The organism is Dissulfurimicrobium hydrothermale (genome assembly GCF_022026155.1).
GTDB lineage: Bacteria > Desulfobacterota > Dissulfuribacteria > Dissulfuribacterales > Sh68 > Dissulfurimicrobium > Dissulfurimicrobium hydrothermale.
In genome coordinates this window covers 634388-749730 of record NZ_CP085041.1, presented here as the reverse complement: position 1 = coordinate 749730, position 115343 = coordinate 634388, and the positions used below count along the sequence as shown (strand labels likewise).

The following is a 115343-nucleotide window of genomic DNA, read 5'->3' as shown; positions in this document are numbered from 1 at the left end:
ATAAAATATCTTTAAAGGCCATAAATTTTAATTATTGACAAGATAAACAAAGGGTTGCAATGAAACTCTCTGGGAAAACAGCCATCGTGACCGGCGCCATAAAGGGAATAGGCCTTGCCATAGCGGCAGGCCTTGCAAGGATGAGGGTTCAGTGCGTGGTAACATATTACGACTGGCTAGAAGAACTGCCCAACATGCACAAAACACTAAGGAACGCGGGCGCAGAATACCACGCGGTGGCGGTCGATCTTACGGCACCCGGGGGTGCCGAGAAGGTGATAGACGAGACAATGAGGCGTTTCGGGCGCCTCGACATACTCATAAACAACATAGAGCGCGGAGGTTGGCCGATAGTGCATGGCGAATATACCAAGAGACAGTGGGAGCTTGAATTCAACACGACCATCACCGCAAAGTGGATGCTCTTTAAACAGGCCCTACCTCTTTTAAAAAAAACCGGAAACGGGACCGTGGTAAACATATCGTCCATAGCAGGAATTATAGGCAGGTGCGGTCCAGCGGCAAAGGTGTTTCACGACTGCTATTCCCTGTCAAACAGGGCCATTCGGACGCTTACAGAGACATGGGCAAGGGAGGCGGCACCGGAGGTACGGGTGAATGAACTGATGCTAGGCTTCTTTGATACACGCCACGGCCCAGGGACAAGGGGATGGGGGTTGCTCTGCGAAGATGAAAAGAAGGCCATCATCGATCACACCCTGCTAAAGCGCACGGGTGCAGTCCATGAAGTCGCACAGGCGGTCAATTTTCTCGTCAGGGACGCTACCTTTATGACAGGGGCAATAATCCGACTTGACGGGGGATATATTCTAGGCGGAGAGGCGGCAGGCATCGTCCCTAAAGGGATTATTCCGCCTGATGAGCCGGGTCTGGGGGGAACCGCCGTCTCAATTCAGACATAAGGTGAGGGCACGAATATCCTGGTAAAAAGATCCTGGGCGTAGCGATCCGTCATCCCTGCTATAAAATCGCAGACACTCCTCTCATAGGAGACGTTGTTTTCAGTATCTACTACGTCCTCCTCGAGGAATCTCCTCCTTTCCTTGAAGAACCTGTCTCTATGGGTAAGAAAATAGTTATAGAGATCAAAGAGTATCTTCCTTGCCTTTTCAAATTCATTATGGACCTGTGGGGCGCGATAAACGTTTTCATACAAAAATGCCCTCAATTCGAGCATTGCATCATAAACATGCCCGCTTATACCCAAAACCATCTCGCCATCATCGGTGACCTTGGTATTCTGAATCACATCCCTTATCATGGAAGAGATCCTGGCACTGTGACTCTCTCCAAGGACCTCCTGGCACTCAACAGGGACATCGCTTTCACTTATTACACTGCTTCTTATAGCGTCATCAAGGTCATGGCTCAAATATGCTATTACATCTGCTATCCTGACCACCCTACCCTCAACGGTCTGGGCCCAGTCATCCAGGTTTTTCGGGATGATCTCACCGAACCCCTTGGAGTGCTTGAGGATACCGTCCCTTACTTCATAAGTCAGATTCAGACCCATGCCACCGTTTTCAAGCACGTCAACCACCCTGATACTCTGAGAACAATGCGAGAAACCGCCCGGCACGATCTCATTCAAAATGGTCTCACCGGCATGACCAAAAGGCGTATGGCCCAGATCATGGGCCAGCGCTACAGCCTCGGCGAGGTCTTCATTAAGGCGCAGCGCCCTCGCTATCGTGCGGGCGATTTCAGCCACCTCCAGGGTATGTGTAAGACGGGTCCGATAGTGATCTCCCATGGGTGAGAGAAAGACCTGGGTCTTGTGCTTAAGGCGTCTAAACGCCTTGGAATAAACGATGCGATCCCTATCCCTCTGAAACGCCGTCCTGATAGGACAAGGCGCAACATATACACGCCTGCCCCTCGTCTCCGAACTGAGACAGGCCTGTTTGCAAAGAATGATCCTTTCCCTGGCCTCTATCTCTTCCCTGACGGTTGAAAATGCCCGCCCTCCTCTCCCTTCATAAAGTTCATTTCCATTGTTCAGATACATCGTTGCCTCCAGATTAGACGCCGATGGATCAAGCCGTCAAGGATCAAATAGCCGCCCGACATTAAAGAAGTCGCCAACAGATATAACCTGATGCCATCGGAAGACCCAAAGATGTTGACGCCAACGGCCAATATAACCATGCCGGCCGGCAGACATACAAAAGGCTTGACCCATGCCATATCCACAAGGCCTTCTTTGAGGGCCCACATGTCGATACCTTGGGCGACAAATTCAAAAACAATAATGAAGACGACAACGCCAGTTACGCCAGTCTGGACGTTGGTCATAAGCCCCAATGGGATGAGAGGAAATGCAAGGGCAAGAATGAGCCGACCTTGGACCAAGAGACCTTTTTTTGCACAAGCGGGCAACCCAGCTGTTATGTAACGCCAAGCAGAGATAAAGGTTATGCCTAGCATCACGATGCCATATACAAGATTCGCCGTCGGCGCACTAAAAAATATGAGCACGAAAAGCCCCAAAACGAGAAACCCGAGGGCGGTCTTTATCCTTTCAGAAACATAACCGTTGCGCCAATAGAGCCCTATTGCCAGAAAAAGGCTTGCAAGCAAGGCCCCTGAAAGAAAGGCTGCAGATACCGTCTTGTCAGGAAATACATCGGTAAGCAAAATAAGGCCAGCACCGGTCATCTGGAGCGTCGTCTTGATCTTTGCAAGCTCTGTGACTGGGAGTTCGAGCCTCTCCACCAAGAGAAACCTCCTCATCTCCGTCACCAGGAACTCACGTAAAAAAATAGGCCATACAACCCACATGGGGAGGATGCGGAGGTCCACAATGGGAATCAAGGTAACCGCCGCAAAGATCTTATCAGCCAAAGGATCCAATAAGGCGCCTAGCTTGGTGCCGCCGTCCCTCCTGGCAAGCAGGCCGTCCAAATAATCGGTGATCCCAAGGACTGCAAAGGCGGCTACGGCTGCCACACGCTCCATCTTTCCACCATAGACGAGGAAATATGGAAGCGGGAGGAGTGCAACCCTTAAGACTGTAAGGTGATTGGCTGTAAGCCTCATGGCCGATCTCCAGCCTTTTCCGACCATATCCCATAAAACACCGCCATGAGCCCTCCCCGCGCCGCCGCCAGCCCTTCCACATCCCTTATAAAACGCCTGTAATGGGAAACAGGCCCTATCTCGATCTGCTTAAGAAGCGGGTCGCAGAAATACCAGGTGCATCTATACGGCCTTTCAATCCGCCTGAGCGAACAGCCAGCCTTGCCCATGAATTGGCATGCGCCACCCATATCGCGGCTGAGGTCATAGAGCGGTACATCTAGACCCATCGCAAGAAACCCGACGATATCAGCAAATTCCGGGACGCCGTGACGCATCGCACAACAAACGGTGCCGCAATAAGGACAGACCTCGGCTGTATAAGACTGGATAAAGGGATCGAGCCTATCGAATGCGGTCTTGAGCATAACCGCCTTTTCCTCAATTGCCGGATGTCCCTTGCAATAACGGTCAAAAAACGCCCTAAGTCGGTCGACAAGACCCCAGAACTCCTCCCTGGAACGAAAATTAAGCGTTGGAAACACCGAGGTGTCGAAACCTATCATGGAAGGGATACCCGATATATAAATTTAGGCCTATTATAAGCCCAATCTATCTGATATAAAGGGCTGCGGGACAAATTTTCGATAAACCTGATAAACCTGATGGTGCCGGAGGAGAGAATCGAACTCTCACAGGCGCAGGGCCTACTGGATTTTGAGTCCAGCGCGTCTACCAGTTCCACCACTCCGGCATCTGGATGGACAAATCAACATCACTCTGATAACAAAACTCCACAGCCGTGTCAATCACCGACGTCGGGATCGTGCAAGGCAAAATTCAAATCAGAGATTACTACCTCTTGATAGCCCTTCGCTGTGCAAGGATCTTCCGCCACTTTTCAAGACGCTCCTTAACAATATGCTCGTATCCCCTGTCAGTAGGCCTATAGTATATGCGGTTTTTGAGCTCAGCCGGCAGATATTCCTGCGGTACAAGGGCGTCCGGATAGTCATGGGCGTAGTGGTAACCCTCACCGTAGCCCAGCTCCTTCATGAGCCTCGTCGGGGCATTTCTTATGTGAAGCGGCACAGCAAGGGAACCGAGCCGCCTAGCGTCCGCCTGTGCATCGCCATAGGCCATATAGACTGCGTTGCTCTTGGGCGCGGTTGCAAGATATACCACGGCCTGGGCGAGGGCGAGTTCGCCTTCCGTCGGACCAAGAAAATCAAACGCCTGCAGGGCAGAAACAGCTATCGAGAGGGCGCTAGGATCTGCATTCCCCACGTCTTCTGACGCAAAGCGGATCATCCGCCTTGCGATATAATGCGCCTCCTCCCCTGCCGCCAACATCCGCGCCATCCAGTAAAGGGCGGCATCAGGGTCGCTGCCCCTCAGGCTCTTGTGAAAGGCGGAGATAAGATTGTAGTGTTCCTCACCGGCCTTGTCGTAGCGCAAGGCCTTCTGCTGTATCGCCTCTTCTACAAGACCTACGGTTATAAGCGCCCCCTTGCCCTCAGCCCTTGCAGAGGCGGCAAGCTCCCCGGAAAGTTCAAGGTTGTTCAGAAGCGTCCTTGCATCTCCATCCGCGCGTCCTATCAGCAATTCCGCAGCCTCAGGCTCTATAGAGAGCTCAAGCGCACCCAATCCCCTTTCCCTGTCCGCCAGCGCCCGGTCAAGGATCGTTTTCAAGGCCACTTCGTCAAGGGGATCAAGGGTCAGGACCTTGCACCTTGAAAGAAGCGGCGAGATGATCTCAAAAGACGGATTTTCCGTGGTCGCGCCTATGAGCGTTATGACCCCCTGTTCCACATGGGGGAGAAAGGCGTCCTGCTGGGCCTTGTTAAACCTGTGTATCTCATCCACAAAGAGGATCGTTGGCCGCAAGTACTTTTTCGTATCCGCCCTGGCCTCTTCTATCACCGCCCTCAATTCTTTAACCCCAGAGAGCACCGCGGAAAAACTCACAAAATTCGCATTCACGGCCCTGGCCAGAAGCCTTGCAATGGTCGTCTTTCCTGAGCCTGGCGGCCCCCAGAGTATTATGGATGGGAGCCTGCCGCCGGCTATTATGCCGCTCAAGACCTTGCCGGGCCCAAGGAGGTGCTGCTGGCCCACAACCTCACTCAGATCTGCCGGTCTCATACGCTCGGCAAGCGGGATATTTCCACCTTCTTTCATGGCTGGTCTTCTTTTCCCATTATAAAATGACTTGCATTGACAACAAAAACAGTTTGTCATGATTGCACATGAAGAACTCAAAACTTGCAAGGGCGGTGTTGTCCGGCAGCCCAAGCTTGTTCTTGATAATCTTCTGATCCGTTGTCATCTGACTCCTCCTTATTTCATTATTTCATTCCATCTATACAAGAAGTATCAGATTAAATCACGACTATTTCAATTAATCCACCTTAAAGAGGCCTGTAAAGAGGCCTGTTTTTTGTCTTGACAATGGGGGGTAGGGTTTGTTACCGGGGGAGGTATCTAATCAAAAGGAGCAGCTTTAACGACAGGGCTTGATTTTTCATCTGGAATGGCTGTCATTCCAATCGATGCAGATATTCAGGACCCGCCGGAGCTGATTCCACAACTTATAGCCAAATGGAAAAAAATAAATATTATAACTTTTCTTATGTGAAAATAAAATAGGGTAAAAAAGGGGCACACTTATATAATATTTGTTATCCCAAATAACAAAAACAAGCGGAGCTGACGCACTATCTGGGTCGTAATGAATATAAACGGTCCAAGGGCGAGGCAAATCATCTAACAGCGGATATCCCAGGGGGTTCTGTATCAAAGGTAGCGGATCGGTCATGCTTGGGATTATGGATGGACTTTCGGGTCTTGAGAAGGTATTCCTGTCTGACATTCTTCAACTTTCCGGAAGAGGAATGGATATCATTGCGGACAACGAACATCATTGAGCGGCTAAACAAGGAATTCAGGCGCAGGACAAGGCCCATGGAGATCGTAGCCGGGGAGGATGCCTGTTACAGGCTTCTCGCATTTATATCATTAAAAATGGAACTGACCTGGAGGTCAAATCCAATAGGCAAGGTGCGACCCAATTTGCCTATTTTAAAATTCACACAAAATAGTTGACAGTATCATTTTTTTATGCTCCCCTTATAATAGGGAATTTTTATCAAACTGCCAAGAAAGGAAAGACCATGAGGAAAGGTTGGTACCATTTCTCTATCATTTTAGCCACCTTAGCGGCCTTGATCCTCGCAGTAGGCCCAAAGACTGCGTCCGCCATGAAGGCACTTCTGGCGGCCAACTCTCCTGAGAGCAGGGCTTGCATCGCCTGCCACGAGAAGGAGGCGGACCCAGTGGTAGTGCAACAGTGGGCGCAGAGCCGGCACGCAAAGGCGGGCATCGCATGTTTCGAGTGCCACCAGGTAGACAAGGGCCGTCCCGACGGCTTCGAGCACTACGGCCACCGCATCTCCGTCGTCGTCACCCCCAAGCAGTGCAGCCAATGCCATCCCGACGAGACAGCCCAGTTCGAGGCTAGCCATCACGCTCAAGCAGGTAAGATTCTGGGTTCGCTTGACAACGTGCTCGGCGACGTGGTGGAGGGACCGCCAGCGACAGTGAGTGGCTGCGTTCAATGCCACGGCAGCACCGTAAAGGTGCTCAAAAACGGCAAGCTTGACCCCGCCACCTGGCCCAACGAGGGCATCGGTCGCATCAACCCCGACGGTTCCAAGGGCTCCTGCTCCGTCTGCCACAGCCGCCATACCTTCTCTGTCTCTATCGCCCGTCAGCCAGAGGGCTGCGGCTACTGCCACCTGGGCCCCGACCATCCCCAAGAGGAGATCTATGCCGAGAGCAAACACGGCGTCACCTATGCCACTCTGAAGGGGCGGATGAATCTCGATTCGCGTTCCTGGATCCTGGGGAAGGATTACAATGCCGCCCCCACCTGCGCCACCTGCCACATGGGCGCAGCCAAAGGAGTGGCCAAGACCCATGACGTTGGCACGCGCCTCTCCTGGACGCTCAGGCCAGAGGTATCGATCCACACGGCCAACTGGCAGCAGAAACGCAATGAGATGGAGAAGGTCTGCTTCAACTGTCACGCCTCGGACTGGGTCAACAACTTCTATGTCCAGTACGATTACGCCGTGGAGCTCTACAACCACAAGTTCGGAGAGCCCGCCAAGGTCATCATGGCCAAGCTCCAGGCAGCGGGCAAACTTGGTCCATCCCCCTTCTCTAAGAAGATCCAGTGGGACTACTTCGAGATCTGGCATCACGAAGGTCGTAGAGCCCGCATGGGGGCCTCCATGATGGGGCCCGACTATGTCCAGTGGCACGGTTTTTACGATGTGGCGAAGGACTTCTACAGCAGGTTCCTTCCCGAGGCGGAAGCACTTCTGCCGGGCGTCACGGCCGAGGTCCTCAACGAACCGGCCAACTGCTGGCTGAAGCAGGGGCTCTCCAAGGAGGATCGCGCGAAGATCCAGGAGTTCTACCAGAAACGCTACGGGAAGTGACCTCTGTTGTAAATAGCCGGCGTAGGATGTGCTGAGGAACAAGGCACATCCTACGCCGGCTTTACTTTAGATAAAGTCATCAGCATATCTTACAAATCGAGGACTCCCTTTCCTCAAGTTCCCTATCCAGGTCATCTTCAGGATATTTGCAAGAAGCGGTGAAAAAAGCCCTCACTGGGGCATGCCCTTGCGGATGGCCTACGGGCGTCCCTTGTTGACCACACCGGCACGGAGATACCGGCTGATGAGCCCAAGAACCCTCTTATCCTTAACCTTGCGGGATATGCGGCTCATCAGCACATCCTGGTTTACCATATCGAAAAATCCCGCAAGGGCCATGTCACTGCTATCCTGTAACCCTGCTTTATGATGTAGTTCCGTACCTGGTAGACTGGTTATACGCGGAACGGCCCGAACGGAAACTAAAGCTCGATTCCGGGAACTCCGGGTCGAACATCGGCATTAGAACCTGGGCCATGGCCTGCTGGATCACTCGGTCCATTAGGGTAGTATCCAAGGGCGTTCCTCTGTCACGTTTCGGTATCTTCAGCCTCAGGACCGGAGATAGGACATATGTTCATCCAGTATGGCAGCGCCTATACCGTGCCATCTCTCCTCGATGTATGCCGGAAACTGCGCTATGGTAACTCCATCAGCTCCTGGAGCCCTTTGTTAGCCTTTACCTGTTTCCAGGCACGGTTGAGGTTGTCAGGCTCAAGTATATGCTCAAGCAGATCAAAACCAGCAGTCCGCCTTTCCATGACGCGCACTGCCACCTCTCCCCCGTACAGATTCAACAACGTGTCAGAACTCATAGATGTATTCCCCCTTTCTTCGTGTTCGGCCCTTCGGCGAGGTGAGTCTATCCCTGTTTTCCAGGGCTCATTTCTAACTGCCACGGCGCCCATGGCAGATTCCTTCGCCTGCTATGGCCCCTGCTGACTCCTGCCCCTTCACCACAAAGGTTGCCCAGTATGGCGCTGGACAATTTCCTGTCCTATCCGCTTTCCTTGGGTTCGTATCCCTCCCAGGCAAAAACTCCCTCCTGGAGAAGCCGGGACATTTGGGTACCTATAGCCCCTGCCATATTCTCACTGAACAGGAATCTGCCCAGCATTAGAGACAGGTCTCCCCGGATAAGGACGTTACCATTCCGCAGGACCGCGGAATGGGACAGACGCAGGTGCCCGATAGGGGGTTGAGCCATGGACGGCGAGCATCAACTTCCACTGCACAACCGCGCCATTTACCGTATCCCCTGAGCATTTTGCAGGACAGTAAAATGGGACGTCCAACGGGTAAGCGTCTGAATGGCGCGCAATCAATCCAGGGCTCTGGCATGCTGTGCTGTCTTACCCGGAGACTCGCCTTATATCTTATATGACGTTTCTGTTCGTCGGCTCACAGCTTTGCACTCCGGCTTCCTTTAGGCCCCACCTCGCGGCGGCGCCCTTGCCTTAGGCTAATACTTTCGCTATCCTCGAAATCAGGCAGCGAGATTCACGTACAGAGGACGTAGTCATTATTGAGGGTGAATGGACAAATCACCAGCCAATTTTTAAGTAGTGGATTTTAAATGGATTTTCACGCAGAACCATCAAAAGTGACTGTGTTTCTTCTTTCAAACTGCTAAAAATAGTTTCTGAGCATCTTTCCGGGCGTGCTGTGTATAAACCAATTTCTAAATCACCAGTCTAACTTCATTATTGTATTCACCAACTAGGTCTACAACTCTTTCATAATGGATTCATGCATATCCGGAATGGATAGCAGATACATGTAAGGTAATGGATGTAAAAAGATACAGGTAACCCACGTTGCATTTCTTGCCTTTTTTACAAAAGACCTTACACTTGCTGAGAACAACCGTTAAATTTTCCTTAAACAAAGGAGCTTTCATGGCCTACCGCGATCTGCAGGAATTTGTAAAGAGGCTTGACGCCGCAGGCGAACTGGTCCGCATAAAGGAACCGGTGAGCCCACGTCTTGAGATAACCGAGATAACGGACAGGGTATCAAAACGCTATGGCCCCGCGCTGCTGTTCGAAAATGTCCGGGGTTTCAAGATGTCTGTACTTACAAACGCCTTCGGTTCCTATAAAAGGATGGCTATGGCCCTTGAAGTGCCTAACCTAAACGCCCTTGGCGAAGAGGTCATGGACTTTATCGAGGCGGAGGCGCCGGACACCATAATCAAGAAGCTGAGGCTCATCCCGAAACTCAGACGCATGGACTCGGCCATGCCAAAACTGGTCAAAAAGGCCAGGTGTCAAGAGGTGGTCTATAAGGGGGAAGATGTTGATCTAGGCCTTCTACCCGTGCTTCACTGCTGGCCCGAGGATGGGGGGCCGTTCATCACGCTTCCGGTTGTGTTTACCCGGCACCCTGAGACAGGCATAAGAAACGCTGGCATGTATAGGATGCAGATATTTGACAAAAACACCACCGGCATGCACTGGCACGCCCACAAAGGGGGCGCCCAGCACTACAGGGTCGCAGAGCGCCTAAGAAAACGCCTCCCAGTGGCGGTCGCCATAGGCCCTGATCCAGCCATGACCTACGCGGCCACAGCCCCGCTCCCTGAAGACATAGACGAGGTGATCTTCGCCGGATTTTTAAGAAACGAACCTGTCGAGCTCGTTAAATGCCTGACCATTGACCTCGAGGTCCCGGCCTATTCACAGATCGTGCTTGAAGGTTATGTGGAACCCGGTGAGAGACGTATGGAGGGCCCGTTCGGCGACCACACGGGTTATTATTCCCTTGCCGATCTCTACCCGGTCTTCCATGTAACCTGCATGACCCACCGAAAAGACGCCATATACCCGGCTACGATAGTAGGCAGACCCCCTCAGGAAGACTGTTACATGGCAAAGGCCACCGAACGACTTTTTTTACCTCTGATCAAAAAGACCATGCCCGAGGTCATCGATATGAACCTGCCTATCGAGGGCATCTTCCACAACCTAGTCTTCATTTCCATAGACAAGCGCTATCCGGGTCATGCCAAGAAGGTCATGCACGCCATTTGGGGTCTGGGTCAGATGATGTTCTCCAAGATCATTTGTGTCTTTGACAAAGAAGTAGACGTCCAAGACGTCTCTCACTGCCTCTGGAGACTTGGAAACAACGTGGATCCGCGGCGCGACACGGTATTTGTAGACGGCCCGGTAGACGCCCTTGACCACGCCTCGCCGCTTCCGCATTACGGGAGCAAGATGGGCATAGATTGTACCAAAAAATGGCCGGAGGAGGGTTTTATGAGAAAATGGCCGGATATAATAGAGATGGACAGGGATGTAAAGACCAGGATAGACAGGCTGTGGCCCAAACTCGGTCTTGATCGGAGGGGCTGAGAAGTGACAAACCAAATAAACTGGACAGAAAATGCCCCTGTCCTCCTCGCGATCACAGGCGCAAGCGGAGCCATCTACAGCCTGAAATTCATGGGGATAATGAAAGACCTTGGCCAAGAGGTCCACCTTGTCATATCCAAGGCTGGCATGGAGGTGACGAGACTTGAACTTGGAGACGAAGGATGCAGGATGCTGAAGAAAACAGCCGATGTCGTGTACGGGGTGGATGACCTTACGGCCCGGCCCGCGAGCGGCAGTGCAAGATGGCAGGCAATGGTGATCCTCCCATGCACCATGGGTACCCTTGCAGCAATCGCCCACGGCATAAGTGGAAATCTCATACACAGGGCGGCGGACTGCTTTTTGAAGGAAAGACGCCCGCTTGTACTCGTCCCAAGGGAAACCCCCTTCAACCGCATACATTTAAGGAATATGCTCTTGGCAGAGGAGGCGGGTGCGGTCATTTATCCGGCCATGCCTAGCTTCTATCACAAACCAAGGAACATTGACGAGATGGCCTTGTTTTTTGCAGGAAGGATAGCAGAATTCCTAGGTTTTAATATAGAAAACCTAAAACGATGGGAAGGGAGATGCGGCGTATGACCTATGTTATAAAAAAGACAAAGACGATCCTTGAGATGATCAAGTTTGAACACACCGTCTTCGCCCTGCCCTTTGCCTTCCTCGGGGCCTTTCTGGCCGCAGGCGGCCCACCTGATTTAAAGACCTCCCTCTGGATCCTTGTTGGTATGGTTGGGGCAAGGACCACCGCAATGACCTTCAACCGCATCGTTGACCTCCCTTTTGATGCAAAAAATCCCAGAACGGCGCAACGTGCCCTGCCTAGGGGGGACATAAGACTGAAAGAAGCCTGGGGCCTAACGATAGCCGCCGCCATGCTGTATTTTCTGTCGGCGTATGAACTTAACCACCTTGCATTCATCCTTTCTCCGTTTGTCCTTGCACTCCTGCTGCTGTATTCATACATGAAACGGTTCACATTCCTCTGTCATATCTTTCTCGGCCTTTCGATCGGGATAGCCCCGACCGCCGGCTGGATAGCGGTCAGGGGCGACATCGAGTCTGTGCCCATTGTATTGAGTCTTGGGTTTCTATTCTGGATGGCCGGCTTTGATATCCTCTACGCCTGCCTCGATACGGAATTCGACCGGAAGGAGGGGCTGAAATCCATTCCTGCCGCATTCGGCGCAAAAAAGGCATTCATCATATCGAGGCTATCACATATGGCTGCCTTCATCCTCTTTGCATCGGCGGGATTGCTCGCTCGTCTAAATTGGATATACTTTGCCGGCGTCCTTGCGGTCTTTGTACTGCTGTTTGCACAAGGAAGGCTTGTAAAGCCCGATGACCTTTCAAAGATGGACGCCGCATTTTTTAACTGCAACGCGGCCATAAGCATCATCTTGTTTACCGCCACGGCCATATCCCTCACATGGAGGATGTAACTTTGGCAAGATATGATCTGAGCGCAGAGATCAAAAAAAACGAAAAGTTGTCTGACGACGTCTTCCTTATGACCATCCTGGCGCCGGAGATAGCCAGGGCCGCAAGACCCGGACAGTTCTGCATGCTCAGCGTAAACGGCAATCTGCGGTCTGACCCGCTCCTTCGCCGGCCACTTTCCATCTTCGACAGTGGAGACAGTGGGGATATATCCTTTCTCTATAAGGTCACAGGGCGGGGCACGGATATCCTCTCTCAAAAAAAAGAGGGTGACTCCCTGGATATCATCGGGCCATTGGGCAGGGGATTCAGGCTTGACCACAGCGGACCTCGCATCCTTGCCGGAGGCGGAATGGGCGTGGCGCCGCTGCATTTCCTGGCAAAAAGGCTTGAAGGCGCGTTCAGCGTGATACTAGGCGCCAAGACGAAAGGAGAGATATTGCCGGTCGTCAAGACATTTGAGGCATCCGCGGAACGACTCCTAATCACTACCGAAGATGGAAGCCTCGGCGAAAAGGGTCTTGTGACGGCTATGCTTGAAAAGGAGCTATGCCTCTCTAAGAAAAATGTATTGATCCATACCTGCGGTCCATGGCCCATGATGAGGGCTGTACACGACCTTACAGTCAAGTTTGGAACGAGGTGTGAGGCCTCGCTTGAGGCTGGGATGGCCTGTGGCATAGGGGCATGCCTTGGCTGCGCGGTCAAAAAGACCAGCGGGGGTTATCTTCATGTCTGCAAAGACGGGCCTGTGACAGATTCAACGGAGATAGACTGGGAGATATGAAGAAAACGACCAGGGTAAAAATGCCGCAAGACCAGGATATATCTCCGGATATGTCTGTTGATGTAGGTGGATTGAAGTTGAAAAATCCAGTACTCCTTGCCTCAGGGACATGCGGCTATGGGGTGGAGATAGGCGACCTTATCGATCTCAGCGCACTTGGCGGAATCGTCGTAAAGGGTCTGTCCCTGAAGCCAAGGCAGGGCAACCCCCCGCCCCGCATAGCAGAGACGCCGTGCGGCCTCCTGAACTCCATAGGTCTTGAAAATATAGGGATAGAGGCGTTTATCAGGGATAAGCTGCCCTGGCTCAGAAAGATCAATACCAGGGTCATTGTCAACATCCTCGGAAACTCTCAAGAAGAATACGCAAGTCTGGCAAGACGCATTGACGGGACAGACGGGATAGATGCAATAGAGGTGAATATCTCATGCCCTAATGTGCTGGCAGGCGGACTGGCCATCGGCGCGGACCCGAACGCTGCGGCAGGGGTAACAAGGGCCGTAAAGGCCGCAACCGGCCTTCCTGTAATCGTCAAGCTCTCGCCCAACGTGACGGATATAGTCGAAATAGCCAGAGCGGTCACGGCGGCAGGGGCAGATGCCATCTCCCTCATAAACACCCCTCTTGGAATGGCTATAGACATCGACAAGAGACGCCCAGCCCTTGGAAATGTCGTCGGCGGCCTCTCTGGTCCCGCCATCAAACCCATAGCCCTTCGCATGGTATGGCAGGTGGCCGGGGCGATCGACGTGCCGATTATAGGGATAGGCGGGATATCAAGCGCCAGCGATGCACTTGAGTTCCTTATGGCAGGGGCGTCGGCCATCGAGGTCGGGACTGCCACGCTGGTAAAACCTTCTGTAGCCATCGATATCATAGCAGGGGTGAGGGATTATATGAAAAAAAACAACTTTCTACGGATAGATGACCTGCCTATCCCTCGAGATTGAAATTTTTACTTGACGAAATGACGGACATGCCCTATCATTTATTGAAAAGAAGGTGAGGTAACGATCGGGAGAGTAGTGCAAATTTCTAAGTTATTATCTTGCAAGAAAATCCCCCCAAGTCAAATCCAATAATTTAATTGAATCACCAATGAACAACAGGTTTACACTCGATGGACGTAGAAAATCAGCAGAAGGACGGACCTTTCCGTCTGGGCGTTTCGAACCATCGGTAGTGCAACGTATGGGTAAAATGCCCAGAAATATCTAAATCCTAAATCACAAGGAAAGGAGCAATGTCCATGGCAAAAGGTACCGTTAAATGGTTTAATGATCAAAAAGGATTCGGGTTCATCTCGCAGGAAAAAGGACCTGATGTGTTCGTTCATTTCAGTGCAATTCAGTCTGAAGGATTCAAGTCCCTAAGTGAAGGCCAAGAGGTGGAATTCGATGTGGTAAACGGCCCGAAAGGTCCGCAGGCCTCCAATGTGCGCCCAACGCATTAAATTTTAGATAACTTCGCCAAAAAGGGGCTACGAAGAGTTGCCCCTTTTTTTGTCTGTAAAGTTATCCAATAGGGGTCAAAGATGCCTTCTTGCATATTGACCTTATTAAAATTTTACTGCCATTTTGCCCTTTCGTTTCTGTCTGCCGAAGGGAACTCAATGGAACCTAATGAAATAAAAAAGGCCTTTGTCCGGAATGAGGATAACAGCCCTTCTGTAAAAGGCTTAATTGTATTGCAAGCATGAAAGGGAAACAGCGGTGACGACACTTGATGACCTCCATACCGGTGAAAAAGCCCGGGTTGTAAAGATACTCGCCAGAGGCCCATTTAAAAAAAGACTACTTGAGATGGGTTTTGTAGCTATGGCAGAGGTGGAGGTGGTAAAATACGCCCCACTTAAAGACCCAGTAGAATACCTGATAAAAGGCTACCACGTAAGCCTTCGTCATGAAGAGGCAAGGGAGATCATTGTGGAAAAGGTCTAAAGACCATTATGGTAGCCTTACTTATATGTCGGGCAGTACTTGCATTTATTTGCATAATCTGTGAAAGTATAAAAAATTGATGGTCTCGTAAAAAAGTCATTGACATGAGATGGTTAAGCAAAAATCGTCAATGCAAGGCGTGCAGATCCTAAGGAATAAGGCATACCTCCTGTACGCCCCGTACGCCGTGGTGACGAAGGAGGCAGAGCAACATGGCAGTCGGCGTTTTTTGCGACGCCATCAAGACTAACTTCAGAAAAAATCAGAAAAAAAGAGGTAACGTCATGATAATCATTATTAAGCCAGAGGTCGAGCCGAACGGCCCGGAGGTGAGTGGGATACTTGAATATCTACGCCAATTTCCCGACATAAAGACCAAGATATCAGAGGTGAGTGGCGTAAGCCGTACGGTTACTGAGATATATCTCATAGGGCCTACCCACCACATACCGACCGAGACCATCGAACACATGCCAGGTGTCGAAAAGGTAGTACGCGTCTCGAGTAAGTACCGTCTGATAGGACGCCACGGCGGGCAACTGGACCAGATCGGGTTTGAATACAATGGCCTTTACTTTGATCAGAACTCCCTGCATACATTCATAGGACCATGTGCGGTCGATACCCGAGAACATGTAGAAATCATACTCAAGAACCTCCAGAGGACTGGGGTCGTCACAGCCCGGATGGGCGCATACAAGCCCCGCACAAGCCCATATGACTTCCAGGGCCATGGCAAGGATTGCCTCCCGTGGGTGTTCGAACTGGCCGGAAAATACGGGATCAAGGTGATAGCAATGGAGGTCCTTAGAGAGGACCATATAGACGAAATTGCAGATGCGCTTGAAAAGGCCGGAAGGCCAACCGGCGTCATGCTCCAGATAGGCACCAGGAATGCGCAGAACTTCGAACTGTTGAAGGCCGCTGGTTCACAGCAGGAATTTCCGGTCCTCTATAAAAGAGGCATGGGGCTCAGCATCGAGGAGGCGCTGAACGCCTGTGAATATATAGCAAGCGAAGGCAACCGCAAGATCATATTCTGTCTGAGAGGTGTAAAGACAAGGCTTGGCGACCCGCACCGAAACCTCGTTGATTTTTCCCATGTGCCGGTGATCAAACGTCTTACCAGACTCCCGGTATGCATAGACCCGACCCATTCCGTCGGGACAAAGGACAGGGCTGCTGACGGCATCCTTGATATATTTCATGCAACGGCCCAGGGCGTCATTGCAGGGGCAAACATGATCCTGGTAGAGTTCCATCCAAGGCCCGAACTGGCGCTGTGCGATGGACCGCAGGCCCTTACCATGAAAGAACTTGACCACTTCCTAGAGGACGTTAGGATAACGAGAAAGGCCTATGAGGAACGCAAGGCCCTTGCTGAACGGGAATTATTTAAGAAATGGCATGCATAAATATGGCGAGGGAGCGGTATGCGCATATGCTACATACAGCACGAATCATTCGAGGGGATCGGGGCCATAGGCGGATGGGCCGCTGAAAAGGGCTATACCGTATCGGGTGTTCACGTATATAAGGGCGATCCACTGCCCGAGGTTGACGCCTTCGACTGGCTGATCGTAATGGGTGGGTCGATGGGCGTCTACGACGAGGACAGATACCCATGGCTCTCCAAAGAAAAAAAATTTATTGAAGCGTCTATCAAGGCTGACAAATTGATCCTTGGGGTCTGTCTTGGCGCACAGCTCCTTGCAAATGTGCTTGGAGCCCCCGTGCGCAGGAACATAGTGAAGGAGATCGGGTGGTTCGACGTCTCCCTCACGCCTCACGGATGGAATTCGCCGATATTTAAAGGTCTGCCCGCCACATTCAAGGCCTTCCACTGGCACGGCGATACCTTTGCAATACCCGAAAGCGCCCTCCACATCGCATCTTCCATGGCATGCGCCAATCAGGCCTTTGTCTATGGGGAAAGGGTCGTAGGGCTGCAATTTCACATGGAGTCCACAAGAGAAAGCATTGAGGCCATTGTAAGAGGTTGCCAGGAGGAACTCCTTGAGGAAGGAGAATTCATACAAAAAGCGGATAAGCTTCTTGGAACTGAGACCCTTTTTATTGAATTAAAGAAAAACCTCCATGCCCTGCTCGATGCAATGGAAAGGCAGGCATGAATCAAATTTCAATTCCTTCCATGCGGTTTTCATGAAGGGAAAGATGCCTTTTAAAACAATATGTTTTGCAGTCGGTATTGCGGCTGGAGCACTCTTTGCGCATCCTTACATGATGCTTGTCTTGAGCCTGTTCACCTCCCATGGAAAGCTGGATATTGAGCCGGGCGCCCATGGCCTTTCATCCTTTGCGCATCTTATCTTCTCCAGACAGATGCTGCCCATGTCCTTTACCTTTATATCCCTTTGCGGGGTGGCAGGCCTGCTTGCAGGCATGGTGATCGAAAGAAAAAGGAGACTTGCTGCGCTCAGATATGAAAACGAAAAACGGGCGAGCGTTCTCCGTGCGGTAAGACAGCTCGTGATGGTCCTTTCACATTATTTTTTGAACGCAGCGCTCGTAACAGAGATCGATGTGAGGCGACTAAGGGAAACTAGCGGTCTTGACGACCAGCAGGGCAAGGCGCTTGATGAGATAGAGGCGCGGGCGCAAAAAACGGCATCGGTCATAGGCCTTCTTCGGGATATAGACTTTGAAAAACTCCTGGATGGGAGTGACCCAGGATACAAAAAGATGCTTGAGATAAACTCCGAGATTGAAAAGAGACTGGGGATGGAAAAGGAGTCTTAACAAATAAAATAACGCCCATACTCTAATTCAGTAGTCATGTTGGTTCGATTCTAATCCAATTTTATTAAGAGGAAGCAGATGAAGAATGTCATTATTTGGGTAATTGTTTTACTGTTTGTGGAAGGGGCAGCGTATGCGGCAGATGGAGCAATGAAACAGAAGGTGGATGACTACACTGTAGCCATTGCCTTTGAAAAAATGCCGCCGCATGTCGGAGACAATACCTTAAAAATTACTGTTACCGATCCAACAGGGAAGCCTTTGACAAATCCTGTCGTAAGATTGCGGGCTTATATGCAAGAAGAGAAGATTACCCAAAAGGTGGAAAAGATGGCATATATGGTTGCACCAGTGGATCTGGAACATAAGGGTTCCTCATGCGTCGCCACGGTCGAATTTACGATGCAGGGGCGCTGGATTGTCGATGTGGCAGCAGCAAACGGCAATAAACATATCAACACGTCATTCGATATTGATGTAAAATAAGTCCGCAGAAAATATTGGTTTTTGCTGGGACAGCGGAAGGTTTGCACCTTCCGCTTTTTTGAGATTGTTACTTATAGCAATAACACGCCTGGCATTGCCGGTCATCTGCGATTTGTGATTTCCGAATGGAATGACTGAACGAGCGGCCCCATATACGGACTTCAGTAGCGTGGAATTCCAGGAGCGCCAGCGTTAATCGCCCTGCCTTCAAAAGGCACAACTCAAATAGCTTTGGCAACTTGCGATGATTGCTCATGTGATAGCTCCCGGAATTCCACGCTAAATATAAATTACTTTACTTCATACCAGAATTTGGCCTCTCTCACCTTGCCGTCCTTGAGCTTGAACTTACACATGACGCCATATCTGCCCTTCTTTGAGAGATCGAAATCGGCCCCGAAGTGATCTCCCATGCCCATCAGATCCTTCACCTGCTCAGCCTTGTCCGGCCCGACGATCTTCATCCTGACCTCGCCTTCGGTAATAGGCTTGCCGGTCTTAGCATCCTTAAAGGCCACCATGACGTGGTGGGTATCCTTAATGCCCTCAGGCATGACCATGCCCATACCCTTCATCCGCTCCCTCATATCGATGACCTTAAAGATCGCCTTTACGCCGTCGACGACTGTTTCATAGGCTTTCGTCCCCATGTCCATCATGTGCTGACCATGGTCCATCTGTCCGGTCATGGGCATAGAAGACGACGTCGGGCCCTGCCGCCCATGCTCCATGGCCGAGACCATAGATGTCGGTGGGATTGCAAACGCCAGGACCGCCAATGCAATGGTGACCGTATGTTTTTTCATGTTCATTCTCCTTTTGCTTGTATTTTCTCGGCGGGGGCAAGACATGCCACACCCCTGCCGATTAATGTTTCATGCCTGAATATTTCAGCTTACCCTTTTTGAGATCATGTGTCTTCATGAGGACAAAGATCACCGGCGTCATGATGAGGACGTGGATGGCCGACGAGATCATGCCGCCGATCATCGGCGCTGCAATAGGCTTCATCACGTCGGCGCCTGTACCGTCCGACCACATGATCGGCACGAGACCCAGCAAGGCAACCGCCACGGTCATGAGCTTTGGCCGAAGCCTGAGTACTGCCCCCTCAAAGGTGGCGTCGTAGATATCCTGCTCGGTGATCGGGCCTTTAATGAGCCGCTTGTCCAGGGCCTCGTGGAGGTAGATGACCATCACCACGCCGGTCTCCACTGCTATCCCGTAGAGGGCGATGAAACCGACCCAGACCGCGACCGACATGTTATAACCAAGGGCCTTTACAAGATAAACCCCGCCTACCAGGGCGAATGGCACCGAGAGCATGACCATGGACGCCTCAAGCGCCGAACGAAAGGTAAAGTAGAGGAGGATGAAGATGATCAGCATCCCTGCCGGAATAAGTATCTCAAGCCGCTTCTTCGCCCTGACCTGATTCTCCCACTGGCCAGACCATAAGACATAGTAGCCTGGCGGCAGCCTTAGTTTCCTTTCCAACACCCGCTTGGCATCCCTGACGAATCCCCCCATGTCCCTGCCGTGGACGTTTAAAAACACGATGGAACGCAACAACCCGCCTTCGCTTGCGATCTCGGGTGCGCCGGTGGTCACCCTTACCTTTGTCACAAGAGACAGGGGTATTTGCGCCCCGTCCATGCCTGAGACAAGGATGCGTCGGATCTTTTGGATGCTGTCCCGGTAGTCGCGAAGGTACCTGACCCGGATCGGAAACCGATCCCTGCCATTGACAAAGGTGGTAATCCGCTCACCACCAAGGGCCGTTTCGATTACGTCCTGAACATCCTGTACCTGCACGCCGTAACGGGCCGCCGCCTCCCTATCCACGTCTATGTCGATATAGTCACCTCCGGTTACACGCTCCGCCACCACGTCCGCAGCACCGGGAACGGTCTTCAATATCCCCTCGGCTTTAACAGCAAGATCTTGCAACACACTTAAATCGCTGCCGAATATCTTTACCCCGAGATCGGTCCGTACCCCTGTCGAAAGCATGTTGATCCGATTGATGATAGGCTGGGTCCAACCGTTACGCACCCCCGGGATCTGAAGCTTGGCGTCCAGCTCTGAGATGATGTCGTTTTTGGTAATGCCCGGCCGCCACATATCCTTGGGCTTCAAGGTGATAATCGTCTCGAACATAGAGATCGGCGCCGGATCGGTGGCGGTCTCAGCCCGCCCCACCTTGCCAAGGACGCTCTCCACCTCCGGCTGGCTCTTGATAATGGCGTCCTGAACCTGGATAAGCCGCTTCGCCTCGGTGATGGCAATATTCGGCAGGGTCACCGGCATGTAGAGAAGCGAGCCCTCATCGAGCGGCGGCATGAACTCGCTGCCGATGGACATGAACATGGGTATGGCAATCCCTAATGCCAGGATGTTCAGAAAGATAGTGGTCTTCTTGTGTTTGAGCACCCACTTTATCACCGGCGAATAGAGCCTGATAAAAAATGAGGAGACCGGGTTTGCGCTTTCCGGCGGCATCTTGCCGCGCATCAGGTAGTACATCAGTACCGGCACGAGTGTGATGGCGATCATCGCCGAACCGATCATGGAAAAGGTCTTTGTAAAGGCTAGGGGATGAAAGAGCTTCCCCTCCTGCCCTTCAAGCATGAAGACAGGGACAAAGGAGAGGACGATGATGGCCAGCGAAAAGAAGATGGCCCTGCCCACCTGCTTTGCCGAAGCTATGACGACCTCCAGCCGTTTTTCCCGCCGTTCTTCAGGGGGGAGTTCCGTGAGGTGCCGGTAGCAGTTTTCCACCATGATCACCCCGGCATCCACCAGGACGCCAATGGCGATGGCAATCCCACCCAGCGACATGATATTTGAGGTGACTCCAATGAGCTTCATGGCGATAAAGGAGATCAAGACGGCAATGGGAAGGGTGATGACGATCACCATGGCGCTCTGGAAGTGGAGAAGGAAGATCAACACCACGAGGGATACGACTATCGACTCTTCCGTCAGGGCCCGCTTCAAGGTATGGATGGAGCGCTCGATGAGGTCTGACCGGTCATAGCGGGTGACGATCTTCACTCCAGGGGGGAGGCCCTTTTTCAGGGACTTGATCTTCTCCTTGACCCGGTCGATTACGTCCTTGGCGTTTTCTCCGTAACGCATGACAACGATCCCGCCAACCGCCTCACCCTTGCCGTTTACGTCCAAAAGACCGCGGCGGATGGCGCCGCCAAGCTGGACAACACCCAGATTCTTCACATAGACCGGCGTACCGCGCGCATCAGCGCCCACAACAATATCTTCCAGGTCATGAAGGGATTGGACATAACCAGTACCGCGGATCAGGTACTCGGCATCGGACTGCTCCAGTATCCGGCCACCGACCTCGCTGTTGGAGCGTTTAACTGCATCTACGACATCCCTGATATTGATATTGTAGGCAAGGAGCTTATTGGGATCGAGGTCGATCTGGTACTCGCGCACATAGCCGCCGATGGAGGCCACCTCGGCCACCCCAGGGACGGTTTCCAATTGATAGCGGACAAACCAGTCTTGAATGGTCCTGAGCTTTTCCAGATCATAGCCTTTGCCTTCGATGGTGTACCAGAAGACCTGACCCACGCCGGTACCATCGGGGCCGAGGGTCGGCGTGACCCCTGGAGGCAGAAACGATGCCGCATAATTGAGTCGTTCCAACACCCTGGTCCTGGCCCAATAGATGTCGGCCTTGTCGTCAAATATCACGTAGATCATAGAAAAGCCGAAGGCACTCGACGCCCTCACCGCCTTGACCATAGGAAGCCCCTGGAGGTTCACTACCAAAGGATAGGTCACCTGGTCCTCTACCACCTGGGGCGAACGGCCCGGATATTCGGTATATACGATCACCTGGTTGTCGGAGAGGTCAGGGATGGCGTCGACAGGCGTATGATAGACCGCCCAGATCCCCCAGGCAATGACAAGGGCAAAGATCATCAGGATGATGACCCTGTTTCGGGCGGAATATTCTATTATGCGTTCGATCATGGGGTAATTATCCTTTTTGCTTTTTGCCCGATAAAATCACATCTTCATGCCATCCATCTTCAGATCGCCGTTTTTGGGATTCGGTTTTGGCTTCGGCGCTGGCGCAGATGCGCCCTTGTCATCCCCGGGCATCTTCATCCCCGACATGGAGCCCTGCCCACTGCCCGACCTCAATTGAGCCTCTGAATCGATCAGGTAACCGCCTGATGATGCGACCATATCACCCTCTTTGAGGCCGGAAAGGACCTGGACATAGCCTCTTGCCCTGACACCGGTCTCGATATAGTGCGGCACAAACCTATCCTGCCCCGTCTCAACCCAGACCACCTTACGTCTGCCTGTCTCAATCACGGCGGTCACCGGAACTGCAAGGACCTCGCCAAGAGGCGCCTTAACAGAGACGTCAACGAACATATTGGGCTTCAGCTCCAGACCTGGGTTGTGTATCTCCACCCTCGCCCTTACGGTGCGGGTCTTCGGGTCAAGAAAGGGATAGATGTAAGAGATGCGGCCGTGAAAGGTCTTGCCTGGGAAAGATTGGGAAACGATATCGGCCTCCTGTCCGATCTTCAAGAATGGAAACTCGTTTTCATAGACCTCCATCTCGACCCAGACGGTAGAGAGGTCGGCAATATCGAAAAGGGGTTCGCCCACGTTCACATACTGCCCTTCCTGGACGAGCTTATCGATCACAACGCCGGAAAGGGGCGTATAGATCGGGAGGTGGATATCGGGCCGCCCCGCCTTTTCCAATGCCTTGATCTGTTGGTCCTTCAATCCAAAGAGCTTAAGCCTCTCCCTGGCGGATGCGACAAGCCCTTCCCCTTCCTGGGAGATGGCCGCAATGGGTGAATCTTTCAACTGATCTCGGCTCCTGACGGCAAGTAAATATTCCTCCTGGCTCGACACAAGGTCAGGTGAGTAGATCTCGGCCACCGGCCTCTTGACCGAGACATAATCACCCACCTTGTTGACATACAACCTGTCGATCCGCCCCGACACCCACGAAGTCACCTTGGCCTGCCGCGCCTGGTCATATGTAACGATGCCCACGGCGTCGATCTCTCTGGAAAGCGGCATCCGCTTCACCTCTGTGACCGCAACGTTGGCCATGACCATCTGGGTTGGTGACAGAGAAACCCCTCTCAAATCCGCCATCTCTTTTGTAGCCACCTTGGCGCCGGCCTGAGCGGCCGCCTGGACGCCCGGCGCCTTCTTGACCTTGACCAAAGTCATGCCGCATATCGGGCAGTTTCCTGGCTTGTCCCTGATAATAAACGGGTGCATGGGGCATGTGTAATAATACTGCGCCGTCTGCCCACCTGCCTGTCCTGGCCAGAATGGAATATGCCATTTCTGTTGCCAAAGATAGCATCCTAGGAAGAGCATAGAGAGGATAAACATGGATATCACAATCTTTTTTCCATTGGTCATGATGAAGGACCTCACGGTTGATTTTGTCTGCCCAGCTCCTTGCCAACCAATGCCTCCAGTCCAGCAAGCTTTATCTGGTAATCGGCAATGGATTCATAATATTCACGCTCATAGTTGAAGAGGGTCATCAGGCTGTCCAGAAGGGTCAAAAAATCCACCTTGCCCACCCGATAATTTATGGTTGCGGACTCCAGATCCTGTTCGGCCTGTGGGATGATGCCTGTCTTGTAGAGCGTTATAAGCTTCTGTCGCTTTTTCATTTGGGCGAGGAGATCTACGATGCCGGAATCGATGTCGTTTCTAAGGCTGTTCAATTCAGCCCTGGCCTCGGCCTCCTCTGCAGCGGCCTCGGCCGCCATTGCATAGCGTCGTGCGCGCCGCACGGGCAGATTGAAGGTGAGCCCAAGGGAATACATATCAAGACCCTCACCGCCCATGGCCGGTTCCCGCTGCATATATTCTAACGATACGTTGAAGTCCGGATAAAATTCCCTTTCTGCGAGCCTGTAGCCCGCATTGGCCTTCTCGATCAGGGCCTGAAGGGCCTTGAGCTTCGGTCGGTCTTTATAGGCCTCTTTTCGCAGTTCTTCTGCTGAGAGATTGAGCGGCGTCAGGTCAAAGTCAGGGATCGCGCCGACCGGCGTATCGGCTGGCCGATAGAGGAGGTTGTTGAGGGTCGCCTCAAGGCTTTTCCGCTGCTGCTCAAGGGATATACGCATGTCGAGCATCTTGGATCGCTCCACCTGCGCCTTGTAGATATCCTGCTGTACCCCTTGGCCGACCGCATATCTCGTCTCGGCAATGGTAATGAAGCCGCCGATCACTTTTATATTGTTATCGACAACGGCCGTCGCCTTGTCAACATAATAAAGTCGGTACCAAGTCTCCTTGACCATCCTGGCCAACTCGAGCTTGCGTTCATCGACATCCCATTTTAAGGCCTCGGCCTCATGACTCGCCGCCTCTCCCTTGAGCTCCCGCTTGCCCCAAAACGGGATCTGCTGACTTACGCCTATCACCTTGGCGGTCATACTGTCTTTTTGGAAATCGAGAGGGGTCTTCAGTACTCCATTTTGTATCTTAAACGTCAGCATCGGATCGTCAAGTGAACGGGCCTGTGCGATACGGTTTTTATAGGCCTGCCAGCGGGCCTCTGAGGCCTTGATTTCAGGATTGTTGGCCAGGGCTGCATCGATAAGGTGGGCAAGGTCTTCAGCAGGCTGGGGCCCTGCGGCATAAACCGCCCCGCCTGACCAGGCCGACAAGGCAAACACCATCGCCAGAAAGAAGGCAAAAAAAGGATTCATGACGTCCCCTCTCAACTCAAAAACTGGCTAAAGTTTATTTAGCTAACTTTCAGTGTAACATGCAATAGCTCTGAGCATCTAAATTCAAGATCAACAGATAACAAACAACCTGCAGCCACCGCCATCTAGCGACAGCACAGGGCCGCTACCTCAAGTCGGAGATATCGACACTGCCTGTACTGCCGGCATTTGACAAAAAGCCGACCGTGAGAATATGTCTTGAATCCGAGCTACTTATTTTGGGCAGGCTGGTCAGGCTTGTTTTTTCCAGCTTATGACCGCCCAGCGGACAAGGCGTTCGTATGACATTGAAAGCCCTCCCCCTTCAGGCGCAAGGTGGTCTTTCAGGTAGTTTTCAAGCCTTTCTTCTTCTTCCGGCGTGATATTATCAAACATCCATTTATTCGACTCAAAGGCCTCGCCGAAGCTGTCGTATGTCTTTTTGTCCCGAAGGGTAATAAAGGTGACATCGGCCAGTATCCCGAGCTGATGAAGGAGATTGTAGACATATATGTAGTCGGGCCGTTCGGGGAAATCCCGGCCCACGGCCTCAAAGAGCCTCCTGTCCATAGGGCCGTCCCCAACCGGGGCGGAGATATAGACCTGTTTTCTGGCAATGCCATCAAGCTTTAAAAGCGCGGCCTCGAGGTCATCCACGACAATGGACCTCGAGGCTATGGCTACATCATGGGGCCAGATGCCGACAGCATTCCAGTCGTCTTCCCACGAGGCCTTGACAGCCGTTATGTTTTTTATCCCGCGGCAGGCGCATTCCTTCTTTAGGAGTTCAATCATGGCCCCGGAAAAATCTATCGCTGTAATCTCCCTGACCTTATCGGCCAGCGGGATCGCGAGTGTGCCCGGTCCGGAGCCCACATCCAGGACACTCCAGGACGGCTCCGGCGACAGGATCCTAATGAACTCCCTTACATAAGGGCTCTTTGAGGCATGTTTTGCAAAAGATGGGGCGCGCCTGTCCCACACATCCGGTCCCTTGCGCCTCTTTTCCCTGGCCCTTGCCTCTTTCCAAAGCCTGCTCCAATCAATCTTCGGAAGCTGCATATCATTAAGACCTAAAATATAAATTTCTCAGTTTTTTCATTTAAAAAGGCCTTAAATTCACCATAAAGCTCCCAAAAGAGACGAATCGCCTCCCTGCCGGCGTCCGTAAGCCGCGTCCCGCCTCCGCCCTTGCCACCGGTCGAGGTCTCGACAAGCAGGCGTCCGGCGCCCCGATTCATGGAATCAACGAGGTCCCAAGCGTGCTTGTAAGACATGTCCATTGAACGCGCAGCCTGCGATATGGAGCCGTACTCGGCTATCCTTTGAAGGAGTGTGACCCTGCCGAACCCAAGAAATGTCTCCCCGCCCGGCCCCTCGATCCATATGCGGCCCTTGATGACGTAGCCGTCTTTTGAAAGGGACACATCCGGCAGGGCCTTATCCTTGTCTGACGGGGCAAATTTGGGGCGCAATCTCCTAGACATATTCTAATAAAATAACATCGGGCATGCCATGTCAAGGCAAGAATACAGATCAGGCAGCGTTTCGCCTATGCCAGGATTTCACGTTATCTGAGATGACATCGAAAAAATTACGGTAACTTGCTACCCAATATGGGCAAAAAGTTACCCAATGACAGTTTCGAATCTTACTTTTTATTTTGAAATCACTAAAAAATTTTGACCAAAAATTTTGGCACAAGGCTTGCTTTAATTTCTTTATAAAATCAGCAAAGCTTACGGAGGTTTTATGGAACCGAACAGATATCTGTTTATTTGTCTGCTTTTACTTCTCTCTTTCTGCCTTGTTCCTTATGAAGCCCTTGCGAAGGATGAGCTGTTCCTGTGCGGGGTCGTGAAGAATGTGAATATCAAGACAGGCATGGTTACAGTGGATGTGAAGTCCGGCAGTTGCCCTGGCGTAAGACAGTTTCAACTAATCGCGCCCCAAGCCGCTTCGCTCTTTATCGTCGGTGAAAAGAAATGCTTTCCCATAGACAGCAGCCATTGCAACGACAATATCATCCATAAAATCCTCATCAGGGAGTAGGCGTTATGAAAGGATTCTCCGGGACAATCTGCTGGCTAGTGGTCTTTTTAGGTCTCAGTGGCCCATTGTTTACAGGGGCGCTGTCATATGCTGCAATGAATGACTACTGTCAGACGCCGCCATTTGTCACCGAGGCCGTGCAGCCAAATGTCATGCTGACGGTCGATGTCAGCGGTTCAATGAGCTGGTGCGCTTATAATCCTGATAGCTCAAAATCTAATTGCTGCACCTCGAGCAGTGGTTGCGGCTGGACATACCAGGGTACTGAGGAGGGATATTTTACGCCTGATAAAAAATATATGTACGATTCAAGCAATAATTATTGGGTGGAGACGACAGACTCTACTGCCCTGACCAAATGCCCCAAAAATACCACTGGCATTTCTACTTCATCCTCCAAACGTTACATGGGAAGTTGCCTCAATTATCATCTCATGCACAGGATCGATCTTGTACGCTGGGCCATGACAGGGGGTAATCCGGCCTCATGCACCGGAAATAAAACATTCGATAAAAATCAGTGCGACCCTGAGCTGTGGCAGCAACCTGGCAATTCAGGCAAGGTCGGCTCGGTATGCAACAACACCATAGGAGGATGTATCCTCCTGACTGATGGAGGTCAAAAGGTAAAGGTCCCGTGGAGCAGGGTGTACGGCGGGCTCGTGTTCCAGTTCGAGAATATGAGCCTGAGGCCCCGGATAGGCGCGATGTTTTTCAGCGGCTCCGGCATAAGAAGCGATGGCAAGGTCTATATAGGTGACTTTACCGCGCCGAACAGCACCAGCACCCAATTCCCCTATATGAACCTCATCACCTCTATAAACTCCTCTGCTCCCAGCGGAGGCACGCCCACAGGCCCGGCCATGTGGGATACCTTCAATTATTTCAGCCAGACCGACCCTCAATACGGCGGCCTGGCCCCACAATCAGGAAGCGGCGACAGATGGAAAGACCCCATGTATGTATGCGATGGAGGCGGGACTAACTGCTCACTTGTTCCTTGCGCCAAGAACTTCACGATCCTGATGTCGGACGGTCAGTGGAACACTCCCGGGTGTTCTGGCAGTCCATCCGACCCCGTCATGCCCGCCTATCAGATGCACGAGGGCTTCACAAACCTTGCAACCAACATCCAAACCAATGTAAACGCCGTTTACGCCATAGGTCTCTTCCTTGGAGGTACTGGTGAGACAGCACTCAAGAACGTGGCCATGTACGGCTCGTTCAACACGGCTGGAAGGACCTGGCCTGACAGCCTTGCAGGCTACCCTCAAGGCGCCTGCTACATGGACGACTGCGGAAGCGGCAATGGCAGTGGATGCACGCCGCTGCCTGCGTCATCGCCCGACTGGGACGCCAACGGGGACGGCATACCCGACACCTTTTACAACGCCTCGGATGCACAGGGCATAAAAGACACCATCATGAACGCGATCCTTGACATCCTCCGTCGGGCCTCATCCGGTACGGCCGTCTCAGTGCTTTCGTCCAGCGAGGGCAGCGGCGCCAACCTCATCCAGGCACTCTTTTATCCCAAACGTACCTTCGGACAGACAGAGATATCCTGGATAAGCGACCTGATGAACTACTGGTATTATATGGATCCATACTTTACCTATTCGCAGATAAGGGAGGATACGGTCAGGGAAGGCGATACGGCCTCTCCTCCATACACACTGCTTGATCTGAAAAATGACTACATTGCGAACTTCTATTTTGACAACAGCCAGCAGAAGACCATGGAATCGAGATGCCAAGATACGGATGGAAACGGAAGCTGCGACACAAACATCGACACGGTGCCAATAGAAGATGCAAAGGCCATCTGGCGGGCAGGGTTCAATCTCTGGTGGACCGATCCGTCGAGCAGGTGGATCAAGACATGGGTGGATAAAAACACAGGAATAATTCCATTTTCCACCTCTAACTCTTCTACTCTTGCGCCTTACCTAATGGCTGGCTCTGATCCAGCGGCAAAAAAGATAATAAACTACATCCGTGGATATGATCAGGTCTGCGCGTCCACAGGGCTTGCTTGCTCCGGTTGTTCCGATTGTACGGCAATCGGCAGGAACAGGACCGTCTCGATAGATATCAACAACAACGGAACTATTGATACAGGGGAGACTAATGTCTGGAAGCTTGGAGACATCATAAACTCCACACCGCGCATCATGGGGCCAAGCCCTCTGAACAATTACCATCTGCCTGCTCCATCGGGTTATAACGATCAAACCTATTCTGACTTTGTAAACAGCAATGATTACGCCAACAGGGGCCGCGTCTTTGTCGGGGCGAACGACGGGATGCTCCATGCCTTCAGATTGGGCAAACTGGCGCAGACCTGGTCGTCTCCGCCGGCGCTGCAACCGCAACAACCCTGGCAAAAAGCGATGCTGACCGGCGGGACCGGCACCGGCGGGATCGGGACAGAAAGCTGGGCATTCATACCCAAAAACGTCCTGCCCTACCTCCAGTATCTTTTAGATCCCAATTACTGTCACATCTATATGGTAGACGGGCCGATTACCCTGGTGGATGCGAGCATAAACAAGCCATCAACATGCAGCCAGGCCAACTACTGGGACTGCCCAAAGATTACAACCCAAGCTGGCGGCAATCTTGATCTGACCAATACAAGCTGGAGTACAGTTGTAATGGGGAGCATGGGATTCGGCGGGGCATCGATAAAAAAGACCTGTAACGGGAATATCAATGGCACACCTTGTGATGTTGACACCGATTGTCAGGGCAACCAGACCTGCCAAAATCCCAATCCGACCACAAAGGTTGGCGCGCCTCTGCTGGATTCATCAGGCAATCCAGTGGGGATGTCATCCTATTTCGCACTGGATGTGACAAATCAAGATAATCCTGTGCTTTTGTGGGAGTTCAGCGATCCATCGCTTGGATTTACCAATATCGCACCTGCAATAGTCAGGGAGGGTAACAGGAACAATAATGGCAGGTGGTTTGCAGTCATTGCATCCGGCCCGACCGGGCCCATAGATACAGGTTCCCATGAATTCAAGGCGGTATCCGACCAAAACCTCAAACTCTTTATCCTGGATATGAAGACTGGGGCGCTTCTCCGAACGATAGATACAGGTATTACCAATGCCTTTGCAGGATCTCTTCAGAACGCCACCATTGACCTTGAAAGAAACGATACAAACAATGCAGGCAACTATTCTGACGATGCAGTCTATGTCGGTTATACGCAATGCACCGCAAATTGTAATACCAGCAATCCAACATGGGGCGGCGGGGTATTGCGGCTTATAATGGACGACAATCCTGACCCGAGTCAGTGGACTGTAAGCAAGGTAATCGACGGGATAGGGCCTGTCACCGGCTCCATCGCAAAACTTCTTGACAGAAAAAACGGCCTCCTCTGGCTCTATTTCGGCGAAGGGCGATATTTCTACAAGACTGATGACCTGACAACCCAGCGGAAGCTATATGGAATACAGGAGCCATGCTATATCAATTCAGATATCGCCCTTAGCTGCAATACCGCTTTTGACAAAACCACGCTCCAGGACCAGACAGGCAGCATAACAACGACCAATGGAGACCTGCCAAGTGGCAAAACCGGCTGGTTCATAAACCTAGATCCAGCAAATTCGAACTTCGGCGCGGAGAGGGTTATTTCGAACCCGACCTCGAGCACGAACGGCGCGGTCTTTTTCCTGACGTTCGCCCCATCTGCGGATATCTGCGGCTACGGCGGAAGCACATATCTCTGGACGATCGACTACAAGACGGGCGGAAGCGTGGGCTATGCCCTGCAAGGCAAGGTCATGATACAGGTCTCGACAGGCGAGATAAAGGAGCTGGATCTGTCAAATAAAACAGGGACATTCCCCAACAGCTCCAACAGAAAGAGCAACGCCATCCTCGGCGTTCCGCCGACCGGACAAGGCCTGATGGTCGTTACAAATCCCCTGCCCATTAAAAAGGTCATCCATGTCCAGGAAAAATAGTATGAGAGGACGGAAAGGCTTTACATTGATCGAGCTAATGGTGGTGATAGCGATAATGGCTATCCTGGCGAGCATCGCAGTCATGGGCTTCAATCAATGGAATGAACGCTATACAATAGAACGCTATACCAAAGAAAGCTATGCTGCCTTGATGAGGGCAAGAAACGACGCAATGAAACAAAACATAAATTATATAGTGAATCTAACTCCTAATACAATGATCATAGGACCTGACGCTGACGGAGACGGAAATATAGACGCAGGAGTTGCAACAACCACAATACAATATGCTAATTTCCCAATAACTTATGCTGCAAATACCATGACATTCGATAGGCGTGGACTACTTACAATACCGCCAGGCCAAAATCAGACAATCTGTATATTTTCACAACAAAATCCTGCATATAACTGCATCATCATAAGTCAAACAAGGATCAATATGGGAAAGATAAATTGGGGGGTCGCTTGCAATGCAACTAATTGCCAGGCAAGATAAAGGATTTTCACTGGTTGAGCTGATGATCGCCATGTTTATCTTCATGATCGCCATGCTCGGGATCCTTGCCGGCCTCAATTCAGCCATTGCGAACAACAAAACCAATGTGCTCAGGGATGAGGCGATAAATGTCGCCGAGGAAGAGATGAACAGGCTTAAGGACCTTCCATTTGCCTCATTGGCGGCGACGGCACCGAATTGGACCAATCCAGTATCCGTCGTCAGAAATATAAGAAGCGGGCAAATAAATTACAATACAAGCGACAGAGTGACAGATATTACAACAGACATAAAAAGAATAGATGTACAGGTAACATGGAGTGATAAGGGCATCAACTATCAACATACAATAAGCTCTATTATAGTAAATGACATCTGATGAAAAAGACTATTTTAAAACCAGATATTTTTTCTCAATTAGGCTTTTCTTTGATAGAGCTGATGGTCTATATGGCCATACTGGGCATAATCATGGCCGCAATCACCAACACCTTTACAAAATTGATTGGGCATACCGAACAACAATCCGGCATAGCCGAGACAAAACTGGAGTCCTCTATAGGGCTTGATATATTGCGAAACGACATCGAACATGCGGGTTACGGCCTCCCGTGGTCATTTCAAAACCCGTCGGCGCAGGACCCAGCGGTCATCAACTATTCCGAAGCGGCGACAAACCCTGCGGTAGCCTATAACGACGCACCGAATGGAATTCCAAGGGCGGTGGTGAGCGGCGACAACGTAGGCCTGAACAATTCTGATTACCTGGTCATCAAATCGACCATAGTTGGTCAGAGCAATACCGCCCAGCGATGGACTTACGTCGTGCGCGACACCGCCAACAACGTCACGGTTCATACATGGGGAGTCGATGACCTGACTGACAGTGACAAGGTAATCGTCATAAGGCCCGATGCGGGCAACGGGTCATACCGGCAGCTTGTGATGAATGGAGGGGCGTTTTGGACCAACTTCTCTACAGCCCCCTTTTCGCCTGCATTTTCGCCTCAAAATCCAGGCGAGTATATTATCTATGGGGTCGGTCACGATAACAACCTCAGGATGCCGTTCAACAGGGCCGATTACTTCATAAGCAACGCCAATGTCCCTGCCCACTGCGCCCCCAATACGGGCGTCCTTGAAAAGGCCACGATCAATCAGGCTGATGGAGGCCAAACCTTTCTCCCGCTCATGGACTGTGTAGCGGATTTTCAGGTGGCGTACCGCCTCGACACCAATGGAGACGGCGTCGTTGATACCATAACGGGTGCAAATGGCCTGAACGGCCTGACCGCCGAACAGATCAGAGATCAGCTTAAAGAGGTAAGGGTTTATGTCCTGTCCCATGAGGGCAATATGGACAGGAATTATACCTACCCAAACAGCAAGGTCATCGTAGGCGATGGTGCCACGACTGGCCATGAATTCGACCTTGCCGCTACCATAGGCGGCAACTGGCAAAACTACCGATGGAAGGTCTATACGTTGTCAGTCAAGCCCGAAAATCTGAGGTAAGGCGTCTATGAAGATATTGGAAAACGAAAAGGGCGTGGCACTGATCACTGCCATGCTGCTTGCAGTAATAGGGCTCCTGATGATCGGGGGTCTGCTCGTGATGGTGCAGAGCGGCATTTGGTCTAGCGGCTCTCAAAAACGCTATCAGACCGCACTCGAGGCCTCTTACGGCATCCTCGACATAATGACCAAAGACGTCATACCAAGGGCTATTAGCAACACAGCTGGCGCCTCTTTGAGTTCATTGGGGAATTACGGCGGCCTGCTGAACGCCCAGGCCTCCGATGCATGTTTTACCGCTAAATTGACCACATTGAATACAGGCACCAATTGGAACACCTGCGGGCTCGGCAATTTGTTAAACCCCACAACAAACCCTGATCTGGCCTTTCGTTTCCAATTCCCGGCATCTCAGCCAGACATCACCGTATTTGCCAAGATAGTCGACACGGTCCCTGGCAACAGCTCCCAATCAGATGTACAGCTCGAAGGGGAAGGAGTGGCAACCTCAGGCGGAGGCGTTGTCGTTCCCCAGCACCTTCCATACATGTACCGTATCGAGATACAGGGCCAAAATGCAGTAAATCCCCGCGAAAACGCACAGCTGTCCGTGCTTTACGCCTACTGATCCCCTGCGTCCGGCCCGATCTCTGTCCACACGGCGGCGATGAACCTGCCGTCTATCTCTGCGTCAGGGACAAGCCCCTTTATCTCGTCGTAAAAACCGTTCAACATCCCAACTATCATCCGGTGAAGGGTGTCGATTTCAACACCGGACTTGACGGCCAACGGTCTTACGGCCGACATGGCCTCCTCAATCACAACCGCACCAGACGGGACCGCGCCTTCGCCCTTCCACCCTGACCCGAACCAGATGTCTCTTAAGCGCATGAGGTCTTTTCCCCTAACCGGTCTTATGACAAGCTCACCTCCAAGGGCCTTGTTGGCCAAGGCCGTAAGCAGGGCCTGCTGCCAGGTCAACTCCCTGAATTGCCTGAAATTGGTGTGTTTGAATGAGAGGGTGTCACGCCATACGCCCCAGTGCGGCTCAATCCTTGCCATCAAGAGGCCCCAGGTCTCTATCTCATTCAACCGATCTTCAGCCTGCTTGACCTGTGCAATGCCCTGAAAATCGACATAGTCGCCGACATCGGGGTCCCAAAACCTCGGCCTCGGCGTCACGACAAGACCTTCCAAGAGATATTCCCATGAATCAGGCAGGTGGAGGAACTCCCTCGAGATGAGACCCTCATCCATCATACGCCTGACCCTCGATCTCAATGCCCTAATCTTTGTATTTGCAAGACGAACCAGGTCTTCAAGTACACACTCCCTTAGAATATCAACAGGATGGGCCCCTTTTTCCCCAGCTGCAAGCAACTCGATCGCAAGATTCAGGGCGGCGGCTACACTCAGAAGCGTCTTCCTCTGCGCCTCAAGATCGTCCAGATCGACATTCTCTGCCATCAAGATCTTGTTGGCAGCGCCAACCCATTCAAATATAATCCTCTCCATGGCCTGCGAACCTGCGATTCCCATTACTGCCTCGCGGAGGGCTGGATAATCCCCCATATAGAGCGTCGGAATGAACGCCGGCATCAGATCTTCTTCTGCGTTCGAACCCAGGATGTCACATCCGACGTCGTCTATCTTTCTTACCTGATCCTGGGTTATGGGGGCATAGATATCCAAGGAACTGTAATAATCTAGTATGCCTAAGTCACTGAGCCTGGCGTTTCTCAACCGAAAAGCGGTCTCAAGGCCCTCTGCGTCGGTCTCCCACAGGATGGTCTCCATCACATCCCTGTAAAGGCCCTCGGATCCAGCTATAATCTCGTTCAAGAAACGGCTCATAAGCGGTGCTAACTCATCTCTTTTAAAGGCGATGAAATATACGTCATCCAGGGTAAAGGCAGGGAGCACATCCCGCGCCTCCTGAAGGTCAAGGTCGTCAGAGCGCTTCTGTATCTGTACAAAACGCCGCAGGATCAGGGGCAGGAGCGTCTCGTCCTGTTTCGAGATCCAGCGTATCCACGCCCCAGGTGTCTCCTCCCCGGCCTCGAAGAGAAGTATGAGCCAGGCTATGATCTTTTCAGGCACAAGGTTGTCCTTGCGCCACCAATCAAAATCAAAGATGAATTGTAGCTGTGAGGGCGCCGCCATATCTACGATCTGAAGCGCATCCTGCGGCCCAACGGCCTTGATGGTCCAAAAAAGTTCCTCGGCAGGCATTCCTCGCACGAGATCCCGCGCATTTTTTGACATCAGAATGAGGTCCTGGCGCCTTTCCCACGGCACCCCAAGGACCATTGTCGCCTGATCCTTAAGCGGGAGCCGGTTGAAAAGCGCCTCGGCCTTGTCTACGGGCATTTCGAGAAGTCTAAGAGGTTCAAGGGGTAGATAGTTCAAGTTCATGCTCCTTTTATCCGATGATTAAAGAGTGAACTGCTCGTAAAAAATCAGATCTGTGATAGACTTAAAAATAATATACGATCTTTTGTGCATGACAGTAAAGTATTTTTAAAAAGGAGACAAACAGAGATCGAGACCGCTCCTGACGAAAAACTCCGCATCCTCATTGCGGAAGACGAAAAGGATATAGGTGACATCCTGCTTGAGGTATTGTCCAAGGTGGACAGGGACGTTGCCCTTGTCAACAGCGGCTCTGAGGCCGTGCGCAGACTGCACGAGGGCCACTGTGACATCTTGATAACCGACCTCATGTGCCCGACGTGAACGGGATGGAGGTATTAAAAACCGCCAAGATGCTCTATCCAGATATCCTTGTGATAATCATGACAGGCTACGCCTCCATCGAAACCGCTATAGAGGCTGTAAAGCAAGGGGCGTATGACTATATCAGGAAGCCATTCAGGCTCGAAGAAATGCAGATCAGCGTTGACAATGCATGCGAAAAGATTAGGCTCAGGCGCGAAAATCAACTCCTGCAAATGGGTCTGGAAGACGCAAAAAAGACAAAAAGGATCGAAGATGCCGGGGAAAAAGCCCCTAACCGGGACCCCGATCCGCATGTAAATATCTTTGCACCTGAGTGGGCCCCACCCCTGACTTATGTTGAAAATTTATCGGGCAAGGAGGCGCTCCAGGAGATCGAGAGGCTTGCAGCCCTCTTGAAGGAAGGTCTTATCGACAAAGATGAATTCAAGGCCCTCAAAAAAGGACTACTCAAATGGCTCTAATTTGTCATGAACATAGCGGGATAAGATGATTATGGCCGACATCAACTTTGTTACGCCGAAGCTTGCCTATGCCGAAAAAGGACCCGACCGGTCCGAACAATTCCGTATAATGGTCGTAGACGACGAGCAGGCTGTAAGGGAGGCTATAGCCCAATATTTTACAGGGCTTGACGGGTTTGATGTCATAGACGCCTCAAACGCCTTCGACGCCCTTATGCTTCTACACAACCTTGAAAGGGTCGATTGCATAATCTCGGATATAAATATGCCCGGCATGGACGGTCTGGAGTTCATACGCCGCGTCAAAGAAAAGGACCGAACAATTATAGCAATCGTCATCACAGGGCTGCCTTCGATGAATTTGATAATAGATGCCATGCGTGCAGGCGCCTCTGATTTCATTGCAAAACCGTTCAAGTTTAACCAGCTTCAGGTGATTATGGAACGGGCCATGCGCGAACGAAAGATACTGATCGAAAACCTCTTTTTAACAGAGGAACTGAAGGCCAAAAAGGTTATTGAGGAGATAAACAGCCGACTTGAAAAGAAAATAAAGGAGCAGTCCATACTCTTTAACATCAGCGATAATTTGAGTAGGGTGAAGAGTACCCATGAACTATACGAAAAGGTGGCGACAATGGCATGTTCCCTTACCGAGACCAGGCAGGCGTGTTTCTGGGTGGCAAATCATGAGGCCAGGAAGCTGATACTGATGGGCGCAGCAGGGGCATATCCGGCCGTATGGAACGAGATAGCGTTGGACGGAGAAGACGTCTGTGCAAAGGTAGCAAGGGATGGGATGCCGGTGATGATCACAGGCGAGTCCTTCATGCATACACAAAAATCTGCTGCAAATACCGCTGTCGGTGATCGCATAATCGTACCGTTCACCATCAGGAACGAGGTATTCGGCGTCTTGTCGGTCGCCCAATCCCGAAGCGGCAAAATACTGGGCGAAGAGGCCATTTTTCTCCTCCACCTCTTAGCCGAACGGGCGAGCCTCACTGTGGAAAACCTCCTGCTCTACGAGAGCGTCGCGCTGAATCTGCACGCAACGCTCAAGGCCTTAGTGAGGTCGCTTGAGGCAAAAGATCCCTACACAAAGGAGCATTCAAGGCGGGTGACAGACCTCTCGTTGAAACTGGCATCGCATCTAGGCTGTACACCTGTCGAGATGGATTCCCTGAGATTCGCAGCCCACTTGCATGACATCGGCAAGATCGGCATAATGGATCAGATATTGCTTAAAAAGGGTAGGCTCACGAAAGAAGAGTATGAAATAATCAAATCGCACCCCTTGATCGGCGAAGAGATAGTCGGACACCTCGGCATCATGCCGGTCGAAAAGGCGATAATAAGAAATCACCACGAGAGGTGGGATGGCAATGGATATCCCGATGGACTTAGCGGTAACGACATACCCTATCTTGCCCGGATCCTGGCGGTGGCAGACAGTTTCGACGCCATAACCTCGGATCGCCCATATCGAAAGGCAAAGACGGCCGCATTCGGCCTTGCTGAGCTAAAACAAAACAAAGGGACCCAATTCGATCCGCTAATAATCGACGCCTTTGAAGATTTTATGAACGGCGGGGTCGAATGTACAGGCCGCGTCCATGATGACGATGAAGATAAAAGATAGTCAGCCGCACGACAAGATCACAGATGAAGCGTTCATAGAGGCCTTCAGGGCATGCCTGACAGGTCGCCTTGCCAGGGGGCTGTCACACAATCTAAACGGCGCACTCCAGCTCCTCTCAATGCAGATCGAGCTCATGAGGCGCGAAATAGGCCTTGACAGAATGAATATAGATAAATTCCTGTCCGATCTGTCTGGTCGAACGTCACGAAAAAATGAGGCCCTTGATTCGGCCATTGCGCTGCTTCGAGACTTGAAAGAGGCATCTGACAAAAAAGAGAAACGGGCAGCGGAATTACAAGATATACTGATGAAACTGGAGGGCATGTCTGCAATGATAGCCGACAGGGGCCAAGACATCAAAGGCCCTGCACTCGTTGAGATAGGTATGGCCCTCAGTGAGGAGATCGATTTTTTAAAGGCGGATTTGTTCTTCAAACATCAGATAAACACGACCATCAATGCACCTTCATCGCCGCTTTCCATCCTCACGGATGAACGCCTTCTCAAAGACCTCATAGACATCGCCATGATCATGTGCATTAACCAGCTAAAACTACTTGAAAAATCGGAAAAGAAAGAGATTCAAATAGCAATTGAAGGGGATGGCCAGAGGCTTGGGCTCAAATTCGCTCATACAGGGAGGCCCTTCACCATAAGAGAAGGCGATGATGCATCATTGGAGTACATTTGTCCTCTGGATAAGGTACGGCTTGCATGCGGCACCATGTCATTTTATGCACTGCTTGAACTTGTCGCCAGGAAACTCGGTGCAACGCACCGGGTTACACAACAAGAGATAAGCCTGGCCCTTCCTGCTACCTGATCAGCGTCGGATACAGCCTTGCAGCAACGGTAAACAAAGCAAGAAAGATAACAGCAAGTATCGAAAGGTCTTCCTTTAGGCCGTAAAGCCCCTGCCCGCCCCCGATCAAAAGCCCCCTAAGCGCATCCACGAGATAGGTAAGCGGGTTTAACCTTGCGATGGCTTGCAGCCATTCAGGCATCAGTTTCAGAGGATAGATCGCATTGCTTGCAAAGAACATGGGCATCGTAAGCACCTGCCCCACTCCCATAAAACGTTCACGAGTCTTTACCAAACATGCTACGATCAAGGAAAAGGTGGAAAAGATGGCGGAACCCATGAGCACGCAGATCACCACGCCCAGGATGGTCACCGGCCCGTGGGCGATGTCGATCCCTAGAAAAAAGGTGATGAAAAAGATCACGATGGCCTGGACGATCCCCCTAAAACCGGCAGAAATGGCCTTCCCGAAGACAAGCGAAGCACGATAGGCCGGGCTCACGAGAAGTTTGTGTATAACACCGAGGTCTCGCTCCCAGATGACTGCTATTCCATGGAAGATTGCACTGAAGAGGACGCTCTGCGCAAGTATCCCAGGGGTGATAAAGGCGAGATAGTCCACATGGCCCGAATGTATCCCCCTTACCCTGTTCAGCACCTGACCGAATACGGCAAGCCACAAGAAAGGCTGCACCGCCCTGGAAAATAGCTCGGTCGGATCCCGCATGAGTTTTTTTAATTCTGTCTTTGCTACCGCAAAACTCTCACTTAAAAACTTCGATACGAACATGGTCAACCAAGCCTCGAGGCAGTCCTGCGGGTCTGTACGATGTCACGGAAATTTCCTCCCCCCTCGATGGCACCGCCGCTATATCTGGCAAAGACGTCGTTCATGGTCGCATTCGGTCCTATCTCGGCCTTTAGATCAGCAGGCCTTCCGACAACGGCGATCCTACCTGCATGCATGATGGCAAGTTCATCGCACAGAAAGTCTGCCTCCCCCATATCATGGGTCGTGACAAGCACGGTCATTGAATAGCTGCGTCTGAGATCCAGAAGTCTTTCCCAAACAATGCGCCTTGCCACGGGGTCAAGTCCTATGGTGGGCTCATCGAGAAATAATATAGAAGGCCTGTGGAGCATGGCCTGCGCAAGCTCCAGCCTCCTGATCATGCCGCCTGAATAGTTCTTGACCAGTTTATCGGCGTCGTCTTTAAGCCCCATAAATGTAAGGGCCTCATCGATGCGCCCCGACCTCTCCGCCCTGGTGACGCCATAAAGCCTGGCAGACAGGTCAAGATTTTCGTAGCCAGTAAGGGCACCATCGGCTGAAAGCATCTGAGGTACATAACCGATACGGCGCCTAACCTCCGCAGGATGTCTGATGATATCAAACCCACCGACCATACCCATGCCTGACGTAGGTGCAAGGAGGGTGGTCAACATCTTGATCGTGGTACTCTTGCCAGCGCCGTTCGCCCCAAGGAGTCCGAATATCTCGCCGTAAGGAACACGCATGTCTATGTGATCAACTGCCGTAAACCCCCCGAATCGACGTGTCAGACTCGATGTATAAACGGCCGCATCTCTGATTTGGCTGGACTCCATGGATAACGACCTTGATCTCTTTAAATTAGGGCATAAAAGGCTGGGATTTTAAAAAAACCCAATAATGGACATAGTCTAGGTTAGATAAAATCGTTAAGATCCCAAAACTTTGATGTGGTAGCGGGGGGAGGATTTGAACCTCCGACCTTCGGGTTATGAGCCCGACGAGCTACCAAGCTGCTCCACCCCGCATCAGATGCGTCATAAAATAATCCCTCTCAGCGCAATCGTCAATCACAAAATACCCAACCTATAATACCGACCTACGCCCCGCAAGAATCCATGGATTCAACCATCTTTTGAACCGGCTTTTATGCGCGAGCGGGATCGGATACCCCTTCACGGTGGCCGCTTAGCGCCCCATGCCCTATCTCAGCCCATGTTCCTTGTCTTGAGAAACTCTATGACATCATATTTCCCTGTGGGCGACGCGGCTTCATCCCGGTGGATTCCGCAGTCGCCAAGTATGCGTCCCAACTCTCGTGTGGTTCTGCCTGGTTCAAACAAGCACAGAATGTGAACTCCGTCTTTGGTAACGGCCTCGAAGCCAGGAAACACATGAATACCCGCGTCACGCGCTTCCTTGGCTAGGCCGTCGGCTGTGTGAACCCGGTAGTGGTCAGTGATAGCAATGACCTCAATATCGTGATCGAGACAGGCCTGCACGATGGCAGTGTTGTATGACGCCTCATCCTCAAACGCCGTTTCCTTGTTATGACGCTGGACGTAATCGAATGGATTAACCTGAAGCGCGCACCGATAGAACCGTGCGCCGCTGGACAGCTTCAGCGCATCCGTCATGGGGTCTATATCGCTCATGATCTTTCTCCCCAGCAGTTAACCGAAAACCTTCAATATCAACGGGTTATCAAAGACCAGGCCATTCCCGACGCCTTCTCCCATATCCTGCGGAAACCGGAATACCCCAGTGGAGACAGGCGTAACGGAAAAGCAGCTCATGCTCGGATTCCGGCTTCACCACAACGAGCTTCGGGCGTATTGCGCTGGGGACCACCTCGTCTCCATTGGCGATATATCGAATAAGCCGGTCTTCATAAGACCGCACACCTGGACCGGATACTCCAGTTTTTTCTGCAGGGCAAGCTCGTTTAGAGCACGAAAATAATCTTTAGTAGGGTTATCTGGCATTTGGATAACGCCGTTCCGTACCCTGTAGCCCTGCTTGCGCAAGGACTGGATAATAGCAATCTTCAGGTGCTCTGCCGATGGCACGTTCATTATGGCCGCAAGTCCTTCATGTCCTTAATGTTCGCTTGCTTCATTCCTCCGTTGTCCTTTCGATATCCGCCTCGTCGAGTGGTTCGTCGACGGCATTACGCAGCCAGGATGGATCGAAGCCAGCAGCCGACGAGGCCTCGATGCGGATTCGCACCTTGGCTCCGTCGGATTTGTCGGCCAGGTTCGCGATGGCCGGGAACGCCTTGAAGACCTGTTCTCGGGTGGCCTCGAAGGCAAAAGCGATCCGCTTCTTCCGACCGGCGGTATCCGTGCCGGTTGAGACCGGACCCGTACCGGTTCCCACACCCATTCCGGCCAGGTCCTCTTGGATACTGGATGGGGGGACAGAGCCGGTTTCGACAAGTGCTGCTCCGGTGGGTTGGGCCGCCGGGGCTTCCTGGACGGCTTGCGGCATCATGAGAAAGCCGGAATCGAAATCGACTTCGTCATCAGCAATGGAGCGGCCGAGAATCACCTTGTCGGGGTTCACCTGGTATTTCCCATCAGGGCCGAGAACGGGACTTCCTCCACTCACATAGGCGAAGACACTTTCCGATACACCCCGTGCGATTCCCTTGCGCAGCACGGATGCAGATTCCAACCGGGGCGGCGCAATATCCCGAAAAAACGATTCAAGTACATCGGATGCCTTGATGCCCATGAGCGGGGGCTCACCCTCGCACAGGGATTCACCGAGTCTCACGCGCTCGACAATTTTTCGCGGCGTAACCGATCCGTGAATCCGCGGAGTCCCCACACTGGTAAGCAGCTCCATGATCCGCTCGTGCACGCCAGTCGCCTGAAGCGGCCTGCCACCCCGTTCCACCCTTTCTATTTCCAACTCGCCATCCTGAACCCGAGGCAGCCAGATGGCCGTGTAGAGCTCCCGGAAACACGACTCAGCCGCGGCCTGTTCGGTGCGCTTCCTCTCCCGGAGTTGGTCAAGCTGATCCCTGGTAAGCCGGAGCTGCTGCTTCTTTGCCTCAACACGATCAATGGCCAGCAGGTAACGAACGGCACGCCGCAAGGCCTCGATTTGTTTCTTTTCCGGTATTGCGAGGCCCAGACCGTTCCGGAACCGCCTGGGGCGATCTCCGTACTTGGTGAGGTACTCCTTGGCCTGACGTTCCTGCTCCGACTTGTCCTCGGCGGCAAACTCAATGGGCAGGTAGGCAACGAGAAAATGCGGGTCCCCGTCGGGGATGTCCTGGGTCCTCAAAGGCCATACGATGGCCTTGTGGTGTCCGGCCAGCCGGGCATCCAGCATCTCCTTGATCTGGCTTCGGACCGGGCCGTGCCCGCGCGCCTGGGAATCCTCGCGGGCAACGGTCTGCTCGGCGTCCTCGATCAGCTTGGTAACATTCGGGTCCTTCTTGAAGCAGTAGCGGACGCCGTCGTAATGCAGGTAAAGGCATGTATTACGAAGCTCGGACAAGACGGCGGTAGCTGTGATGTTGTCCAGGTCGGGACCGACGCATGCCGCAAGGAGTTCGTTCTCCGTAACGCCGGGCGGCAGCGTTTCGTCACTCCCTGAACCCTCACGCCGGAGCCCCCCAAACGAGTACAGAAGGATGGCCGTGGCGATGCGCGTAGCCGGCTTCACGCTGGCAAGCACAGGAGTCTCGCGCGCCATCCGCTCGTCGATGCGCATTGCCCGGGCGTTTGGGCCGTCGATATCCGCCGTGATGACCGGATCATAATCGTTCTGCACCCCCAGCTCTTTGAGCATCTTTACCCGCACGTCAACGTCCTTCACGGGGATGTCTCCAGGGCCAAGAAGCGCCTTGGCCCCGCCGTTCTTCTTGAGAGAGTGCATGCAGGAGGCAAGGAACCGCAGCGCGCCGCGGGTCCTCTGAAAGGCATCCACCGCGGTCCAGCGTTCCCGCATGATATCAATGAGCGCGGGATGGAACGGATACGCGGCCCGCATCCGATCACGCAGAAGGCGGCCTTCCTCCTCCGCCTGCTGGCGCTCCGATGCTGTCTCTGCATGAGCCCGCTGCATGCCAGTGATGATCTCCTGATACACCGTGGCCACCTCGGCGGCAAGTGTTGGATCAGGAGCGCCACCCAACAGACGTCGCTGAAGGATCGGCAGGACCTCGTCCCCTGAGACAGGCTCTCTGAGTTGGTCCACCCTTGAAGCGAGCTTGTCGATCTCGGCAAGCAGTCCCACATTCCCCAAAGCCTCCCTGGCGCTCCAGGTGAGGGAATAGACGAGCGCGGCCTTCTCGCTGCCAGCGACCTCGACGGTCAGGTTTTGGAAAAAGTCCTTGGCCTGGCGCTGGAGGGTTGAATCGAGGACACTGACCGCAGCGGACCGCTCCATGTACTTGAGCACTTCGTCGAGAAGGATCAGAACCGGCCTGTCGCCGGCCCCGCGGGTCAAGAGCTCCCGGATCACATCTCCGCCCGGGGCCACGCGGTCCTTGTCGTGGTCGGCCACCAGGGGAAAGGCCTTTTCGGGGTCAATCTGCCATGCGATCCATCCCCACATGGTCTGGATCGTACGGCCGTCATCCAGCGTCTTGCCATTACGCGCGTCGAACTTCTCGCCGTCGAAAACGGCCACGGCCACATTGCCAGGCCGGGCGAATTCCTTAGCCTCCGGGATACCATCCAGGGCCTCTCTCTTTCGCGCGGCATGGAACAGCGCCGCCAGAGTGTGCGACTTTCCCCCGCCGAAGGGCACCCGAAGTTTCAACACCCGGTTGTAGCCGGACTTGCCGGAGAGGGATGCCAGCACTTCGTCCAAGAGCTTTCGCAGATCGGCCGTAAGGTACGTTGCCCGAAAGAAGGCTTCCGGGTCCCTATTGACTACGGGTACGTTGGGATCATTGGCGGCGATGGCTCCCAGGTCGATGGCGAACACCGCCTCGGTCAGCGCACCCGCTTCCACATCAGGATGGAGCTTGACCAGGTCGGTCCAGGGACGAAGTGCATGTGTGCTCATTTTTTGGCCTCCGAATTTCGAATGAGTTCAAATAGGGTTCCTTCCCTTGCGGCCAGCCGTTGGTCGATCAGCGCCCGCCAGTTGGCGACGAGTTTGTTGAGCGCGGTAGCTTCCGCCTGCGTGGTCGCCAGTGTGTGTTCCGGCCCGTCGTCTTTCCTGCCGGCCAATGCAGTTCCGGCCAGGGTCTGGGCTACCAGCCGCAACCGTTCGCGGTCCGGCCTTGCCTCGTCGAGGAAGTCATTGAGCTTCCTGGGCTCGTTTTCCAAAAGCCAGAGGATGCGGTGCAGGATATCGATCAGCGGGGCCGACTTGCCGCCTGCCTGCCGCGACGCCCCGCTTTGCGGCGCAGGCAGGTCATCCCTTGGCATCCCAAGCTTTTCGTCATCACCTCGCTCGGTGAAATCGCGCAGTCGGTATTTGCCCTTCTTCTTTTCGACCAGCGCGCGGCTTCCGGACGAAAGGCCGTTCTGGCCATCCAATTCCACATTCTGGCCGTAGGTGAATACGATGGCCTCGCCCGCGTCCATCTCGGCCGCCTTGTAAGCGTAGCGCCAGAGTACGTAGAACCGACTCGGCCCGTCCACTGCGGCAACGCCGCTTCCGGTTACCCCGAAGATCTTCTCAAGGAGCGTCTCCAGCACGACCCCTTCCACCTCGGCCAGGAATTTCTCGGCCGGGACCTCCTCGCCGTTGGCGTACTCCACGCGCGAGAAGCGGGTGAAGGCGCGGAGCCCTGCGCCAACCGCGGCAATGACCAGGTCCGCGCCCGTGATCCCCATCTTCCAGAGCGAATCCACCCGCTCGCGGACGATCTGCTCCAGTTCGGGGCGGACCTCGTCCTCGTACCTGCCTGCCGCGTCGCGGGACGCGGCGCAGGCAGGGGAACCCATCTCTGCCCTTTCCCGTTTGCGCGCAACCAGGAAGATACTGGAGGCGAGGGCGGCGGTCTCCATTGCAACAAGCCGTGACTTCATCTCGGTATTGAGCGGCCATGCCTCGGTGACGGTGAAGCCGGCGCCGCGCAGGGCGTCCACGAGCGTGGACCAGCCCAGCGTCGTCTTGTGGGCATAGACCACGGTCATCTGCCCGCCGGGCTTGAGGACCCGGTGCGCCTCGGCAAAGGACTTGGCCATCATCTCTTCGTAGGCCTTTCTTGCGTCAGCTTTGCTCTTATGCCTCCAAGGCGAGGCCACTGCCTCGCTCTTCTTCGGAGAAACCTCTGCGCTGAAATGCTCTGGATAAAGATGGCCGATAGTGCGCTTGAGCCAGACATAAAAGAAATCGGAAAGCGCGGCATATTGTATATTGTCGTAGTAGGGCGGGTCGGTGATGACCGCGTCGAACGAGGCGTCGGGCCAGGGGAGCGCGGTGGCCGAGCCGCGGGAGACCTCGCCTGCTGCGCCTCCGAAGTCACTCGCTCCCCCGATAGCATTCAGCTGTAGGTTGATGAGTGATCGCCAGTCTCCTACAGAATCGCCGAACGGACTTATTTCGCAGAAGTCCCACACCATTGGGAGCGCTTGCCGCCCGAACGTCCCTTGCATCTTCTCCGCGTTCGGATTCCATCTGCATAGCGAAGAGGAGTCCTCCGCCTCGCGGTTCAGGGCAGTTGCAAGATACGTCACGACCGCCTTAGCTCTCTCCTCATCCATTGGTGCCACAGGCATCTTGCCTGTGCTCTGGTTCACAGGCTGGAAGCCTGTGCTACCGGCCTGTCCCACCATGGTTTGATAGGCCTCCCGCACCGCCGCCTGCCTGTGCGTCAACGCACGCAGACAGGCGGCGAAGGTGAGCAGGCAGAGCATCTGCCGGGGGGTGAAGAGTTCACTAAATGTCTTTATGCCGAAACCTCTTCCAGCAACTGTGGTTGGATCATTTGTATCCATCGGCTCATTCGGCACCGTCAGCCCGGTGCGCCGGCAGAGCGCCTCGATGCGCTTGCGGATCGCCTTGTCGTCGGGGGCGAACTCGGGGTAGTCGTCGGCCGACAGGTACACCTTGCCCTGCTTGCCCGGTCGCGTGCAGACAATGGCCATCATCTGCCGGCCCATGCGGCCCGCCTGGCCTTCCAGCTTCACATAGTCGCTGTCCGCGACCGTCCCGCAGAAGGGGCAGGTGGCGTTGCCGCCCTTGGAGAAGCCCGCCGGGTCGAAGCCGAGGCCCTTTTCCGTGCGACTTTCCATCACCTCGAAACGGACCCTTTTTTCGCCCTTGGGTGCGATCATCCGGAGCGCGACATAGCGATCCTTTTTCTTGCAGAGCCAGGTCTGGCGTACCAGTGGCACCGTGGCGCCACAGGCCGGGTTCTTGCAGCGGACGGTCCGCGTCCAGAGGTAGGCCACCGGCATGAGGTATCCAGGAGGGATGCTTTCCTTGTCTGAAGATTGCCACATTTCAGACTGTACCGCGGGCCTATTCCCCTTGTAGTCGGGATCAGGTATGAGTGGATAGAGATCGCCGATCTCTGCCTTGACCTTCTTGAGCACCCATTCACCCCAGTAGCGGACCTCCTCGGCCAGGCCGCCCCAGGTAGTTTCGCCTGGCTGCGCCAGCCCTTCAAGGCTGGCAGGCAGCCCCTTCGCGTTCTTCGGCCCTGCCTGCCGCGACGCTAGGCGGCCGGCATCCCATTCGCGCTTCAGCCACTTGCGGCCAAATCCCGTCTTGAGCCCTTGCTCACGTGCGACCGCTTCATCACGAGTTTTAAACTCCTCCCAGTGGATCAACTCAACTGGCTTGTGGGTGGCGGTCCACTCCGCTTTACCGCTCAGGTGATCTTCATAGCGCCGAACGATGTTGTCGGTTTGGCCGATATAGAAGGAATCGTCCTCGCATCGGATAACGTAAACCCAGAAGCGTCGCGGCGCAGGCAAGCCGGTCATACCGCGGACATTCGGGTCGGGTTTTCCGTACTTCTGGGGATAGACCAGCGTGCAAAGCTCGATGATGTGCGCCACGGGGTTCAAGTCGAGGGCGTAGGCTTCACAACCGAGGCGCAGGGCTTCCAAAGGGATGGCCCCACCACCGGCGAACATGTCGAGCACCCGTGGGGCAGGCATCTTGCCTGCCTCGATGTCCTCGACCGTCACAGGCTGGAAGCCTGTGCCACGTTCCTTGGTCAGCCGCTCGGCATGTGCTTCGAGGATGTGCCTCTGCGCTTCCTTGATAACGGCAGGGTTTCCCGGATACTTGCAGAGCCGTTCGATGAACTTGGCTGCATTGGCCCTGCCCAGAGACTTGCCATTCTTATGTAAGCCGTTCTCCCTGCCTGCGCCGCCTTCGTCGTCGCGGCAGGCAGGCGGAACGAACCGCGACGCCGGAACAAGCGCGCCATACACCGCGGCGCGACAAGCCACGAGCGGCCGCCGCGCCCACCAGAGGTGAAGGGTCGAGATGTGCCCCTTGCGGACGGATTTCTCCCGCGACGCCTCGGCGCTGATGGCCTGGATCGGCAGGAAGTCTTCGATGAGTCTGGGGTCGTCAGACATTGGTCTCTCCTCGATCCAGCTTTTTCCGTTCATAGGAGTCGTCGCTATCAATACACGCAATGCACGCGTGCATAGAGCCAATACACATGTGCATAGGTTTAACTTTTTCGTGTATAGAACGCATGGCACTCCTCCCCGTTTCTTCTCATTTTTTTGATATTTCATGCGGTTGAGCAAGGGATATGCGCTATACGCATAAATCGGCGCATATATATGCGTCAGCATTAAATATTACCGCCTCAACACATAAACCGCCCCTTTTCTGCTTCCTTCCTGGACTATCTGACCACTACTTTTTAACTTTTTTAACAGGTTATATGCTTGATCTTTTGTTAACCCGCACAGCTCCATGACGTCGGCCCGCTTGATGGAGCCATGTTTATCGATATAGGCCAGCACCATCTGCTCCTGCTGGATAGGATCGAAACCGGCCTGCCGGACATAGGCCGCCTTCTGGCCGATTTTTTTGTAAACCTTGGCGCTGAGCATATAGGACCGCCCGCGTCCGGTGTCTTGCGCTTCTATCATTCCGGCTTCCACCAGTTTTTCCAGTGTGGCACGTGTAGATGCCTCCGGCTTCTGGGTGCTTCCGGCCAAATCGGTCGTCGTGAGGCGCCGTTCCTGACGCAAGCGGGAAAAGATGATCAAACTATCTATAGGCATCGGCACACCGGTCCGCTCCTCATAGGCGAGGATCATCTCAAGAAAAGAGGTGTCTGCATCCGCACGGGACATGAGCAGCACCACCGAGGAAGCGTCGGACATGGAGTAGTCCGGCGCCGGTCGGCCGTAACGCAGCATTCCTTCAAAAATTCGATCAATGCCGCGTCCGGTGCGTTCAGCCAGACCGATTCGCTTGACGATATCGGCCAACAAAGGGTTGCGGGAGCGCGGCGGCGCTACAAGCAGATTCTGCAGCGTCACGCCTTCGATAAACCCCCCGGGGCTGGAAATGGTGAGGCCGTTGTCGTCCAGCCGTACATGCACGGCGCCCAAGCGGGCATAATCGCGATGGACCAAGGCATTGATAAAACCTTCTCGGAACGCCCGGCGGTCAAAATTGGGAATGGGCACCCGGAAAAGGCCGACTTGAATCTCCTCCTCAACAACCCGGGCCTTGAAAAGCAGCTCAACTTCTTCGAAGGTTTGCAGGAGCGGTTTGCGGAAGAATTCGTTGACGCGGACGTCCGTGCCTTCCAAGACCTGGAACGCGACTTCATGGGCAGGGATATACTGACGGATGATTTCTTCGCGTCCCATGAGCAGCAGGCCGGCAACTGTCGGCCTGCGAATTCCTTCAACGGTGGTGACGAGACCCAGTGTCCCATCCAATTCTTCATCGGCCAGAGGCAGCAGCGTCATATCACCGCCATACCGGCGGATGGCTTCACGTATTCGTTGCCGCTCCAGCGGGTTCAAATCTTCGGCACTCAGCGACGCGAGAGGCATGGCCGATGGATCAACCAACCCCAAACCGGCCTGACGCTGAATAAACTCATGGGGGTAGAAGGGTACTGCCTCGGGCTTGCCGGTAGCCATAAGACGGCGGCGCAACACCAGTCCGTCTGTAGTGGACACGATGGAATGAGATTTCGGCACGGTTATGTTGAGGATCTTTTTCCCCTCCTGCTCGATGATTTCAACGGATATGGCCACCGATGGGCTGGTCCGGTTGGCAATCAGGGCCTTGAGCCCTGTGGTGTCCTGATGGCTGGATTGAATACCGGTAACGCTTCCGTCATCTTCGACTCCCAAGAGAATCAGTCCACCTTCAGTATTGGCCATAGCAACCACGGCTGCAACAAGATCACGATCGGGGAGACCACCCTTTGCGTCGCTTTTGAATTCGACCGTCAGGGTTTCGCCCTTTGCCAAAATCGCCGTGAATTCCTGCTGACTCGTGTTCATCCGTGGTTCCTAATCCAAGCAATCTGTCCTGTGAAAGGATATATGTATTTTGTCGGCCATCAAGCTTTGTCATCCTCTCGGCGCATTGCCGCCTCCAATGCCTCGGCAGGGATTTCGTAGAACCTCGCCGCCACGATTTCCCTCTTGACATGGTCGAGCTTGGCAACGGGATTATGGATGCGCACAAGCTCAGGCGAAGCGCCTAAGGGGTCCCAAACCACATAGAGCCAGTAGGTCTCGGCCAGTTGCTGGGCCTTGTACCACTCGTTTGTAGTCAGCCTTACCGGCTGTCCCCGCAGGCGGCCCTTGACCTCGATTCTCTTGACAAAGACCTCGCCGGTGGCCTCATCCGCGATCCGGTGGGCGCGGATGTCGAACCCCAACTTCAGATGGCCGACCCGCTCGATGCGCTCGAGGGGGAAGCCCTCCGTAATCAGCGCTTCAATAACTTTGTCTTCTGCTGCGATTTCGCTCTGCCGGCGGATATTCGGATCGAGTAGTGGGTCAGCCTTCCAGGCTGACAAATCCTGGTCTGACAGGCTGGAAGCCTGTTCCACCGTTTGCACAAAGGCCGTTCCCACGTGCTTGACCGGTCCGGTTCTGGCGATCTCAAGCCGCCTCAGCCCGTCGAGGCGTTCCTGGCGTGTGCGCTGAAGTTCATCTACATATTTCCTGGCCTCATCGGCTGCCAGTTTAAACTCCGGTTTGGTCACCGCCTCACCGGCAAGCAGCATGGCCCGCTCCTGGGCGCGTTTTATGCGGACATCGAAGGATTTTTCTAAATATTCCCGGCAGATACTGGCGAATCTCTGACGTTCTTTTTGACAGCGGGCGCGGCACTCGAGCTGATAGGTGCGCTTGAGGAAGTCGGAGGCCATGGACAGGCTGGAAGCCTGTCCCCCCATGTCTATTTCTTGCGGCGGATGCGGATGGGCTGCCAGGTTGAGGAGGATCTCGCTCGGGATGACTTCGTGATGCCCGCGCCCCGCCTGCGCGCCGCGCGCGGGCAGGTCCTCCCGAACGGCCACGAGTTCGCCATAGAGCGGCACGTCGTTCCCTTTCGAGTCCTTGCCACGGATCGAAATTTCAAAAAAGTGGATATGGTAGGGTTCTCTGCACAAAGGATCGACGAAAAACCCAATGCCTCCGATCAAATCCTTCAGGCGCTCATTGAGCTTCTCGTCCACAGCTGCATAGAGCGGATGTCCAGGCCCCATCAGCACGGCGTCAACGTGAGCGTCCTGTTCAAGGTGGTGTTTGTGGAAGGTGATCTTTCGGTAGGACGATTCGGCTTTCCCGACCTTCTGGACTGAGCGAAGACGTTCAGAGCGAAGATCTGCAAGGACGTGCTCAATGCGCCACAACCCGTCGGCCCTCGGCTCGACCCGGAGGCCCACTTCCCGAGCAGCAGCGACGAACTGCGCTTCCACATACCGGGGCATCAGCCGACGCTCTTCGACCTCGAGGTTTCGGCGTTGGAATGCTGAAAAATCCACGTGGCTGCGCGCAAGCGCGATGCCCGTGGCCTCTTCGTATTCTTTGAGCTTGGCCGGATCGATGCGGTCGATCTGGTCGAGGTACTCATCGAGCCGCCTGGGGTCATAGGCCGCATCTCGAAGCATGTCCGGCAGATTCACGTCGTTCAAGGAGAGCACCTCGCCGATTACGTCGAACACGCGGCCTTCGAGGGCTTCGTTCATCGTGTCGAGCTTCTCGAGGAGACGATGCAGGATACGCCCCTCGACAATGGGCTGACCGTCCTCGGAATCCGTGGCCACGAAGTTGAAAGCATAGACATCCCGGTCCTGACCGATGCGATGAATACGGCCCAGGCGCTGCTCCAGCCGGGTCGGGTTCCAGGGCATGTCATAGTTGATCATCAGGTGGCAGAACTGGAGGTTGATACCTTCGCCGGCGGCCTCCGTCGCTACGCATACCTGCGCCCCGGTTCTGAAAACCTCCTGCGCTCGTTTGCGTTCATGCGGGTTCATGCCGCCGTGGATTTCGCAGGTGGAAAAACCCCATCGTTCAAGATGATCGCGCACGTAGCCGAGGGTATCCCTGTGCTCCGTAAAGATCAGGAGCTTTCCCCGGCCATCCTTCAGGTCCATAAACTGCGCCTCGCCGAGGCACTTCTTCAATGCGGCCAACTTGGAATCGTTCGCGTTTTCACGAACCCTTCGCGCCTGCTCGACGAGCTCCTTAAGGGCGGAGATTTCTGCGCGCAACTGCTCAATTTCCAGCGCGGCAGTGTACTCATCGACCAATTGATCACGTACTGCATCGTCGAGATCGTCTTCGTCCTGCTCGGCGTCAGGCAGGCGACCCTGTAAAGCGGCCAGCCGTTTGGCGCGCTGGGCCGGAGTAAGTCCCTCAAGCTCTTCCAGGAGATCTTCCTGCTTTTTCAACCGGCGCTTGATCGACTCGTGAATGGCGCATGTGGAGCTCACCAACCTGCGTTGCAGGACCGTTCTGGTCAACGCCGCGGAGGAACGTCTTTGCCCGGTCTGCTGCGGGATAAACTCGTTGATGTAAGCGGTAACGCTCTTGTAAAGGGTGTATTCGTCGTTGTTCAGGCGAAATGTAACCGTTCTTGCGTAACGGTCTGGAAAGAGACGCTTGCCATTGGCATCCCTCAGATCCTCCTTTAGCCGGCGCAGACACCACGGGGAGTCTTTCCCAAGCCTAAAAACATTTTGCCGAATCTCAGCAGCCTGCTTTCCCAGTCGGTGCGGCTCGGGGAAAAGATCTGGCTCAATGAGCCGAAGGAAATGAGCGAATTTGTCTTCATCTCCGTGGTGTGGCGTCGCGGTGAGGAGCAGGATGTGGTCGGCCTGCGAGGTGAGGCGCGAAACCAGGTCGTATCGCTTGGTCGTGGCTACCTTCGGTTCGCGTCCCTGACCGCCTGACGCGGTTCTCGCCGAACACTTGTGGGCCTCGTCGATGACGACCAGGTCCCAGCGCTGCTGCCACACTCGCTCGCGCACCTCATCCTGCTTGGCGTAGTCGATAGACGAGATGACCTGCGAGGAGCGCTGCCACGGGTTCGTGAGCTGCTGCTGGTCGACGGCGGAGAAGATGATGTCGAAGGACTCGCCGAACCACCGGAGCATCTCGTCTTGCCATTGGATCGTGAGCGGCGCGGGGCAGAGAATCAGGACTCGCTCGATGGCTTCTCGGAGCTTCAGCTCCTTGATGAGCAGGCCGGCCATGATGGTCTTGCCCGCTCCAGGATCATCCGCAAGAAGAAAACGCAATCTGGGCTGCGGAAGCATCGCTTGGTACACCGCTTCAATCTGATGCGGCAAGGTGCGGATACCTGAAAGGCTCACGGCAAACTGCTGATCGTGTGCGTAAGCTAATCGAATTCGGGCGGATTCGATCAGAAGTCGCAGCTTCTCGGCGTCCACTGGCGTCTTAGCTTTCGCTTCGCCGGGACCCAGTCCAAGAACGGCTGCCACCTCTTCGGCAGAGATTACAGCCTCTTCCAATGAGCCGTCGGGAAGACGAACACGGCACTCATAGCCTGCCGAATCATCGGAACCGAGCGGTCGCGCATCTTCCAGAACCACAGACACATCGAAGTGCCCTGGGAGGAATATCCGCTGCCCAATCTGAGATGTGAGCAGACCGCTATCCATTCCCGCCTCTCTTCCGTGAACGTGTCTTTGGTGTTGATCGATTCGTCTGGGTTTTCGAAGGGGGCCGGCTTTGTACGGAATTTAGAGTCTTCCCTCGCCCTGCCTGCCGCGACGCCCGCGGCGCAGGCAGGTCGTTGTCTTGGCGCACCCACTCGTCTATTTCGGATAGCTTGAAACGAAAGAGCCGTCCCACGCGGTGAGCAGGGAGCCCCCGTTCATCGATCCATCTATAAACCGAGTCCTTGGCCACCCCAAGGTGGGCGGCCACCTCAAGGACGCCAACCCAGCGTTCGGAAGCCACCATTTCAATCCTCTCATCAGTTGTCAAAATCACTGCCTATGTATGCCAATCAAACCAGATATAAGTATACGCAACCGGTCCATTCCAGTCAAGGACAAACTGCTGGAATACCGGGAATCTGCTGCGTACATGGCTCCAGATGGTGAGCAGTTACCGAGGTTTTATCGCCAAATTCCGCCGGTTAGCTCTTTGCAGCCCCCAGCCCAGTGATCCACCAGCACATAGAGCCATGTCGGAAGCACGGTTCCGTGGGCCTGCGCCAAAACCAGAACTCGGCGGTAGAGGCAGGGACCGCCGGGGTGAAACCCCCTCCAGCCGGTCAATAGCCGGAAGGCGGTTTTTCGGGATCGTCGAAGGTCAGAAGCCCCCGTACACAGGGGCCCAGGGCGCGCCTGTGCCCTTTTTAGGGAGCCGGTCGGGGGTTGGCTCGGGATTGGACATGCGGGCCGTCACACGCGCCTGTGCCTGCCTGTGCGTATCAGCACGCAGACAGGTGGTCACGTCGGCGAGCGGGTCGGCGATGCCGTGGGCCAGGATGTCCGTCTCGGGCACCTCCAGGACCGGGATTCCGGAGGAGGTCTCAGGCGGGCGTAAGTCGGCGTGGACACGCCGGAAACGACAATACCCCGAGGGGATCACCCCACGGGGTATTGCGTTAAACAGAAACCGCGAAGTTGGCGGATTGAAATCTGGCTCCCCGGGACGGACTTGAACCGCCAACCTAGTGGTTAACAGCCACCCGCTCTGCCGATTGAGCTACCGGGGAATTGATCTTCGCTAGGTTAGCAAACCATTCCCATCTAGTCAATAGAATAACGGATCCCCTTAAATTTTTCAGATCAAGACCATCTTAAATAAAAAAGCCCCCATCTGGGGGCTAAAAATCTATCCCGGCGGCGACCTACTCTCCCACCCACTGACGGGGCAGTACCATCGGCGCTGAAAGGCTTAACTTCCGTGTTCGGAATGGGAACGGGTGTTTCCCTTTCGCTATGGCCACCGGAAAAACTTTTGCCTTTTCAAAAATATAAATAAATACGGGTAAATCGGAACCTATGCGCCTCTGAAAATAAATTATGGTCAAGCCTCACGCCCGATTAGTATCGGTTAGCTTAAGCTGTTGCCAGCCTTACACCTCCGACCTATCAACCTTGTAATCTCCAAGGGGGCTTCAGGGGCTTTCGCCACGGGAAATCTAATCTTGAGGTGGGCTTCCCACTTAGATGCTTTCAGCGGTTATCCCATCCAGACACAGCTACCCAGCTGTACCACTGGCGTGATAACTGGAACACTGGAGGTCTGTCCATCCCGGTCCTCTCGTACTAGGGACAGCTCCTCTCAAATTTCCTGCGCCCACGGTAGATAGGGACCAAACTGTCTCACGACGTTTTAAACCCAGCTCACGTACCGCTTTAATTGGCGAACAGCCAAACCCTTGGGACCTGCTCCAGCCCCAGGATGCGATGAGCCGACATCGAGGTGCCAAACCTCCCCGTCGATATGAACTCTTGGGGGAGATCAGCCTGTTATCCCCGGAGTACCTTTTATCCGTTGAGCGATGGCCCTTCCATTCGGGACCACCGGATCACTAAGACCTGCTTTCGCACCTGCTCGACTTGTAGGTCTCGCAGTCAAGCTCCCTTATGCCTTTACACTCTACGACTGGTTTCCAATCAGTCTGAGGGAACCTTCGCGCGCCTCCGTTACTCTTTAGGAGGCGACCGCCCCAGTCAAACTACCCACCAGGCACTGTCCCTGGCCCGGATAACGGGTCGAGGTTAGGACTCTAGATTGGCCAGGGTGGTATTTCAAGGACGACTCCACCGAGACTGGCGTCCCGGCTTCAAAGTCTCCCACCTATCCTACACAAGCCAACCCAAAACCCAATACCAAGCTATAGTAAAGGTTCACGGGGTCTTTCCGTCTAGCCGCGGGTAACTGGCATCTTCACCAGTACTACAATTTCACTGAGTCCCTGGTCGAGACAGCGGGGTGATCGTTACGCCATTCGTGCAGGTCGGAACTTACCCGACAAGGAATTTCGCTACCTTAGGACCGTTATAGTTACGGCCGCCGTTTACCGGGGCTTCAGTTCGGTGCTTCGCTTGCGCTGACACCTCCCATTAACCTTCCGGCACCGGGCAGGCGTCAGACCCTATACGTCGCCTTACGGCTTAGCAGAGTCCTGTGTTTTTAGTAAACAGTCGCCACCCCCCTTTCACTGCGGTCCATTTCGGCTCCGACCACAAGGGCCCTCACCTAATATGGACACCCCTTCTTCCGAAGTTACGGGGCTATTTTGCAGAGTTCCTTAACCAGGGTTCTCTCACGCGCCTTAGAATTTTCATCCTGTCTACCTGTGTCGGTTTGCGGTACGGTCACCAAAAAGACTCGCTACGAGGCTTTTCTTGGAAGTATGGGATCGGCCGCTTCAGGCCTCAAGGGCCACGTCATCAGCTTTCAGCGTTAACGAGGCTCCGGATTTGCCTGGAACCTCCGCCTACCGCCTTAAACCGGGGCAACCAACGCCCGGCCGGCCTACCCTCCTTCGTCCCCCCTTCGCTCAAACGCCATTTTGGTGGTACAGGAATATTAACCTGTTTCCCATCACCTACGCCTTTCGGCCTCGGCTTAGGGACCGACTAACCCTGAGCAGACGAGCTTTACCCAGGAAACCTTAGACTTACGGCGAGCGGGATTCTCACCCGCTTTATCGCTACTCATGTCAGCATACGCTCTTCCGGGACCTCCACCGGACCTCGCGATCCAGCTTCAACGGCTACCGGAATACTCCCCTACCGATATACCTTTCGGCATATCCCGCAGCTTCGGCAGCATGCTTGAGCCCCGTTTATTTTCGGTGCAGACCCATTCGACCAGTGAGCTATTACGCTTTCTTTAAAGGATGGCTGCTTCTAAGCCAACCTCCTGGTTGTCTAAACGTTTCCACTGCCTTTGACACTTAGCATGCATTTGGGGGCCTTAGCTGGCGATTTGGGCTATTTCCCTTTCGACTACGGATCTTATCACCCGCAGTCTGACTCCCGGACTACACATAGCGGTATTCGGAGTTTGATTGGGTTTGGTAACCTGGTGAGGCCCCTAGCCCATTCAGTGCTCTACCTCCGCTACTCAGCATCCGAGGCCATACCTAGATATGTTTCGGGGAGAACCAGCTATCGCCGAGTTTGATTAGCCTTTCACTCCTATCCACAGCTCATCCAAACCGTTTTCAACCGATATTAGTTCGGGCCTCCAGTAGGTGTTACCCCACCTTCACCCTGGCCATGGATAGATCACCCGGCTTCGGGTCTATTCCCTGCGACTTGACGCCCTATTCAGACTCGCTTTCGCTACGGCTACACCTACCGGCTTAACCTCGCCACAGAGAATAACTCGCTGACTCATTATGCAAAAGGCACGCCGTCACCTGTCTTACAACAGGCTCCGACCGATTGTAGGCAGACGGTTTCAGGTACTATTTCACTCCCCTCTCGGGGTACTTTTCACCTTTCCCTCACGGTACTGGTTCACTATCGGTCATCGGTTAGTATTTAGCCTTGGGAGATGGTCCTCCCAGATTCCCGCAGGGTTCCACGTGCCCTGCGGTACTCGGGATCCCGCTAGGGTGCTTCGGATTTTAACTTACGGGGCTATCACCCTCTATGGCTAGGCTTTCCAGCCTCTTCAGCTAATCTTCTGCATCCCATACCGCGGTCCCACAACCCCAGAAGGCAAGCCTTCTGGTTTGGGCTGTTCCCATTTCGCTCGCCGCTACTTTGGGAATCGCTTTTGCTTTCTTTTCCTCAGGGTACTAAGATGTTTCAGTTCCCCTGGTTCGCCTCTGCAACCTATGTATTCAGTTGCAGATACCTGGACATTGCTCCAGGTGGGTTTCCCCATTCGGAGATCTCCGGATCAAAGCCTGTTTGCGGCTCCCCGAAGCTTATCGCAGCTTGCTACGTCCTTCATCGCCTTCCGATGCCTAGGCATCCACCGTCTGCCCTTAGTAGCTTGACCATAAAAATCAACTCTAAGGACACATAAATTTCATTTACCCATATTTATTTATCAAAGAACATGATGGAGTCGATTTACTCCCTCGAATATATTGAAAAATCAATACATACGAGGCAATAAATCAATTTGTTACCACCGCATGGCCCCTCCGACTTTGGTGGAGGTGAACGGATTCGAACCGATGACCTCCTGCGTGCAAAGCAGGCGCTCTCCCAACTGAGCTACACCCCCAATGACTTCCCAGCAGGAGCGTCTTTTCAATGGCTCGCGGTGGTGGGCCTAGATGGACTTGAACCATCGACCTCACGCTTATCAGGCGTGCGCTCTAACCACCTGAGCTATAGGCCCAAAGTCCATTTCGGCGTCACACCATCGTATTCGATATTCAAAGAACGAATACCTGATCCTTCAAAACTGAATAGTAGTTTTACAGACAGATTGATTCTTACTCCTTAGAAAGGAGGTGATCCAGCCGCAGGTTCCCCTACGGCTACCTTGTTACGACTTCACCCCAATTACTGATCATACCTTGGGCGCCTGTCTCCCTTGCGGGTTAACTCAGCGACTTCTGGTACAACCAACTTTCGTGGTGTGACGGGCGGTGTGTACAAGGCCCGGGAACGTATTCACCGCGGCATGCTGATCCGCGATTACTAGCGATTCCGACTTCACGAAGTCGAGTTGCAGACTTCGATCCGAACTGAGATCGGTTTTTTGGGATTTGCTTGCCCTCACGGGTTCGCTGCCCTTTGTACCGACCATTGTAGCACGTGTGTAGCCCTGGACATAAGGGCCATGAGGACTTGACGTCATCCCCACCTTCCTCCGGTTTAACACCGGCAGTCCCTTTAGAGTGCCCAACTGAATGATGGCAACTAAAGGCAAGGGTTGCGCTCGTTGCGGGACTTAACCCAACATCTCACGACACGAGCTGACGACAGCCATGCAGCACCTGTCTCCAAGCTCCCCCGAAGGGGCACTCCCGTGTCTCCACGGGATTCTTGGGATGTCAAACCCAGGTAAGGTTCTTCGCGTTGCGTCGAATTAAACCACATGCTCCACCGCTTGTGCGGGCCCCCGTCAATTCCTTTGAGTTTTAACCTTGCGGCCGTACTCCCCAGGCGGGGCACTTAATGCGTTAGCTACGGCGTAGGAGGGGTCAATACCCCCTGCACCTAGTGCCCATCGTTTAGGGCGTGGACTACCAGGGTATCTAATCCTGTTTGCTCCCCACGCTTTCGGGTCTCAGCGTCAGTATCCGTCCAGGAAGTCGCCTTCGCCACCGGTATTCCTCCTGATATCTACGGATTTCACTCCTACACCAGGAATTCTACTTCCCTCTCCGGTACTCGAGTCTATCAGTTTCGGATGCACTTCCATGGTTAAGCCATGGACTTTCACACCCGACTTAATAAACCGCCTACACCCGCTTTACGCCCAGTGATTCCGAATAACGCTCGCACCCTCCGTATTACCGCGGCTGCTGGCACGGAGTTAGCCGGTGCTTCCTTCAGGGGTACCGTCAATCCTGACGGATATTAGCCGTCAGGAATTTCTTCCCCCTTGACAGGGCTTTACGACCCGAAGGCCTTCATCACCCACGCGGCGTCGCTGCGTCAGGGTTTCCCCCATTGCGCAATATTCCTCACTGCTGCCTCCCGTAGGAGTCTGGACCGTGTTCCAGTTCCAGTGTGGCTGGTCATCCTCTCAGACCAGCTACCCATCGTCGCCTTGGTAGGCCGTTACCCCACCAACTAGCTAATGGGACGCAGACTCATCCCCAGGCGATAGCTTCCAAGGAGAGGCCACCTTTGATCTGCCAGATCCCTCTGACAGATATTATTTGGAATTAGCTCACCTTTCGGCAAGTTGTTCCAATCCCAGGGGTAGATCATCTACGCGTTACTCACCCGTGCGCCACTCTACTACCAGGGCCGAAGCCCCGGATTCGCGTACGACTTGCATGTGTTAGGCACGCCGCCAGCGTTCATTCTGAGCCAGGATCAAACCCTCCAGTTGAAAAACTGGATAAACACTACCTTATTTGGCGGTGTTTAAAAGATTTGAGGTCTGTCTGTAAACACTATTCAGTTTTCAAAGATCAAGCCAAAAAATATAATTTTAACTTACTATCGCGTCATTTATTTGTCAAGATTTAAATCTTTTATATCCATTCTCCATCTCCAGGCCACCTTTTGGAGGCGGAACTTGAATGGCATTATTGTGCTGGATAAATCTTGATAAATCTTTATAATAGCCTCGATAAAGGTCTTATCTGTTCAGATCTTAAAATAAATATCAGCACAAACCTAAAAATAAAAATTTTAAACTCGATCTTTTGTTTAGTCAAGAACTTCTTTTTTCTCCCCTACACTCAGGGTGCGCTCAGGGCCCGTTCTATATATACTCAATCATCAGAGAACGCAAGGGGGTAAATTGATATTTTATAAATGTTTTACTTTCGCTCAAAAAAACTAAAGAAACAAGGTTGACAAGGCGGAGATTGTTCGTCTATATGGATAAAAAAGATCGCGCCGCACAACCTGATCTCAAAAAAACAATTAAATAAAAAATAAAAGGAGGTTGCCATGTTTCAGATCACGATTGATTATGACAAATGCCAAGGCGACGAAGAGTGTGTAAACGCCTGCCCAGCACAGGTCTATGACTTTGTCGACGGGAAACCGGTGCCGGCAAGGTCCGAGGACTGTTTAGGCTGCGAAACCTGCGTCGAAGTCTGTCCTGTGGGCGCCATAACGGTAGAAGAAGTTTAACCCCCCCAACTTTGGTATGTACCTATCTGCCCCCTGAGGCCTGGGAAACCTTCTTCAGGGGGCTATTTGATACCTTCCATGCACGCCTCATAAAGACCTTTTTCCTGTGCAAGCATCAGACGTGCGGTATGTATGTCCTTTTTTATCTGCAATATCAGCTCATCAGGGCCGGAAAATCTATTTTCATTCCTCAATCTCTCGATGAGATTGAGCTTGATCTCTTTCCCATAGATATCTTCATCAAAATCAAACAGATGGGCCTCGGCCCCAAATTCTTGATCTCCAAATGTCGGGTTGCGGCCTATATTAAGCACGCCGCCATAGCAATAACCGCCAATTATCGCCTGTATCACATAAACCCCGGACTTAGGGCATAAATCCCCCTTATCGATACGTAAATTCGCTGTAGGAAAGCCAAGTAACGGCCCTCCGCGGCGCCTGCCCGGGCGCACAACACCCCTGATCTGATAATATCTTCCAAGCAGGCGAGAAACGGCCCGCATGTCCCCAGCAGCGACAAGCTCTCTTACCTTGGTACTGCTTACCACAACGCCTTCTATTACAACAGGTTCAAGCACATGCACGGCAAAACCAAGCTCCACGCCCGCCTTTCTCAGAAATAGGATATCCCCCTCCCTCCCCTTGCCAAGGGCATAATCATAACCAACCACCAGATTCTTGATGCCGAGCCGCCTATAAAATATCTCGTGCACAAAGTCACTGGCCGACGTCTCCGCCAGCTCCTTGTTAAACGGCAGGATTATGAGATGACCTATGCCCGCCCTATCTATGAGCTCTATCTTGTGCCGCAAGGTACATATCCTTAAAAGTGGATGGTCAGGTCTTAAGACCTTCAAAGGATGCGGCTCAAAGGTAAGCGCCACGGAATCCCCTGAAACCGAGGCTGCAAGCTCCTTTACCTTGCGGAAGAGCGCCTGGTGCCCAAGATGAACCCCGTCGAAGTTCCCGATGGTAAGGGTCGGCCTATCAAGCGGCCTCGATATCTCATCAAGACTGTAATAGGCCTTCATCATCCTCCATCGACCAAGATGATTTTAACGTCGCACACAACAATGCTCCCCTTGACAAGTCCACAACTCACCAGTTTTAATGACCCAAAAAGGCCGAAGTGGCGGAATTGGTAGACGCGCTAGATTCAGGGTCTAGTGAACATCACGTTCGTAGGAGTTCGAGCCTCCTCTTCGGCACCACGGCACTACAACCCTTTTTTAAGACCTGAGGGCCTCTTCAACAAGACCATAAAAGGCATCAAAGGCCTCTAAAAGCCTTTCTTTATAAGGACCTCCCGCCTGCGCCATATCTGCGCGGCCGCCCCCTTTCCCGCCGATTATCAATGCCATGGACTTTATGATGTCACCAGCACTTATGCGACCCACAAGGTCCTTTGTGACTACAACGGTCAATAACGCCTTATCTCCACTTCTGGATCCAAGGGCCACCACCCCTGAACCAAGACCGTCCCTAAACCGGTCGGCCATCTCCCTGAGTATCTTAGGATCCTTGGCACTTACCTCTTTTGCCAATACATTCACACCGTCGATGACCTTGCCCAGAATCGGTTCAAGATCACCGCCCGACCCCGACTGCGCGCCGACGTTCAGCCGCTCGATCTCCTTTTGGAGGAGTTTGATCTGTTCTTGAAGCCTCGCTGTCCGGGAGGCCACCTCAAACCTTGGACACCTAAGGCGCGAAGCGGCAGCGGCGAGCTCGTCTTCGATCTGATGAACAAAGAAAACGGCCGCGCTGCCCGTGTACGCCTCTATCCTTCTAATACCGGAGGCCACACTCGACTCGGCAATGATCTTGAAAAGCCCTATCCTGCCAGTACGGTCTATATGTGTGCCGCCGCAGAGTTCCATGCTGAATCCAGGCACCTCGACAACCCGCACCTCATCCCCGTACTTCTCTCCAAAAAGCGCTATTGCACCCATGGCCAAGGCCTCCTTATAGGGCACTACACTTGTTTTAACGGCCTTGTCGTCACGGATCCACTGGTTCACCAGGTCCTCGACCCTTCTAATCTCTTCACTCGTGAGCGCTGAAAAGTGATTAAAATCAAAACGAAGTCTCTGAGGTGTAACCAGGGAACCAGCCTGTTTCACATGAACGCCCAAGACGGTCCTTAAGGCTGCATGCAGGAGATGGGCTGCCGTATGATTCCTGGCTGTATCCATCCTCAGTCCCTTATTCACGCGGAGACTGACCTTGTCGCCTACCCTCAAAATACCATTTGTTACATCTATCTGATGCAGGATCAAACCACCCCGCTTTACAACATCTCTTACCTCCGCCCTGCCTAAAGGTCCTTCTACACAACCGCTGTCACCCACCTGCCCCCCTGATTCAGCATAGAAAGGCGTCTGCGCGACAACGAGCTCACCTGTCCATCCCACGCCTGCCTCACTAGACGATCGCCCATCCCTTACAAGGGCCAAAATCTCGGCATCAGCCGCAAGTCTATCATAACCCACAAAACACCCGCCCATACCAGAGTCGAGAAGACGCCTATATACCTCAGGGACATCCCCCACTGAAACCTCATGGCGCGCCCTTTTTGAACGCTCGCGCTGCTCGATCATGGCCTTCTCGAAACCGTCACGGTCAAGCGAAAGGCCCTTTTCTCTGGCCACGTCCTGAAGTATGTCGATTGGAAAACCGTAGGTGTCGTAAAGCCTGAAGGCGAATGCGCCGTCTATCAAGGCGATCCTTTCCCTCAACAACTCATCGACCTTTTCAGCGAGCAATCTGAGACCCGTCTCGAGCGTCTCGCCGAAACGCATCTCTTCATGCCCTATCACCTGGCGGAAAAGGGGAGCCGCATCTTTGAGCTCAGGATAATCAAGACCCATCCCAATAGCCACAGCCTCGGCCATCTCTCCCAAAAAAGGTCCGTCGAGTCCGATCACACGGCCGTATCTGGCGGCCCTGCGTATTATACGCCTCAGTACATAGCCCCTGCCTTCATTCGAAGGCATAACCCCGTCCGCTACCAAAAACGCCGATGCCCTGGCGTGATCGGCTATCACCCTCATGGCCACATCCCAACCTGGATCAGAACCATAAGACTTACCAGCCAGCCAGCTTATCTTGGAAATCAACGGCGAAAACAGGTCTGAATCGAAATTGCTGAGCTTCCCCTGGCATACGGCCGCTATACGCTCAAGACCCATACCGGTGTCTATGCTCTTCTTCGGCAGCGGCTGAAGGGTGCCTGATCGATCCCTGAAATACTGCATAAAAACCAGGTTCCATATCTCTAAAAAACGATCGCATTCACAGCCGACTCGGCAATCAGCCCTACCACAACCGACCCCCTCACCCTGGTCAAAAATAATCTCGGAGCACGGGCCACATGGCCCAGTATCGCCCATCGCCCAAAAATTGTCTCTTTCCCCAAGCCTCACCACCCTCTCAGGCGGCATCCCGGTCAAGGTGGTCCAGAGCTTACCCGCCTCGTCATCATCCCTGAAGACGGTCACCCACAAGCGATCCACCGGCAGACCAAGCCATTCGGTCAAAAACTCCCAGGCATATGCTATGGCATCATCCTTAAAATAATCGCCGAAAGAGAAATTGCCGAGCATCTCAAAAAATGTATGGTGTCTGGCCGTATAACCGACATTTTCAAGGTCGTTGTGCTTTCCGCCGGCCCTCACGCACTTCTGGCATGTAGCGGCCCTTGAATAAGGCCTCGTCTCTTCACCCAAAAAGACCCTTTTAAACTGCACCATGCCGGCATTGGTGAAGAGAAGCGTCGGATCGTCCTGTGGAACAATAGCCGAACTTGGAACAATGGCATGGCCTTTTTTAGCGAAAAAATCCAAAAAAAGCCTCCTGATTTCCGAACCTGAACGTTTATCCATAAAAAACACCTTCAAAAACCCTCCAGTGGCCTGGACGGACATAGAGCCGACCTGCCTCTTGACTGATCCTTCAGACTTCGGATCTTACTAGCCTTCTTGGACATCGATAGGTCTGGCCGCCTTGATGCCGTAGACTTCCCTTATCTGCCTTTCGATCTTATCCGCGACATCAGGGTGTTCTTTTAAGAATATGCGCACGTTTTCCCTGCCCTGGCCAAGCCGCTCGCCTTCATAAGAATACCAGGCACCGCTCTTCTCTATTATATCCACCGCTGCGGCAAGGTCGATAAGCGAGGCCTCCCTTGAAATGCCCTCGCCGTAATAGATGTCGAACTCGGCCTCCTTGAAAGGCGGGGCTATCTTATTCTTTACCACCTTCACCCTGGTGCGGTTACCTATGACGTCAGCGCCTTCTTTTAGCGATGAGATACGCCTGATGTCAAGCCGTACCGTTGCATAAAACTTGAGGGCGTTCCCGCCTGTAGTGGTCTCAGGGCTCCCGAACATAACCCCTATCTTCATACGGATCTGGTTTATAAAGACAAGGACCGTCTTGGTGCGGTTCAGATTGCCGGCAAGCTTCCTCAATGCCTGAGACATGAGCCTCGCCTGAAGACCCACATGCTGATCGCCCATTTCCCCTTCGATCTCTGCCTTTGGGACGAGCGCCGCCACCGAATCTACTACTATGATGTCAATGGCACCGCTCCTGACCAAGGCGTCCACGATCTCAAGGGCCTGTTCACCGAAATCAGGCTGGGATACCAGAAGGTCATCGGTGTTTACGCCGAGCTTCTTTGCGTATGTCGCATCAAGGGCGTGTTCGGCGTCCACAAATGCGGCCATCCCGCCCATCTTTTGCGCCTCTGCTATCATATGGAGCGCCAAGGTGGTCTTTCCGGAAGACTCCGGCCCGAATATCTCTACAATCCTGCCCCTCGGCACTCCGCCTATCCCGATGGCCATATCTACCACGATAGAGCCTGTTGGAATTACAGAGACATCCTCCACGCCCCCCCTATCGCCGAGCCTCATGACGGTACCCTGACCGAACTGCTTCTGGATCTGGGCGATGGCGATATCGACCGCCCTTTTTTTGTCTTTCATTGTAGGATCAGACATGATTTATCCCTCCTCGTCGGCAATAAATAGACCAACAATACCCATTGGGCGCCCATTTTAAAAGCTATCGCGACACCCTGCAAACAAAATCAGGGATAAAATCCCTCAGAGACGCCCGGCAACCAGTTAAGGGCCCTGACTACAGCCAATCCGTCTGAAAAAAAATCAATGACATTTATACAAGAAAAATCCTGGTGTATGCTGAAGATGTTTTGCAAGGGCAGACCTACGGCCTTTGCAATTATGACCCTATTCACCCCGCCGTGGGACACAACAGCTACAATCCTGCCATGATATTCCGAAACCACCTGCTGAATAAGACCCCATGCCCTCTCAGCGAGATCACCCACACTTTCCCCCATAGGTGGCCTGTAGGACTCAAGATTAGACATCCGCTTCTTTATGGCGCCGGGAAACCTCATCTCAATTTCATCCCAACCAAGCCCAGTCCAGAGACCGAAATCCAATTCTCTGAGTTCTCGACGGGCCTCGACCCCAACCCCCCTTGCCGCGGCTATGGCCCTTGCCAGGAAGAGACATCTGGAAAGATCACTGCTCAACACCCATGAGATCGGCACTGGCTCAAGGACCCTGGACACCGTTAGGGAACTCTTCTTGCCACGTTCGGAAAGAGGAACGTCCATCTGGCTGTAAAAGACAGCCTTTGCGGCATCGACCTCGCCGTGTCTGAGGAGAATGATGCGTGTCGCCTCGCTGCAAGACACGTCTTTTATGCCCCCCTAGGTGCATAGACGCCGCCTGCAACCATAAACACGGCCTCTGTAAGCTCTAGAAATGCGCCAAGCATGTCCCCTGTGATGCCACCAAACCTCCTTTTGAAATAAAAGGAGGCTGCAAGACCACAAACAACCGCCCCTAGGGATATAAGAAGCCCTGCCATGCCGGACAAAAACCATGCGGCCGAAAAGGCAGTCAATCCTGAAAAAAATAGGGTCCGCCTGGTCTTTCCCCCGACGAATGCCGCACCGAGACCACCCGATGGCCTTGCATACGTCGAAGATGCTGCAAGGACATTTAAGCCCCACCTGGAAAGACATGGTGCAAGCAAGAAGACCTGCCAGAGACCCTTTTGCGACGCGGTCGAAAGGGCCGACGCCTTTAAAAGCAGCACAAACATTAGAGAAACGGCCCCAAACGCACCTATGCGGCTATCCTTCATTATGACAAGCGCCTCTTCAGCCGGCTTACCGCTCCCGAGCGCATCAAACGTATCGGAAAGGCCGTCGAGATGAAGACCTCTCGTAAGAAATGCAAGTGCAGCAGCATCTATGACGCCCAGAGACTGCACGGTGCAGATGCCGCGCAGGGATGAATCAATGCCAAGAACGATGCAGCCCAACATGAGACCTACCAAAGGAAAATAGGAAAGGGATGCCGTCAACTCCGCATCTTTCACTACAAGTCGCGGGGCAACAGGAATAATGGTCAAAAACTGGATGGCGATCAGTAGGGCCTTAATCCCTAATCCTCCCACTCCGTATTGATCCTGTGAATCACCTTCTGGACATACGGAAGCTTTTCGGGCGGGCATACGCCCAGCAAAGGCGCACCCTGTTCGACAAGGCTCCCCGGTTCAAAATAGGTCTTGTATATTACACCGCCTATGCCGTCATAGGTTATGATCGTATCACGTTTCATGAGCGACATGATTATGATCTCGTCCCCGGGCTTGACAACCAAGGCGGCCCTGGGTTGTTTCTCGAGCTTCGATGCAATGTCTGTTGCAAGGAAATATCTTGCATTCTCAGGCGCCCGAAAGATAATGAGCACCTCTTTCAATATCCGATCGACTATCTCTTCCTTGGTAAGCTTATGACGAATGGACAGCACCCTCACACCTGCCTCGACAAAGCCGCCCTCGAGTTCATGCCTGATCTTTATGATCTCTCCGCCGCAGGGTGCCGTAATCTTCTTTACGTTGCGCTCCCGCTCAAGGATATAAAGGAGGGTCCCTGGCTTGTGCAGCCATTTGCCACCAGGACCCCTTACCTCCTGCCCTTCCTTTATCTGGAAAGAAATGATGCCGGTATGGGGCGTCACAAGTTCCCGCTCCTCAAAGGGATGCGAGCGATAACTCCGCAACAGATCGTTTAGGTTTATGTCCGCCATGGCCTTATTTTTTATTTGTAATAGAGATTGGGCCCGCCCATTGTCATTAGGGCCTCGTAAAGGTTTTTACGGAACTCCCGCCTGTCCCAAATGCCCTGTATGTGCCCCCTTTTCAAGGCATTTTTGGCGCTGTGGTAGTCAGGCGGCACATCCTCGCCCGTAGTCTCCCTTATCACCCTGGGACCTGCAAAGCCGATCCTGGTGGAGCGTATTGCGAACTGATACGGCGAACACCCGAGAAAGCTCGCGACAGGCCCTGCATAAGAATTATTGTCGTACACCACGATATAAAGGCCGCCGCTGTCTATATATTCCCGCACCGCCATGGTGCACTTGGGCATCTGTATGACACCCAACGTCCCTTCGTGTATCCTGATGCCGCCGGTCGTATGTATGTAGGAGAGGAAAGGGCGCCTGGTTATCCTTGCCCTGTCACAGGCCCTTACGAACTTCTCCCCCTCGGCCGCACCCACCGTACCGTTTCTGAAGTCACCAAACAACATGGCCACCACCAGTTTGATGTTTTGGATCTTGGCGTCAAAGGTGATCATGCTGGAGCGCCGCCCTGTCCTTTTTATATCTTTCTCAAGCCGACTCTGAAAACCTTCAAATCCAAGGGGATTGATCGAAACGATATTTGTATTGAACTCCTCTACAGAACCCTTGTCGAAGAGGTGCTCAAGGTACCAACGGTACTCCAGAGGGAAATGATGTCCGCAAGTAGGACATACCCCGCAAAATTCCCCGTAAAGATCAGGGACCCAGAGGTCGAGACAGCCGTACTTCGAGGCATTGGGACAGGATACTGTGCGGTCTTCATTTGCAAGCGGACTTACATATGCCTCCCATTCCTCGGCAAAGATCGATACATGCTCCTGCATGCCGCCCCGCCCGCCCTTAGACGCACGCTCGGGACGCGGGAAGACGAATTCATAAGCCGCCCTTACCGGACGTGTCACCTTATTAAGGAGCACAGACCCCTCGCTCGAGACCTCTTCGATGACCTTCATCACATTCCTCTGATGAGACCTTAGGAGCCCATATCTTATCTCATAATAACTCTGACTGGCCAGGTCCTTGGCCTTACCTAAGCCGAGGATCGACGATGTGGCCTCCTCACCGTAAAATCCCTTGGCCATCTCGCGGTATTTTTTGGATCTCAACTCTAGAAGCCGCTCTATCTCGGGCTCCGTAAGGTCCCAATTGATGACCAGATCGAAGTCCTCCGGCACCCCTTCCTTCTCGGCATTCCGTATATTCAATGCATAGGCCCTAAAGGCCCGAAAGCTCTTGGTCTTGAGGACGACTTCGTCCGTCGCCCTTATAAGTTCGTATCGGAGCCTTCGAAAGAATACATAGTCATCCCTCCTTGCCCCAAGCGGCGGCTCTTCAACAATTCGGTCTATGGTGCCAAGGCGCAGGTTGTCTTGGGCCGTAAGCTTGAGTTGCGCAGCGCAGTGTTCCACAAGTTCCTTTGGAAGCTTCTCACCCTCTCTTATCTTTCCCTCAATGGCCGCAGCCCCTTCAGGGGAGATGACTGAATAATAGCCTCTTGAACCCATAAGGCGTATATCTGAAAGACCAATGGCCTCTGCCCCGCCCGACCCGCCTTCCGAGATAAAAGAGACCATCGGCGTCTTCAGTCTAGCCATGGCATAGATGTTTCTGGCTATCTGCTGGGCTGCGCCCGGATAATCCTCTATCGGAAAAGAGCCTGGTGTAAAGATGAAAAAATGGATAGGTATGCCCTCAGTCTCGGCTACTTTCATATATCTCAATGCCTTGGCATTTCCCCATGGACGTGCGCATCCGCCATTTCTGTACTCCTCGCCCCTGCCTTTTTCATGCCCTATGACCATAACCTGATGACTGTAAGTCTTGTTTTTCATACGACGCGAGATCGTGGCCCTTGCAACCACAACGGCGGGATCGACGTTGCATTCACCATCTCCGCCGAGCTCGGTGAACGAATCGTATACGTTTTCAAGTATGTCAGAAAGGGTGAAGCGCTGGGAGCTCCTGACAATATTGACGATCTCAGCAGGAGAAAGTGATTCCGCAGCCTCGCGCTCAAGGGAAGAGACCCTGTCCCTGATTTTATCTATCTCGGCGAAGATCGATGCCTCATCAAGCTCATAAATATCCCTGCGCAATGACTGGACATCGTCCAACAGCGCGCCGAGGTCTTTCCATGCAAGGCCGCCCTTGACGTCGATGAGGTATGCGATGCGTTCGGCAAGCTGACTCAACAGTTTGCTACTGTCTTTCATATATTTTATATCCGCGTGCATTTAGATATGAGGCCGCAGGCGCAGGCCGGCATCAAAACTTGAGCACATTATCTATGCGCTCGGCCAGATAATCAAGATTAGTGACAGCAGCCCCGCCCTGGGCGTCGGATCCTTCTATTACAACGCCTTTCAAAAACTCCATGGCCCTTGTCTTGGCCTCCTCCGTACTTTCACCCCAAATTACAGCCAGGGCAAGGTTCGGATCGTACTCAGTTGGAATACTGTAAGCCCTGTCCCTTGGAACGTGTGTATAGACCTTGGCCCACGGCACATCAGGAAAATCAAAGCGCTTGATGACCCCGCACCATGGCCTAAATCCCCGCCTTGCGTCCTCAGCAACTATCCTCAGCTCTATGCTCGTCCCTTCTAAAAATATGTCTTCCTGCCGATAGCCGAGCTTCTCGCCCATAGCCACCCTTATCTGTTCCTTGATAAGATCGGGATAGCCGTCTCTACCTTTGATCCTGGATATGCGGGCCGATATCCCGTTTTCCACCTGAATGCGGGTATTGACCTCCAGGAGATACGGAGAACCATCCCTGGTCACCACCCACTCCCATGTCCCGACACTATCGTAACCCACGTGTCTCGCAAGGCGCACCGAATATGCGACCATGCGATCCAGAACCGCCCTTGCATCAAACGGATATTCAAAGCTGTCCGGATCAAACCCGGGCGCGACCTCCACACGCTTTTGCCTGCCCGAGCTCTGGATCGTGCAATTCCTCGTACCGAAATGTACCACCTCGCCATGACGGCTGCACAGAAGCTGCACCTCAATATGCTGATAGTCTCTAAGGTTCTGTTCTATCAATACGCCATCGTCGCCGAACTGTCTCTTGGCATAATTCTGTATCCTGCGATAGACACGTCTAAAGGCGTCGAGATGCGTCACTTCTTCTATACCCATGCCACCCCCGCCGGCCGATGCCTTGACAAGGATGGATGGATGTTGAACGCCCTGCTCCTTCTGTATGAAAAAGAGGTCCTCGGCCAAGGCCTCGGCATCGATCTCATTGTAAATAGGGCCGTCTGAGCCAGGGATCACAGGGATGCCCAAAGACTTCGCCAGACGTTTGGTATTGATCTTGCTGCCGAGGTCCCTTATGACCTCCCATCTCGGCCCGATAAAGACAAGGGGCCTCGAGCGCATCTCAGCCCTCCTGGCGAAACGGAAATTCTCGGCAAAGAAACCGTATCCGGGATGGATGGCCGTGCAGCCCACCTGATCGGCAACAGCGAATATCTCATTAGGGTCTTTGTAGCTCGCGATACAATAAGCCCTTTTTACGCCGTCTTTATCATCGCACTTGGCAAGGCTGACATGAAGCGAGGCTTCATCCTCCGGGGCATAGACCACGCAATAGTCAAGGCCTAGATCTTTGCAAGCATCCATAATGCGGATGGCTATCTCTCCGCGGTTTGCTATCAGTACCCGTTCCTTACACATGGTTCCCCTTTTATTTTCCGAACGGTTATACTAGATTTAAAGATTAGAGTCAATTTACAGACTTGCCGACGTCTTAAAAAGGATGATCTCTAAAAGTCATTTATGAGATGGCTAAGCAAAAATCGTCATGCAAGGCGCACAAATCCTGAGGAATGAGGCGTACCTCCTGTACGCCGCAGTGACGAAGGATGCAGCGCAACACGGCGGCTGGCAACCTTTTGTGTTGTGATGCCCTCAAAAAAAGGGGGGTGACAAGTTTTCAAAAACAAGTTAAAAAAATGTGGCCTTGGCGCGAGCGACACAACAACTACAAAAAATGACTTGCCCTCGTAGCTCAGTGGATAGAGCACAGGATTCCTAATCCTGGTGCCGCAGGTTCGATCCCTGCCGGGGGCACCACTTCACCTTTAAAGATAAGGCCGAATATTCCGATATTATTTTATGTGAATCGTATAAAAAAGGTCTTGAACTCCTCATTAAGCCCTAAGCCATGGCTACTCATTTTTATAGCCTGTCTGACATGGGTATTTTTGATCTCAGGCCTCCATCTCTGGCTCAACAAAAAAGAGGTATCTGAATCCACCTTAAGGGTCGGCTTCCTGCCCATCACCGACAACATCATCTGTCCTGTAGCCGCCAAGCACCTGAAATCCACGCCAATGGCCTTTACCCCGATAAAGTTCACCTCCTGGCCCGATCTGATTGAATCCTTGGAGAGCGGGGAATTGGACATTACCTTTATCCTTGCGCCCATAGCCATTGCCCTTTATGAAAAGGGTCTGCCCATCAAGGTCGTTCTCCTCGGCCACAGAAACGGATCCACCTTAGTAGTAAAAAAATCCCTGCACATATCAGGCGTAGCCGGGCTCAGGGGCAAGACGGTTGCAATCCCGATCCGGTTCAGCCCGCACTACCTGACCCTTCTGTCGCTTTGCGACCGTGCACATGTACCCATAAAAGAAATAAACGTGGTTGAAATGCCTCCGCCTGACATGCCATCGGCCCTGGCCTCAGGTGCGATCGACGCCTATATTGTAGGAGAGCCCTATGCCGCAAAGGCTGAAATGGCAGGCACGGCCCGGGTGCTCTATTACATGAAGGACGTGCAGCCTGGCTTTATATCGAGCGTCCTGGTCGTAAGGAGCGATGTACTTAAAAAAAGACATGACGAGGTCGTAAATCTTATAAGGGAGTTCTACAGGGAAGGGCTCTGGATTGAAAAAAACCGCATCAAGGCCGCAGAGATAGCTGCAAAGGCCTATAATCTACCTGAACCCCTGATAGAATTCGTCCTTACAGACCCGCCTGACCGTGTATCATACAGGGATTTGATCCCAAGGGTGGATGAATTTGCCAAGATGGGGAGCCAGATGGTTAAATGGGGCCTGTTAAAACACGCGCCTGACGCCAGGTCCCTCATAGATACGTCATGGTATTCCAGATGATGGAAGACCTTCGCATGACCACCGGCTCATGGTCCATGGCATGGCGGGGCGTGACATCCCTTTTCCTGGCAGTGGACATCCCTGTCCACAGGCCAGGCGGAGGCCATCCGTGGCCTCTTTGTCGGCATATCAAGCCCGGTCGCGCGAGGACCTTTAGTAATGCAGGAGCCTGAATAATGATGAAAGACGCCATAAGGAGGTGGACGCAACCGGACAGGGTCTTACCCATCCTCACGATTGCAGTCCTGATCGCCCTGTGGGAGTGGACGGTGCGGGAATTCGCTATCTCTCCCAACATGCTTCCACCGCCCTCTCAGGTGGCGGCGGCGCTTTGGGAGCTTTCGGTATCCGGCGTGCTCTTTCATTACATAATAGCGAGCCTGTTCCGCGTGACATGGGGATATTTTCTTGCAGTGGCCACGGCCATCCCCATAGGCCTGTTTCTGGGTCTCTGGCCGCTTGGGCGGGCTATCTTCAACCCGATCATACAATTCCTGCGTCCGATCTCGCCCCTTGCATGGATACCGCTTGCCATCCTCTGGCTCGGCATCGGGGACAGACCGGCCATATTCCTGATATTTCTTGCCGTCTTCTTTCCCATGCTGGTAAGCGTGATGGGAAGCGTCGCGGGGATCAAGGTCACCTACTTGAGGATAGCCCAGAACTTCGGGCTCAAGGGCTACAGGCTCTACACAAAGGTCATCCTGCCTGCCGCCCTCCCTGAAATAGTAACAGGTCTCAGGATCACCCTTGGGACCGCATGGCTTGTCATAGTCGCAGCAGAGATGATCGCGGTGAAATCCGGCCTTGGCTATTTGATAATAGACGCCAGAAATTCGCTTAGAATGGACCAGGTCATGGGGGGCATGGTAGTGATCGGGATTATAGGCCTTGGGCTCGATTATATGATAAGGGGCCTTGAAAACCTCCCGTCTGTCAGATGGAAACAGATGCGTAAATAAAAAAGATGCCAGATAAAACAGACAAACCAAACAAAATAGAAATCAACGGGCTTTTCAAGTCCTACATGGGCAAAACCCCTGAGGCAGACGGGGATGGATGCCGGTTGCCAGAGGGTTCGACCGTCCTCCATGACATAAACATCTCCATCCCTCAGCGCTCATTTACCTGCTTTATAGGCCCCTCTGGTTGCGGAAAATCCACGCTTTTAAGGATAATGGGCGGTTTCGATACGCCTAGCAGAGGCCAGGTGCTTATTGACAATGAGCCTGTAAACGGCCCAAGCCCAAGGCACATCTTTGTCTTCCAGGAGGATGGGCTCTTTCCGTGGATGACTGTCAGGGAGAATGTGGCCCTGGGCGCAAGGCAGATCGACGACCCCGAGGCCAGGAAGCAGATGGTCATGGAATATGTCGAGCTCGTCGGGCTTCAGGGCTTTGAGAATCACTATCCGCATGAACTCTCAGGGGGTATGAAGAGGCGGGCGGAGGTGGCCCGCGCCCTTATCACAAACCCCGACATCCTCTTCATGGACGAACCCTTTGGCGCACTGGATTTTCTGACAAGGCTTCAGATGCGGGAAGAGATGCTGAACGTCCACATGATGTTTGACACCACGATCCTGTTCATCACCCACGACATAGACGAGGCCATACAGCTCGGCGACAAGATCGTGGTCTTCAGCGAGCGGCCCACGAGGATCAAGGCCGACATCACCCTGGACCACCCCCACCCGAGGGACTTTACAAAGGGTGAGCTTGCGGCCCTGAGAAGGGAGATATACTTCCTGATGGGTATCCACGCCGCACTATGATATTATGATATAAGGGTACTTTTAATAATCCGTCATTCCCGCGAAAGCGGGAATCTATCTTGTTGTTTTTGCTGGATTCCTGCTTGCGCAGGAATGACAAAACATGGATTTTTAGAGATTCCCATAATATATTTAAGCATTCAAACCGCTGGAGAAATGCCGTGAAAGACCAAAATGACCTGGACGAACAGGCGAGGGAGCTGGCCCAACACCTGGGTATTGATGAACAGGATATCAAAGAAAGGCTCCGCTACCTCTCTTTGACCCATGAAGACATAGGGCTCATAAAGAGGCTCAGCGAGGCGGCAAAGGGTCAAGACACGGCCTATCTCTGGGACCACTTCTACGCCCACCTGCAGGGATTTGAGAAGAGCAACAGGTTTTTGACGAGTCATGATAGGCTGAAGCAGCTTAAACTGACTCAGAATAGACACTTTTTAGAGCTTTTGGCAGGCAACTACGACCTCGATTTCTTTTTAAGCCGGCTCAAGGTAGGCATACGGCACGATTAGGTAGGTATTGATTACTGCCTCTATTCAGGTGCATACGGAAAGTACCTTGATCTGATCATGGACTATGTGGCGGAAAACATGGAACCATCCTTGGTACTGTCTACCCTTAAGGCCGTTTCAAAGGCCGTTCTCCTGGACATGATCCTCGAAAGTTACAGCTACTTCGCTGTCCGAGAAAAAAGGCTTGGTGAGGCAAAGAAGACCATCGAGAGGGTGAACAGGGCCTTTCAGGTCATCCACGAGATAAACGATCTCATCGTAAGGGCCACTGACCTGAACAAACTCCTTGACAACGCCACCCGGATCATCGTAGAGACAGGCGGTTTCGCCCTGGCCTGGATCGGCATGGTGGACCCGCAGACCGGCCTCATCCTGCCCAGGGCGGCCCACGGCCTTACGGACTATCTCAAGGGCATCAAGGTCTCCATCGACCCCAGCCTTCCAGAGGGCCAGGGACCTACAGGGACCGCTGCCAGGGAAAAGAAGGTCATAGTCGTTCAGGCCATTGGCGAGGACCCGCGCTTTCTGCCCTGGAAAGAAATGGCCCAAAGGTTCGGCCTGCGCTCCGCATCCGCCCTGCCCATCGTGATAGCAGGCGAGGCCAAGGGGACCCTGAACATCTACTCCACAAGGTATGCCTCCTTTACGGACAAAGAGGTCGCCCTGCTTGAAGAGGTGGCAGGGGACATCGCCTATGCCATAGATCACATGGAGAAGGAAGAAGAGGTGGAGAGACTCCTCTTCTGGGATGGGCTCACGGGCCTCGGAAATCACAACCGCTTCACCGCCTATCTTGCCTCCCATCTGCAGATTCTGAATTCGGAAAAGGATCACTGTCTGGTCTTGATTTTGGACATAGACCGCTTCGGGGTAATAAATCACGCCCTGGGCGTGCCCAAGGGCGACCTGGTCCTCAAGGAGATCGCAAACAGGCTCAAGGTCTTTGCAGGGGACTCCGGCGATGCGGCAAGATTCGGCGCCGACGAGTTCGGCCTGGCACTGGACATCTGCAACAAAAACCCCCTGACGGTCATTGAAGAGCTGAGACGGCTCATTTCACTGCACCCCATAAGGCTGGACGGTGACGAGATCTCGGTCAGCGCCTCCATGGGCCTGGCCGTATTCCCCGAGGACGGCCTTCAGGCCAGTCAGCTCATCGAGCGGGCCAAGATGGCCCTTTCAGAGGCCAAAAAACAGGGGGAAGATCAGATATGCTTCTATTCCCACGAACTATTTGAAAAAAACCTCAAAAAGGTCGAGCTGGAAAGGGAACTCAAGGAGGCCTTGAAAAACCGGGAATTCGTGCTCTTCTTTCAGCCCAAGATAGACCTCCTGACCAGAGAGATCGCTGGCTTCGAGGCCCTGATCCGCTGGCAGCACCCAGAAAAGGGCCTGATCCCGCCAGGCGAGTTCATTCCATTTCTGGAGGAGTCCGGGCTCATAGTGGAGGTGGGCAAGTGGGTCATGGAAGAGGCCATCAGGCACATAAAAGAAAGCCCGGTCTGCAAAGACTCCCGCATGGTCATATCGTTCAATGTCTCCTTCAAACAGTTCGAGAAACAGTTCGAGCAGCCCGGCTTTATACAGGAGCTCATCGAGACGGTCAAGGCCTCGGGCGTGGACCCGAAGAGGCTCCAGATCGAGGTCACCGAGGGCCTTCTCATGAAAAACACCAGGGAGACCATTGAAAAGCTGGCGCGCATACATGAGGCCGGGCTGGGTATCTCCATAGACGACTTCGGAACGGGCTATTCGTCCCTCCAGTACCTGAAGGACCTTCCGGCCTCGACGCTCAAGATCGACTACTCCTTTGTAAAGGGCCTTCCCGATGAGAGGGACGATGTGGAGATAGTAAAGACCATCCTCCTTCTTGCCCAGGGCCTTGGCAAAAAGACCGTTGCAGAGGGCGTTGAGACCAGAGAGCAGCTCGTGTTTCTCGCAGGGCTTGGGGTGAATGAGGTTCAGGGCTTTTATTTCGCCAGGCCCATGCCCAAGGGCGAATGTATCAAGTGGATCGAGGACTACAGGCCCGAGACGTATTTCTGGCCCAGGAGATAAGGTCTTTTTCATATGATCGACTATAGAAGTCTCACGAGAAAAGAACTCGAGGACCTGGCTGGGAACATGGGCCTTCCTGCCTATCGGGGCAGACAGGTCTTTAAGTGGCTCTGGAGGCCGGGCCTCTCCGGATTTCATGAGATAACAGACCTGCCTTCAGGCCTCAGAAACGTCTTTGCCCAAAAGGGCCGTATTGCGCGCCTCAAGGTGGCTACAGAGCAAAAGTCTGTGGACGGAACGATCAAGCTCGGCCTTGGTCTCGATGACGGCCTCATGATCGAGTGCGTGGTCATTCCGGAAAAAGATCACCTGACCCTCTGCCTCTCAACCCAGGTAGGCTGCGCAATGGGTTGCAGCTTCTGCTATACGGCCAGAATGGGTTTTTTGCGCAATCTTGAGGCATCGGAGATAGCAGGGCAGGTGATCGCGGTCATGGAGCGCCTCGGACTGGAGGAGCGGCCCAGGAACCTTGTATTCATGGGTATGGGCGAGCCGCTTGCCAACTATGAAAACCTGACCAGGACCGTTCAAATCCTTACCGATGAGCTGGGGCTTAACTATTCCGGAAGGCGCATCACTGTCTCCACATCCGGGCTTGCGCCAGAGATGTTGAGGCTCGGCCAGGACCTGGATGTGGGTCTGGCCATATCGCTTCACGCCCCGGATGACGAAATCAGGCAGGAAATCATGCCCATAAACCGCAGATACCCGATCTCGGCGCTCATCAACGCCTGCAAATCATACCCAATAAAACCCAGACGCAGGATCACCTTTGAATACCTGCTCCTCCAAGGGATAAACGACCGCATGGAGCAGGCCAGGGGGCTTGCAAGGCTGCTTCGGGGGATCCCTGCCAAGATAAACCTCATACCCTTTAACGAAAGTCCTGGGCTTTCATTCAAGGCCCCTTCAGAAGAAGACGTCCTGGCCTTTCAGAAGGTGCTGACGGACGCGGGCTACACGGCCATCATAAGAAAGAGCAAGGGCCAGGACATAGCCGCGGCATGCGGTCAATTGAATACAATGCCATTGCTGCACACAAGGGGCCGTTGTATAAACACGAACACGGCCTGAATGGACCGACCCAGGCGCCTCAGTGGATCGTATTAGTCACTGGTCCGCCAAGGCCCAAGGCCGAGAGATCCATGGCCCTCTGTCTGCGCTGGATAAAACCCTTCGCCCTATTCAACACCGCAGGGATGTCAAGGATCAGACCTATTGAACCGTCCCCGAGGATGGTGGCGCCGGAAAAACCCGGTTCGTCGGTCAGAAAATCAGCAAGGGGTTTTATGACCACGTCCTGTTGCCCCAAAAGGGAATCCACCCCCAGACCGGCCTCGAATTCCCCATGATGTACCACGACCACGAAGAGCCTCTTGGGGTTATCATCGGCCCCGGTCCCACGGAATATCCTTGACAGCCTTATGATCGGTACGGTCTCCTGCCTCAAGGACATGACCTCATAGCCCTCTATAGGACTTATATCGTCAGATGTTATACGCACTATCTCGCTAACAGCGGAAAGCGGAACGGCCATGACCTGGCGCCCGACCTTTACGAGCAGGGCCTGAATGATGGCAAGTGTGAGGGGTACGCGTATCGTTATCTCAGTGCCACGATCAGGTGCAGAAGAGACCTCAATGGTTCCGCCCAGTTTCTCGACGTTCTTCTTGACCACATCCATCCCGACCCCCCTGCCCGATGTCTCTGTGACCTCGGTCGCTGTAGTTACACCCGGCAGGAATATGAGCTCCCAGACGCGCTCGTCAGGCAAGGTCTGTGCCGTCTCGCGACCCATAAGCCCAAGAGATACCGCCCTTCGGATGAGCGCCTCTCGGTCAAGACCTCGGCCGTCATCAGCCACCTTTATCACAACAAAGTTGCCGTCCTGGCTTGCGGAAAGCACCAAACGACCCTGGGGCGGCTTTCCGAGCCTTATCGTGCGCTCGTCAGGCGTCTCTATGCCGTGGTCAACCGCATTCCTTATGATATGCAAAAGTGGGTCGGCCATCTGTTCTATGAGGCGCTTGTCAAGGGCGGTATCGCCACCTAATATGTGAAGCTCGACCTTTTTGTTGAGCTTTTGGGCGAGATCCCTGACAACCCTTGGATAACGCTCAAAAAGATGCCCTATGGGGAGCATCCTGATCTTCATCATATCTTCCTGCACCCGCTGGACAGCCCTCGAGAGGGCGGATGCGTTTTCGCCGAGACGGGCCGCCAGGTCTTTCAAGACCTTCAACTCCTTGACGCCTGCAACACGCCGGCTCGTCCAGTCCGCACAGACCCCCTTGAGACTGGCCGTAATCTGTTCGAAGACCGACCGTAGGATCACGAGTTCGCTCACGTTGCCGAGCAATCCGTCGACACGTTCAAGGTCAATTCTGACGGTCTGGGAGATCTTTTCAGGCCTCAAAACGGTCTCTGTTTCGGTTTGAAGAACAGGTGTACCTTGCCTTGCTGCGGTTGCAGGTGACCTTCCAAGGCCTGTATCGTACCCGGCAGGCAGCATATCCTGCCGCCCTTCACCACCCTGGGCGGCAATTCGGTCTATGCCGCGTGCAACATCGCCTTCCGTATCATCACCCGATTCAGCACCTATGTCAGAGAGAGGTCCGGCCTCAACCTCATCAAAAAAGGAATCGATGGCGTTATCGAGTGCGTTTATTTCAGCCATCTCGGCAGGGCCTGCCCCAAGCCCTTCACCTACCACTGTTGGGAGATCTTGGAGCTCAGGCATCAGCTTAAGGAGTCTCTGCCACATATCCCTCAGTCTCTCGGGATCAAACCCTTTGTCGCTCCCGTGATCGGTAAGCCCCTCGGTCAACCTCTCCGACCACTCCTCCATCAGCGCCACCACCTCCGGATAATCCATATAATTAGCGGACGCAATGATCTTTTCTATGGCGCCCTGGCATGCCGATATCCACTCCTGGTCCGGCCTTTCAGGTACAAGTGCAAGAGGCGATGATACCTCCTTTACAAAATCGACGAATATTCGGTAAAGCTCCTTGTCTTCCTCACCCTCTTCTAGCCTGCTGCCGGTCGGGACCTCCGCCTTCTGCGCAATAGGGCCTATAACCCCTTCAATAACCATGGAAAGTCTGGAAATGATGGCCTTCAGGTCATCGACCGTAATACGCCCACCCTGCCCGCTCGAAGCGATTCCATTGGAAGAGTCGCGTATGGCGTCGGTTATGGAATCTATCCCGACATAATTGGTGACCCTGGCCATGTCTTCCAAGATGGAGAGAACGGCCCTCGTATCCACATCCTCCCCCTTCATCAAGGCATCGAGCCTTGACCATATAGCCTTCATCTCATCAGCGTATATGCCCATGAGTTCCTCGTCTTCAAGATCGCCATCTCCGCCAACATCTCCTGCAAGGCCTACATTGTCGGGACCGGCTCCCTCAAGCCCAAGGCCGGCCTCGCGTCCTGATACCGCACCGCCTGCCGCATCTTTGTCTTCAATACCGCCGATGGCCTTTATCTTTTCCAATACATCATCTATCTCTGACGTTTCGGCATGGTTTTCAGCCACCTCCTTCACAAGCCTCTTCAAGCAATCCACCGCCTCGAAGGCGACGTTTATGAAGTCGGTGTCGCACTTTACCCGCCCGTTTTTAAGCTGATCAAAGAGGTCTTCGAGGGCATGGGAAAGATCGTGGATGCGCTTCAGCCCCATGTAACCCGCTGCACCTTTTATGCTGTGCACCCCCCTAAAGCAATCAGCTATCAGGGACATATCCTCCGGATGCTGCTCGAGCAAAAGCAGATTGGGCTCTATTTCATGGATGTGCTCCTCGGCCTCCATGACAAAATCCTGCCACATATCCTGGTCAAGCTGGGCCATTGGTCTCCCTCCCTTTAAAATCACCGCTGACAGCGGCCAATATGCGATCATAGGCGTCTTTGCCTATAAAATCTATAGCTCCAAGCCTCTTTGCCTCGGCTATAACATCAGGGTCTGATATCATACTGATGAACACGAGCCTTGCCCCAGGATCATAGTCGCGTATCATCCTGGCGCCGGTTATCCCATCCGTTCCTCTCATCGTAACATCCATTATCACGAAATCAGGTCTCAATTTCTTATACAGATCGAAACCCTGCCTCCCATCCTCTCCCTGGCCGACCACCTTGTGGCCCGCTTCGGTAAGGAATCTTACAAGGTGTCTTCTCATAAAACTTGAATCGTCAACTACTAAAAGTCTTGCCACAAAGCCTCTCCCCTGCACCATCTTTTTATCAATCTTCCCATCTGCTCCACTTCAATGGGTATGCAGGCCTCTTCAAACTCCCAGGACCGGATCTCGTCAAGGGGTGCAGGATAAACGGCGGTATCAGGGATCTGGAGCCATATATGACAACCTCTCGAGACCGCCTCATCCAGACCCTGCTTTATGTTGACGTCAGCGCCACTCAACAGCAGGATCGCCAGATTCGGACCAAAGACCTGCGAGGCGGTGCTTATAAATCTGGCCGAATCAAACCTGACGCCGTCGGCCTCGGTCCCGATCCAATATCCAGGATGTCTGATAAGCGCGCCGTCGCCCCTTACGACCTCCCAAGGTACATTCCAATCCGTCACCCAGCATAGAGAGCTGAGAAGCGGCCCTTCTGTCTGAAGGCAAGAAACAGTTACAGCCGCGATCTGGTCCATGGCGCCTGCAAACACTGATGCGCACCCTACAGCCATATCTTGAAATGCTGCCATTGAGAGCGATTCGCCAGCGGGCAATACTGATATGACCTTTTGAAGTTCGATCAACCCACCCATGCCGCCGATAACCACAAGCAACCTGTCTGCAGGAGGTCCTGGTCTGACCTTTTTGTGACCCAACGCCAGCTGCTGTTTTATCCTGCGTATATTCGCCAGTCTAAGGCCTTTTAAAGACGAAACGATCCCTTTGAACCTCTTTGAGACCTGCGCCCACTCTCCATCTCCGTTAGGCACCGCAATTATATCCATAACACCGAGCCTCAAGAAATCCATGACCTTGGGGCAGTTGGCATGATTGACGCTACCGAAGAGCAACGCAGGCGCCGCGGACTTCATCATGAAATGCTTAACAGCCAGCTCTTTGTTGGGTTCGGAGGTCTCCATGTCGATGACTACCAGGTCAGGTCTGGATACGGAGAGCCTCTTTTTGGCCTCCACCCAGTCTCCGGCCTTGACGATGACCTTGACACCGCAATCTTCGCGCAAAATCCCTTCGATCTTTGTGCAAACAGCCGTTGAGCGGCTTATTACAAAAACCACCGGCAGGGCACCCGCCATCTGAAAAGACGATGTCCGACCCGCCTCATCTTTACGTCTCAATGCCTCAAGGAGCAAAAAATTCCAAGGCGCATGTATGCTCCTTTCAGGGGCTGACGCCCTCTTCAACAAAAATGAGTCGGGCTCACTGCGTATCAGATCGAAGAAGGCATCTTCCCCCCTGGTGTCTTTATATAAAGCATGCACCATCTCGCCGCCGGAAAAGAATATCTCTCCGTCAGCGTCACCGCAGCGGACGATCAGCAGTCTCTCACCGCCCTCCATGCAGGCGAACTGAACCAGCGCCGCGAGATCGATGTCTTCTATATGGGCCCAACGTCCATCGGCAAGCCCATTTTTGTACGTGCCACCTCGATCGCCGCCGATCCCCTTGCAGGCGTCAACCGTCATCTCTTCCACGCCCCCAACCCCCTATCCTACCAGCAAGCTCATTGACCAGACAGACATCCGCGCCCGTCTCCTTTGCTATGAGAGCTGGCGTCTCAGGGGCAAGACATGTATCAGGATCTTGAACCAATACCCTCCCCCCAAGCCTGAGCAACTCCTTCGCCCCATTCAAACCGCCAACACCATCTCCGGACAGGAATACCGCCATCATATTGTCTCCGAAATGTTCGCTCGCCGAATAGAGGAATAGATCAACCCCCGTTTCTCTTTCAGAAAGGCCACATCTAGGCGTTATGTGAAGCAACATATCCCCGCCTTCATGATCGATGGAGGCCGCGTCATCGCTGTTTATGAAATAGGCCTTGCCGTTCTGCAAAGGCTCACCGTCTCCTGCAAGTCTGGCCTCAAAGGACACATAAGCCCCGATGTAATTGACAAATGCCTTTAAATAGCTCGGATGCGCCCTCATGAATACGACGACCGGAGCGGATATGCCCTTTATTAAAGGCAAAAGCGACAAAAGCGAGGCATAACCGCCTGTCGATGCGATGAGCGCGATCAGCCCATGCGGTGACCCGGACGCCCGGGCTGTAGCCCGATCGCCTGCCCAGGCAAGGGTGGCCGCCTGTCTGAGCCTCAAATACCTGGCAGCCTTAAGCTGCACCCTCGCGGCCCTCTTGACCCTCTCCTGAAGCACCGCCTTCTGCGCCTCAATATCCGCGCCGTTTTCCCGCGAAGGCTTTTGAAAAAAATCAACCGCCCCATATCGCAGGGCCTCGAAGGTCACCTTGGCGCCCTCCGAGGTAAAGGCACTGACCATCAAGGTGGGCGTAGGGGAGCGGATCATGATGTGCTTGAGGACGCTCAACCCACTCATTCCCGGCATGTGCACATCAAGCGTACATACGTCGCACGGTGTCTTTGAAAGGATCTCTATTGCCTCCCCGCCGCTCAACGCCTGGCCAACTATCTGAAGCGCAGGGTCTTCGGAAAGTATGTCGGCCAGAACCTTGCACATAAGCGGCGAGTCGTCGACCACCAGGACCTTCGTCTTTTTGACGCCCTCCCTGGTCAGGAGACCTGTCTGAAGTTCTTGCATAGCTCAATCCCTTATTAAAAGATCATCTTGATCGGAGATCGCCCGACTCTTGCAAATGGATCCAAAGAGCAGCCTACGTCCAAAGGCGTCTATCCTTGCCAATAGTTCACGTTCATCTGAAATCACCTCTCGACCTGCCCTTGCCATGGCATCACCTAAACGACCCTCTGTAAGGTTGGGATTGAAAAAGATCACCTCTCCTCCCCCGGCCTTTATCTTTTCAGGGCCATCACCGACAGGGTGCTCTGGCTCACCCATAACCACAGCCAAACAACACCCGGCCGTCAAGGCCACGGCCTGTTCAAAGAGCTGCTGCGCATTGCCTGGGGGTCCGTTGGCAATCTTGAACCCCCCTGAATCGTCGGCCTCAATCCAAGGGGGGCTATCTTTCGAGGCCACCAAACAGGAACCCGTTTTCAAACAAAGACCACCTTTCGCAAGCCTGACATCCCACCGTACAATCGAATCCAGCTCCTTTGAATAGGATTCGATGACCTCACAAGAGACGTCTTGAATACATATAATCGATATCGGGAGACTGCGTCTTAAATTGACCAGCAGTCTCATGAAGGGACCTAAAAAGCCTCTACCAGCGACAACTATTGCCAGGCCGAGCGGAGGATTCACATCCCTTACGACGGCTGTCTTGGCAGCCTTCATCGTCTGGAAACGCACCCGCTTGATGGCCATGGGATTCATCCTTGCCGCCCTGACAACCACACGACTGAGCTCATCGGCGCGACTGTGTATGTCAAGAGAGATCGTGCCCGACGGTTTTGGAAAAAAATCCACCGCCCCAAGACGCAACGCATCAAAGGTGACGCGCCCATGGCCCGCTAGACCGCTTACCATGACGACAGGCGTCGGCATCTTGATCATGATGTGTTTGATGGCCGTAAGCCCATCCATGACAGGCATATCTACGTCAAGCGTCACTACATCGGGTCTCAAGACCTCTATTGCCTCCAAGGCCTCCCTGCCGTGCTTGGCCACGCCGACGACCTCTATCTCTTCATCCTGCGACAGTATATCGACAAGGGCACGGCGCATAAACACCGTATCATCCACTACAAGCGCCCTGATGCGAGCATTATCGGACACAGGTCTTCCCCCTTTTTCAATTATCATATTAACTTGAGATTATAGCGCCCCATTGGGACTCCATATCCCCTCTCTCATCTTTAAGTCTCTGCGCAACACCTTTTATAAAATCCACATCAAGCCCCAACGCCTTTGGCGATAATATCTTTTTGTCCTCATCGTCATCTAGATTCCAGCCTATTTTAAGCTTTTGGCATATCTGATCCGCAAGAAACACCACTGATGCATGGACTGTATACTGGCCTGCACCCTGCGGGCTGTGGTGGTATCTTATTACGCCCTTAAGCATATCGCTCAATCCCCATCTCTGAGCAAGGTATGTGCCGAGCTCCATATGGGTCAATCCGTAGCGTTCCTCCGCGTTTGAAAGCGGTATGGCCATCGAACGTTTCATGGCCAGGATATCTCGCAACTCGTGTTTGAGATATATCCCGAACAGGAAACGGCCGATATCATGTATAAGCCCCGCTGTAAATATCTCCTCAGGGTCAACGCCGTCCACGCGGCCGCTGAGATATCTGGATGCCCTTGCAACTGCGATACAATGGAGCCATATATCCTTGGAAGTAAACTCCTCAAAACCCAAATCGCCCGAAAATATCCCCGAGATAGAAAGCCCTATTATAAGATCCCTGACCTCATTCAAACCAAGGACAAAAATAGCCCTCGAAATACTGCTTATTTTTTCCGCAAATCCGTAATATGGGGAATTGGCCGTGCGCAATAGCCTTGCGGTAAGCATCGGGTCATTTTCGAGTATCTTTTCCAGTGTATTTATAGAGACATCGGGGTCATTCAGGGTATCCAAAACCTTCAAAAGTGTATTTGGAACAGCTGGAAGGTCTTCCAGCTTGTCAAGCCGCTGAATCAGCGAGACCTGCATAGTCTCTTCTCTCCTTTTATCTTTATCGGTCTCTTTCCTCTTGGGCTTAAAGTTTTAAAGGGACTCAGATTTAATCTTTTTCAAAAACCGTTCCGATAAAACATAACTAGATTTAAAATATCTGTAGACAGGCCCATAAATTCAGTTTTTTATAGATATATCACCTAAAATTTGATATACCAAATAAAAACGGCAAACGGAATATCTTTCATATGACAGACCTCATTGTTACCACCTCCGCCCTGGAATTCGCACGCAACAAAATAAACGATTCCCTTATCAAGGCAGGCGTTCACACGGTCCTCCTGCTGGATCAGGCCGGCAACATCGTTGCCAGCTGCGGCGGCAACCCCGATATAGACATCACGTCGCTCGCCGCGCTTACGGCTGCGAATTTCGCAGCCACTTCACAACTCGCCAAGCTGATAGGGGAGGATGATTTCTCGCTGTTGTTCCACAAAGGAAAAAAAGACAGTCTGCACTTCGCCAGGGTCAACAACGATCTCATCATGGTCAGCATCTTCAGCGACAACATCTCGCTGGGGCTTGTAAGGCTCAGGGTTGCGGAGCTGATCAAGACCTTAAAAGACCTCTTTGAATCCTAAGCTATGGCCCTAATCGACCTCAGCAAAAAGGAAATCCATTGCAAGATCGTCTATTACGGCCCCGGCAGGTGTGGGAAGACCACAAACCTCCTCTACATATACAACGCCATGAGCGAGAAGACCAAGGGCAAGATGCTCACCATAGAAACAAAAGGCGAACGTACGCTGTTTTTCGATCTGCTGCCCCTGACGCTCGGCAAGATCGGCGGATTCGATATACGCATCCAGCTCTATACCGTACCTGGTCAGGCCCTGTACGAGGCAACGCGGAAACTGGTACTGAAAGGTGTAGATGGTATAGTCTTCGTCGCCGATTCCTTGAGGGTGCGCCAGATGAAAAACAAGGAAAGCCTTGAGGAACTTAAACGCAATCTGACTGAATATGGCCTTTCATTAAACAAGATCCCCTTGGTGCTGCAATACAACAAACGCGATCTGGTATCTTCCCCAGTACCTACAATCAGTATTGAAGAGCTCGACAGAGATCTCAACAACGACCTGGGGGTACCCAGATTTGAGGCAGCGGCCATAAAGGGCATAGGGGTCTTTGAGACCCTGAAGGAAATAAGCAAACGCACCGTACGCTATGTGGCCAAAAAAAACATGTTGATAAGTTAAACGGCAGGCCTGTCCCGCCGATGGATGATCAGGAGAACGGCAATGACAGACACGAAACAAGACGCCGGCATTGATGTATTTGGATCGGAGATTGACAGTGCCATTGATGATCTGTTCAATCCTTCGAAAAGGATAGAGATCGACCCGGTCACCGGCAAGGTGATTGACGTCAAGACGCAATCTGGCGCACCGCATGCGCCGGAACCGCCAGCGCCTGATATATTGCATCAGATACCATTACAATCGCCCTCGCAACCGATGGATGAACTTATTGAAAAGTGCCAACAGCACCTATTGACCCTCGAATGGGAAGTAACCGATACAAACATCCTCCTCTTCAAAGAGGAGCTTTCAAGGCTGCTCTCTGCACTCGATCCTGATAAAAAGAGGCTTTTGGGCGATATGCCGCGCCTGATGGACAGGATACTGGACCTCATGCTGGCATCTCCTGGCACAATGTCCATGAATGGCCTAAAGGCCATGCAAAAAGGGGTGGACGCCATAAAAGATATGATATCCGGTGGGACATTATGGTTTGAGCTGCTGACCTCCTCTATAAACAAATTAAACGAGGAACTGTCGCCAGTGCCAGGGCATCCGGATCAGCCGTCGGATCGGCTGCAGGGCCCGCCTCAAGGGGATAAATCCACCATGCCTGCGGCAGAAGAGGCCAAGGGACAGCCTATGGAGATGGCTGAGCTGGAGTTGGAGCTGGAAGAAGACTTTCAAAAGGCCGGGGCCTCGGCGCCTCAATCGGCTGAGGCCATTTCTATCGCACCCATGGTCCGCGAGACCCTGGATTCACATGTAGACGCCTTAAACAGATGTATAGCCCGCATGGTGCCTGTAGAAGATTTGATGGCGCAAACGCCGGGCATGGAAAAGTTATGTACCTTTTATAGGGGGATAAGGGAAGACCTAGAGCAGCAACTGGCCACCCTCCTCAAGGAGATGCCCGAGCTTGAGCGCCCGATGCCTCATGACGAAATACGCCCCGAGACGTCGGAAAAGACAACAGCGGCCCCCCTTCAGGCAGACACTGAGTCTGCGGCGAAAAAGACCATAGTCGCCCAAGAAGGAACACGACAGGTGCCGGCGGACAGATGCCCGTGGCAAAGGCTTGCCATGACCTCTTGGAGCGGAAAGACGGTGGCCTTTGTGCCCAGCGAGATAGCCTTTGAGGGGAAACCGGCATGGTGGGCCAGGAAAAAGATCAGGAGACTGGACGCCATGCCGCTCAAGATGCTCAAGACATGGCCGTGGACAAGGCTCAGGTCGCTGCTAAACGGAGAACTTGCAAAAAAGGATGAGGCGGAACTCAGAGAGATCGAGATAGACATCGCCGCCCCCCCTTGGCCCGCACCTGCAGCTACCGACAAAGAACCTATCGTGATCGTGCTTTACGACGGCGACAAAGACAGGGCGACGGCATTGCTCGTTGACTCGGAGACTATCCTATTTCCCGCGCAAGGAAACTGGGTCTGGGTACCGTCCGAAGAAAAGGCGCATTACGCCGTTGGCGAGATCAAAAACGATCAGGGCGAATCCATCCCGCTCATATCGGCGGGTTCCATTGCCGGACAATGACTATGAAAAACCCAGCAAATCAGGCCGAGATGTCCATTGAAACAAGCTTCATAGAGGCCGATCTCTACATGAAACAAGGATTAAAAGACGAGGCCGCGGCCATCTATCGCGACCTTCTCGATCGCATAGGCCCGTCTCACAGGCTTGCAAAGGAGATAGAAAAACGCCTCAATGAACTTGACACCCAAATACCTGTCACGCGGAAAGGTCTGGCGAAGGCGAACAGGGAGAGGCTTGAAAACGCCCTCGGGCTTATAGAGGCTGGATTTTATTCCGAGGCGGTCTCGGAACTAAAGGGTCTTCTCAAGACAGACCTGCCCCCGGGGGAAATACACGCCAAGATAGGCGCATGTTATCTGCTTATGGACATGCCCTTCGATGCCATCGAGCACCTCAGTGAGGCGCTGAAAGACCCCACATTAAAACCTGACGAACGGCTTGAGACCCTTTACCGTCTATCTCTTACGCATGAACGCACAGGCTCAATACCGCTTGCGATCAAAGACCTGGAACAGATAATACGGATCGACCCCGGGTTTAGAAATGCTGGCGAAAGACTCGACGCCCTCAGCCATACAAAACAGAAATATGGCAGGTTCTACTATCTTGTAAGCCGTGGGGCCTTGAGCGAAAAGGATCTGGAACTGGCGAAAGACATAGCAAGGAGGGAGCGATCATCCATCGAAGACGTCATCCTAAAGCAATTCGGGGTGAGCAAGGCCGAAATAGGTCGCTCATTGAGCGAATATTACCGCTGCCCGTTTGTGGAATTCAACGAAAATGAAATCAAGGCAGTCCCATCTTGTATCCAGGGGGTTAAAGAACACTTCTTCAGGACAAACATCTGTGTACCAGTCAAAGACGGACCCTATGCAGTCCTGGTGGCGCTGGACAATCCGCATGACCTTACAAAGATCGACAACATAAGAAGGACGTTGAAGGCGGCAAACTTTGAATTCGCAGTCTCCCTCAAGGAAGATATCGATAAGTTCATAGATTATTTTTACGGAAGGTCCGCATCAGACAAGGCCCAAAAAGATGTCTTCGAGGCCTTGAACATAGATGAGGCGCAGGCGCCGCAAGAACCGGAACTTGATGACGCCGCCAATATCGGTACCGGCGAAGATAATATAGTCATCCAACTCGTCAATCAGACCATCGACGATGCATATCAAAAAAAGGCCTCGGACATCCACATCGAGTCCCTCACAGGGAAACGCGGGGCGTTGATTAGGTTCAGGATAGACGGAGACTGTATGCACTATCAGACGGTACCGTTTAATTATAAACACGCCCTCATATCAAGGATTAAGATCATGGCCGGGCTGGATATAGCCGAAAAGCGCCTCCCGCAAGATGGAAAAATAAAATTCAAGACCAGGGATGGAAATATTATTGAACTAAGGGTTGCTACTATCCCGACCGTCGGCTACAACGAAGACGCTGTCCTCAGGCTCCTACCTGGCTCGAATGCCATGCCGCTCGACCACCTGGGCATACTGGAACACAACCTTTCGGAACTGAAACGCATGATCGAGATGCCGTACGGCCTCATACTAGTGGTCGGACCGACTGGATCCGGCAAGACCACTACCCTGCATGCAGCGCTCGGCTACATCAACAGACCAGAAAAAAAGATATGGACGGCCGAAGACCCTGTAGAGATCGTGCAGGAAGGGCTGAGACAGGTGCAGGTCAAACCATCCATAGGCCTTGACTTTGCCCGGATATTGAGGGCGTTTCTGCGCGCCGACCCGGATGTCATCATGGTCGGCGAGACGAGAGACGAAGAGACCGCAAAGACAGTCATAGAGGCCTCACTCACAGGTCACCTGGTCTTTTCGACGCTCCATACAAACTCCGCCCCCGAGACCGTCACGAGGCTCCTTGGCATGGGCATGGACCCCTTCAATTTCGGAGATGCACTCCTGGGGGTGCTGGCCCAACGTCTTGCAAAACGCCTATGTCCCAGATGCAAGGAGCCTTACCAGCCCGACGAGGCCGAGATCCGAAAACTGCAAGACGAATACGGCGGTCACCCGACAAGACCGCTCAACCTGATCGGAGCCGGGACCATCACGCTCTACAGGGCCAAGGGCTGTGCATTGTGCAATAACACCGGCTATAAGGGCAGACTTGCCATACACGAGCTCCTGGTCGCAGACGACGGCCTCAAGGAACTGATCCAACAAAAAAGACCTGTGCACGAGATACAAGAGCGGGCCGTAAAGAGCGGCATGCTTACGCTCAAACAGGATGGGATACTGAAGGTTATCCAGGGAGACACAGATATCAGGCAGGTAAGGGCTGTTTGCATAAGATAGATGGTTCGATCCGCCCGTTCCCAAGCCTGTAGATCGCCGTATCCGGGGCGAGCCCTTTAAAGATCGAGACCGTCTCAGGGTGACAGGTGAAAAACAGCACCTGATGCGTCTGCGCAATGTCCAGGATAGCCGAGGCTGCAGAGGCGGCCCTTGTAGGGTCGAAATTTACAAGGATATCGTCCATTACGATGGGCAGAATCACCCCGCTTTCTGCGCAATTCAATATGTAGCCGAGCCTTAGAGCGAGAAAGAGCTGCTCGGCTGTCCCGCGGCTCAGTTCCTCAGGCCTCTTTCTTGCGCCGTCGCTGCCGACCGCCTCGATTACACCGCCTTCAAGGGGGATGATCATCTTGTCATACGCGCCGCTGGTGATCGTCTTGAAAAAATTGCTGGCGTCTCTTACCACCTTAGGCTGTCGATCGGTCTCAATCTCCCTCTTCGTCTCCTTTATGAGATAAGCGGCAAGACAAAGGCTGCCCCATTTCATGGAAAGCAGGCGTATTTCCGCTACAAGACCCTCTTCCTCCGCCTTGAGCACAGAAATCTTATCCTCAAAAGCGAGCATGTCGCGCATATCATGCCTGATCTCCCCTATCGCCCGGTTTTCATCGGTCATCCGCTTCTCGATCGCCCTTATCTTGGCGGTCAGGTCTTCATGCTCTGATTCGAGCCTCGCTGGATCTTTTTCCTCGAAGATCCTGGCCAGCACCCCGATATTCTCTCCGGAGGCCGCCTCGATTGCGCCCTCAAGTCTATTTATTTCCTTAACGATATCGATCTTTTTCTGATGCATACCGGCAAGGCGTCTGAATCCTTCTATGTCCGCTGCGCCGCCGGCCCTTATTAGCCTATCTAAATCCATGGTGAGCATGCCGAGCTCGCCTTCCAGCTCCAAAAACTCCCGACAGACCCTCTCAAGCTGTTTCTCTTTTTCCCTGCGCTTTATACAATTGTCGCTGCTCAGCCTCAATTCTTCACAAAGACCGTCAAGGGCAGCAAGCGCCCGCCCATCTTCCACGTCTCCCTCAAGCCGCCTGCCGAGCGTCTCAAAGAGGGCGTCGATCTCTGAGCTATATATTTTTATCTCCTCATTCCTCTGCCTTATAGCCTCATCAAGCCTGCCAAGGCGCCTTTCGGCCTCACTAAGGGCGTCATGCCGTGAGGCAACCCTTTCCGCCCATTCTATGACCCCATCCAGGTCCTCCTGCACAACCTCACCGGCAAGACCGATCTCGGCCTTTAAACGCTCCGCCTCCTCATCAAGTCTTGCCTTGCGCTCCTTCAATGAATCCCGCTCGCCGGCCTTATGCGCCACCTCATCTTCAAGCCCGGCCAGACGCGCCGCCATCTCCTTGATGGACCTGTCTTTATCGAACCCACCTCTTGCCGCCAAACAGCCGCATACCGTAAAAAAAACCGCTACCACAGCCCAAAGACAACCTTCGCCGTAACGGGCCGCCCTGATGGACAAGATGGACCAAAACAGGGAAAATGCCGCTAAAAGCCCTGCTACACCTGAAAGGGCAGACCTGATCGCCCTCTTGCGGCTGTCAATCCCCCTTTTAAGGCCATCTATCGACGTCTCCTTGTCTTTAAGCACCTCGTCCAAAAGATCAAGCCTGCCCTCGACATCCCTTCGCTCTGCAATGCATCTGGAGAGGAGGTCGGCCATCTTTTTCCGTGAGGCGACGGCGCCTATATCAACCCATCCCTCCGCGGCCATGGCCCTCCTCATCTCTTCGATCTTCGCCGCCTCATCAGCCCTCTGATGACGCATCCTGTCGAGCTCGCCTTTTGTATGGCGATAGAGGTCTCTCTTGCGGAGGATGCGGTCTATATCGTCTTTGCGTGAAACAACCGCCTCATCCACCTGCAAGCCTTCTATCTCGACACACAGGGCGGAATATTCCTTCAGACGCCCCTCGGCCCTTTCGATCCTCTCCTTACGGCGCTCAAGCAGCCTATCGAGTGCCGCGACCCCGTCTTCTGGAAAATCACCTGGCACCTCCCGAGACATAGACTCAAGCTCCAGCCTCAATTCCTTGAGCCGCACCCAATCGGGCCAAAGCCTTATATAGGCCTCTATCTTTGAATCTAGGCCCTTCAGCTCAATCAACTTGTCATTGAGGTCGGAGAGGGCTGCCTCCTTTGCCTTGAGCGCCTTTTCTCTATCCCCGAAATGCATTGAAACAGCTGCCAGGTCGTGCAGCTCGGCCCTTATATCTTCAAGCCTCTTCAGCCTGCGGTTTATTTCCTGGTCCCTCCCTTTTGGCTTAAACAGGGCGCCCATCCGCCTCTCCAGCTCCGCCTGAATCTTGGGCAGCATGGACATACCAAGCCCCGCACTTGCCCCGTAGATGACCGCCCTCACCGAGTCGTCATCAAGACCTTCAAAGCGCTGGAGTTCGCTTAGACTGAAGGCGTAGACATTTTTAAAAAGCTCCGGCGTCACCATGCCCAGGAACTTATCCGGATCTATCTTTTGACAGGACGACCTCTCAAAGGCGGAGACGCCGTCCTTGCCCGGCCGCCTCTCAAGAACGATCTCTCCAAATGAATCGTGGATCAAAAACACCCTGCCGCCGTGCCCGCCACCCATCAACGGCGGATAAAACCTTTCCTTGTTTGAACCCTTGCGCGGGAAACCGAATAGAACGGCCCGCAAAAACGCAAGGAGCGTGGTCTTGCCCGCCTCGTTCTCGCCGTGGAAGAGCACAAGGCCACCTGGCATGTCCTTCACATGCACGTTATGAAATATGCCGAATCCATCTATATGGAAACCCGCGATCCTCATCTGTCACCGCCTTCCAACATATCAAGACAGAGGAATTCAGCCTCCTTGAGCATCCCTTCCAGTTCATCGGGCGTAAGCCCGCCTACCACCTTTTTCACACGGCGGTCAGAAAAGAGTCTGGCAAGGACCTCTTCAAAAAGGACCGCCCTGGCCCCTCCCAAGCCGCGCAGCTCATCCGCCTTTCTAAGCAAAAACCCCAGGAAATCATCCGTCTTCCGCATGCGCTCCAGATCTATTGCGGGCATACAGTCGATGGACAACCCTTCAACTAAAACAAATGGATCTTGTTTAATAAATCTATCCCTTATGCGCTGTATGAGTTCATCCGCACCCCACTCCCTCCTCAGTTCGCCGCATATAGAACTGCGCCCTGTAAGGGCGAGACGGCAGATGACCGGCCTTCCATCCGCCCCTTTCAAAAGGCCTTCGACAGCGGAAAAGATAGCGTCCTCAAGCCGACCCATGGATTCGAACTTACCGACATCCAGAGCCAGCGAGGTCCACCGAGCCGCATCGAGCGGCCTGAAATCGAGCCGTACCCTGCCAAGACCGTCAACCGTGACGAAAAAACACCCGCGCGCTCCCTGTTCCCTTATGCTCCTGCCTTGGATATTTCCGGGATAGACTACATAAGGGTCTTCGTGCAAGATCTTCCTTTCGTGCACATGCCCCAAGGCCCAATAGTCAATCTCTGCCCTTATGAGATCCGATATCTCACATGGGGCATATGGTTCATATCCCTCTTCTCGCCCGACATTGGAATGCAACAATCCGATCTTGAAAAGACCCTTCGTACCGCCTCTGAATTCCTTTGCAAGGTTACGCCGCTCAGCCGATTCGCGGTAGCTTATACCTGATACAGAAACGGCCGGGCCGCCCGATATCTCGACAATCACCTCTTCCACGGCCTCCGCGCCGAAAAAATGCACATTCTCAGGCCAATCAACAGGACACAGTCGGCCTGACAATGGATCGTGATTGCCGAAAACCGCAAACACCCTGATCCCGTGCGCCCTGAGCCTTCCAAGCCCTTCCCTGAAAACGAGCTGGGCCTTTAGCCCCCTGCCCGCCGTGTCGAATATATCACCGGCAAGGAGGAGAAAATCGGCCTTGCTTTCTATACAGAGGCTTACAAGTTTATCAAACGCCAGAAAGGCAGCATGGTGCAGGAATTCGGCTACATTCGGCTCCCTGGCGCTCAAACCCTTGAACGGACTGCCCAGATGCAGGTCGGCGGCATGGACAAATTTAAATGGTTTCATATCAATTTATATTTATGAGACATCCTCTCTATCTCTCTTGTCATCTCAATCCTCAACGCCTCAGGCTCGAGCACCTGCGCCCGGCTTCCAAACTGAAGCGTCTTCATTATGATCTCGGTGAAATCCGTGACCCTCAGCGTGAGCACAAGCCCATCCTGCGTATCCTCCAGCTGTTGGTCAGGGTGCCAGACCTGTTCCCTGACTATTGCCGCCGCATCCCCGCCAAATAAAATCTTTACGGTTTTCACATCGTTACCCTTGAATATCCCAAAGGATTTATTGAGCAGCGAATCGAGATTTTCATTTATTATCTCGCACACACGGCATCTCTCTCCTGTTAATTCGATCGCACTCATGCGGGGTATATGAAATATCCGCATTGCGTTTCTCAGATGACAAAAGGCCACCAGATACCACCGCCACTGGTAGTTCAAAAGTCTCAACGGGTCAACCATGCGTCGGCTTTTCTCGCCGTTAGGCTTGTGGTAATCAAAGCAAATGGCTACGCCTTGTTGTATGGCATCAAGTATCAGCTTGATCCTTTCACTGGCCACAGGCTCAGCCTCTATCTTCTCGAAACGAATCGCATTCACCAGGCGTTTGCTCTCAGGTGACAGGATCGCAGAAAGCCTTTCCTGCAATGCCGTAACCTCAGGCAGGGCCGATAACCCCGCCTCCTCCGCCATCTTGTGCAGCACTCCAAGCATAGCTATGATCTCAGGGACGTTTTCAAAGGGCAGACGAAAGCCTGATGAGGCATAGAAATAGCCGTTTCTGGCCCTGTCAAACTCTATGGGGGCAAGGAGAAACTCCCTCAGATATTCGATGTCGCGTCTTGCCGAGGATTCGCTGACACCGAACTCATCCCTGATCGTCCTGGTGTTAGGATATCTTTTCTTAAGAACCTCTCTATGAAAAAAATAGATACGCTCCATCTGACTCATAAAAAACACCTTCAAAAAAATATTTTCATTGCCCGCTCACTATATGAAAGGGTGTATATGTTAAAATAACATATAATCACTATAAAAAATAACTTATGCGCTATGCAATCCATCTGCAATATATAAAATGAACTTTAAAGGCAACATCTCCTTGGGCATAACACTATCCAACACATTCTGCAGCCATTAAAGTTCAACAATAGACAACTGTATTTCAAAGCCCATGGATTGCCGAATCAGGAGGGAAGAGGTAAGGATATGGGTGGCAAAAAAGCTTTTGCCCACCGCCGCGAGGACGAAGACCGCGAAGAGTGGCAGCCGCTCATCGAGCATTTGCAGAACACCGCAAAACTAGCGTGTAAATTTGGCGCGGACGCCAATGTAGCAGAACTGGCATACATTGCGGGATTGATTCACGACCTGGGCAAATACTCCGCCGAGTTTCAAAAGCGGCTAGAGGGTGGTCCACGCGTAAATCACTCTACGGCAGGAGCAAAGGAACTCAGGGCGCTGCTAACGGGCAAACCGCAGGAGATCTTTGCCCAATTGCTGGCGTATCCCATCATGGGGCATCACGCGGGCTTGCCCGATTACGGCAGCGAAACCGACCTGGAAGGCAGGACTCTCTGCGGGCGGCTGAAAAATAACATTCCCAATTACAGCGAATACAAGAGCGAGTTGGATTTGTCGAAGTTGTCATTTCCGCTGCGTTTGCCAATCCGCCCGTTGCGCCTGCCCATCCTGCCCGAAAAACCACCCAAAGACTATTTGGGCTTTTCGCTCTCCTTTCTGACGCGCATGATTTACTCCGCTCTGGTGGACGCCGATTTTCAGGAAACCGAAACCTACATGAAAGGCGCCAAGCCGCGCGGCGGATACGACGACATCCTGACCCTGCACGATAAACTGGACGCGCACCTGAAGCAGTTCGAGAACCCGACCAGCGATATCAACCGCAAGCGCAACGAAATCCTGCATGCCTGCATCGAGAAGGGCAAAAGCGAAAAGCCTGGCTTCTTCTCGCTCACAGTGCCAACAGGCGGAGGCAAGACGCTGGCTTCGATGGCGTTTGCCCTGCATCACGCCGCCGAACACGGCTTGAAGCGCGTCATCTACGTCATCCCATTCACCACCATCATCGAGCAGAACGCTAGCGTCTTCAAAGGCTTTTTGGGCGAAGAGAACGTACTGGAACATCACTCCAACTTCGATTGGGAGGGCAAGCAGGGCGCGGATGCGGACAACCGTACCAACAGCGTCTATGCCAAGCTCAAACTGGCGGCGGAAAACTGGGACATTCCCATCGTGGTTACGACCAATGTGCAGTTTTTCGAGTTGCTGTTTGCCAACAGGTCATCGCGCTGCCGCAAACTGCACAACCTAGCCAAGAGCGTGATCATCTTCGACGAAGCCCAAATGTTGCCGCGCGAGTATATGCGCCCGGCGATGGCGGCGGTGTGGGAACTGGTGGTCAACTATGGCGCGAGCACGGTCTTTTGCACCGCCACCCAGCCGGGGCTGGAGCGCTTTTTACCTGAAAAGACCGAAGTCAAAGAACTCGCGCCCAATCCGCAGGAATTGTTTGACTTCTACAAGCGCGTGGAAGTGAAACATTTGGGGACGCTAACCGATGAAGACCTGCTCGCCCGCCTGAACGCGCACGAGCAAGCCCTGTGTATCGTCAACACTCGCCGCCACGCCAGCGGACTTTTCGGCGGCTTGCAGGGCGAGGGGAATTTTCACCTTTCGACGTTGATGTGTCCCGCCCATCGCCGCGCCAAACTGGCAGAAATCAAGGAAAGGCTATTGAGAGAACAGCCTTGCCGCGTGGTTTCGACTACGGTCATGGAAGCAGGTATTGACCTGGACTTTCCTGTCGGCTACCGCGCCCTGAGCGGGCTGGATTCCATCAATCAGGCGGCGGGACGCGTCAATCGCGAGATGAAGCGCGGCGTGAGTGAGATGTTCGTCTTCGAGCCGAGATCAGAGTACATCAAGCGCACATCATCTTTCCTCAAGCAAACAGCTGAAGTCGCCCGCATGGTATTGCGCGACCACGCCGAAGCGCCGATTTCCATCCCCGCGATTCAAGCGTTCTTCGGACAACTGTATAACCTGCAAGACCCGCAGGCGTTCGATGTAAAGCGTATTATGGACTGCTTCGATGATGCCGAGGGCAGGTTTAAGTTTGAGACGGCGGCGCGCGCCTTCCAAATCATCGAAGACCCGACCGTGACGGTGATTATCCCTTACAACGAGGAGGCAGAACGTCTCATCGAGGAGTTGAAATACACCGAGTATCCCTTCTCCACCCTGCGGAAACTTCAGCCCTACACCGTTTCGATTTACGAGGGCGAGTTCGACAAACTCAGTTCAAAAGGAGTGATTTTGACCATTGACGACACTTATCATGTTCTCAATCCAGACTGCATGAAAGCGTACTATGACCTTGATAGAGGTCTGCTCGTCCCCGAAAACGGCGGCGGGGATGGGTTGTTGTTCTAATTTATCTATGTCATTGCGAGCCGCCGCAGGCGGCGAAGCAATCCCCTGTTCCGAGGAGATTGCTTCGACCTGCTCCGCAGGTCTCGCAATGACACAATAACACGAAAGGAGGCTCGACACATGGGATACGGTATCACCATCCGAGTTCAGGGGCGCTACGCCCTGTTCACCCGTCCCGAAATGAAGGTAGAGCGCGTCAGTCACGACGTCATCACCCCGTCGGCGGCGCGCGGCATCATCGAGGCGGTTTATTGGAAGCCCGCCATCCGCTGGGTGATAGACAAAATCCACGTCCTGCGCGAAATCGAGTTCACCAACATCCGCCGCAACGAGGTGAGCGATAAAGTATCAGTGGATAACGCCTTGCAGGTGATGAAGGGCGCGAATAAGCCGCTCTACATCGCTACCACCGAGTCCCGCCAGCAGCGCGCCGCCATGGTCTTGAAGGATGTGGATTACGTCATTGAAGCGCACTTCGAGAAGGTGGAAAAGGAATGGGGGGAGCGCGACACCGAGGAAGGGCATTACAACATTGTCCTGCGCCGCCTGCGGAACGGGCAGCACTTCCATCAACCCTGCCTGGGGACGCGCGAGTTCCCCGCCAAAGTGACGCTCATCGAGGACAAAGGCGCAATCCCCAAAAGCCCGCTGACGGGTAAGCGCGACCTGGGCTACATGCTCTACGACCTGGATTTCTCCAACCCGCGCGATATTCAGCCGATGTTCTTCCGCGCCATCATGGAGGACGGGATGATTGTCGTGCCGAAACCTGAGGAGGTGCGGCGATGATTTTGCAGGCGCTTTACAACTACTACCAGATTTTGCGCGAAGACCCCGACGTGGAGATTGCCGAGCCTGGGTACAGCGCGGCAAACGTCAGTTTCGCGCTCAATCTTTCGCCTGAAGGCGAGTTGCTGGACGTCATCCCGTTTACTTCCAAATCACCTGATGGCAAAAAGGAACGCAACTTCCGCCGCATGATTGTTCCAGAACAAGCCAAGAAAGCATCGGGTATCGTTTCAAATTTTCTGTGCGACACTGCGGCTTACGTTTTAGGACTGTCGGGCAAAGAAGCCAAAGACCCGAAATATGCAGAAAAGCGCTTCGACGCCTTTCGTCAGTACAACACCGAAATACTTTCCAAAGCCGACAGCCCAGCTGCTCGCGCTGTCATCGCTTTCTTGAAAAAATACAACCCGCAAAAGGCAAAAGAGCATCCTGTCATTGCGCGACATCTGGAAGACTTGCTGGAAGGCGGCAGCCTGATTTTTCAAGTGCAAGGGCGAAATGTGACAGATGACCCAAAAGTCAAGCGCGCATGGGAAGAGTACAAACTTGGTCAGGAAGCCGTCGAAATGCAATGCCTGGTCACAGGCGAAATTGAACCGATTGCCAGACTTCATCCAAGTATCAAGCGGGTGCGCGGCGCTCAACCAACTGGCGCATCGCTGGTCAGTTTCAATGAGCGGGCGTATGAGTCTTACAACCGCATGAAGGGACAAGGGTTAAACTCCCCCGTTAGTCAGCGCGTGGCTTCAGGGTATGGCGTGGCGCTCAACTATATGCTTTCTGAACAAAGCCCCAACCGCCCAATTTTTCTTGGCGACACGACTGTAGTCTATTGGGCAGATACCGCAGACAAACGCTACGCCAGCGCGTTCTATATCTTCCTAAACCCAGAGTTCCAACAGGAAGAAGAGGATGGTGAAGAAACCAAAGGCAAGAGGAAACGCGCCAAAGAAAAGGAAAAACAAATGGGCGAAGTGGCTGAATCGGTACGGCAGGGAAAAGCAATTGACCTTGCCAAACTACAGGAAGGTTTAGATGACAGCACGCGCTTCTATGTGCTTGGTCTGGCTTCCAATGTCTCGCGTCTCGCTGTGCGCTTCTTTCTCACCGAACCCTTTGGCGTGTTCGCCAAGCGCATCATGCAGCACTACGACGACCTGCAAATCGAGAAGGAATACGCCAATCAGCCCACCTACATCTCGCCCTACCGCATCCTTGTCGAATGTGTTTCGCCCAAAGTAACGCGGCGGGATGACGAAGTAAAACAATCCTGGTCGCTGTTGGGCGGGGCGTTCATGCGCGCCATTCTGACGGGCGCGCCCTACCCAGAAGGGCTGTACGCTGCCATGCTCAATCGCATCCGCCACGATTGCGATGATGAAAAGCGCAGCGTCAAAATCAATTACATCCGCGCCGCCTATATTAAGGCGCATCTCATACGTAAGTACCGCCGTCAAGGACAAAATCCCTATCAGGAGGCTTTACAAATGTCACTCAATGAATCCTATTCTCATCCCGCCTATGTGCTGGGACGCCTGTTCGCCGTGCTGGAAAAGGCGCAGAGCAAAGCCATCGGGCAGAACATCAATGCTACCATCAAGGACCGTTACTTCACATCCGCCTGCGCTTCGCCCGCCAGCGTGTTTCCCACCCTGTTGCGGCTCGCGCACCACTGGACGACCAAAGCCGAATACGGCGGCGTCTCGGACAGGAAAATTCAGGACTTGCTGGATATGCTCGATGCCAAACCTTTCCCGTCCCGCCTCTCGCTGGACGAACAGGGCGTGTTTGTGCTGGGCTACTATCACCAGCGCGCCGCGTTCTACCCCAAGAAGGGCAATGGCGAAGAAACAGCCGAATAATCTCATCGCGAGGAGCGAAGCGGCGAAGCAACCCTATCGAAATGGAGATTGCTTCGAGCGGAAGAGCACCGCTCTCGCAATGATATGCCAGTAAAAGGAGACTGCTTCGCTTGGTCTCGATACGCCCCAACGAACACGGGGCTACTCGACCAGCGTTCGCACTGACACACAATTGCAAATTTACAAGCTTAATTCACAAAGGAGATAAAACCATGACTACTCTTTCGAACCGCTATGAATTCGTTCTGCTCTACGATGTGGAGAACGGCAACCCCAACGGCGACCCCGACGCGGGCAACATGCCGCGCATTGACCCCGAAACCGGCTACGGCATCGTCACCGATGTCTGCCTGAAGCGCAAAATCCGTAACTACGTGGAGATGGTCAAGGGCGACGCGGCGGGCTACCGCATTTACGTCAAAGAAGGCATTCCGTTGAATGCCAATCATGTAGAAGCCTACAAAGCGGTCAAACTGTCCACCGATGATAAAAACTTCAAAGCCAAGCCCGATGAGGTGCAGCGCGCCCGCGCCTGGATGTGCAAAAACTTCTTTGATGTCCGCACGTTCGGCGCGGTGATGAGCACGGGACTGAACTGCGGTCAGGTGCGCGGACCTGTGCAGATCAACTTCTCACGCAGCATTGACCCCATCGTACAGCAGGAAGTGACCATCACTCGCCTCGCCGTCACTCGCGAGGAAGAGGCTGACAAAGAACGCACGATAGGTCGCAAGCACATCGTCCCCTACGGCTTGTACCGTGCTGAGGGTTACGTCTCTGCCAAACTTGCCAATGATCCAACCAAAGGCACGGATTTTTCAGAAGAAGACCTGAACCTGCTCTGGGAAGCGCTCATCAACATGTTCGAACATGACCGCTCGGCGGCGCGCGGCAAGATGGCAACCCGCAAACTGTTCGTTTTCAAACACAAAAGCGAGCTGGGCAACGCCCCTGCGCATAAGTTGTTCGAGTTGATCAAGGTCCAGCGCAAACCCGAAGCCAATCCCCCGCGCAGTTTTAATGATTACGAAGTGATGGTGGACAAGGCGGGCCTGCCGGAGGGTGTGGAGTTGACTGAGAAACTATAGGAAGCAAATGTCATTGCGAACCACGGAGCGGGGAAGCAATCTCCTGCTACGTGAGGATTGCTTCCCCGCCGCAAAGCGGCTCCCGCAATGACATGCTTGTAATGAGGAGATTGCTTCGACCTGCTCCGCAGGTCTCGCAATGACATAGGAATACCATGAAACTTGAATACACTCCCGATGACCTTCTGCCCCTCTCAGGTATCCAGCACTTCCTGTTCTGCCGCAGGCAGTGGGCGCTGATTTATGTCGAAATGCAGTGGAAAGAAAACGTGCTCACTGCCGAGGGGCGCATTCTGCACCAGCGCGTGGATGACCCGTTCTTCACCGAAACAAGAAATGGAGTCATTATCGCGCGCTCCGTGCCTGTCGCTTCCTATCGGCTGGGGCTTTCTGGCGTGTGCGATGTAGTGGAGTTTACGCCCTCACCCCCAGCCCCACTTTCACAGGGAGAGGAGGACGTGAAACTGCCCAACCGCGCAGGACTCTACCTTCCCACGCCCGTGGAATACAAACGCGGCAAGCCCAAACGCGAACCTATGGATGAAGCCCAACTATGCGCACAGGCGATGTGCCTGGAAGAAATGCTCTCAACACACATCCCGCTCGGCTATCTATACTATGGCCAGACCCACCACCGCGAAAAAGTCGAGTTCACGTCCGAGTTGCGGGCGCTGGTGATGGAAATGTCTGCTGAGATGCACCAGTACTTTCAACGTGGCCACACTCTGCGCGTCAAACCGTCCAAGGCCTGCCGTTCCTGTTCGCTGGAGGAGGTGTGTCTGCCCGTGTTGCAGAAAAAGGTCATCATGGCATCGAAGTACATTCGGCAGCAGGTTGAAAGTGCCTGATGTCATTGCGAGCGACCGAAGGGAACGAAGCAATCTCCAATTACAGGAGACTGCTTCGTTCCTCACAGTGACACGTCGCACCAAGAGATTGCTTCACCCCTTTGGGGCTCGCAACGACATGATGAGAACAGGAGATTGCTTCGACCTGCTCCGCAGGTCTCGCAATGACATGATAGAGATACTATGAAACACCTCGCCAACGTCCTCTACATCACCACCCCCGAAACCTACCTCTCGCTGGATGGCGAAAACGTCGTCATCCAAAAAGACGAACACACCTCCACGCGCCTGCCGCTGCACAACATCGAAAACATCGTATGCTTCAACTGGCAGGGAGCCAGCCCCGCGCTGATGGGCGCGTGCGTCGAACAAAACATCGGACTGACGTTTCTCGCTCCCAGCGGGCGCTTTCTGGCACGGGTCACAGGTCAAGTGAAGGGAAATGTACTGCTGCGGCGGAAACAGTTTCAGGTCGCAGAAAATGAAGCGCAGAGCGTCCCCATAGCGGCGTCGTTCCTGCTGGGCAAGTTGTCCAATTGCCGTAAAGTCATCGAACGCGCCCTGCGCGATCACGCCATGCTCGTAAACGTCGAAGCCCTTTCGAGCGCGTCGGCTTTTTTGAAGGAAACGCTCAAAGTAATCCCTTCCTGCCAGTCCACCGCCGACCTGATGGCATTTGAGGGCAGCGCCGCCAAGGCCTATTTCAACGTCTTTGACCACCTGATTTTGCAGCAAAAGAATGAGTTTTACTTCAAGGAACGCAACCGCCGTCCGCCGTTGGACAACATGAATGCCCTGCTCTCGTTTCTATATGCCCTGCTCACGAACGAATGCGTCTCAGCGCTGGAGACCGTAGGTCTGGACCCGTTTGTAGGCTTTCTCCACACCAATCGGCCCGGCCGCCCCTCGCTGGCGCTGGACCTGATGGAGGAACTCCGCCCGGTCTTTGCCGACCGGCTGGCGCTCTCGCTGGTCAACCGGCATCAGGTAACAGAAAAAGGATTCACTCCAAAAGAGAGCGGAGGGATTTTGATGGACGACGAGACTCGCAAGACGGTCATCACCGCCTGGCAGGAGAGGAAAAAGGAGGAGATCATACATCCTTTTCTCAAGGAGAAGATCCCCTTTGGTCTGATTCCGCACATTCAGGCGCTCCTGCTCGCCCGTCATCTTCGGGGGGATTTGGACGCCTACCCGCCGTTTTTTTGGGGGTGAGCATGTCATTATAAGGCTGTTAATTTTATTTATATGCTTGCAACGACATGTCGAACAAATGTCGTTGCAAGAAAGAGCAAAGCGACGACAAAACAATCTCCCAAAAACTGAAGATTGCTTCGCCCTGCTCCGCAGGTCTCGCAATGACATGATGACAGCAGGAGATTGCTTCAAGCGAAAAACCACCGTTCTTGCATGACACCTTCAGAAAATTATGCGATAATTGAACCTGTGGAGGTCATATGAAAGAAATAAAAATCACCCTTAAAACCCTCACCCCGCTCTGGACCGGCGGCGTGGACCAAACCAGCGACCGCCTGCACGAAACTGGCCTGATCGGCTCGCTACGCTGGTGGTACGAAGCCCTGGTGCGCGTTCAGGGCGGAGATGGCTCGCTGGCAGGCCCGCTCGAACCGATGGTCGGGCGCGAGTGGCGCGCTGATAACAAAGAAAAATACAATAACAACCGCATCCACATCGGCCAGCACCTGGCCTACAACGGCATGTTCTATGCCCCGGGCAGCGTGGTTCGCCGCAAGGCAGAGTTTATCCTTAGCGAAGGCGGCTACTGGCAAATGATCCCATAAAAGGCGGCGCAGCTATGATGGTGCTCATAACCTATGATGTCAATACTGAAACGGAGGCCGGTAAAAAACGCCTGCGCAAGGTGGCTAAAGCCTGCCAGGATTATGGTCAGCGCGTGCAAAACTCGGTCTTTGAATGCATCATTGACCCGGCACGGCTGAAATTACTGCAGGCCGGGCTGGAAAAATTGATTGACAAGGAGAAAGACAGCCTGCGCTACTACTACCTGGGTAATGAGTGGCGCAGGCGAGTGGAACATGTGGGAGCAAAACCGTCTCTAGACCTGGAAGGGACGCTGATTACTTGAACCGCGAACCCCAAGCGAACATAAAATCTCTAATGGGTTCGCAGGAAAATTGCTCTTTGACAATCAAATAATTCGACACAAATCGCAATTTATGGTAAATTTAAAAAACTATTACATCTAATAATAGTAGTGCAATATCTGTAAACAACCAGATGTTGCGGTCGCTCCCCGTCCGGGGAGCGTGGATTGAAACGCCTCTGACCCCACAGACCCGGACTACCGCGCCGGTCGCTCCCCGTCCGGGGAGCGTGGATTGAAACCGCTCGAAGAGCCTGGCCTGGTATGCAGTCATCTGTCGCTCCCCGTCCGGGGAGCGTGGATTGAAACTTGAACATGTCGGCGATACTGGCAAACGATATCCGGTCGCTCCCCGTCCGGGGAGCGTGGATTGAAACGACTCTTCTTCCCTGGCGTATGCTGTATTGGAAATGTCGCTCCCCGTCCGGGGAGCGTGGATTGAAACCCCTGCAATCTCCTCAACCGGTCGGTCTTTATATTGTCGCTCCCCGTCCGGGGAGCGTGGATTGAAACGAACGAATTGAAACAAGAATATTCGCTGGTCCAAAGATAACTGCACCCTTCGCTCCTGCTTCAATAACATAGACTGAAACTACACAAGTTATCCGTATAGATATTTAATGATAAAAACAGCTATCTTGCTACCCTAACCCTGGTATCGTCCGGATTTGACCGATTGTATTTGCCTTGATGAAATGATAAAAGTACTAGACGATGGTGAACAGCTAGACCACCAATCGAACTATATAACTGTATACAATATCCGACGTCGCCTACGAGAAAGGACACAGTGATAGCATGAAAACCCAAACAGACATTGATTCTATCTTTCCGACCCAGGCGGACATCCCGGAACGCCACCGCTTGGACGTCCCCATCGAACAACGAACCTATCTAATATACGGCGAGATGAGACGGTGGAACGGCCCTGTGGAAGACGTCTATTCCCCTGTCTGTATAAAAAATGGATGGAACATGCAACAGGTACGCTTAGGAAGCTATCCCCTTATGGAAGAATCTGATGCGCTCCAGGCCCTTGACGCGGCACTTAGGGCCTATGAAAACGGCAGGGGGCATTGGCCGACCATGACTGTTGCGGAACGTATCTCCCATGTACAAACCTTTGCCAGCCGGATTAAAAAACGCCGTGATGAGGTGACACGTCTCCTTATGTGGGAAACAGGAAAGTCACTGGCCGGATCCGAACAGGAATTCGACCGCACCATTGAATACATCACCAATACTATAGATGCATTGAAAGATTTGGACAGGGTCTCATCGCGCTTTGTCATAGAACAGGGCATAATCGCCCAGATAAGAAGGGCGCCGCTGGGCGTCGTCCTTTGTATGGGCCCTTACAACTACCCCCTGAACGAGACATTCGCAACATTGATCCCCGCCTTAATCATGGGCAATACCGTTATCTTAAAGCCGCCACGTTACGGGGTCCTGCTGTTTTCGCCTCTTCTGGAGGACTTCAGGGAGTCTTTCCCGCCTGGTGTCATAAACACCATCTACGGCAAAGGCCGATCCATTGCCCCTCCGCTTCTCCACACAGGGAAGATAGACGCCCTGGCCTTCATCGGTACAAGCAAGGCTGCGAACGCCCTCTACAAAGAACATCCTAAGCCACACAGACTCAGGCTGGCCCTGGGTCTGGAGGCCAAAAATCCGGCAATAGTGTTGCCTGATGCAGATATGGATCTTGCGGTGAGGGAGTGTATCTCTGGTAGCCTTTCCTTCAACGGCCAACGTTGTACGGCACTGAAGATCATCTTCGTGCAAAAAGACATAGTCGACGAGTTTCTGGGACGGTTCCTTAACGTCTTAGGCGGCATGAAAAGGGGCATGCCATGGGAAGACGATGTGTTCATAACCCCACTTCCTGAAAAAGGAAAAATCGAGTACCTCACAGAGTTGATAGACGACGCTGAGGCATTTGGCGCAAGGGTCCTGAACCATGGCGGCGGAAAGACTGTAAAGACCTTTTTTGAACCGGCTGTGGTCTATCCGGTCACAAAAAAGATGCGTCTCTATACCGAAGAGCAATTCGGCCCGATTGTGCCCGTCGTCCCATTTGACGATATATCAGAACCGATAGGCTATATGGAGGCCTCCAGATACGGCCAGCAGGTGAGTATATTTGGCAGTAACCCAGAAGAACTGGCCGGGCTGATCGATCCGTTGGCAAATCAAGTTTGCCGTGTCAACATAAACAGTCAGTGCCAACGCGGACCAGACACATTCCCATTTGCAGGTCGAAAGGACTCGGCTGTCGGCACACTCTCGGTCTCCGACGCCCTGAGGACCTTTTCCATCCGTACACTTGTGGCCGCAAAGGCGGAGGAACTGAACAAGAACATCATAAGCGAGATAGTCAGAAAACGCCTGTCCGGTTTTCTCTCGACCGATTTCATCTTATAAAAGAACAGATTGGAGATCAGATCCTAACCGTGTCAATCCTAACAAGAATGCTTCTCAAAGAAATGCTCATACCATTCGTCCTCGCCTTCAGCGCCCTCAATGCGCTTCTGCTCCTGGGTCGCCTTCTTCCCCTGTTCGAACCAATCCTAAGGGCCGGCATAGGGTTTAAAGACATGCTCAGGTTTGTAGCCTTGATCCTGCCTACATTTTGGGCGTTTGTCCTACCCATGGCCACTGTCCTTGGTGTGCTCCTAGGATTTCTACGCCTCTCAAGGGATAGTGAGGCACTAGCCCTCTTTGCCTGCGGTATCACCCCAAGAAAGATGCTGATCCCCGTATCCCTGGTAGTACTTACTGCCTTTGTTGCAGGGCTTTTTATATCAAGCTACGTACTCCCCAAGTCGAAAATGGCCTCGAAGATCTTCCTTATCGAGCTGACCCAACTTGCACTCGCAAGGGGCGTACCCGAAAAGACCTTTTTCACGCCCATCAAAGGCCTTACGATATATGCAGACAAGACTGCAAACGGCGGTAAAAGCCTTGACGGGATATTCATATGGGACTCGCGCAAACAGGGGGCGACGAGCCAGATACTCGCCGGGCACGGCGAGATACTGGTGGCCCCCGGCGGCAAGGAAGCAGCGCTGCGATTGACCAACGGCATATTAAATATGACCGGCCACGACTATAAAGATACCGATACTATGGAGTTCAAGGACTATACATTAAGGCTTAGGCTCGCCGAAGGCGCTTACGAGCCATCGCGCGGCGATCTGAGCATCGACAAGCTATGGAAGGAGATAAACAACCCCAAAAATACAAAAGATGACAACTTATCATATCTGACGGAATTCTATGAGCGGCTGGCCCTGCCTTTTGGGACGTTGATATTGGGCATCATGGCCGCGCCGCTCGGGGTATTCTTCGGCCGCTCCGGACTTTCAGGAGGCATAGCTCTGAGCTTGACCGCGTTTCTTACCTACTATACGCTCATGATCTCCATGGCCAATCTTGCCGAAACAGGGCTAACACCGCCCTTCTTGAGTCTGTTTCTGCCGAATGCCGTTTTTTTATGTATCACAGCTGCCACGCTCTGGCTGTTTGACAGAAAAGGCGCCATAAAGGATTAACGAATGGGCATATTCAGCCGCTATCTGCTACGTCACTTTTTTAACATGTTTGTTTTGATCATGCCGGGCCTTACCGGCACCTATCTTCTAGTTGAAATAGCAGAACGGCTCAACAATATTATTGAAGCCGGCGTACCCTTCAAAACGGGCGCCCTGTATTTTCTGCTCATCACGCCCAAAACGATCTTCGAACTCGCCCCGGTCGCAGCAATGATGTCTGGCCTTCTCGCTGTGATGCTCCTTGCAAGACGCAACGAAATAATCGCCATGAGATCCATCGGGATCAGCGTCTTGAAGATAATCCGCTGTTTTTTATTCTTTGCCGCTGTTGTCTCATTTGCAATGTTGGTGGCCCAAACTATATTCATCCCGAAAATGACGCGCAGCGCCGACGTACTGTGGCAAACGAAGGTAAAAAAAGAACCCCTGAAAGGGATGCTTAAGGAAAACAGGTTATTTTACCGCAGTGGAAGGACCATCTGGACAGCGGAGCTGCTGGATTCAAATGCCAAGACACTCAAGGATGTCTACATAATCAATTTTGACGACAAATATGGCCTCGTCCGACTCATCGGCGCCGAAAAGGCAAGGTATTCCAAAGGGATATGGACCTTTTCCAACGGATTCATAAAGACAAGGACTCAAGGACGGTCTGATGGTAACATCTCCGTACAGATTTTCAGCTCAAAAGAGATGAAGTTTGAAGAAGGACCAGAGGAATTTACGGCCATCCAAACACCTCCATCAAAGGTGGATATACTCTCCCTTTTTAAAAACATCCTGAGACTTAAGGCCTCAGGCTATCCTGCAGACGAACAGGAGACGGCGTTTTGGGCCCAGATTCTCTATCCATTTTTGGGTGTCACCCTTCTCTGGTTGGGGATGACGATCCTCTTCAGACAGGGGAAAGGCTCGATGGCCGTTGGGCTTGGTCTGGGACTGACACTCAGCTTTGCCGCCTTGGTCTCCTGGGACTTTTTTATAACCCTAGCGAAGACATCCGTCATGCCGCCACTACTTGCCGCGCTTATGACGCACATTGTATTTGCAGGAGCAGGGTATGTAGTGTTCAAAAAATCGTATGTATAAATAAAGGCGGTTGTCATGGTCGAAAAAGAAAGGATTAAAAAGGTCATAAACATCCTTAACAGCGTCTATCCAAGGGCCGGAATAGCACTTAAATACAAAGATCCTTTTGAGCTCCTTGTGGCAGTTATCCTCTCAGCCCAGTGTACCGATGTAAGGGTCAACGAGGTCACGCCCCATCTGTTCGCCCGCTTTCCCAATCCAAAGGCCATGGCCGAGGCGCCGGTCGAGGATATAGAAAAAATCATAAGGCCGACCGGTTTCTTCAGAAACAAGGCAAGGAATATAAAAGAAGCGGCACGGCTCATTGTGGAGGAATACAACGGCCACATCCCAGATACTATGGAAGGGATTACGAGGCTTCCTGGCGTGGCCCGCAAGAGCGCAAATATCATACTTTATAACGTCTACGGAGTCATAGCGGGCATAGCGGTGGATACCCACGTAAAACGTCTTGCAATGAGGCTAGGTCTTACAAGGGAAAAGGACCCGATCAAGATAGAACGAGACCTAATGCGGATCATACCCAAAGACCAATGGGGCGTGATCTCATATGTACTGATCGAACACGGCAGAAACATATGCAACGCAAGAAAACCGTTGTGCGCCAAATGCCCTGTAAAGGAACTCTGTCCATCAGCCGTGGTCAGACCTTGACGGGCTCACTGAAACAAACAAGAGAGCCGGCGAGAATCACTTCAATCTGTCGTAAAGTTCGGCAACCGCTGCATCGACAGGCCTTATGGTATTCAACTCATAGGCGTCCACGTCTTTAAGGGCTTCTGGCATAAACAAACCCCTCTGTGCGAGATATATCTCCCACCTGCCATCTGATACCTGTCCTTTGTCTCCTGCCCTCTCAAAGAGCCTGCGCCTTATCTCGTCCTCAGGACATGTGCAGAGTATAAATTTGACATCCGCACCAGCCTCTTTGGCGACCTCAAAGATGCGGCGGCGCTCCTTTTCGTCTTTGTAAGTTGCGTCAAGCACTACGGATCCGCCCTGCATAAGATGCATTGCTCCAAGCCTAGCCAGTGCCCTGTAGGTCCTTTCGGTCGTCCGCTGGTCGTAGATTCCTTCACCCACAGGCTCGATACGCTTTTCAGTGGCGGGTATCTTCAAAACCACCTCTTTTCTCACTCTGTCGGAATTATAGACGGGGATATCCAACGCCCTGGCCCAGGCCGTTGAGACCGTACTTTTACCACTGCCCGGCGGTCCGAAAAAGATATATAAAATGGGCCTTGCCAAGCCGCCGGCGTACCTCAAGGCAAGCTTAAAATAGTGCTCGGCCTCCAGCCTGGCCCTTTCCCTAGCCGTCTCGTCCACCCCTTTAGAGGCCCATGTAAAACAACCAATTTTACCCCTAACATAGGCGCGGTAACACTTATAGAAGTCAAGCACGCTGAAAAGATCCTTGTCGCCCATCTCTTCTGAAAAGACCCGGGCAAAGCGGTTCCCAAGATGTGGAAGGCCGTGATAATCCAAGTCCATGGCCAAAAATGCGGCGTCTGATGCCACATCGCCGCACCTGAAGCGCTCATTGAATTCAATACAGTCGAAGATATAGATTTCGTTTTTTTGCTTATCAAAACAGATATTGGTCGAATAAAGGTCCCCATGTCCCTCCCTGATCCAACCGCCGTCCACCCTTTTTTTAAAGATATACAACCCTTTGTTTATAAACAATCTTGTGTATCTAGTAATATGTTCATAGGCGTCCTTGTCTATGATATCTCCCACAAAAGGCATCGTCTGTTCAAAATTCTCCTCCGTATTTTGGATTATAGTCTCGATGCCGCCGAAGTGTCTGACATATTCGCCCCCTTCTGCCTGGAGATAAAACGGCGCAAGCCTTTCGGCTATCTCGTCCACATCTTCTTTCTCAAGGGCATCTTCCTCGATCAGGTGGGGCATCATACCCGATTCCGGCATACGGGCCATGACAACCGCCCATTCCACAGGAAGACCTGGACCGTTCAGATGAATCGACCCATTTTCAGATGTGATCGGCCAGACGTCGAGATAGATTTGAGGGGCAAGACGCCGGTTCAGCCGAAGTTCTTCAAGGCAGAAATGATGCCGTTTTTCAATCGTCGTGAAGTCCAAAAAACCGAAATCCACTGGTTTTTTGACCTTATAAACCCTTTCTCCGGCCAAAAAAACCCATGAAATATGGGTCTGGACGAGCCTCACCTCATCCACTGGGTGCGGATAGGTCGTCGGATCAAGCATAGCCCCAAGCCAAACAGGTTCCTTTGTCATATTGATTATCCTTTCTCTCTAGTCTCCAAGGCATCCATTACATTGGTCTCTTTCAGACATGCATCAAGGGTTGAGAGCCTCTCCAGCCAGCCAGTGCCAAACCCATCGATCGCCACATCCCGCGCCGTTTCATTGCGCCACCTCATGTCTATCTTGAGCACATTTCCTCTGGCCGCATCATCCAAAAATTCGCCCCATTCTATCATCACCACCCATTCCCCGCCCAAATATTCCAAAAGACCTATCTTCCCGGCATCCACGTCCGGCCCAAGTCGGTAAAGATCGGCATGGCAAACTGGCGGCATGGCAGCGCGGTATTCGTGTATTATGGCGAATGTAGGGCTGGTGACTTGACGTTCATCCATGCCAAGCCCCGAACAGACAGCCTTGACAAGGGTAGTCTTGCCTGCGCCGAGATCCCCCGAAAGAAGAACGACATCGCCCGGAAAAAGCAGTTTAGCCAGGCAGCGCCCAAGCAGCCTTGTCTCTTTCAGGGAACTTGATCTCAAATATATCATCTTATAAGCCTGCGCCTCAGGAGCATAATCGATATCCAGGCGGCCGTCAGGGCGGCTGCCGCAATCACGGACAGGTTTAATGCCCAGCCGCCGCTTAGATCACCATAACAAAACCGCCTTGCCAACGTTACAGTATGTGTAAGCGGCAAAGCCAATAAAACCGCCTTTGCTACAGGATTCAAGGAATCAATGGGAAAGAACACCCCTGAAAAGAGAAAAAGCGGGGTGATCAAAAGTGATGTGAAGTAATTGAAAAATTCATAATTATCAGCCACGGCGGTGGTGATGAGCCCAAGGGCGGAGAAGAATACGCCTTCAAGAAACAGAATCGGGATAAGGGCCAACACCAACGGAGAGGGCCAGACGCCGAAAAGTGGCAGCGAAATGAGCATAATAATGCCTGAGACGAGCCCTTTTGTGGCCCCCCAGATAACCTCGCCCACCGCAAGATCGCTTACGCTCACAGGCGTCATAAGGATGGCCTCAAAAGTATGCTGGGTTGTGAGCCTAGTATAGGACCCATAAGTCGCTTCAAAGGCCGCACTATACATGACCGCCGTAGTCACAAGCCCAGGGGCGATGAATTGGAGATAACTCAGGCCATGTATGGCCGGTATCTCCCTCCCGAGGCCATAGCCCATGGCGAGCAGGAACATGAAGGGTTGGCCGAGGTTCCCTATGAGGCTCGCCCTGATATGCCTCATCCAGACCCTGGCGTTTCTCAACCATATCTTTGAAAAAAGGAGGCACATCATTCAATCCTCTTTGAGGGCGCTACCCGTAAGCTTAAGAAAAAGGTCTTCAAGGTTTGCGGGACGCCTCGTGACATGACGATGCCTGAGAGCCATGGCCTCGAGTTCAGGACACGGGGCCTTCGTAAAGATATAAAGGCGTTCGGCCTTCCGCTCATATTCAGCACGACATGAACGGAGCATCACCTCGATTTGCGCCAACTCTCCGGCATCCCCGCTTACCTCAAAGACATCCATGCCGACCATCTTCTGCACCATTTCTTCGGGATCTCCGTCCGCAACGACCCTGCCGTTGTTCATGACCATCACTCTTGTTGCAAGACGGGAGACCTCCTCCATATAGTGGCTGGTAAGAAGCATGGTCGTTCCTTTGACCCTCAGGCCCTCAAGACGCTCCCAGATAAGATGTCTTGCCTGCGGATCAAGGCCTATCGTCGGTTCATCAAGGATCAAAAGCTCAGGTGAGTTTATAAGCGCCCTTGCAATAAGAAGTCTTCTCCTAAGCCCGCCAGACAGGTGCTCTATTATATCATCCGACCTATTCCCCATGGCGAAGAACTCGAGAAGGCTTCTGGCGACATCCCTCGCCTTGCTGCGCCTGATGCCGAAATAGGAGGCATAGGTCAGAAGATTTTCCATCACACTCAAATCAGGGTCAAGATTGTCCATCTGGGGAGCGACCCCTATGCGCCTCTTTATTTCTGCAAGACGGGCCTCTACAGGCTCACCGAAAACCATTATACGGCCTGCCGCCGGACTCACAAGGCCCAGCATCATGGAGATTGTGGTGGTCTTGCCCGCTCCGTTGGGGCCGAGCAGGCCGAGACATTCACCCGGATATATGACGAGGTCGATATGCTGCACCGCAACCCTCTGACCGAAGGACTTGGCAAGCCCTTTTATTTCCACAACAGGGGCTAGTCGAATGCGCGGATCGACAATTTCATGCGGCATAAAAATACATTCTCTGTTTTTTCTTGGTCGGCCTGCGGTCTGGCCATGTTACGGCAGCACAACAGCCAGCATGTACGGACATTGTAATATAACCGAAGTCCCGGCGCTGGACAAAGGGCAGGCCGCCACTCAAAATAGCAGGTGGGTATTTAGATACAGCAGGCCCGACAAAACCGATCGCACACGGATATTGTATTGCGCCGTTTATTCCTGCGTCTTGAGCAACATGAGATAGAGCGCCCCCTTCGCCTTAAGCCTTCCGGCGACTTCCCCGGCCCGCCCTCCGGTCCCGCAATACAGATCAAGTCTGTACGGCCCCTTGATGGCGGCGCCTGTATCCTGATTAAAGACAAAACCTTTAAAATCTCTGTCCACGCAAGACCCCAAGGCCTGTCTAGCGTCAAACTCAAGAAAACAAAGGGCCCCCGGCGGATAAACAGAAGGGTCGAGCGCAACCGATCTCAGGGGCGTGAGCACCTCGCCGAGACTGCCTACCGGACCGTCCTTGCCCCATTTGAAAAAGATATATCTCGGATTGCTTGCAAGGGCGTCTTCGAGGCGATCAGGATTCGCCTCAACCCAGGCACGGATATGCGACCAATCAGCCTGATCTCTCTTGATCAGACCCTGCCCTATCAACCATCCTCCAACACTCTCGTAAGGCAGCCCGTTGCTTGCGGCATAGTGGATGAACCGCCTGCTGCCGTCTTCGAACCTCAATATCCCTGACCC

92 protein-coding genes, 7 tRNA genes, 3 rRNA genes, 3 pseudogenes and 1 CRISPR repeat array (1 of these 106 cut by a window edge) are annotated in these 115343 nt (G+C 53.1%); of the genes and pseudogenes, 50 read left to right on the top strand and 55 right to left on the bottom strand.

Features of this window, described 5'->3' with window-relative positions; all coding sequences use genetic code 11:
- The first annotated feature begins 59 nt into the window (after window positions 1–59).
- A complete protein-coding gene (locus tag LGS26_RS03505; protein WP_237889261.1) occupies window positions 60–923 on the top strand; it encodes an SDR family NAD(P)-dependent oxidoreductase in 864 nt (287 codons plus the stop codon).
- Here the strand turns inward: LGS26_RS03505 and LGS26_RS03500 are convergent.
- The 6 genes from LGS26_RS03500 to LGS26_RS09655 form a co-directional block, all read right to left on the bottom strand.
- The gene (locus tag LGS26_RS03500) at window positions 914–2032 is read right to left on the bottom strand and encodes a deoxyguanosinetriphosphate triphosphohydrolase (RefSeq protein ID WP_237889260.1); all 1119 of its coding nucleotides are present in this window, start codon (window positions 2030–2032) and stop codon (window positions 914–916) included. The two genes, LGS26_RS03505 and LGS26_RS03500, sit on opposite strands and share 10 nt — an antisense overlap.
- The gene (locus LGS26_RS03495; RefSeq protein WP_237889259.1) at window positions 2023–3063 is read right to left on the bottom strand and encodes a CDP-alcohol phosphatidyltransferase family protein; all 1041 of its coding nucleotides are present in this window, start codon (window positions 3061–3063) and stop codon (window positions 2023–2025) included. The genes LGS26_RS03500 and LGS26_RS03495 overlap by 10 nt, the downstream gene beginning before the upstream one ends.
- On the bottom strand, window positions 3060–3608 hold the full coding sequence (locus LGS26_RS03490) for a hypothetical protein (protein ID WP_237889258.1): 549 nt from the start codon (window positions 3606–3608) through the stop codon (window positions 3060–3062). Before LGS26_RS03490 ends, LGS26_RS03495 begins: the two co-directional genes overlap by 4 nt.
- A gap of 100 nt (window positions 3609–3708) precedes the next feature.
- A tRNA-Leu gene (locus LGS26_RS03485) sits at window positions 3709–3796 on the bottom strand.
- A gap of 101 nt (window positions 3797–3897) precedes the next feature.
- On the bottom strand, window positions 3898–5223 hold the full coding sequence (locus tag LGS26_RS03480; RefSeq protein ID WP_237889257.1) for a replication-associated recombination protein A: 1326 nt from the start codon (window positions 5221–5223) through the stop codon (window positions 3898–3900).
- Between the two features lie 19 nt (window positions 5224–5242).
- On the bottom strand, window positions 5243–5371 hold the full coding sequence (locus LGS26_RS09655; RefSeq protein WP_269137058.1) for a hypothetical protein: 129 nt from the start codon (window positions 5369–5371) through the stop codon (window positions 5243–5245).
- Between the two features lie 162 nt (window positions 5372–5533).
- Here LGS26_RS09655 and LGS26_RS03475 point away from each other — a divergent pair.
- The 3 genes and pseudogenes from LGS26_RS03475 to LGS26_RS03465 form a co-directional block, all read left to right on the top strand.
- A pseudogene (locus LGS26_RS03475) lies at window positions 5534–5653 on the top strand (glycosyltransferase); the annotation flags it as partial.
- A 248-nt stretch (window positions 5654–5901) separates the two neighbouring features.
- Window positions 5902–6147 (top strand): annotated as a pseudogene (locus LGS26_RS03470) (transposase); the annotation flags it as partial.
- 155 nt (window positions 6148–6302) lie between these two features.
- Window positions 6303–7547, top strand: coding sequence for a multiheme c-type cytochrome (locus LGS26_RS03465; RefSeq protein WP_237889256.1), 1245 nt, complete (start codon window positions 6303–6305; stop codon window positions 7545–7547).
- A gap of 198 nt (window positions 7548–7745) precedes the next feature.
- Here LGS26_RS03465 and LGS26_RS03460 read toward each other — a convergent pair whose 3' ends face one another.
- From LGS26_RS03460 to LGS26_RS03450, 3 genes are all read right to left on the bottom strand, one after another.
- On the bottom strand, window positions 7746–7886 hold the full coding sequence (locus tag LGS26_RS03460; protein WP_237889255.1) for a hypothetical protein: 141 nt from the start codon (window positions 7884–7886) through the stop codon (window positions 7746–7748).
- Window positions 7887–7911: 25 nt separating this feature from the next.
- Window positions 7912–8049 carry a hypothetical protein gene (locus LGS26_RS03455; protein WP_237889254.1) on the bottom strand — a complete coding sequence of 46 codons (138 nt, stop codon included), beginning with the start codon at window positions 8047–8049 and terminating at the stop codon, window positions 7912–7914.
- A gap of 136 nt (window positions 8050–8185) precedes the next feature.
- On the bottom strand, window positions 8186–8362 hold the full coding sequence (locus tag LGS26_RS03450; protein ID WP_237889253.1) for a hypothetical protein: 177 nt from the start codon (window positions 8360–8362) through the stop codon (window positions 8186–8188).
- A 1083-nt stretch (window positions 8363–9445) separates the two neighbouring features.
- Between LGS26_RS03450 and LGS26_RS03445 the strand changes: the two genes are divergently transcribed.
- From LGS26_RS03445 to LGS26_RS03395, 11 genes are all read left to right on the top strand, one after another.
- On the top strand, window positions 9446–10903 hold the full coding sequence (locus LGS26_RS03445; protein ID WP_237889252.1) for a menaquinone biosynthesis decarboxylase: 1458 nt from the start codon (window positions 9446–9448) through the stop codon (window positions 10901–10903).
- Window positions 10904–10906: 3 nt separating this feature from the next.
- Window positions 10907–11506: a UbiX family flavin prenyltransferase gene (locus LGS26_RS03440; RefSeq protein ID WP_237889251.1), complete on the top strand. Its 600-nt coding sequence runs from the start codon at window positions 10907–10909 to the stop codon at window positions 11504–11506.
- On the top strand, window positions 11503–12369 hold the full coding sequence (locus tag LGS26_RS03435; protein ID WP_237889250.1) for a UbiA-like polyprenyltransferase: 867 nt from the start codon (window positions 11503–11505) through the stop codon (window positions 12367–12369). Before LGS26_RS03440 ends, LGS26_RS03435 begins: the two co-directional genes overlap by 4 nt.
- Window positions 12370–12371: 2 nt before the next feature.
- On the top strand, window positions 12372–13154 hold the full coding sequence (locus LGS26_RS03430) for a dihydroorotate dehydrogenase electron transfer subunit (RefSeq protein WP_237889249.1): 783 nt from the start codon (window positions 12372–12374) through the stop codon (window positions 13152–13154).
- Entirely contained in the window at window positions 13151–14104 is a 954-nt protein-coding gene (locus tag LGS26_RS03425; RefSeq protein ID WP_237889248.1) for a dihydroorotate dehydrogenase, read from the top strand. The genes LGS26_RS03430 and LGS26_RS03425 overlap by 4 nt, the downstream gene beginning before the upstream one ends.
- Before the next feature lie 299 nt (window positions 14105–14403).
- Window positions 14404–14607: a cold-shock protein gene (locus LGS26_RS03420; RefSeq protein WP_237889247.1), complete on the top strand. Its 204-nt coding sequence runs from the start codon at window positions 14404–14406 to the stop codon at window positions 14605–14607.
- 259 nt (window positions 14608–14866) lie between these two features.
- Window positions 14867–15094, top strand: a complete 228-nt coding sequence (locus LGS26_RS03415) for a FeoA family protein (protein ID WP_237889246.1) — start codon at window positions 14867–14869, stop codon at window positions 15092–15094.
- A 284-nt stretch (window positions 15095–15378) separates the two neighbouring features.
- Window positions 15379–16509, top strand: a complete 1131-nt coding sequence (locus LGS26_RS03410; protein ID WP_237889838.1) for a 3-deoxy-7-phosphoheptulonate synthase — start codon at window positions 15379–15381, stop codon at window positions 16507–16509.
- A gap of 18 nt (window positions 16510–16527) precedes the next feature.
- Window positions 16528–17226 carry a type 1 glutamine amidotransferase gene (locus LGS26_RS03405; protein WP_237889245.1) on the top strand — a complete coding sequence of 233 codons (699 nt, stop codon included), beginning with the start codon at window positions 16528–16530 and terminating at the stop codon, window positions 17224–17226.
- A 43-nt stretch (window positions 17227–17269) separates the two neighbouring features.
- Complete coding sequence (locus LGS26_RS03400) at window positions 17270–17854, top strand: hypothetical protein (protein ID WP_237889244.1); 585 nt, start codon at window positions 17270–17272, stop codon at window positions 17852–17854.
- A gap of 78 nt (window positions 17855–17932) precedes the next feature.
- Window positions 17933–18340 (top strand): FixH family protein, encoded by a 408-nt coding sequence (locus tag LGS26_RS03395; protein ID WP_237889243.1) that lies wholly within the window; start codon window positions 17933–17935, stop codon window positions 18338–18340.
- 290 nt (window positions 18341–18630) lie between these two features.
- On the opposite strand, the gene LGS26_RS03390 is transcribed toward LGS26_RS03395, so the two are convergent.
- The 6 genes from LGS26_RS03390 to LGS26_RS03365 all read right to left on the bottom strand — a co-directional run bounded on the left by LGS26_RS03390 (window position 18631) and on the right by LGS26_RS03365 (window position 26561).
- Entirely contained in the window at window positions 18631–19146 is a 516-nt protein-coding gene (locus LGS26_RS03390; protein ID WP_237889242.1) for a hypothetical protein, read from the bottom strand.
- A 61-nt stretch (window positions 19147–19207) separates the two neighbouring features.
- On the bottom strand, window positions 19208–22345 hold the full coding sequence (locus LGS26_RS03385) for an efflux RND transporter permease subunit (protein WP_237889241.1): 3138 nt from the start codon (window positions 22343–22345) through the stop codon (window positions 19208–19210).
- 36 nt (window positions 22346–22381) lie between these two features.
- On the bottom strand, window positions 22382–23779 hold the full coding sequence (locus LGS26_RS03380; RefSeq protein WP_237889240.1) for an efflux RND transporter periplasmic adaptor subunit: 1398 nt from the start codon (window positions 23777–23779) through the stop codon (window positions 22382–22384).
- A gap of 11 nt (window positions 23780–23790) precedes the next feature.
- On the bottom strand, window positions 23791–25056 hold the full coding sequence (locus LGS26_RS03375; RefSeq protein WP_237889837.1) for a TolC family protein: 1266 nt from the start codon (window positions 25054–25056) through the stop codon (window positions 23791–23793).
- A gap of 282 nt (window positions 25057–25338) precedes the next feature.
- Window positions 25339–26148 carry a class I SAM-dependent methyltransferase gene (locus LGS26_RS03370; RefSeq protein ID WP_237889239.1) on the bottom strand — a complete coding sequence of 270 codons (810 nt, stop codon included), beginning with the start codon at window positions 26146–26148 and terminating at the stop codon, window positions 25339–25341.
- An 11-nt stretch (window positions 26149–26159) separates the two neighbouring features.
- The gene (locus LGS26_RS03365; RefSeq protein WP_237889238.1) at window positions 26160–26561 is read right to left on the bottom strand and encodes a winged helix-turn-helix domain-containing protein; all 402 of its coding nucleotides are present in this window, start codon (window positions 26559–26561) and stop codon (window positions 26160–26162) included.
- A gap of 277 nt (window positions 26562–26838) precedes the next feature.
- Between LGS26_RS03365 and LGS26_RS03360 the strand changes: the two genes are divergently transcribed.
- From LGS26_RS03360 to LGS26_RS03335, 6 genes are read left to right on the top strand one after another with little or no spacing between them, the layout of a single operon-like run.
- Window positions 26839–27138: a hypothetical protein gene (locus LGS26_RS03360; RefSeq protein ID WP_237889237.1), complete on the top strand. Its 300-nt coding sequence runs from the start codon at window positions 26839–26841 to the stop codon at window positions 27136–27138.
- Window positions 27139–27143: 5 nt separating this feature from the next.
- Window positions 27144–31124 carry a pilus assembly protein gene (locus tag LGS26_RS03355; RefSeq protein ID WP_237889236.1) on the top strand — a complete coding sequence of 1327 codons (3981 nt, stop codon included), beginning with the start codon at window positions 27144–27146 and terminating at the stop codon, window positions 31122–31124.
- Window position 31125: 1 nt separating this feature from the next.
- Window positions 31126–31623 (top strand): GspH/FimT family pseudopilin, encoded by a 498-nt coding sequence (locus LGS26_RS03350; protein ID WP_237889235.1) that lies wholly within the window; start codon window positions 31126–31128, stop codon window positions 31621–31623.
- Window positions 31598–32002: a type IV pilus modification PilV family protein gene (locus LGS26_RS03345; protein WP_237889234.1), complete on the top strand. Its 405-nt coding sequence runs from the start codon at window positions 31598–31600 to the stop codon at window positions 32000–32002. Before LGS26_RS03350 ends, LGS26_RS03345 begins: the two co-directional genes overlap by 26 nt.
- On the top strand, window positions 32002–33138 hold the full coding sequence (locus tag LGS26_RS03340; protein WP_237889233.1) for a prepilin-type N-terminal cleavage/methylation domain-containing protein: 1137 nt from the start codon (window positions 32002–32004) through the stop codon (window positions 33136–33138). Before LGS26_RS03345 ends, LGS26_RS03340 begins: the two co-directional genes overlap by 1 nt.
- Before the next feature lie 7 nt (window positions 33139–33145).
- Window positions 33146–33766 carry a pilus assembly protein PilX gene (locus tag LGS26_RS03335; protein ID WP_237889232.1) on the top strand — a complete coding sequence of 207 codons (621 nt, stop codon included), beginning with the start codon at window positions 33146–33148 and terminating at the stop codon, window positions 33764–33766.
- Here LGS26_RS03335 and LGS26_RS03330 read toward each other — a convergent pair.
- The gene (locus LGS26_RS03330; protein ID WP_237889231.1) at window positions 33760–35547 is read right to left on the bottom strand and encodes a DUF6178 family protein; all 1788 of its coding nucleotides are present in this window, start codon (window positions 35545–35547) and stop codon (window positions 33760–33762) included. The genes LGS26_RS03335 and LGS26_RS03330 overlap by 7 nt on opposite strands.
- Before the next feature lie 90 nt (window positions 35548–35637).
- On the opposite strand from LGS26_RS03330, the gene LGS26_RS03325 reads away from it, so the two are divergent.
- The 4 genes from LGS26_RS03325 to LGS26_RS03310 are packed head-to-tail and all read left to right on the top strand — an operon-like array spanning window position 35638 to window position 38803.
- Window positions 35638–35874 (top strand): hypothetical protein, encoded by a 237-nt coding sequence (locus LGS26_RS03325; protein ID WP_237889230.1) that lies wholly within the window; start codon window positions 35638–35640, stop codon window positions 35872–35874.
- Window positions 35875–35879: 5 nt separating this feature from the next.
- Window positions 35880–36338: a response regulator gene (locus LGS26_RS03320; protein WP_237889229.1), complete on the top strand. Its 459-nt coding sequence runs from the start codon at window positions 35880–35882 to the stop codon at window positions 36336–36338.
- Between the two features lie 31 nt (window positions 36339–36369).
- A complete protein-coding gene (locus LGS26_RS03315) occupies window positions 36370–37980 on the top strand; it encodes an HD domain-containing phosphohydrolase (RefSeq protein ID WP_237889228.1) in 1611 nt (536 codons plus the stop codon).
- Window positions 37955–38803, top strand: a complete 849-nt coding sequence (locus LGS26_RS03310) for a hypothetical protein (RefSeq protein WP_237889227.1) — start codon at window positions 37955–37957, stop codon at window positions 38801–38803. Before LGS26_RS03315 ends, LGS26_RS03310 begins: the two co-directional genes overlap by 26 nt.
- Here the strand turns inward: LGS26_RS03310 and LGS26_RS03305 are convergent.
- From LGS26_RS03305 to LGS26_RS03230, 16 genes and pseudogenes are all read right to left on the bottom strand, one after another.
- Complete coding sequence (locus LGS26_RS03305; protein WP_237889226.1) at window positions 38796–39572, bottom strand: ABC transporter permease; 777 nt, start codon at window positions 39570–39572, stop codon at window positions 38796–38798. The two genes, LGS26_RS03310 and LGS26_RS03305, sit on opposite strands and share 8 nt — an antisense overlap.
- 2 nt (window positions 39573–39574) lie before the next feature.
- A complete protein-coding gene (locus LGS26_RS03300; RefSeq protein WP_237889225.1) occupies window positions 39575–40390 on the bottom strand; it encodes an ATP-binding cassette domain-containing protein in 816 nt (271 codons plus the stop codon).
- 115 nt (window positions 40391–40505) lie between these two features.
- A tRNA-Met gene (locus LGS26_RS03295) sits at window positions 40506–40582 on the bottom strand.
- Window positions 40583–40762: 180 nt separating this feature from the next.
- Complete coding sequence (locus tag LGS26_RS03290) at window positions 40763–41209, bottom strand: PHP domain-containing protein (RefSeq protein WP_237889224.1); 447 nt, start codon at window positions 41207–41209, stop codon at window positions 40763–40765.
- 49 nt (window positions 41210–41258) lie between these two features.
- A complete protein-coding gene (locus LGS26_RS03285) occupies window positions 41259–41456 on the bottom strand; it encodes a Druantia anti-phage system protein DruA (protein ID WP_237889223.1) in 198 nt (65 codons plus the stop codon).
- A 213-nt stretch (window positions 41457–41669) separates the two neighbouring features.
- Window positions 41670–44582: an ATP-binding protein gene (locus LGS26_RS03280; RefSeq protein WP_237889222.1), complete on the bottom strand. Its 2913-nt coding sequence runs from the start codon at window positions 44580–44582 to the stop codon at window positions 41670–41672.
- Window positions 44579–48067 carry a DUF1156 domain-containing protein gene (locus tag LGS26_RS03275; protein WP_237889221.1) on the bottom strand — a complete coding sequence of 1163 codons (3489 nt, stop codon included), beginning with the start codon at window positions 48065–48067 and terminating at the stop codon, window positions 44579–44581. The genes LGS26_RS03280 and LGS26_RS03275 overlap by 4 nt, the downstream gene beginning before the upstream one ends.
- A gap of 231 nt (window positions 48068–48298) precedes the next feature.
- Complete coding sequence (locus tag LGS26_RS03270) at window positions 48299–49975, bottom strand: RNA-binding domain-containing protein (protein ID WP_237889220.1); 1677 nt, start codon at window positions 49973–49975, stop codon at window positions 48299–48301.
- 59 nt (window positions 49976–50034) lie between these two features.
- On the bottom strand, window positions 50035–53616 hold the full coding sequence (locus LGS26_RS03265; protein WP_237889219.1) for a helicase-related protein: 3582 nt from the start codon (window positions 53614–53616) through the stop codon (window positions 50035–50037).
- Window positions 53617–53758: 142 nt separating this feature from the next.
- A pseudogene (locus LGS26_RS03260) lies at window positions 53759–53920 on the bottom strand (helix-turn-helix domain-containing protein); the annotation flags it as partial.
- Between the two features lie 687 nt (window positions 53921–54607).
- Window positions 54608–54683 (bottom strand) — tRNA-Asn (locus LGS26_RS03255).
- A 122-nt stretch (window positions 54684–54805) separates the two neighbouring features.
- A 5S ribosomal RNA gene (rrf, locus tag LGS26_RS03250) occupies window positions 54806–54921 on the bottom strand.
- A gap of 72 nt (window positions 54922–54993) precedes the next feature.
- Window positions 54994–57937: ribosomal RNA gene (locus tag LGS26_RS03245) — 23S ribosomal RNA — on the bottom strand.
- Between the two features lie 155 nt (window positions 57938–58092).
- A tRNA-Ala gene (locus LGS26_RS03240) sits at window positions 58093–58168 on the bottom strand.
- A 40-nt stretch (window positions 58169–58208) separates the two neighbouring features.
- A tRNA-Ile gene (locus tag LGS26_RS03235) sits at window positions 58209–58285 on the bottom strand.
- 108 nt (window positions 58286–58393) lie between these two features.
- Window positions 58394–59956 (bottom strand): 16S ribosomal RNA (locus LGS26_RS03230).
- The 16S, 23S and 5S rRNA genes sit together here with 3 tRNA genes alongside, the layout of an rRNA operon.
- A 569-nt stretch (window positions 59957–60525) precedes the next feature.
- Here LGS26_RS03230 and LGS26_RS03225 point away from each other — a divergent pair.
- A complete protein-coding gene (locus LGS26_RS03225) occupies window positions 60526–60711 on the top strand; it encodes a 4Fe-4S dicluster domain-containing protein (RefSeq protein ID WP_237889218.1) in 186 nt (61 codons plus the stop codon).
- A gap of 62 nt (window positions 60712–60773) precedes the next feature.
- Here the strand turns inward: LGS26_RS03225 and LGS26_RS03220 are convergent, their stop codons facing one another.
- Window positions 60774–61745: a bifunctional riboflavin kinase/FAD synthetase gene (locus LGS26_RS03220; RefSeq protein WP_330873322.1), complete on the bottom strand. Its 972-nt coding sequence runs from the start codon at window positions 61743–61745 to the stop codon at window positions 60774–60776.
- An 89-nt stretch (window positions 61746–61834) separates the two neighbouring features.
- Between LGS26_RS03220 and LGS26_RS03215 the strand changes: the two genes are divergently transcribed.
- Window positions 61835–61922: transfer RNA gene (locus LGS26_RS03215), tRNA-Leu, on the top strand.
- A gap of 18 nt (window positions 61923–61940) precedes the next feature.
- On the opposite strand, the gene alaS is transcribed toward LGS26_RS03215, so the two are convergent.
- The 7 genes from alaS to LGS26_RS03180 form a co-directional block, all read right to left on the bottom strand.
- The gene (gene alaS, locus LGS26_RS03210) at window positions 61941–64595 is read right to left on the bottom strand and encodes an alanine--tRNA ligase (protein ID WP_237889217.1); all 2655 of its coding nucleotides are present in this window, start codon (window positions 64593–64595) and stop codon (window positions 61941–61943) included.
- An 87-nt stretch (window positions 64596–64682) separates the two neighbouring features.
- A complete protein-coding gene (gene recA, locus LGS26_RS03205) occupies window positions 64683–65702 on the bottom strand; it encodes a recombinase RecA (RefSeq protein WP_237889835.1) in 1020 nt (339 codons plus the stop codon).
- Window positions 65703–65806: 104 nt separating this feature from the next.
- On the bottom strand, window positions 65807–66442 hold the full coding sequence (locus LGS26_RS03200) for a histidine phosphatase family protein (protein WP_237889216.1): 636 nt from the start codon (window positions 66440–66442) through the stop codon (window positions 65807–65809).
- Window positions 66443–66447: 5 nt separating this feature from the next.
- Window positions 66448–67212 (bottom strand): adenosylcobinamide-GDP ribazoletransferase, encoded by a 765-nt coding sequence (gene cobS, locus LGS26_RS03195; RefSeq protein ID WP_237889215.1) that lies wholly within the window; start codon window positions 67210–67212, stop codon window positions 66448–66450.
- Complete coding sequence (locus LGS26_RS03190; RefSeq protein ID WP_237889214.1) at window positions 67200–67847, bottom strand: hypothetical protein; 648 nt, start codon at window positions 67845–67847, stop codon at window positions 67200–67202. The genes cobS and LGS26_RS03190 overlap by 13 nt, the downstream gene beginning before the upstream one ends.
- A gap of 11 nt (window positions 67848–67858) precedes the next feature.
- Window positions 67859–70117: an acetyl-CoA carboxylase carboxyl transferase subunit alpha/beta gene (locus LGS26_RS03185; protein WP_237889213.1), complete on the bottom strand. Its 2259-nt coding sequence runs from the start codon at window positions 70115–70117 to the stop codon at window positions 67859–67861.
- A gap of 52 nt (window positions 70118–70169) precedes the next feature.
- Complete coding sequence (locus tag LGS26_RS03180; protein WP_237889212.1) at window positions 70170–71588, bottom strand: ATP-binding protein; 1419 nt, start codon at window positions 71586–71588, stop codon at window positions 70170–70172.
- A gap of 323 nt (window positions 71589–71911) precedes the next feature.
- Between LGS26_RS03180 and LGS26_RS03175 the strand changes: the two genes are divergently transcribed.
- Window positions 71912–71987, top strand: a tRNA-Arg gene (locus LGS26_RS03175).
- Window positions 71988–72027: 40 nt separating this feature from the next.
- Here LGS26_RS03175 and LGS26_RS03170 read toward each other — a convergent pair.
- Window positions 72028–72321 carry a hypothetical protein gene (locus LGS26_RS03170; RefSeq protein ID WP_237889975.1) on the bottom strand — a complete coding sequence of 98 codons (294 nt, stop codon included), beginning with the start codon at window positions 72319–72321 and terminating at the stop codon, window positions 72028–72030.
- Between LGS26_RS03170 and LGS26_RS03165 the strand changes: the two genes are divergently transcribed.
- The 6 genes from LGS26_RS03165 to rlmN all read left to right on the top strand — a co-directional run bounded on the left by LGS26_RS03165 (window position 72206) and on the right by rlmN (window position 78451).
- Window positions 72206–73033, top strand: a complete 828-nt coding sequence (locus LGS26_RS03165; RefSeq protein ID WP_237889834.1) for an ABC transporter substrate-binding protein — start codon at window positions 72206–72208, stop codon at window positions 73031–73033. The genes LGS26_RS03170 and LGS26_RS03165 overlap by 116 nt on opposite strands.
- A 176-nt stretch (window positions 73034–73209) precedes the next feature.
- Window positions 73210–73995, top strand: a complete 786-nt coding sequence (locus tag LGS26_RS03160) for an ABC transporter permease (RefSeq protein WP_237889211.1) — start codon at window positions 73210–73212, stop codon at window positions 73993–73995.
- Window positions 73996–74000: 5 nt separating this feature from the next.
- On the top strand, window positions 74001–74807 hold the full coding sequence (locus tag LGS26_RS03155) for an ABC transporter ATP-binding protein (RefSeq protein WP_237889210.1): 807 nt from the start codon (window positions 74001–74003) through the stop codon (window positions 74805–74807).
- A gap of 161 nt (window positions 74808–74968) precedes the next feature.
- A complete protein-coding gene (locus tag LGS26_RS03150; RefSeq protein WP_237889209.1) occupies window positions 74969–75319 on the top strand; it encodes a protoglobin domain-containing protein in 351 nt (116 codons plus the stop codon).
- Window positions 75320–75397: 78 nt separating this feature from the next.
- Entirely contained in the window at window positions 75398–77377 is a 1980-nt protein-coding gene (locus tag LGS26_RS03145) for a bifunctional diguanylate cyclase/phosphodiesterase (RefSeq protein WP_237889208.1), read from the top strand.
- 12 nt (window positions 77378–77389) lie between these two features.
- On the top strand, window positions 77390–78451 hold the full coding sequence (rlmN, locus tag LGS26_RS03140; RefSeq protein WP_237889207.1) for a 23S rRNA (adenine(2503)-C(2))-methyltransferase RlmN: 1062 nt from the start codon (window positions 77390–77392) through the stop codon (window positions 78449–78451).
- Window positions 78452–78470: 19 nt separating this feature from the next.
- Here the strand turns inward: rlmN and LGS26_RS03135 are convergent, their stop codons facing one another.
- The 6 genes from LGS26_RS03135 to LGS26_RS03110 are packed head-to-tail and all read right to left on the bottom strand — an operon-like array spanning window position 78471 to window position 86131.
- Window positions 78471–81233 (bottom strand): chemotaxis protein CheA, encoded by a 2763-nt coding sequence (locus LGS26_RS03135; RefSeq protein WP_237889206.1) that lies wholly within the window; start codon window positions 81231–81233, stop codon window positions 78471–78473.
- Window positions 81220–81600 (bottom strand): response regulator, encoded by a 381-nt coding sequence (locus tag LGS26_RS03130; RefSeq protein ID WP_237889205.1) that lies wholly within the window; start codon window positions 81598–81600, stop codon window positions 81220–81222. The genes LGS26_RS03135 and LGS26_RS03130 overlap by 14 nt, the downstream gene beginning before the upstream one ends.
- Window positions 81585–83051: a response regulator gene (locus LGS26_RS03125; protein WP_237889833.1), complete on the bottom strand. Its 1467-nt coding sequence runs from the start codon at window positions 83049–83051 to the stop codon at window positions 81585–81587. The genes LGS26_RS03130 and LGS26_RS03125 overlap by 16 nt, the downstream gene beginning before the upstream one ends.
- Window positions 83041–84147: a chemotaxis protein CheB gene (locus tag LGS26_RS03120; protein ID WP_237889204.1), complete on the bottom strand. Its 1107-nt coding sequence runs from the start codon at window positions 84145–84147 to the stop codon at window positions 83041–83043. Before LGS26_RS03120 ends, LGS26_RS03125 begins: the two co-directional genes overlap by 11 nt.
- Window positions 84148–84150: 3 nt before the next feature.
- Complete coding sequence (locus LGS26_RS03115) at window positions 84151–85248, bottom strand: response regulator (protein WP_237889203.1); 1098 nt, start codon at window positions 85246–85248, stop codon at window positions 84151–84153.
- Between the two features lie 28 nt (window positions 85249–85276).
- Entirely contained in the window at window positions 85277–86131 is an 855-nt protein-coding gene (locus LGS26_RS03110) for an HDOD domain-containing protein (protein WP_237889202.1), read from the bottom strand.
- Between the two features lie 212 nt (window positions 86132–86343).
- Between LGS26_RS03110 and LGS26_RS03105 the strand changes: the two genes are divergently transcribed.
- Genes LGS26_RS03105 through LGS26_RS03090 form a run of 4 tightly spaced genes read left to right on the top strand, consistent with a single transcriptional unit; the run spans window position 86344 to window position 91265 of the window.
- Window positions 86344–86736 carry a roadblock/LC7 domain-containing protein gene (locus LGS26_RS03105; RefSeq protein WP_237889201.1) on the top strand — a complete coding sequence of 131 codons (393 nt, stop codon included), beginning with the start codon at window positions 86344–86346 and terminating at the stop codon, window positions 86734–86736.
- A gap of 3 nt (window positions 86737–86739) precedes the next feature.
- Window positions 86740–87354, top strand: coding sequence for a GTP-binding protein (locus tag LGS26_RS03100; protein WP_237889200.1), 615 nt, complete (start codon window positions 86740–86742; stop codon window positions 87352–87354).
- Between the two features lie 42 nt (window positions 87355–87396).
- The gene (locus LGS26_RS03095) at window positions 87397–88941 is read left to right on the top strand and encodes a hypothetical protein (RefSeq protein ID WP_237889199.1); all 1545 of its coding nucleotides are present in this window, start codon (window positions 87397–87399) and stop codon (window positions 88939–88941) included.
- 2 nt (window positions 88942–88943) lie between these two features.
- Window positions 88944–91265 carry an ATPase, T2SS/T4P/T4SS family gene (locus LGS26_RS03090; RefSeq protein ID WP_237889198.1) on the top strand — a complete coding sequence of 774 codons (2322 nt, stop codon included), beginning with the start codon at window positions 88944–88946 and terminating at the stop codon, window positions 91263–91265.
- Here LGS26_RS03090 and LGS26_RS03085 read toward each other — a convergent pair.
- The 3 genes from LGS26_RS03085 to LGS26_RS03075 are packed head-to-tail and all read right to left on the bottom strand — an operon-like array spanning window position 91234 to window position 96265.
- Window positions 91234–94059 (bottom strand): ATP-binding protein, encoded by a 2826-nt coding sequence (locus LGS26_RS03085; RefSeq protein WP_237889197.1) that lies wholly within the window; start codon window positions 94057–94059, stop codon window positions 91234–91236. The two genes, LGS26_RS03090 and LGS26_RS03085, sit on opposite strands and share 32 nt — an antisense overlap.
- On the bottom strand, window positions 94056–95321 hold the full coding sequence (locus LGS26_RS03080) for a metallophosphoesterase family protein (protein WP_237889196.1): 1266 nt from the start codon (window positions 95319–95321) through the stop codon (window positions 94056–94058). Before LGS26_RS03080 ends, LGS26_RS03085 begins: the two co-directional genes overlap by 4 nt.
- The gene (locus tag LGS26_RS03075; protein WP_237889195.1) at window positions 95318–96265 is read right to left on the bottom strand and encodes a helix-turn-helix transcriptional regulator; all 948 of its coding nucleotides are present in this window, start codon (window positions 96263–96265) and stop codon (window positions 95318–95320) included. Before LGS26_RS03075 ends, LGS26_RS03080 begins: the two co-directional genes overlap by 4 nt.
- Window positions 96266–96523: 258 nt before the next feature.
- Between LGS26_RS03075 and cas3 the strand changes: the two genes are divergently transcribed.
- From cas3 to nth, 12 genes are all read left to right on the top strand, one after another.
- Window positions 96524–98770, top strand: a complete 2247-nt coding sequence (cas3, locus tag LGS26_RS03070) for a CRISPR-associated helicase Cas3' (RefSeq protein ID WP_237889194.1) — start codon at window positions 96524–96526, stop codon at window positions 98768–98770.
- 120 nt (window positions 98771–98890) lie between these two features.
- A complete protein-coding gene (gene cas5c / locus LGS26_RS03065) occupies window positions 98891–99559 on the top strand; it encodes a type I-C CRISPR-associated protein Cas5c (RefSeq protein ID WP_237889193.1) in 669 nt (222 codons plus the stop codon).
- The gene (gene cas8c / locus LGS26_RS03060; RefSeq protein WP_237889192.1) at window positions 99556–101421 is read left to right on the top strand and encodes a type I-C CRISPR-associated protein Cas8c/Csd1; all 1866 of its coding nucleotides are present in this window, start codon (window positions 99556–99558) and stop codon (window positions 101419–101421) included. The genes cas5c and cas8c overlap by 4 nt, the downstream gene beginning before the upstream one ends.
- 212 nt (window positions 101422–101633) lie before the next feature.
- Complete coding sequence (gene cas7c / locus LGS26_RS03055) at window positions 101634–102509, top strand: type I-C CRISPR-associated protein Cas7/Csd2 (RefSeq protein ID WP_237889191.1); 876 nt, start codon at window positions 101634–101636, stop codon at window positions 102507–102509.
- Between the two features lie 155 nt (window positions 102510–102664).
- The gene (gene cas4, locus LGS26_RS03050) at window positions 102665–103357 is read left to right on the top strand and encodes a CRISPR-associated protein Cas4 (RefSeq protein ID WP_237889190.1); all 693 of its coding nucleotides are present in this window, start codon (window positions 102665–102667) and stop codon (window positions 103355–103357) included.
- A gap of 183 nt (window positions 103358–103540) precedes the next feature.
- Entirely contained in the window at window positions 103541–104572 is a 1032-nt protein-coding gene (cas1c, locus tag LGS26_RS03045; RefSeq protein ID WP_237889189.1) for a type I-C CRISPR-associated endonuclease Cas1c, read from the top strand.
- Between the two features lie 242 nt (window positions 104573–104814).
- Window positions 104815–105159 (top strand): type III-B CRISPR module RAMP protein Cmr1, encoded by a 345-nt coding sequence (gene cmr1, locus LGS26_RS09775; protein ID WP_237889188.1) that lies wholly within the window; start codon window positions 104815–104817, stop codon window positions 105157–105159.
- Between the two features lie 14 nt (window positions 105160–105173).
- Window positions 105174–105464, top strand: a complete 291-nt coding sequence (gene cas2 / locus LGS26_RS03035) for a CRISPR-associated endonuclease Cas2 (RefSeq protein ID WP_237889187.1) — start codon at window positions 105174–105176, stop codon at window positions 105462–105464.
- A 160-nt stretch (window positions 105465–105624) separates the two neighbouring features.
- Window positions 105625–105995: direct repeats of the CRISPR family, unit length 33 nt; unit sequence GTCGCTCCCCGTCCGGGGAGCGTGGATTGAAAC.
- A gap of 285 nt (window positions 105996–106280) precedes the next feature.
- Complete coding sequence (locus LGS26_RS03030) at window positions 106281–107906, top strand: NADP-dependent glyceraldehyde-3-phosphate dehydrogenase (protein ID WP_237889186.1); 1626 nt, start codon at window positions 106281–106283, stop codon at window positions 107904–107906.
- Between the two features lie 29 nt (window positions 107907–107935).
- The gene (locus LGS26_RS03025) at window positions 107936–109036 is read left to right on the top strand and encodes an LptF/LptG family permease (protein ID WP_237889185.1); all 1101 of its coding nucleotides are present in this window, start codon (window positions 107936–107938) and stop codon (window positions 109034–109036) included.
- A 3-nt stretch (window positions 109037–109039) separates the two neighbouring features.
- Window positions 109040–110125 carry an LptF/LptG family permease gene (locus LGS26_RS03020; protein ID WP_237889184.1) on the top strand — a complete coding sequence of 362 codons (1086 nt, stop codon included), beginning with the start codon at window positions 109040–109042 and terminating at the stop codon, window positions 110123–110125.
- 15 nt (window positions 110126–110140) lie between these two features.
- Window positions 110141–110779 (top strand): endonuclease III, encoded by a 639-nt coding sequence (gene nth, locus LGS26_RS03015; RefSeq protein ID WP_237889183.1) that lies wholly within the window; start codon window positions 110141–110143, stop codon window positions 110777–110779.
- Window positions 110780–110815: 36 nt separating this feature from the next.
- On the opposite strand, the gene LGS26_RS03010 is transcribed toward nth, so the two are convergent.
- The 5 genes from LGS26_RS03010 to mltA all read right to left on the bottom strand — a co-directional run.
- Complete coding sequence (locus LGS26_RS03010) at window positions 110816–112387, bottom strand: bifunctional aminoglycoside phosphotransferase/ATP-binding protein (RefSeq protein ID WP_237889182.1); 1572 nt, start codon at window positions 112385–112387, stop codon at window positions 110816–110818.
- A 5-nt stretch (window positions 112388–112392) separates the two neighbouring features.
- On the bottom strand, window positions 112393–112905 hold the full coding sequence (tsaE, locus tag LGS26_RS03005) for a tRNA (adenosine(37)-N6)-threonylcarbamoyltransferase complex ATPase subunit type 1 TsaE (protein WP_237889181.1): 513 nt from the start codon (window positions 112903–112905) through the stop codon (window positions 112393–112395).
- Window positions 112902–113660: an ABC transporter permease gene (locus tag LGS26_RS03000; RefSeq protein ID WP_237889180.1), complete on the bottom strand. Its 759-nt coding sequence runs from the start codon at window positions 113658–113660 to the stop codon at window positions 112902–112904. Before LGS26_RS03000 ends, tsaE begins: the two co-directional genes overlap by 4 nt.
- Window positions 113661–114611, bottom strand: a complete 951-nt coding sequence (locus LGS26_RS02995) for an ATP-binding cassette domain-containing protein (protein ID WP_237889179.1) — start codon at window positions 114609–114611, stop codon at window positions 113661–113663.
- Between the two features lie 204 nt (window positions 114612–114815).
- Window positions 114816–115343, bottom strand: the 3' end of a protein-coding gene (gene mltA, locus LGS26_RS02990) for a murein transglycosylase A (protein ID WP_237889178.1). The gene runs 681 nt beyond the window's last position; 528 of the gene's 1209 nt are visible here — the last part of the coding sequence; its start codon lies off the right edge, out of view; its stop codon occupies window positions 114816–114818.

What these genes read in the sequence shown, in the direction of transcription:
- LGS26_RS03505 (WP_237889261.1), top strand. Translation starts at nt 60, where the DNA reads ATGAAACTCTCTGGGAAAACAGCCATCGTGACCGGCGCCATAAAGGGA.
- LGS26_RS03500 (WP_237889260.1), bottom strand. Translation starts at nt 2,032, where the DNA reads ATGTATCTGAACAATGGAAATGAACTTTATGAAGGGAGAGGAGGGCGG.
- LGS26_RS03495 (WP_237889259.1), bottom strand. Translation starts at nt 3,063, where the DNA reads ATGAGGCTTACAGCCAATCACCTTACAGTCTTAAGGGTTGCACTCCTC.
- LGS26_RS03490 (WP_237889258.1), bottom strand. Translation starts at nt 3,608, where the DNA reads ATGATAGGTTTCGACACCTCGGTGTTTCCAACGCTTAATTTTCGTTCC.
- LGS26_RS03480 (WP_237889257.1), bottom strand. Translation starts at nt 5,223, where the DNA reads ATGAAAGAAGGTGGAAATATCCCGCTTGCCGAGCGTATGAGACCGGCA.
- LGS26_RS09655 (WP_269137058.1), bottom strand. Translation starts at nt 5,371, where the DNA reads ATGACAACGGATCAGAAGATTATCAAGAACAAGCTTGGGCTGCCGGAC.
- LGS26_RS03465 (WP_237889256.1), top strand. Translation starts at nt 6,303, where the DNA reads ATGAAGGCACTTCTGGCGGCCAACTCTCCTGAGAGCAGGGCTTGCATC.
- LGS26_RS03460 (WP_237889255.1), bottom strand. Translation starts at nt 7,886, where the DNA reads ATGGCCCTTGCGGGATTTTTCGATATGGTAAACCAGGATGTGCTGATG.
- LGS26_RS03455 (WP_237889254.1), bottom strand. Translation starts at nt 8,049, where the DNA reads ATGGACCGAGTGATCCAGCAGGCCATGGCCCAGGTTCTAATGCCGATG.
- LGS26_RS03450 (WP_237889253.1), bottom strand. Translation starts at nt 8,362, where the DNA reads ATGAGTTCTGACACGTTGTTGAATCTGTACGGGGGAGAGGTGGCAGTG.
- LGS26_RS03445 (WP_237889252.1), top strand. Translation starts at nt 9,446, where the DNA reads ATGGCCTACCGCGATCTGCAGGAATTTGTAAAGAGGCTTGACGCCGCA.
- LGS26_RS03435 (WP_237889250.1), top strand. Translation starts at nt 11,503, where the DNA reads ATGACCTATGTTATAAAAAAGACAAAGACGATCCTTGAGATGATCAAG.
- LGS26_RS03425 (WP_237889248.1), top strand. Translation starts at nt 13,151, where the DNA reads ATGAAGAAAACGACCAGGGTAAAAATGCCGCAAGACCAGGATATATCT.
- LGS26_RS03420 (WP_237889247.1), top strand. Translation starts at nt 14,404, where the DNA reads ATGGCAAAAGGTACCGTTAAATGGTTTAATGATCAAAAAGGATTCGGG.
- LGS26_RS03410 (WP_237889838.1), top strand. Translation starts at nt 15,379, where the DNA reads ATGATAATCATTATTAAGCCAGAGGTCGAGCCGAACGGCCCGGAGGTG.
- LGS26_RS03405 (WP_237889245.1), top strand. Translation starts at nt 16,528, where the DNA reads ATGCGCATATGCTACATACAGCACGAATCATTCGAGGGGATCGGGGCC.
- LGS26_RS03400 (WP_237889244.1), top strand. Translation starts at nt 17,270, where the DNA reads ATGCCTTTTAAAACAATATGTTTTGCAGTCGGTATTGCGGCTGGAGCA.
- LGS26_RS03395 (WP_237889243.1), top strand. Translation starts at nt 17,933, where the DNA reads ATGAAGAATGTCATTATTTGGGTAATTGTTTTACTGTTTGTGGAAGGG.
- LGS26_RS03390 (WP_237889242.1), bottom strand. Translation starts at nt 19,146, where the DNA reads ATGAAAAAACATACGGTCACCATTGCATTGGCGGTCCTGGCGTTTGCA.
- LGS26_RS03385 (WP_237889241.1), bottom strand. Translation starts at nt 22,345, where the DNA reads ATGATCGAACGCATAATAGAATATTCCGCCCGAAACAGGGTCATCATC.
- LGS26_RS03380 (WP_237889240.1), bottom strand. Translation starts at nt 23,779, where the DNA reads ATGACCAATGGAAAAAAGATTGTGATATCCATGTTTATCCTCTCTATG.
- LGS26_RS03375 (WP_237889837.1), bottom strand. Translation starts at nt 25,056, where the DNA reads ATGGTGTTTGCCTTGTCGGCCTGGTCAGGCGGGGCGGTTTATGCCGCA.
- LGS26_RS03370 (WP_237889239.1), bottom strand. Translation starts at nt 26,148, where the DNA reads ATGCAGCTTCCGAAGATTGATTGGAGCAGGCTTTGGAAAGAGGCAAGG.
- LGS26_RS03360 (WP_237889237.1), top strand. Translation starts at nt 26,839, where the DNA reads ATGGAACCGAACAGATATCTGTTTATTTGTCTGCTTTTACTTCTCTCT.
- LGS26_RS03355 (WP_237889236.1), top strand. Translation starts at nt 27,144, where the DNA reads ATGAAAGGATTCTCCGGGACAATCTGCTGGCTAGTGGTCTTTTTAGGT.
- LGS26_RS03350 (WP_237889235.1), top strand. Translation starts at nt 31,126, where the DNA reads ATGAGAGGACGGAAAGGCTTTACATTGATCGAGCTAATGGTGGTGATA.
- LGS26_RS03345 (WP_237889234.1), top strand. Translation starts at nt 31,598, where the DNA reads ATGCAACTAATTGCCAGGCAAGATAAAGGATTTTCACTGGTTGAGCTG.
- LGS26_RS03340 (WP_237889233.1), top strand. Translation starts at nt 32,002, where the DNA reads ATGAAAAAGACTATTTTAAAACCAGATATTTTTTCTCAATTAGGCTTT.
- LGS26_RS03335 (WP_237889232.1), top strand. Translation starts at nt 33,146, where the DNA reads ATGAAGATATTGGAAAACGAAAAGGGCGTGGCACTGATCACTGCCATG.
- LGS26_RS03320 (WP_237889229.1), top strand. Translation starts at nt 35,880, where the DNA reads ATGGAGGTATTAAAAACCGCCAAGATGCTCTATCCAGATATCCTTGTG.
- LGS26_RS03315 (WP_237889228.1), top strand. Translation starts at nt 36,370, where the DNA reads ATGGCCGACATCAACTTTGTTACGCCGAAGCTTGCCTATGCCGAAAAA.
- LGS26_RS03310 (WP_237889227.1), top strand. Translation starts at nt 37,955, where the DNA reads ATGATGACGATGAAGATAAAAGATAGTCAGCCGCACGACAAGATCACA.
- LGS26_RS03305 (WP_237889226.1), bottom strand. Translation starts at nt 39,572, where the DNA reads ATGTTCGTATCGAAGTTTTTAAGTGAGAGTTTTGCGGTAGCAAAGACA.
- LGS26_RS03300 (WP_237889225.1), bottom strand. Translation starts at nt 40,390, where the DNA reads ATGGAGTCCAGCCAAATCAGAGATGCGGCCGTTTATACATCGAGTCTG.
- LGS26_RS03290 (WP_237889224.1), bottom strand. Translation starts at nt 41,209, where the DNA reads ATGAGCGATATAGACCCCATGACGGATGCGCTGAAGCTGTCCAGCGGC.
- LGS26_RS03280 (WP_237889222.1), bottom strand. Translation starts at nt 44,582, where the DNA reads ATGAGCACACATGCACTTCGTCCCTGGACCGACCTGGTCAAGCTCCAT.
- LGS26_RS03275 (WP_237889221.1), bottom strand. Translation starts at nt 48,067, where the DNA reads ATGTCTGACGACCCCAGACTCATCGAAGACTTCCTGCCGATCCAGGCC.
- LGS26_RS03270 (WP_237889220.1), bottom strand. Translation starts at nt 49,975, where the DNA reads ATGAACACGAGTCAGCAGGAATTCACGGCGATTTTGGCAAAGGGCGAA.
- LGS26_RS03265 (WP_237889219.1), bottom strand. Translation starts at nt 53,616, where the DNA reads ATGGATAGCGGTCTGCTCACATCTCAGATTGGGCAGCGGATATTCCTC.
- LGS26_RS03225 (WP_237889218.1), top strand. Translation starts at nt 60,526, where the DNA reads ATGTTTCAGATCACGATTGATTATGACAAATGCCAAGGCGACGAAGAG.
- LGS26_RS03220 (WP_330873322.1), bottom strand. Translation starts at nt 61,745, where the DNA reads ATGATGAAGGCCTATTACAGTCTTGATGAGATATCGAGGCCGCTTGAT.
- alaS (WP_237889217.1), bottom strand. Translation starts at nt 64,595, where the DNA reads ATGGATAAACGTTCAGGTTCGGAAATCAGGAGGCTTTTTTTGGATTTT.
- recA (WP_237889835.1), bottom strand. Translation starts at nt 65,702, where the DNA reads ATGAAAGACAAAAAAAGGGCGGTCGATATCGCCATCGCCCAGATCCAG.
- LGS26_RS03190 (WP_237889214.1), bottom strand. Translation starts at nt 67,847, where the DNA reads ATGGCGGACATAAACCTAAACGATCTGTTGCGGAGTTATCGCTCGCAT.
- LGS26_RS03185 (WP_237889213.1), bottom strand. Translation starts at nt 70,117, where the DNA reads ATGAAAGACAGTAGCAAACTGTTGAGTCAGCTTGCCGAACGCATCGCA.
- LGS26_RS03180 (WP_237889212.1), bottom strand. Translation starts at nt 71,588, where the DNA reads ATGTGTAAGGAACGGGTACTGATAGCAAACCGCGGAGAGATAGCCATC.
- LGS26_RS03170 (WP_237889975.1), bottom strand. Translation starts at nt 72,321, where the DNA reads ATGTCCAATTCCCCGCTCTCCAAGGATTCAATCAGATCGGGCCAGGAG.
- LGS26_RS03160 (WP_237889211.1), top strand. Translation starts at nt 73,210, where the DNA reads ATGATGAAAGACGCCATAAGGAGGTGGACGCAACCGGACAGGGTCTTA.
- LGS26_RS03155 (WP_237889210.1), top strand. Translation starts at nt 74,001, where the DNA reads ATGCCAGATAAAACAGACAAACCAAACAAAATAGAAATCAACGGGCTT.
- LGS26_RS03145 (WP_237889208.1), top strand. Translation starts at nt 75,398, where the DNA reads ATGGAACCATCCTTGGTACTGTCTACCCTTAAGGCCGTTTCAAAGGCC.
- rlmN (WP_237889207.1), top strand. Translation starts at nt 77,390, where the DNA reads ATGATCGACTATAGAAGTCTCACGAGAAAAGAACTCGAGGACCTGGCT.
- LGS26_RS03135 (WP_237889206.1), bottom strand. Translation starts at nt 81,233, where the DNA reads ATGGCCCAGCTTGACCAGGATATGTGGCAGGATTTTGTCATGGAGGCC.
- LGS26_RS03125 (WP_237889833.1), bottom strand. Translation starts at nt 83,051, where the DNA reads ATGACGGTTGACGCCTGCAAGGGGATCGGCGGCGATCGAGGTGGCACG.
- LGS26_RS03120 (WP_237889204.1), bottom strand. Translation starts at nt 84,147, where the DNA reads ATGCAAGAACTTCAGACAGGTCTCCTGACCAGGGAGGGCGTCAAAAAG.
- LGS26_RS03110 (WP_237889202.1), bottom strand. Translation starts at nt 86,131, where the DNA reads ATGCAGGTCTCGCTGATTCAGCGGCTTGACAAGCTGGAAGACCTTCCA.
- LGS26_RS03105 (WP_237889201.1), top strand. Translation starts at nt 86,344, where the DNA reads ATGACAGACCTCATTGTTACCACCTCCGCCCTGGAATTCGCACGCAAC.
- LGS26_RS03100 (WP_237889200.1), top strand. Translation starts at nt 86,740, where the DNA reads ATGGCCCTAATCGACCTCAGCAAAAAGGAAATCCATTGCAAGATCGTC.
- LGS26_RS03095 (WP_237889199.1), top strand. Translation starts at nt 87,397, where the DNA reads ATGACAGACACGAAACAAGACGCCGGCATTGATGTATTTGGATCGGAG.
- LGS26_RS03090 (WP_237889198.1), top strand. Translation starts at nt 88,944, where the DNA reads ATGAAAAACCCAGCAAATCAGGCCGAGATGTCCATTGAAACAAGCTTC.
- LGS26_RS03085 (WP_237889197.1), bottom strand. Translation starts at nt 94,059, where the DNA reads ATGAGGATCGCGGGTTTCCATATAGATGGATTCGGCATATTTCATAAC.
- LGS26_RS03080 (WP_237889196.1), bottom strand. Translation starts at nt 95,321, where the DNA reads ATGAAACCATTTAAATTTGTCCATGCCGCCGACCTGCATCTGGGCAGT.
- LGS26_RS03075 (WP_237889195.1), bottom strand. Translation starts at nt 96,265, where the DNA reads ATGAGTCAGATGGAGCGTATCTATTTTTTTCATAGAGAGGTTCTTAAG.
- cas3 (WP_237889194.1), top strand. Translation starts at nt 96,524, where the DNA reads ATGGGTGGCAAAAAAGCTTTTGCCCACCGCCGCGAGGACGAAGACCGC.
- cas5c (WP_237889193.1), top strand. Translation starts at nt 98,891, where the DNA reads ATGGGATACGGTATCACCATCCGAGTTCAGGGGCGCTACGCCCTGTTC.
- cas8c (WP_237889192.1), top strand. Translation starts at nt 99,556, where the DNA reads ATGATTTTGCAGGCGCTTTACAACTACTACCAGATTTTGCGCGAAGAC.
- cas7c (WP_237889191.1), top strand. Translation starts at nt 101,634, where the DNA reads ATGACTACTCTTTCGAACCGCTATGAATTCGTTCTGCTCTACGATGTG.
- cas4 (WP_237889190.1), top strand. Translation starts at nt 102,665, where the DNA reads ATGAAACTTGAATACACTCCCGATGACCTTCTGCCCCTCTCAGGTATC.
- cas1c (WP_237889189.1), top strand. Translation starts at nt 103,541, where the DNA reads ATGAAACACCTCGCCAACGTCCTCTACATCACCACCCCCGAAACCTAC.
- cmr1 (WP_237889188.1), top strand. Translation starts at nt 104,815, where the DNA reads ATGAAAGAAATAAAAATCACCCTTAAAACCCTCACCCCGCTCTGGACC.
- cas2 (WP_237889187.1), top strand. Translation starts at nt 105,174, where the DNA reads ATGATGGTGCTCATAACCTATGATGTCAATACTGAAACGGAGGCCGGT.
- LGS26_RS03030 (WP_237889186.1), top strand. Translation starts at nt 106,281, where the DNA reads ATGAAAACCCAAACAGACATTGATTCTATCTTTCCGACCCAGGCGGAC.
- LGS26_RS03020 (WP_237889184.1), top strand. Translation starts at nt 109,040, where the DNA reads ATGGGCATATTCAGCCGCTATCTGCTACGTCACTTTTTTAACATGTTT.
- nth (WP_237889183.1), top strand. Translation starts at nt 110,141, where the DNA reads ATGGTCGAAAAAGAAAGGATTAAAAAGGTCATAAACATCCTTAACAGC.
- LGS26_RS03010 (WP_237889182.1), bottom strand. Translation starts at nt 112,387, where the DNA reads ATGACAAAGGAACCTGTTTGGCTTGGGGCTATGCTTGATCCGACGACC.
- tsaE (WP_237889181.1), bottom strand. Translation starts at nt 112,905, where the DNA reads ATGATATATTTGAGATCAAGTTCCCTGAAAGAGACAAGGCTGCTTGGG.
- LGS26_RS03000 (WP_237889180.1), bottom strand. Translation starts at nt 113,660, where the DNA reads ATGATGTGCCTCCTTTTTTCAAAGATATGGTTGAGAAACGCCAGGGTC.
- LGS26_RS02995 (WP_237889179.1), bottom strand. Translation starts at nt 114,611, where the DNA reads ATGCCGCATGAAATTGTCGATCCGCGCATTCGACTAGCCCCTGTTGTG.